At 60.8% G+C, this 113944-nt stretch carries 105 protein-coding genes (1 of these 105 only partly in view); 53 read left to right on the top strand and 52 right to left on the bottom strand.

The genetic code is table 11. The features are described from left to right. The 3 genes in view from M2497_RS01280 to M2497_RS01270 are tightly spaced (at most 10 nt apart) and all read right to left on the bottom strand, a layout consistent with a single transcriptional unit that may run on beyond the window. Positions 1-696, bottom strand: partial view of a COX15/CtaA family protein gene (locus M2497_RS01280; RefSeq protein ID WP_248485560.1) — the 5' portion only. 384 nt of this gene lie to the left of the window's left edge; the window shows 696 of its 1080 coding nt (coding positions 1-696); it begins with the start codon at positions 694-696; the stop codon falls past the left edge of the window. Positions 697-706: 10 nt separating this feature from the next. After that, on the bottom strand, positions 707-1291 hold the full coding sequence (locus tag M2497_RS01275; protein ID WP_248485559.1) for a hypothetical protein: 585 nt from the start codon (positions 1289-1291) through the stop codon (positions 707-709). Next, entirely contained in the window at positions 1257-2021 is a 765-nt protein-coding gene (locus M2497_RS01270; RefSeq protein WP_248485558.1) for an SURF1 family protein, read from the bottom strand. Before M2497_RS01270 ends, M2497_RS01275 begins: the two co-directional genes overlap by 35 nt. 28 nt (positions 2022-2049) lie before the next feature. On the opposite strand from M2497_RS01270, the gene M2497_RS01265 reads away from it, so the two are divergent. Further along, a complete protein-coding gene (locus M2497_RS01265) occupies positions 2050-2253 on the top strand; it encodes a twin transmembrane helix small protein (protein ID WP_058424417.1) in 204 nt (67 codons plus the stop codon). A 6-nt stretch (positions 2254-2259) separates the two neighbouring features. Here the strand turns inward: M2497_RS01265 and M2497_RS01260 are convergent, their stop codons facing one another. The 4 genes from M2497_RS01260 to coxB form a co-directional block, all read right to left on the bottom strand. Continuing rightward, positions 2260-3147, bottom strand: coding sequence for a cytochrome c oxidase subunit 3 (locus M2497_RS01260; protein ID WP_248485557.1), 888 nt, complete (start codon positions 3145-3147; stop codon positions 2260-2262). Between the two features lie 35 nt (positions 3148-3182). Continuing rightward, complete coding sequence (locus M2497_RS01255) at positions 3183-3734, bottom strand: cytochrome c oxidase assembly protein (protein ID WP_179030113.1); 552 nt, start codon at positions 3732-3734, stop codon at positions 3183-3185. Positions 3735-3881: 147 nt separating this feature from the next. Beyond that, the gene (gene ctaD, locus M2497_RS01250) at positions 3882-5468 is read right to left on the bottom strand and encodes a cytochrome c oxidase subunit I (protein WP_016978771.1); all 1587 of its coding nucleotides are present in this window, start codon (positions 5466-5468) and stop codon (positions 3882-3884) included. Between the two features lie 58 nt (positions 5469-5526). Next, on the bottom strand, positions 5527-6654 hold the full coding sequence (gene coxB / locus M2497_RS01245; RefSeq protein WP_058424414.1) for a cytochrome c oxidase subunit II: 1128 nt from the start codon (positions 6652-6654) through the stop codon (positions 5527-5529). 367 nt (positions 6655-7021) lie between these two features. Here coxB and M2497_RS01240 point away from each other — a divergent pair, with 367 nt between their 5' ends. Beyond that, on the top strand, positions 7022-7669 hold the full coding sequence (locus M2497_RS01240) for a hypothetical protein (RefSeq protein WP_248485556.1): 648 nt from the start codon (positions 7022-7024) through the stop codon (positions 7667-7669). A 50-nt stretch (positions 7670-7719) separates the two neighbouring features. On the opposite strand, the gene M2497_RS01235 is transcribed toward M2497_RS01240, so the two are convergent. From M2497_RS01235 to M2497_RS01210, 6 genes are all read right to left on the bottom strand, one after another. Next, positions 7720-9261, bottom strand: coding sequence for a SulP family inorganic anion transporter (locus tag M2497_RS01235; protein ID WP_248485555.1), 1542 nt, complete (start codon positions 9259-9261; stop codon positions 7720-7722). An 85-nt stretch (positions 9262-9346) separates the two neighbouring features. Next, positions 9347-10078, bottom strand: a complete 732-nt coding sequence (locus M2497_RS01230; RefSeq protein ID WP_248485554.1) for a carbonic anhydrase — start codon at positions 10076-10078, stop codon at positions 9347-9349. A gap of 227 nt (positions 10079-10305) precedes the next feature. Continuing rightward, a complete protein-coding gene (locus M2497_RS01225; RefSeq protein ID WP_248485553.1) occupies positions 10306-11364 on the bottom strand; it encodes a PA0069 family radical SAM protein in 1059 nt (352 codons plus the stop codon). A gap of 81 nt (positions 11365-11445) precedes the next feature. Further along, complete coding sequence (locus M2497_RS01220; RefSeq protein WP_248485552.1) at positions 11446-12744, bottom strand: cytochrome c; 1299 nt, start codon at positions 12742-12744, stop codon at positions 11446-11448. Between the two features lie 12 nt (positions 12745-12756). Next, entirely contained in the window at positions 12757-14541 is a 1785-nt protein-coding gene (locus M2497_RS01215) for a GMC family oxidoreductase (RefSeq protein WP_248488284.1), read from the bottom strand. A gap of 2 nt (positions 14542-14543) precedes the next feature. Beyond that, complete coding sequence (locus tag M2497_RS01210; protein WP_248485551.1) at positions 14544-15296, bottom strand: gluconate 2-dehydrogenase subunit 3 family protein; 753 nt, start codon at positions 15294-15296, stop codon at positions 14544-14546. A gap of 265 nt (positions 15297-15561) precedes the next feature. Here M2497_RS01210 and M2497_RS01205 point away from each other — a divergent pair, with 265 nt between their 5' ends. Then, positions 15562-16248, top strand: a complete 687-nt coding sequence (locus M2497_RS01205) for a dual specificity protein phosphatase family protein (protein ID WP_248485550.1) — start codon at positions 15562-15564, stop codon at positions 16246-16248. A gap of 7 nt (positions 16249-16255) precedes the next feature. On the opposite strand, the gene M2497_RS01200 is transcribed toward M2497_RS01205, so the two are convergent. Then, positions 16256-16531, bottom strand: a complete 276-nt coding sequence (locus M2497_RS01200; protein ID WP_020301415.1) for a YheV family putative zinc ribbon protein — start codon at positions 16529-16531, stop codon at positions 16256-16258. Continuing rightward, complete coding sequence (gene prlC, locus M2497_RS01195) at positions 16528-18627, bottom strand: oligopeptidase A (RefSeq protein WP_248485549.1); 2100 nt, start codon at positions 18625-18627, stop codon at positions 16528-16530. Before prlC ends, M2497_RS01200 begins: the two co-directional genes overlap by 4 nt. Before the next feature lie 54 nt (positions 18628-18681). Here prlC and M2497_RS01190 point away from each other — a divergent pair, with 54 nt between their 5' ends. After that, positions 18682-19224, top strand: coding sequence for a gamma carbonic anhydrase family protein (locus tag M2497_RS01190; protein WP_248485548.1), 543 nt, complete (start codon positions 18682-18684; stop codon positions 19222-19224). Next, the gene (locus tag M2497_RS01185; protein WP_248485547.1) at positions 19221-19880 is read left to right on the top strand and encodes an HAD family hydrolase; all 660 of its coding nucleotides are present in this window, start codon (positions 19221-19223) and stop codon (positions 19878-19880) included. Before M2497_RS01190 ends, M2497_RS01185 begins: the two co-directional genes overlap by 4 nt. 100 nt (positions 19881-19980) lie before the next feature. Here M2497_RS01185 and M2497_RS01180 read toward each other — a convergent pair whose 3' ends face one another. Next, positions 19981-21024: an aminopeptidase gene (locus M2497_RS01180; RefSeq protein ID WP_248485546.1), complete on the bottom strand. Its 1044-nt coding sequence runs from the start codon at positions 21022-21024 to the stop codon at positions 19981-19983. A 140-nt stretch (positions 21025-21164) separates the two neighbouring features. Between M2497_RS01180 and M2497_RS01175 the strand changes: the two genes are divergently transcribed. Beyond that, the gene (locus M2497_RS01175; protein ID WP_248485545.1) at positions 21165-21587 is read left to right on the top strand and encodes a hypothetical protein; all 423 of its coding nucleotides are present in this window, start codon (positions 21165-21167) and stop codon (positions 21585-21587) included. Here the strand turns inward: M2497_RS01175 and M2497_RS01170 are convergent, their stop codons facing one another. After that, positions 21588-21827 (bottom strand): DUF1161 domain-containing protein, encoded by a 240-nt coding sequence (locus M2497_RS01170; RefSeq protein WP_010207769.1) that lies wholly within the window; start codon positions 21825-21827, stop codon positions 21588-21590. It lies immediately after the preceding gene. A 236-nt stretch (positions 21828-22063) separates the two neighbouring features. After that, the gene (locus M2497_RS01165) at positions 22064-22495 is read right to left on the bottom strand and encodes an OsmC family protein (protein WP_027608131.1); all 432 of its coding nucleotides are present in this window, start codon (positions 22493-22495) and stop codon (positions 22064-22066) included. A gap of 218 nt (positions 22496-22713) precedes the next feature. On the opposite strand from M2497_RS01165, the gene M2497_RS01160 reads away from it, so the two are divergent. Further along, a complete protein-coding gene (locus tag M2497_RS01160; protein WP_248485544.1) occupies positions 22714-23715 on the top strand; it encodes an LLM class flavin-dependent oxidoreductase in 1002 nt (333 codons plus the stop codon). A 61-nt stretch (positions 23716-23776) separates the two neighbouring features. Here the strand turns inward: M2497_RS01160 and M2497_RS01155 are convergent, their stop codons facing one another. Then, positions 23777-24001 (bottom strand): DUF1161 domain-containing protein, encoded by a 225-nt coding sequence (locus M2497_RS01155; protein WP_248485543.1) that lies wholly within the window; start codon positions 23999-24001, stop codon positions 23777-23779. A gap of 115 nt (positions 24002-24116) precedes the next feature. Continuing rightward, positions 24117-24332, bottom strand: a complete 216-nt coding sequence (locus M2497_RS01150; protein ID WP_248485541.1) for a dodecin — start codon at positions 24330-24332, stop codon at positions 24117-24119. A gap of 156 nt (positions 24333-24488) precedes the next feature. On the opposite strand from M2497_RS01150, the gene M2497_RS01145 reads away from it, so the two are divergent. After that, on the top strand, positions 24489-24815 hold the full coding sequence (locus M2497_RS01145) for a DUF883 family protein (RefSeq protein WP_003170746.1): 327 nt from the start codon (positions 24489-24491) through the stop codon (positions 24813-24815). Here the strand turns inward: M2497_RS01145 and M2497_RS01140 are convergent. After that, positions 24812-25708 (bottom strand): LysR family transcriptional regulator, encoded by an 897-nt coding sequence (locus M2497_RS01140; RefSeq protein WP_248485539.1) that lies wholly within the window; start codon positions 25706-25708, stop codon positions 24812-24814. The two genes, M2497_RS01145 and M2497_RS01140, sit on opposite strands and share 4 nt — an antisense overlap. Positions 25709-25818: 110 nt before the next feature. On the opposite strand from M2497_RS01140, the gene trpB reads away from it, so the two are divergent. The 4 genes from trpB (at position 25819) to M2497_RS01120 (ending at position 30263) form a co-directional block, all read left to right on the top strand. Next, positions 25819-27045, top strand: coding sequence for a tryptophan synthase subunit beta (gene trpB, locus M2497_RS01135; protein ID WP_058424396.1), 1227 nt, complete (start codon positions 25819-25821; stop codon positions 27043-27045). Then, the gene (gene trpA / locus M2497_RS01130) at positions 27045-27854 is read left to right on the top strand and encodes a tryptophan synthase subunit alpha (protein ID WP_248485537.1); all 810 of its coding nucleotides are present in this window, start codon (positions 27045-27047) and stop codon (positions 27852-27854) included. The genes trpB and trpA overlap by 1 nt, the downstream gene beginning before the upstream one ends. A 136-nt stretch (positions 27855-27990) precedes the next feature. Then, positions 27991-28431 carry an anti-virulence regulator CigR family protein gene (locus tag M2497_RS01125; protein ID WP_248485530.1) on the top strand — a complete coding sequence of 147 codons (441 nt, stop codon included), beginning with the start codon at positions 27991-27993 and terminating at the stop codon, positions 28429-28431. A 173-nt stretch (positions 28432-28604) separates the two neighbouring features. Beyond that, entirely contained in the window at positions 28605-30263 is a 1659-nt protein-coding gene (locus tag M2497_RS01120) for a BBE domain-containing protein (protein WP_248485528.1), read from the top strand. Positions 30264-30301: 38 nt separating this feature from the next. Here the strand turns inward: M2497_RS01120 and M2497_RS01115 are convergent, their stop codons facing one another. The 6 genes from M2497_RS01115 to M2497_RS01090 form a co-directional block, all read right to left on the bottom strand. Next, entirely contained in the window at positions 30302-31606 is a 1305-nt protein-coding gene (locus M2497_RS01115; RefSeq protein WP_248485526.1) for an MFS transporter, read from the bottom strand. A 67-nt stretch (positions 31607-31673) separates the two neighbouring features. Continuing rightward, complete coding sequence (gene dgoD, locus M2497_RS01110) at positions 31674-32822, bottom strand: galactonate dehydratase (protein ID WP_003170741.1); 1149 nt, start codon at positions 32820-32822, stop codon at positions 31674-31676. 47 nt (positions 32823-32869) lie between these two features. Beyond that, a complete protein-coding gene (locus tag M2497_RS01105) occupies positions 32870-33490 on the bottom strand; it encodes a 2-dehydro-3-deoxy-6-phosphogalactonate aldolase (RefSeq protein ID WP_071494754.1) in 621 nt (206 codons plus the stop codon). A gap of 1 nt (position 33491) precedes the next feature. Beyond that, positions 33492-34451, bottom strand: a complete 960-nt coding sequence (locus M2497_RS01100) for a 2-dehydro-3-deoxygalactonokinase (protein WP_248485524.1) — start codon at positions 34449-34451, stop codon at positions 33492-33494. A 96-nt stretch (positions 34452-34547) separates the two neighbouring features. Continuing rightward, positions 34548-34877 carry a DOPA 4,5-dioxygenase family protein gene (locus M2497_RS01095; RefSeq protein WP_248485523.1) on the bottom strand — a complete coding sequence of 110 codons (330 nt, stop codon included), beginning with the start codon at positions 34875-34877 and terminating at the stop codon, positions 34548-34550. Positions 34878-34908: 31 nt separating this feature from the next. Continuing rightward, positions 34909-35859, bottom strand: a complete 951-nt coding sequence (locus M2497_RS01090) for a LysR family transcriptional regulator (protein ID WP_248485521.1) — start codon at positions 35857-35859, stop codon at positions 34909-34911. A gap of 103 nt (positions 35860-35962) precedes the next feature. Between M2497_RS01090 and betC the strand changes: the two genes are divergently transcribed. The 3 genes from betC to M2497_RS01075 all read left to right on the top strand — a co-directional run bounded on the left by betC (position 35963) and on the right by M2497_RS01075 (position 40074). Next, on the top strand, positions 35963-37477 hold the full coding sequence (gene betC, locus M2497_RS01085) for a choline-sulfatase (protein ID WP_248485520.1): 1515 nt from the start codon (positions 35963-35965) through the stop codon (positions 37475-37477). A gap of 16 nt (positions 37478-37493) precedes the next feature. After that, entirely contained in the window at positions 37494-38408 is a 915-nt protein-coding gene (gene choX, locus M2497_RS01080) for a choline ABC transporter substrate-binding protein (protein WP_248485518.1), read from the top strand. Between the two features lie 97 nt (positions 38409-38505). Continuing rightward, positions 38506-40074, top strand: coding sequence for a SulP family inorganic anion transporter (locus tag M2497_RS01075; RefSeq protein ID WP_248485516.1), 1569 nt, complete (start codon positions 38506-38508; stop codon positions 40072-40074). A gap of 53 nt (positions 40075-40127) precedes the next feature. Here M2497_RS01075 and aroE read toward each other — a convergent pair whose 3' ends face one another. Both aroE and hemF read right to left on the bottom strand, forming a co-directional pair. Further along, positions 40128-40946, bottom strand: coding sequence for a shikimate dehydrogenase (aroE, locus tag M2497_RS01070; RefSeq protein ID WP_248485514.1), 819 nt, complete (start codon positions 40944-40946; stop codon positions 40128-40130). Beyond that, entirely contained in the window at positions 40946-41878 is a 933-nt protein-coding gene (gene hemF / locus M2497_RS01065; RefSeq protein WP_248485513.1) for an oxygen-dependent coproporphyrinogen oxidase, read from the bottom strand. Before hemF ends, aroE begins: the two co-directional genes overlap by 1 nt. A 160-nt stretch (positions 41879-42038) precedes the next feature. Here hemF and M2497_RS01060 point away from each other — a divergent pair, with 160 nt between their 5' ends. After that, positions 42039-43016, top strand: a complete 978-nt coding sequence (locus M2497_RS01060; protein WP_058424384.1) for a quinone oxidoreductase — start codon at positions 42039-42041, stop codon at positions 43014-43016. Between the two features lie 19 nt (positions 43017-43035). On the opposite strand, the gene M2497_RS01055 is transcribed toward M2497_RS01060, so the two are convergent. From M2497_RS01055 to M2497_RS01045, 3 genes are all read right to left on the bottom strand, one after another. Beyond that, positions 43036-43593: an L-threonylcarbamoyladenylate synthase gene (locus M2497_RS01055; protein ID WP_248485512.1), complete on the bottom strand. Its 558-nt coding sequence runs from the start codon at positions 43591-43593 to the stop codon at positions 43036-43038. Positions 43594-43647: 54 nt separating this feature from the next. Next, a complete protein-coding gene (dprA, locus tag M2497_RS01050) occupies positions 43648-44742 on the bottom strand; it encodes a DNA-processing protein DprA (RefSeq protein ID WP_248485511.1) in 1095 nt (364 codons plus the stop codon). Positions 44743-44805: 63 nt separating this feature from the next. Then, the gene (locus M2497_RS01045; RefSeq protein WP_248485510.1) at positions 44806-45582 is read right to left on the bottom strand and encodes a peptidoglycan-binding protein; all 777 of its coding nucleotides are present in this window, start codon (positions 45580-45582) and stop codon (positions 44806-44808) included. 135 nt (positions 45583-45717) lie between these two features. On the opposite strand from M2497_RS01045, the gene def reads away from it, so the two are divergent. From def to M2497_RS01020, 5 genes are all read left to right on the top strand, one after another. Further along, positions 45718-46224 carry a peptide deformylase gene (gene def, locus M2497_RS01040; protein WP_248485509.1) on the top strand — a complete coding sequence of 169 codons (507 nt, stop codon included), beginning with the start codon at positions 45718-45720 and terminating at the stop codon, positions 46222-46224. Between the two features lie 69 nt (positions 46225-46293). Further along, positions 46294-47244 carry a methionyl-tRNA formyltransferase gene (gene fmt / locus M2497_RS01035; RefSeq protein ID WP_248485508.1) on the top strand — a complete coding sequence of 317 codons (951 nt, stop codon included), beginning with the start codon at positions 46294-46296 and terminating at the stop codon, positions 47242-47244. After that, positions 47241-48551 carry a 16S rRNA (cytosine(967)-C(5))-methyltransferase RsmB gene (rsmB, locus tag M2497_RS01030; protein ID WP_248485506.1) on the top strand — a complete coding sequence of 437 codons (1311 nt, stop codon included), beginning with the start codon at positions 47241-47243 and terminating at the stop codon, positions 48549-48551. The genes fmt and rsmB overlap by 4 nt, the downstream gene beginning before the upstream one ends. A 22-nt stretch (positions 48552-48573) precedes the next feature. Further along, positions 48574-49947, top strand: a complete 1374-nt coding sequence (gene trkA, locus M2497_RS01025) for a Trk system potassium transporter TrkA (protein ID WP_248485504.1) — start codon at positions 48574-48576, stop codon at positions 49945-49947. A 19-nt stretch (positions 49948-49966) separates the two neighbouring features. Next, positions 49967-50278 carry a hypothetical protein gene (locus tag M2497_RS01020; RefSeq protein ID WP_248485502.1) on the top strand — a complete coding sequence of 104 codons (312 nt, stop codon included), beginning with the start codon at positions 49967-49969 and terminating at the stop codon, positions 50276-50278. 123 nt (positions 50279-50401) lie between these two features. On the opposite strand, the gene M2497_RS01015 is transcribed toward M2497_RS01020, so the two are convergent. Next, positions 50402-51289 (bottom strand): lysophospholipid acyltransferase, encoded by an 888-nt coding sequence (locus M2497_RS01015; protein WP_071490897.1) that lies wholly within the window; start codon positions 51287-51289, stop codon positions 50402-50404. Between the two features lie 40 nt (positions 51290-51329). After that, on the bottom strand, positions 51330-51887 hold the full coding sequence (gene tag / locus M2497_RS01010; RefSeq protein ID WP_248485500.1) for a DNA-3-methyladenine glycosylase I: 558 nt from the start codon (positions 51885-51887) through the stop codon (positions 51330-51332). Between the two features lie 81 nt (positions 51888-51968). Between tag and glyQ the strand changes: the two genes are divergently transcribed. From glyQ to M2497_RS00990, 4 genes are all read left to right on the top strand, one after another. Then, entirely contained in the window at positions 51969-52922 is a 954-nt protein-coding gene (gene glyQ, locus M2497_RS01005; protein WP_003187265.1) for a glycine--tRNA ligase subunit alpha, read from the top strand. Next, entirely contained in the window at positions 52919-54973 is a 2055-nt protein-coding gene (gene glyS / locus M2497_RS01000) for a glycine--tRNA ligase subunit beta (protein ID WP_248485498.1), read from the top strand. Before glyQ ends, glyS begins: the two co-directional genes overlap by 4 nt. Before the next feature lie 2 nt (positions 54974-54975). After that, positions 54976-55512 (top strand): D-glycero-beta-D-manno-heptose 1,7-bisphosphate 7-phosphatase, encoded by a 537-nt coding sequence (gmhB, locus tag M2497_RS00995; protein WP_248485496.1) that lies wholly within the window; start codon positions 54976-54978, stop codon positions 55510-55512. Positions 55513-55594: 82 nt separating this feature from the next. Continuing rightward, a complete protein-coding gene (locus tag M2497_RS00990) occupies positions 55595-56365 on the top strand; it encodes a lysophospholipid acyltransferase family protein (protein WP_058424373.1) in 771 nt (256 codons plus the stop codon). Positions 56366-56547: 182 nt separating this feature from the next. Here the strand turns inward: M2497_RS00990 and M2497_RS00985 are convergent, their stop codons facing one another. Next, positions 56548-58827, bottom strand: a complete 2280-nt coding sequence (locus M2497_RS00985; RefSeq protein ID WP_248485494.1) for a CHASE2 and HATPase_c domain-containing protein — start codon at positions 58825-58827, stop codon at positions 56548-56550. A 3-nt stretch (positions 58828-58830) separates the two neighbouring features. Then, the gene (locus tag M2497_RS00980) at positions 58831-59703 is read right to left on the bottom strand and encodes a FecR domain-containing protein (RefSeq protein WP_248488283.1); all 873 of its coding nucleotides are present in this window, start codon (positions 59701-59703) and stop codon (positions 58831-58833) included. Between the two features lie 346 nt (positions 59704-60049). Between M2497_RS00980 and M2497_RS00975 the strand changes: the two genes are divergently transcribed. Continuing rightward, on the top strand, positions 60050-60775 hold the full coding sequence (locus M2497_RS00975) for a response regulator transcription factor (RefSeq protein WP_248485492.1): 726 nt from the start codon (positions 60050-60052) through the stop codon (positions 60773-60775). A gap of 105 nt (positions 60776-60880) precedes the next feature. Here M2497_RS00975 and gyrB read toward each other — a convergent pair whose 3' ends face one another. Genes gyrB through dnaA form a run of 4 tightly spaced genes read right to left on the bottom strand, consistent with a single transcriptional unit; the run spans position 60881 to position 67086 of the window. Then, positions 60881-63298, bottom strand: a complete 2418-nt coding sequence (gene gyrB, locus M2497_RS00970; RefSeq protein ID WP_025854386.1) for a DNA topoisomerase (ATP-hydrolyzing) subunit B — start codon at positions 63296-63298, stop codon at positions 60881-60883. A gap of 4 nt (positions 63299-63302) precedes the next feature. Further along, positions 63303-64406, bottom strand: a complete 1104-nt coding sequence (gene recF / locus M2497_RS00965) for a DNA replication/repair protein RecF (RefSeq protein ID WP_012721452.1) — start codon at positions 64404-64406, stop codon at positions 63303-63305. Positions 64407-64426: 20 nt separating this feature from the next. Then, positions 64427-65530, bottom strand: a complete 1104-nt coding sequence (gene dnaN, locus M2497_RS00960; protein WP_248485483.1) for a DNA polymerase III subunit beta — start codon at positions 65528-65530, stop codon at positions 64427-64429. Positions 65531-65568: 38 nt separating this feature from the next. After that, positions 65569-67086: a chromosomal replication initiator protein DnaA gene (gene dnaA / locus M2497_RS00955; protein ID WP_248485481.1), complete on the bottom strand. Its 1518-nt coding sequence runs from the start codon at positions 67084-67086 to the stop codon at positions 65569-65571. Between the two features lie 585 nt (positions 67087-67671). Here dnaA and rpmH point away from each other — a divergent pair. From rpmH to mnmE, 5 genes are all read left to right on the top strand, one after another. Continuing rightward, complete coding sequence (gene rpmH, locus M2497_RS00950) at positions 67672-67806, top strand: 50S ribosomal protein L34 (protein ID WP_003213577.1); 135 nt, start codon at positions 67672-67674, stop codon at positions 67804-67806. 16 nt (positions 67807-67822) lie between these two features. Further along, positions 67823-68227 carry a ribonuclease P protein component gene (rnpA, locus tag M2497_RS00945; protein ID WP_003177079.1) on the top strand — a complete coding sequence of 135 codons (405 nt, stop codon included), beginning with the start codon at positions 67823-67825 and terminating at the stop codon, positions 68225-68227. Next, positions 68220-68465: a membrane protein insertion efficiency factor YidD gene (yidD, locus tag M2497_RS00940; protein WP_248485480.1), complete on the top strand. Its 246-nt coding sequence runs from the start codon at positions 68220-68222 to the stop codon at positions 68463-68465. The genes rnpA and yidD overlap by 8 nt, the downstream gene beginning before the upstream one ends. A gap of 2 nt (positions 68466-68467) precedes the next feature. Then, positions 68468-70150, top strand: coding sequence for a membrane protein insertase YidC (gene yidC, locus M2497_RS00935; RefSeq protein ID WP_071490889.1), 1683 nt, complete (start codon positions 68468-68470; stop codon positions 70148-70150). Between the two features lie 79 nt (positions 70151-70229). Then, positions 70230-71600, top strand: coding sequence for a tRNA uridine-5-carboxymethylaminomethyl(34) synthesis GTPase MnmE (gene mnmE, locus M2497_RS00930; RefSeq protein ID WP_248485479.1), 1371 nt, complete (start codon positions 70230-70232; stop codon positions 71598-71600). A 19-nt stretch (positions 71601-71619) separates the two neighbouring features. On the opposite strand, the gene M2497_RS00925 is transcribed toward mnmE, so the two are convergent. The 3 genes from M2497_RS00925 to M2497_RS00915 form a co-directional block, all read right to left on the bottom strand. Then, complete coding sequence (locus M2497_RS00925) at positions 71620-74058, bottom strand: TonB-dependent siderophore receptor (protein ID WP_248485478.1); 2439 nt, start codon at positions 74056-74058, stop codon at positions 71620-71622. A 91-nt stretch (positions 74059-74149) separates the two neighbouring features. Further along, positions 74150-75094: a FecR domain-containing protein gene (locus tag M2497_RS00920; RefSeq protein ID WP_248485477.1), complete on the bottom strand. Its 945-nt coding sequence runs from the start codon at positions 75092-75094 to the stop codon at positions 74150-74152. Further along, positions 75094-75600, bottom strand: coding sequence for a sigma-70 family RNA polymerase sigma factor (locus M2497_RS00915; RefSeq protein ID WP_248485476.1), 507 nt, complete (start codon positions 75598-75600; stop codon positions 75094-75096). Before M2497_RS00915 ends, M2497_RS00920 begins: the two co-directional genes overlap by 1 nt. 564 nt (positions 75601-76164) lie before the next feature. On the opposite strand from M2497_RS00915, the gene mnmG reads away from it, so the two are divergent. The 16 genes from mnmG (at position 76165) to glmS (ending at position 91978) form a co-directional block, all read left to right on the top strand. After that, a complete protein-coding gene (mnmG, locus tag M2497_RS00910) occupies positions 76165-78057 on the top strand; it encodes a tRNA uridine-5-carboxymethylaminomethyl(34) synthesis enzyme MnmG (RefSeq protein WP_248485475.1) in 1893 nt (630 codons plus the stop codon). Next, positions 78054-78698, top strand: a complete 645-nt coding sequence (gene rsmG, locus M2497_RS00905; RefSeq protein WP_248485474.1) for a 16S rRNA (guanine(527)-N(7))-methyltransferase RsmG — start codon at positions 78054-78056, stop codon at positions 78696-78698. Before mnmG ends, rsmG begins: the two co-directional genes overlap by 4 nt. Before the next feature lie 18 nt (positions 78699-78716). Beyond that, positions 78717-79514, top strand: a complete 798-nt coding sequence (locus tag M2497_RS00900) for a ParA family protein (protein WP_010207696.1) — start codon at positions 78717-78719, stop codon at positions 79512-79514. Between the two features lie 9 nt (positions 79515-79523). After that, positions 79524-80396 (top strand): ParB/RepB/Spo0J family partition protein, encoded by an 873-nt coding sequence (locus M2497_RS00895; RefSeq protein ID WP_016970690.1) that lies wholly within the window; start codon positions 79524-79526, stop codon positions 80394-80396. 148 nt (positions 80397-80544) lie between these two features. Continuing rightward, positions 80545-80952 carry a F0F1 ATP synthase subunit I gene (locus M2497_RS00890; RefSeq protein ID WP_010565865.1) on the top strand — a complete coding sequence of 136 codons (408 nt, stop codon included), beginning with the start codon at positions 80545-80547 and terminating at the stop codon, positions 80950-80952. A gap of 16 nt (positions 80953-80968) precedes the next feature. Beyond that, a complete protein-coding gene (atpB, locus tag M2497_RS00885) occupies positions 80969-81838 on the top strand; it encodes a F0F1 ATP synthase subunit A (RefSeq protein WP_058424360.1) in 870 nt (289 codons plus the stop codon). A 134-nt stretch (positions 81839-81972) separates the two neighbouring features. Further along, entirely contained in the window at positions 81973-82230 is a 258-nt protein-coding gene (atpE, locus tag M2497_RS00880; RefSeq protein WP_002555987.1) for a F0F1 ATP synthase subunit C, read from the top strand. Positions 82231-82287: 57 nt separating this feature from the next. Then, on the top strand, positions 82288-82758 hold the full coding sequence (locus M2497_RS00875) for a F0F1 ATP synthase subunit B (RefSeq protein ID WP_058424359.1): 471 nt from the start codon (positions 82288-82290) through the stop codon (positions 82756-82758). 12 nt (positions 82759-82770) lie between these two features. Continuing rightward, positions 82771-83307, top strand: coding sequence for a F0F1 ATP synthase subunit delta (locus M2497_RS00870; protein WP_015886646.1), 537 nt, complete (start codon positions 82771-82773; stop codon positions 83305-83307). 21 nt (positions 83308-83328) lie between these two features. Further along, positions 83329-84873: a F0F1 ATP synthase subunit alpha gene (atpA, locus tag M2497_RS00865; protein WP_003177064.1), complete on the top strand. Its 1545-nt coding sequence runs from the start codon at positions 83329-83331 to the stop codon at positions 84871-84873. A gap of 50 nt (positions 84874-84923) precedes the next feature. Continuing rightward, on the top strand, positions 84924-85784 hold the full coding sequence (atpG, locus tag M2497_RS00860; protein ID WP_003233565.1) for a F0F1 ATP synthase subunit gamma: 861 nt from the start codon (positions 84924-84926) through the stop codon (positions 85782-85784). A gap of 27 nt (positions 85785-85811) precedes the next feature. Next, entirely contained in the window at positions 85812-87188 is a 1377-nt protein-coding gene (atpD, locus tag M2497_RS00855) for a F0F1 ATP synthase subunit beta (RefSeq protein ID WP_248485472.1), read from the top strand. 44 nt (positions 87189-87232) lie between these two features. Further along, positions 87233-87649 carry a F0F1 ATP synthase subunit epsilon gene (locus tag M2497_RS00850; RefSeq protein WP_058424358.1) on the top strand — a complete coding sequence of 139 codons (417 nt, stop codon included), beginning with the start codon at positions 87233-87235 and terminating at the stop codon, positions 87647-87649. Between the two features lie 123 nt (positions 87650-87772). After that, the gene (gene glmU / locus M2497_RS00845) at positions 87773-89140 is read left to right on the top strand and encodes a bifunctional UDP-N-acetylglucosamine diphosphorylase/glucosamine-1-phosphate N-acetyltransferase GlmU (protein WP_248485470.1); all 1368 of its coding nucleotides are present in this window, start codon (positions 87773-87775) and stop codon (positions 89138-89140) included. Between the two features lie 227 nt (positions 89141-89367). Next, positions 89368-90135 carry a DeoR family transcriptional regulator gene (locus M2497_RS00840; protein ID WP_058424356.1) on the top strand — a complete coding sequence of 256 codons (768 nt, stop codon included), beginning with the start codon at positions 89368-89370 and terminating at the stop codon, positions 90133-90135. 10 nt (positions 90136-90145) lie between these two features. Further along, the gene (glmS, locus tag M2497_RS00835) at positions 90146-91978 is read left to right on the top strand and encodes a glutamine--fructose-6-phosphate transaminase (isomerizing) (RefSeq protein ID WP_248485468.1); all 1833 of its coding nucleotides are present in this window, start codon (positions 90146-90148) and stop codon (positions 91976-91978) included. A gap of 86 nt (positions 91979-92064) precedes the next feature. On the opposite strand, the gene pbpC is transcribed toward glmS, so the two are convergent. The 3 genes from pbpC to M2497_RS00820 all read right to left on the bottom strand — a co-directional run bounded on the left by pbpC (position 92065) and on the right by M2497_RS00820 (position 100857). Then, positions 92065-94365 carry a penicillin-binding protein 1C gene (gene pbpC / locus M2497_RS00830; protein WP_248485466.1) on the bottom strand — a complete coding sequence of 767 codons (2301 nt, stop codon included), beginning with the start codon at positions 94363-94365 and terminating at the stop codon, positions 92065-92067. Next, entirely contained in the window at positions 94346-100150 is a 5805-nt protein-coding gene (locus M2497_RS00825; RefSeq protein WP_248485464.1) for an MG2 domain-containing protein, read from the bottom strand. The genes pbpC and M2497_RS00825 overlap by 20 nt, the downstream gene beginning before the upstream one ends. Positions 100151-100227: 77 nt before the next feature. Further along, complete coding sequence (locus M2497_RS00820) at positions 100228-100857, bottom strand: LysE family translocator (RefSeq protein ID WP_248485462.1); 630 nt, start codon at positions 100855-100857, stop codon at positions 100228-100230. A gap of 136 nt (positions 100858-100993) precedes the next feature. Here M2497_RS00820 and M2497_RS00815 point away from each other — a divergent pair, with 136 nt between their 5' ends. Further along, positions 100994-101467 (top strand): Lrp/AsnC family transcriptional regulator, encoded by a 474-nt coding sequence (locus tag M2497_RS00815; protein ID WP_025854407.1) that lies wholly within the window; start codon positions 100994-100996, stop codon positions 101465-101467. A 251-nt stretch (positions 101468-101718) separates the two neighbouring features. On the opposite strand, the gene M2497_RS00810 is transcribed toward M2497_RS00815, so the two are convergent. Genes M2497_RS00810 through M2497_RS00785 form a run of 6 tightly spaced genes read right to left on the bottom strand, consistent with a single transcriptional unit; the run spans position 101719 to position 107400 of the window. After that, complete coding sequence (locus tag M2497_RS00810) at positions 101719-102651, bottom strand: phosphatidate cytidylyltransferase (RefSeq protein ID WP_017528659.1); 933 nt, start codon at positions 102649-102651, stop codon at positions 101719-101721. 1 nt (position 102652) lies between these two features. Then, positions 102653-103273, bottom strand: coding sequence for a lysophospholipid acyltransferase family protein (locus M2497_RS00805; RefSeq protein ID WP_248485461.1), 621 nt, complete (start codon positions 103271-103273; stop codon positions 102653-102655). A gap of 9 nt (positions 103274-103282) precedes the next feature. After that, on the bottom strand, positions 103283-103726 hold the full coding sequence (locus M2497_RS00800) for a hypothetical protein (protein WP_248485459.1): 444 nt from the start codon (positions 103724-103726) through the stop codon (positions 103283-103285). After that, positions 103716-105014, bottom strand: a complete 1299-nt coding sequence (locus M2497_RS00795; RefSeq protein ID WP_248485457.1) for a phosphatase PAP2/dual specificity phosphatase family protein — start codon at positions 105012-105014, stop codon at positions 103716-103718. The genes M2497_RS00800 and M2497_RS00795 overlap by 11 nt, the downstream gene beginning before the upstream one ends. 2 nt (positions 105015-105016) lie before the next feature. Then, complete coding sequence (locus tag M2497_RS00790; protein WP_248485455.1) at positions 105017-106765, bottom strand: bifunctional alpha/beta hydrolase/class I SAM-dependent methyltransferase; 1749 nt, start codon at positions 106763-106765, stop codon at positions 105017-105019. 11 nt (positions 106766-106776) lie between these two features. After that, positions 106777-107400, bottom strand: a complete 624-nt coding sequence (locus tag M2497_RS00785) for a CDP-alcohol phosphatidyltransferase family protein (protein ID WP_248485453.1) — start codon at positions 107398-107400, stop codon at positions 106777-106779. A gap of 320 nt (positions 107401-107720) precedes the next feature. Here M2497_RS00785 and M2497_RS00780 point away from each other — a divergent pair, with 320 nt between their 5' ends. The 5 genes from M2497_RS00780 to M2497_RS00760 all read left to right on the top strand — a co-directional run bounded on the left by M2497_RS00780 (position 107721) and on the right by M2497_RS00760 (position 113906). Beyond that, positions 107721-109625, top strand: coding sequence for a protease modulator HflK (locus tag M2497_RS00780; RefSeq protein ID WP_248485451.1), 1905 nt, complete (start codon positions 107721-107723; stop codon positions 109623-109625). A gap of 12 nt (positions 109626-109637) precedes the next feature. Further along, a complete protein-coding gene (locus M2497_RS00775; RefSeq protein WP_248485450.1) occupies positions 109638-110624 on the top strand; it encodes a protease modulator HflC in 987 nt (328 codons plus the stop codon). Next, positions 110621-111655 carry a protease modulator HflK gene (locus M2497_RS00770; protein ID WP_248485448.1) on the top strand — a complete coding sequence of 345 codons (1035 nt, stop codon included), beginning with the start codon at positions 110621-110623 and terminating at the stop codon, positions 111653-111655. The genes M2497_RS00775 and M2497_RS00770 overlap by 4 nt, the downstream gene beginning before the upstream one ends. Next, positions 111652-113538 (top strand): cation-translocating P-type ATPase, encoded by a 1887-nt coding sequence (locus M2497_RS00765; RefSeq protein ID WP_248485447.1) that lies wholly within the window; start codon positions 111652-111654, stop codon positions 113536-113538. The genes M2497_RS00770 and M2497_RS00765 overlap by 4 nt, the downstream gene beginning before the upstream one ends. A gap of 116 nt (positions 113539-113654) precedes the next feature. Beyond that, complete coding sequence (locus tag M2497_RS00760) at positions 113655-113906, top strand: hypothetical protein (protein ID WP_058424339.1); 252 nt, start codon at positions 113655-113657, stop codon at positions 113904-113906. Positions 113907-113944: the final 38 nt, after the last annotated feature.

Raw genomic sequence — 113944 nt, 5'->3', positions numbered from 1 at the left:
ACCGAGGTAATTGGGGCCGATGTGTTGGGTGAGATGGAAGCCATTGGCAAAATCGGCTGCCGGCCACCACTCGCCATGACAGGTCGGCAAATCGATACAGGCCACCGCCGCATAGTTCGAACTGACCCAGCCGCCCAGGGCTATCTGGCTGATCACCAGCACCAGGCCTGCCGTCGCCCAATATTGCAGGCGCTTGGGCACGATCAAGGCCGGCAATACGCCAGACAAGCGCAAGGTCAGCAGGAACAGCAGGCTCAACGTCGCAAAGCCACCCAACAGATGCCCCGTCACCACCTGCGGCCACAGCTTCAACGTCACCGTCCACATGCCAAATGCGGCCTGGGCGAATACCACCGCCAGCACGAACAGCGGCAGTTTCACCGGCTGGCCCGGATTGCGCCGATGGCTCCACGAGCGCGCCGCCAGCAACACAATCAACAAGCCCAAGGTGCCGGCGAAGTAGCGATGCGTCATCTCGGCCCAGCCCTTGTCGGCCTCTACCGGTGTATCGGGGAAATGCAGCTCGGCATGGGCCAGTTGAGCCTCGGTGTTGGGCACGCTGATAAAGCCGTAGCAGCCGGGCCAATCCGGGCACCCCAGGCCGGCGTGGGTCAGGCGGGTATACGCCCCCAGCAGCACGACAATCAGCGCCAGCAAGGTCGCAAACAACGCGAGGCGAAATCCAGGTTTGGCCATGACGATGCCCCTATCCGATGTTCGACAGTTTCAGCAGATGGCGCAGGTCGTTGAGCAAGTCCTTGCCGTTGACCCTGGCGTCGTAGCGCAGCACCAGGTTGCCGTGGGGGTCGACGATCCACAGCTGCGCATCGCCCGGCGCAGCGGCATTTTTACTGAAGGTCGACAAGTCCAGCGGGTAGCGTTGCAGTTGCGGGTACTCGGCCTTGAGCTTGGCGTCATAGTCGCTGCCCAGCGGCTGCGCACTGGCCAAGGCATGGCTGGCACGGGAAGCGTCGCGCCCCAGGCCAATCTGCAATTGGCGTGCGAGGTAGACCAGTTGCTGGCAATCGGCGGCACACGCGGCGGGCGCGGTGACCAGCAGTTGCCAGCGCTGCTCATCGGCCGGCACGCCAATGTCGGCGCGGGTCTGGCCGTTGCCGATCATCTCGCCGTGGTAGCTGCGACTGTCCGGCACCCAGAACTGCAGCTTGTACATGAAGGTGGCCAGCGCCATCGGGCCGATCACCATCATCAGGATCAGGATCAACTGCCAACGGCCTTTGCGCCGATCAGGCACCTCAGACATGTTGGGTGGATTCATGGCCGCTCCCATGGGGCTTCTCCTTTTTGTTGTGCCATCCGAGGTAGAGGTAAAGCGCCAGCAACGCTAGCGACATGGCGAACCACTGCACGGCATACGCCAGGTGTTTTTCCGGGCCCATGGCCACGACGGGCCAGGTGGTTTCGTAAGTGCCGGGGCCGGGTTCGGCGCGCAGTTCGTAGGCGAAACCGCTGCGCCCCAACTCCGCCCACAACGTGGCGGGGTGCAGCGCCGTCAGCAGGCGTGGCCATTGCGCACTGGCGGGGTCGGCGTGCAGTTGGAAGGTTTCGCCAGGGGCGACGTAGACCCAGGCATCCAGATTCAAGGGCTGCTCCGGGGTGCTGAAGGCTGGTGGTGTGCGCCGGTCCGGCCAGGGCAGCCAGCCGCGATTCAGCAACAGCCACAGGCCGCTGGCCTGATCGTGGAAGGGTTGCAGCAGCTCTACGCCGGCCTTGCCGTCGCGCATGCGGTTATCGAGAAACACGCTGTGCTCGGCATCCAACTGCCCACGCAGGCGCACGCGGCGAAAGGCCGGGTCGGCCATATCATTGAGTTGCGCACTGCTGACCGGCTCCGCTGCGCGCCGCTCGGCATAACTATCCACCAGCCGCTGCTTTTCATGGCCGCGCGACAGTTGCCAGAACCCCAACCCCACCATCAGGGGCAGCAGCACCAGCACCACTAAGGTGGGTGCGATCCCTGGACGAAAGCGTTTTGCGGCGCTGGCTATACTTGTTTTCATTGCCCGCCCATCCCCGTGGAGCCCGACCATGCTCAAAGCCGCTATTGCCCTGATGCTGATCGCGACCGTCGTGAGCCTGTTCAGTGGCTTGTTCTTTCTGGTCAAGGACGAGGGCAACTCCAACCGCCTCGTCAACGCCCTGACCGTGCGTGTGGTGCTGGCCGTGATCACCCTGGCCTTGATCACCTGGGGCTTTTTCAGCGGCCAACTGGTTTCTCATGCGCCGTGGTAAGCCGTCTCACAACACGTAGACGAAGAAAAACAGCCCGATCCACACCACGTCCACAAAGTGCCAATACCAACTGGCCGCCTCGAAGCCGAACTGGTGCTCGGCATTGAAATGCCCCTTGAGGATGCGCATCAGCATCACGAACAGAATGAGGGTGCCAATAGTCACGTGGGCGCCGTGGAAGCCGGTGAGCATAAAGAAGGTCGCGCCATAGACGCCGGAGCCGAGCGTCAGCCCCAACTCTTTGTACGCGTGGATGTATTCCTCGGCCTGGAAGCCCAGGAACGCCATACCCAGCAGGACGGTGATCGCCAACCAGATTTTCAGCGCGCCGCGATGGCCTTTGCGCAGGGCATGGTGAGCGATAGTGATGGTCACGCTGGAACTCACCAGCAGGATGGTATTGACCAGCGGCAGACCCCAAGGGCTGATGGTGCCTTCAGGCGCGGGATACATTTTGGGGTCAGGGTTGTTGAGCAGCGGCCAGGTGAATTCGAAGTTCGGCCACAGCATATGCGCAATGCCCTTGTGACCCTCACCGCCCAACCACGGGCCGGACATGTGCCGCACATAAAACAGCGCACCGAAGAAGGCGATAAAGAACATCACTTCGGAAAAGATGAACCAGGTCATGCCCCAGCGGAACGAGCGGTCCATCTGCGAACTGTACAAACCGGCGCGGCTTTCCTTGATCACCGCACCAAACCAGCCGAACAGCATGTAGGCCAGCAGCAGCCCGCCGACGAAAAAGATCCACGGGCCGTGGGATTCCGGGCGTGCCGCCTTCAAGTCGTTGAACCACACAGCCAGTCCATACACGGTGACCAGCAGGCCAATCGTGGCAATTATCGGCCATTTGCTTTGCGCCGGTACGTAGTACGTATCATGAGTCGACATGTATTCGCTCTCCTGATTGAGGGGGCAAACAGTAGCTAGCCGCCGCTGTGCACAGCCACGGGCGGTTGGCGCGCAGTGATATCGAACAGCGTGTACGCCAGGGTCAGATGCTTCACATCCTTGGGCATGTCGCGGTCGACGATGAAGCGCACCGGCATCTCGATGCGCTGGCCCGGCTGCAGCACTTGCTGGGTGAAGCAAAAGCATTCGGTCTTGTGGAAATACATCGCCGCTTCGGCCGGGGAAATGCTCGGTACGGCCTGGGCCGTCATCGGCTTGTCGGTGGGGTTGTGGGCCACGAAGAGCATCTCGGTTACCGCACCCGGGTTGACCACCACTTCGTCCGCCTTGGCATAGAAATCCCAGACCATGTCGATGGCGTTGGTGGACAGGAACTGCACGCGCACCTGGCGCGTCGGGTCGACAACCTGCTCGCCCTCATACTGCCCGGCGGTCTTGCCGTTGATGCCGAACGCCTTGCACATCACGTCGTAGATCGGCACCAGCGCAAAGCCGAAGGCGAACATCGCCACCACCAGGATCAGCAGGCGCGTGACCAGGCGCTTGATCGGCAAGGATTCAGCCATGACGCCCACCCAATGTGAATGAGGCCATTGTGGGAGGGGGCTTGCCCCCGATAGCTGTTTTACAGCCAATCATGATGTCGGCTGACACACCGCCATCGGGGGCAAGCCCCCTCCCACATTGGCCGTGTACGCAGTGCCAAGGCGTGTTCATTTGACCTCCGGCGGCGTGGTGAAGGTGTGGTACGGCGCCGGCGAAGGGATACTCCACTCCAGGCCTTCAGCGCCATCCCAGGGCTTGGCCGGCGCCGGCGGGCCGCCACGGATGCACTTGATCACGATAAACAGGAAGAAGATCTGCGTGGCGCCGAACATGAAAGCCCCGATCGACGAGACCATGTTGAAGTCAGCGAACTGCAGGTTGTAGTCCGGCACCCGCCGCGGCATGCCCGCCAGCCCGACGAAGTGCATCGGGAAAAACGCCATGTTCATGCCCACGAAAGACAGCCAGAAGTGCAGCTTGCCCAGGGTTTCGTCGTACATGTGGCCGGTCCATTTCGGCAGCCAGTAGTAGGCCGAGGCGAAGATGCCGAAGATCGCACCGGGCACCAGTACGTAATGGAAGTGCGCCACCACGAAATAGGTGTCGTGGTACTGGAAGTCCGCCGGGGCAATCGCCAGCATCAGCCCGGAGAAACCGCCGATGGTGAACAGGATCACGAAGGCCACGGCAAACAGCATCGGCGTCTCGAAGGTCAGCGAGCCTTGCCACATGGTGCTGACCCAGTTGAACACCTTCACCCCGGTGGGCACGGCAATCAGCAGGGTGGCGTACATGAAGAACAGCTCGCCCACCAACGGGATGCCCACCACGAACATGTGGTGCGCCCACACGATGAACGACAGGAACGCAATGCTCGCCGTGGCGTAGACCATCGAGGTGTAGCCGAACAATGGCTTGCGCGAAAAGGTCGGGATGATCGAACTGACGGCGCCGAAGGCCGGCAGGATCATGATGTACACCTCGGGGTGGCCGAAGAACCAGAACACGTGCTGGAACAGCACCGGGTCACCACCGCCGGCCGCGCTGAAGAAGCTGGTGCCGAAGTGGATGTCCATCAGCATCATGGTCACGCAACCGGCCAGCACCGGCATGACCGCGATCAGCAGGAACGCGGTGATCAGCCAGGTCCACACGAACAGCGGCATTTTCATCAAGGTCATGCCTGGCGCACGCAGGTTGAGGATGGTGGCAACCACGTTGATCGCGCCCATGATCGAGCTGATGCCCATCAGGTGGATGGCGAAGATAAAGAACGTCACGCTTTCCGGCGCGTAGGTGGTGGAGAGCGGCGCATAGAAGGTCCAACCGAAGTTAGGACCGCCGCCTGGCGTGAACAGCGTCGAGACCAGCAGCAGGAAGGCCGCCGGCAACAGCCAGAAACTGAAGTTGTTCATGCGCGGCAGGGCCATGTCAGGCGCGCCGATCATCAACGGGATCATCCAGTTGGCCAGGCCGACAAACGCCGGCATCACTGCGCCGAACACCATGATCAGCCCGTGCATGGTGGTCATCTGGTTGAAGAACGCCGGCTGCACGATCTGCAGGCCGGGCTGGAACAACTCGGCACGGATCACCATGGCGAACGAGCCGCCGAGCAAGAACATGGCAAAGGCGAACCACAGGTACATGGTGCCGATGTCTTTGTGGTTGGTGGTCAGCACCCAGCGCATCAGCCCCTTGGCGGGGCCGTGGGCATGGTCGGCGTGACCATGGTCGTCGATCACAGCGCTCATGGCCGTTCTCCTGCAAGCGAGTGGGCGGGGCGGGTCGAGGTCAATGCCATGGGAGAGGTCATTTGCTTTCCGCCTGCTTGATGGCCAGCACGTCTTTAGGCGTGACCATGTCGCCTTTGTTGTTGCCCCAGGCGTTGCGCTCATAGGTCACCACGGCGGCGATGTCCACTTCCGAGAGCTGCTTGCCGAATGCCGCCATCGCGGTGCCGGGCTTGCCGTGGTACACGAGGCTCAGGTGATCGGCGGCAGGACCGGTGGCGATCTTCGAACCCTTGAGCGCCGGGAACATCGGCGGCAGGCCCTGGCCTTCGGCCTGGTGACAGGCCACGCAGGTGGTGTGGTAGACCTTGTCGCCACGGGCCACCAACTCTTCCAGGGTCCACTCTTTGGAGGTCAGTTCCTTGAGCTTGGCGGCCTCTGCCTTGCGCTCGCCGAGCCAGGTGTCGTAGTCGGCCTTGGACTTGACCTCGACCACGATAGGCATGAAGCCGTGGTCCTTGCCGCACAGTTCGGCGCACTGGCCACGGTAGATGCCAGGCTTCTCGACACGGGTCCAGGCCTCGTTGACGAAGCCAGGGATGGCGTCGCGCTTGACCGCAAACGCCGGCACCCACCAGGAGTGGATCACGTCGGCGGCCGTCACCAGGAAGCGCACCTTGGCGCCCACTGGCAGCACCAGCGGCTGGTCGACTTCCAGCAGGTAATGTTCGCCCTTGGTCGCCTGGTTGTGGATCTGTTCGGCGGGCGTGGCCAGGTTGCTGAAGAACTCCACATCCTGGCCCAGGTATTTGTAATGCCACTTCCACTGGTAGCCGGTGACCTGGATGTCGATATCCGACTCACTGCTGTCGTAGATATTGATCAGGGTCTTGGTCGCCGGAATGGCCATCGCGATCAGGATCAGCAAGGGTACGACGGTCCAGAGGATTTCCACCGTGGTGCTCTCGTGGAACTTGGCCGCCACCTGGCCCGTGGACCGGCGATGAACGATCATCGACCAGAACATTGCGCCAAACACGATGATGCCAATCACCACACAGATCCAGAAAATGGTCATGTGCAGGTCGAACACAGCGTGACTGACTTCTGTCGCCCCTGGCGCCATATTCGTTGTCCAGGCGGCATGTGCCTGGCCGAATACCGACCACAACAGGAGGCCCATCCAAACATGTGGATGTCGCATCATTGCGGGTTCCCCTTATCGTTCTTGTTATCCCGCCGGTTTGCACCTGCGTCGAAGGGAGCGGCTTCCATACTGCTTACAACCGCCTGGCCTTGCCTGCTTATGCAGTCTGGCGTCATCAGCTAATCGCGTACAAATCCGAGTATAGACAGGCTCTGCAACCCCGCAATGTGTAGGGGCAAATGAGTAGAAATGACTGGCTGGAGCCAATAAAACCGGGCACGGAATCGTTTATCCGACGAACGATGGCAATTCGATATAACGCAGGCGCATAACCATGAAATAATTATGACAAATGCGTCTGAGGCGCTCGTATAAACGAGCTACCTTATCTTCTCCCTTTTCCTACGCCTGCATCACTGGAGCTTTCATGAACACCGCCGCATTGCGCGAGCAGATTTCCCGTGCCCATCAACACGAAGCCAGCACTGGCCAGCTTGCCCTGCAACTGGAAAAACAATTGCCGCACCTGCATTCGGCCATATCTCTGGCTGACGGTGATCGCAACATTGTCATGACACGCTTTGTCACCGCCTACATCGACCTAGTCCCGGACTTGCTGGACGCCGCCAACGACGTGGCCCGCGAGGCCGGTATCGAAAGCCAGATCAAGCCGGTACTGAAGATCGCCGAGCATTTCTTCCTGCAACCGCCCGCCATCCTGGCCGGCCATGAAGGTCTCGATGGCCTGCTGGATGAGGCCTACCTGGCTCATCGCCTGGTCGAAGAGGTCAACGATCTGTATATCAAGCACTTTGGCCAGCCGTTGATTCCGGCCGATACCACAGTGGCCAATGTCATTGCCCATCAGCTGATCGGCGAAGCCTTCGCCAACCAGCTGGATGAAGCGGTGCACCACGCAGTGGATGAAATGCTCAACGAAGACAGCTTTGCGCTGGAGTCCGTGGAGGCTTATCGCGAGCAGTTGAAGAGCCCTGACACGGAAGCCGCGTGGAAGCGCTGGCCGTGCCTGTCGCGACAGCTGGGGGTTGAGTTGGCATTGGATCAGCCGGCCTGATCCCGCCTTTAGGAGCTGGCTTGCCGGCTCCTAAAGGGGTTGTCTGCCGTTCAGGCTGGCGCCGAGCCAATCCCTGTCGTCGTCCTCACCCGGCCTTCCAGCCGACGCTTCAACCCGCGCGCCTCGATCACCAGCTTCGAGCCCTTGGCCGCATTGGCCCGCCCCCATTCCTCCAGCAACTCCAGGCAGGAATGGTCGATGTAACTCAGGTTGCTCAGCGGAACATGCACGGTCGTCCCGGCAGGCACCGTCGACAACACTTGAGTCAACGCAGGCACTTTCAGAAAGGTCGCCGCACCCGTCAGGCGCAGCTCCATCTCACCGTCCTGAGGCAAGTCGATCAGGCTGACCTTGAGCCGTGAAGCCTTGAACGCCAGCTTGACCAACGTCAACCCGAAGCCCACCAATACGCCGGTCAGCAGGTCGGTAAAGATGATTGCCAGCGCTGTGGCCGCGTAGGTAAACATCGGCATCCGCCCATAACGTCCCAGTGCCTTGAACGCCTTGATGTCCACCAGCTTGATACCGGTGTACACCAGCACTCCCGCCAGGCTCGCCACCGGGATGCTTTGCAGCACGCTCGACAGCAACAGCACGAACGCCAGCAGCCACAGGCCATGGAACATCGCCGACAAGCGCGTGGTAGCGCCGGCCTGCACGTTGGCCGAGCTGCGTACAATCACGCCGGTCATCGGCAGGGCGCCGACCAGGCCGCAGAGCATGTTGCCGACACCTTGAGCAGACAATTCCTTGTCGAAATCCGAACGCTGACCGCTGTGCATGCGGTCGACCGCCGCGGCAGACAGCAGCGTTTCAGCGCTCGCGATAAACGCCACGGCAAATGCCGCGATCAACAGCTGGGGATCGGCGAGGTTCAACAGGTCGCTGGGGCGTAGCCAGTCGATAGCATCGGCGAGGTTTTCCGGGACTTCGACACGCTTGACCTGCAACGCCAGCACCAGGCTGACCACCGTGGTCAGGCCCACGCCCAGCAAAGCGCCAGGCACAAAGCGCAGCTTCTGCGGGCGCAATTTGTCCCAGGCGTACATCACCAGCATCGTCGACAAACCGAGTAACCCTGCCTGCCAGCCGAGGCCACCGCCCAGGGTCGGGATTGCGTCGGCCAGTGCCGCCGGGAAGCCTGCCAGGTTATCCAACCCGGAAGGCTTGGGCGCGCTGTCGAGCATCACATGAATCTGCGACAGCACAATCAGCACGCCAATCCCCGCCAGCATGCCGTACACCACCGCCGGTGCCGTGACGCGAAACCAGCAGCCCAGGCGCAAACGCCCGGCAACCAGCTGCAGGAATCCCGCCAGCAGCAGGATCGGTCCGAGCATCAGCATGCCATGCTGGCGCACCAACTCGAACACCAGCACCGCCAGCCCTGCCGCGGGGCCGCTGACCTGCAACGGCGAGCCCGCCAGCCAGCCCACCACCAGGCCACCGATAATCCCGGTAATCAGGCCTTTGGCCGGTGGCATGCCGGAGGCGATCGCAATCCCCATGCACAAGGGCAGGGCGACCAGAAACACAACCACGGAAGCGAGCAGCTCCCTTGGCAATACAGCTTTCAATTGAGCAGCACGCATGATGGCTCTCCCGAGGCATTCGCCGGGCGCGGTAAAGCCTGGCTGCGTCCATGGCAGCCACCGCTTTACCCGGCAGGGAAGTGTTTTAGAAGCGCGCTTTAGGCGTCGCGCAAGGGATCGGTCCGTCGCCGCTCAACGGTCGGAACGTCGACTGATCGGCATCGTAGGCGCTGATTTCGCTGGTCTCGATGTTGTAGATCCAACCGTGGATAAACAAATGACCATTGGCCATGCGCGAAGCCACGGAGGGGTGGGTACGCAAATGTTGCAGTTGGGCGATGACGTTTTCTTCGGTGAGCACCTTCATGCTCTCGCCTTCATTGGCGCAGTCGCAGTTGTCATGGACCATGGTCTTGGCGACCTCGGCGTGCCGCAGCCAGGCCTTGACCGTCGGCATCTTTTCCAGGCTGTCGGGGTTGAGCACCGCGCGCATGGCGCCGCAATCGGAGTGCCCGCAGACGATGATGTGCTGCACGCCCAGGGCGAGTACCGCGTACTCGATAGCCGTGGAAACACCGCCGTTCATCTGGCCGTAAGGCGGTACGACGTTGCCGACGTTACGGGTCACGAACAGATCGCCCGGAGAACTTTGGGTGATCAGCTCGGGCACGATGCGCGAGTCGGCGCAGGTAATGAACATCGCCCGTGGGCTCTGGGCCGTGGCGAGTTTCTTGAAGAGTTCTTCCTGCTGGGGGAAGACGTCGTGATGGAAATGCAAAAAGCCGTCAACAATGTGCTTTAGCGCTGCATCGGCGGTTTCAGCCACCTGAGGGGCAGAAGCCGACGCAGCCAACGGCTGTTTATCCTTGTCACTCATGATTCATCCTCTTGATTAATGCAGGGGAGTGTTCAGGTCAGTTGGACGCTTGGCCAGTGGATTAGTTGTAAAACGCCAGGGGCCAGAGTGCCGACTCATCAGTCACTCGCTGAACAAGGTAACCGTCGAAACTTAACTCAAACTGAATGAACCGCTCTAGATCGAGGGTTTCAGTGATGTCAAAACGCGACTATTCCTACAGGAACGATGCATTCCTCCTTGTCAGTCTACAACAATGCCATCTGTCTGCCCGGAGGACAGAACGCCGTGCAATCCAGGTTAAACCCTTCCCGGCGGTTGAGCCCCAGCCGCTTGATGGCCTTGCTGAAGCGCTGCGCCAGCAAATCGGCAAACGGCCCTTCGCCACGCATGCGCACGCCGAAGCGGCTGTCATACACCTCGCCGCCACGCACCTGGCGCACCAGGCTCATCACATGGGCCGCACGCTGCGGGTAATGCGCCGCCAGCCACTCCTCGAACAACGGCGCCACCTCCAGCGGCAGGCGCAGCATCATGTACGCCGCACTTTGCGCGCCCGCTGCGTGAGCTTCGGCCAACAGGCTTTCCAACTCACTGTCGTTGATCATCGGGATCATCGGCGAGCACAGCACACCCACCGGGATCCCCGCCTCACGCATCACCCGGATCGCTCGCAGGCGTGCCTTGGGCGCTGCCGTGCGTGGCTCCAGGATGCGCTTGAGTTCGTCGTCCAGGCTGGTGAGGCTGATCATCACGGCCACCAGTCGCTGGCGCGCCAACTCGGTGAGCAGGTCCAGATCGCGTAAAATCAGCGACCCCTTGGTGATGATGGTCACCGGGTGGCGATAGCGCAGCAGCACTTGCAGGGTTTGCCGGGTGATCTTGTATTCGCGCTCGATCGGTTGGTACGGGTCGGTGTTGGACCCAAGGTTGATCGGCGCGCACACGTAACCCGGTTTCGACAGCTGCTGTTCCAGCACATCGGCAGCGTTGGTCTTGGCGATCAGTTTGGTTTCGAAATCCAGCCCCGGCGACATGTCCCAATAGGCATGGCTCGGCCGCGCGTAGCAGTAGATACAGCCGTGCTCACAGCCACGGTAGGGGTTGATCGAACGATCGAACGGCAAGTCCGGCGAGTTGTTGCGGGTGATGATGGTCTTGGCCGTTTCGATGCGCACTTCAGTGCCCTGGGTCGGCGGCACTTCCTGGAACCAGCCGTCATCCTCCACCACGCTGACAGTCGGTGCGAAGCGGTTGTGCAGGTTGGTGGCCGTGCCCCGGCCTCGGGGCGGCAGCGGAGTAGACATGAAAACGCCTCGATACTGTTTTTATATACAGTATCGATGCGCAGGGCTTCTGACCAGTGCCGTTTGGCGGTCAGCCAGCGATCAGTGCCGTTGCGTGACCTGGCCCAGGTCATCGCCCGAGGTAGTGCGCATATCGTTCTTGCGCAGGTCCGCCACTTCGTTGGCTTTCACCGGCGCACCTTTATTGCCCCAACTGCCCCGAATGAAACTGACCACATCCGCCACTTCCTGATCCGACAGACGCCAGGCGAACGCCGGCATGGTGAAGGTCGAGGGCGCCGCGTGGGTAGCCGGCAAGGTGCCGCCGTTCAACACGATGTTGATCAACGACGTGGCATCCGCCGTCTGCACCACCGGATTACCCGCCAGCGCCGGGAACACCCGCGTATAGCCATGCCCGTCGGTACGGTGGCAGGCCGCGCAGTTGTCGATATAGACCGACGCGCCCGGCTTGCGGTCATCGCCTTTCCACAGCGCCTCGGCCACCTGCTTGTCGTACTGATGCGGCTGGTCCTTGGGGTCCACCGCCGGCAAGCTCTTGAGGTAACGGGCGATAGCCGTCAGATCATCCTCCGACATGTACTGCATGCTGTGGACGACAACGTCGCTCATGCCACCAAACACCGCACTGCGATCACTGCGGCCGGTCTTGAGGAATTGCACCAACTGTTCCTCACTCCAACTGCCGAGGCCATCCTTGTGGTCACCGCGCAGGCTTTTGGCGATCCAGCCCTCCAGTGGCGCGCTGCCGGACAGGAAAGCGTTGCCGTCGGTGGCACTCAAGGCTTTTTCCTGCATGGTCAGGGCCCGTGGCGTATGGCACGCGCCGCAATGACCGAGACCTTCCACCAGGTAGGCACCGCGGCTCACCACCGGGTCCGCGGCGGCTTGCGCCTGATGCGCTTCGACCGCCGGCGCAAACATCCAACGCCACGCCGCTAGCGGCCAACGCATGCTCAAGGGCCACGGAATATCGCTGTCCTTGTTCTGCTGAGCAACCGGCTCGACCCCCTTCATGAAATACGCATACAACGCCTGCATGTCGCTGTCGCTGACGCGCGCGTAAGACGGGTAGGGCATTGCCGGGTAAAGCGTACTACCGCTCTTGGCGACGCCATGGCGCACGGCCTTGTCGAAGTCCTCGAAGCTGTAGTCGCCCAGGCCGGTCTTGTCCGGGGTGATGTTGGTGGAATAGATCACGCCAATCGGCGTTTCCATTGGCAGGCCGCCGGCGAAGGGTTTGCCGCCTTTGGCGGTGTGGCAGGCCACGCAGTCACCGGCGCGGGCCAGGTATTCACCCTGCTTGATCAAATCGCTTTCAGCCGCACTGACAGAGCAGCTGCTGAAAAGCGCGAAGGTGGCGATAACAAGTGCTTTCATGGTCATCGCTCCTTATGCCTGAACCAGTGGGCCGGGTTTTTTCAGGTACTGCTCGCGAATGGCCCGCGCCGACCAATAGGTCAGCGCCGCCACCAGACCGGTAGGGTTGTAGCCCAAACCTTGTGGGAAAGCGGACGCGCCAGGGACAAACACGTTGTGCACATCCCAGCACTGCAAATAGCGGTTCAACGCACTGGTTTTCGGATCGGTGCCCATGATCGCGCCGCCGTTGAGGTGGGTGGTCTGGTAGGACGCCGTGTTGAAATGCTCACCGACCTTTTTGCCGAGCAGGGCAATCGCCTTGGGGTTCATCGCCTCGGCGACCTTGCTCATTTTCTCGACCATGAAGCGGTTCATCTTGATGTCGTTTTCCTGCCAGTCGAACGTCATCCGCAGCAGCGGCAGGCCGTAGGCATCGCGGTACACCGGGTCCAGATCCAGATAGTTGCCCCGGTAGGATTGATGGGCGCCGTGGGCATCCATCGACACCTGGTGGGTGTAGTAATCGGCCGTGGCGCGCTTCCACGCGCTACCCCAGGCCGGAGTGCCCGGAGGGTTAGACGTGCCGGCAATCGGCCGGCTGCCAGCCTGGTTGACCCACATCGGCGAACCGCCCACGAAGCCATGGGGGCCGTGGTCGAAGTTGTCGGCGTTGAAGTCATCGATGGCCACGCCATTGCCGCCTGCACCGATGAAGTTGTTGGTATGGGTATCTTTGTCGAAGAAGGCCTTGATGGTGGCCATGTTCTGGTAGGCGAAGTTCCTGCCCACCACGCCCTCATTGGTTATCGGGTCATAGGGCTTGCCGATACCCGACAACAGCATCAAACGCACGTTGTGGAACTGGAACGCGCCAAGGATCACCAGGTCCGCCGGCTGCTCACATTCCCGGCCCTGGGCGTCGATGTAAGTCACGCCAGTGGCCTTGCTCTTGGTGCTGTCGAGATTGACCTTGAGCACGTGGGAATTGGGCCGCAGCTCAAAGTTCGGTACCTGGCGCAGCGCCGGCAGGATGTTCACGTTCGGCGAGGCCTTGGAATACATGTAGCAGACATAGCCGCTACAGAAACCGCAGAAGTTGCACGGCCCCATCTGCGCACCGTAAGGATTGGTATACGGCCCCGAGGTATTGGCGGACGGCAGGTTGTAGGGTTTGTAACCCACCTCGGCAGCCGCTTTCTGAAACAGTTGTGCGGAGACGGTATTCTTCTGCGCTTCCAACGGAAACGGATTGGAACGGTCCGGTGCATACGGGTTGCCGCCACGGCCTTCGCCTACCAACCGACCATTCACGGTCCAGGCCTGACCGGAGGTGCCGAAGACTTTTTCCGCGTAGTCGAAAAACGGCTCCAGCTCTTCATAGCTTACGCCGAAGTCCTGGATGGTCATGTCCTTGGGGATGAAGTGTTTGCCGTAGCGCTCCTCATAGTGGCTGCGCATACGCAGCTCGATCGGGTCGACACGGAAATGCACGCCCGACCAATGCAGGCCCGCACCGCCCACGCCGTTGCCCGGCAAGAACGCGCCCAACTGACGGTTGGGCAAGGCGACGTCCTTCACGCTATGGCGAATGGTCACGGTCTCTTTGGAAATATCCTGGAAGAGTTTTTTACGCACGCTGTAGGTCAGTTCGTCGATGACCTGGGGATAGTTGCCGTCCGGGTAGGTGTCCTGCATCGGGCCACGCTCCAGCGCAACCACGTTGAGGCCTGCTTCGGTCAGTTCCTTGGCCATGATCGCGCCGGTCCAGCCGAAGCCGACGATCACCGCATCCACTTTCTTCATGATGGTCGCCACGTTCAAGCCCTCTCGCCACGGATGGAAACTGCCGGGAAGGGGTATTGCTCGTTGCGTTCAACCCAGTCCATGAAATCGGCGCGAGCGCCGGGGAAGCCGATCATGGTCCAGCCGACCATGCCTTTGTTACCACCGTGGATGGGGTCGCAAAAGAACCCTTCCTTGGTGTTTTGCAGCAACAGGTTGAAGAACATCTTCGGCGGCACCGCGTCAAAATGCGCCGTCACTTCACTTCCGCCAGCCTCCAGACGACGCAACATGTCGTCTCGGGTAGCGCTGTCTTGCGCAGCAAAAGTTTTACCGTTGAAGGCTTTCGACCAGGCATCCGTCGCGGCAATGCCCAGGCGATAGATGTCCTTGGGTACCAGTTTGGACTGCCAGCCCATCTCTGGAGCAGCATCCGCGTTGAACGGGCCTTGCATGAACCACAAGGCACCACTGGCGTACGGCGTGTTCATCTGACGGTCGATGTACTCCGGCGCACCGGCTTCGAGGGCACCCGGGCCTTGCTCATCGGCGGGGATCAAGCGCTCGACGGCGGCGTTTATAAACGCCCACTCCTCGGCCGTGAAGTAAGTAGGCTCGTAAGCCTTTTCACTCGGCGCAGGCTTGGCGGGAGCGGCCTGCGCCGGTTCAGGCGTTGCCATCAGCATCGAGCCGCCAAGGCCGGTGCTGGCAACCGTGACCATCGGGATCAAGGTCAAGGATTTGCGCAAAAAGTCACGCCGGGGGTTGTCTTGATCTTGATCAGACATGGTGGCACCTCATCATGTGGTCACGGGTTTATCCGCCACTTCTGGGAGCAGCGTGATGTGTGGCAAGCCAGTGGGATATCAGGCACCGGCAAACAATAGTTACAAATGATAGCAGCCTAAGCATCAGGACGAATCGCTTGAGCGGTAAAAACACCGGATCAGATGAGGCCATTCACGTTTCTTTGACGAGCACCTCACACGGTGTTGACCCCCCCTGGGCGAATCTGCGCTCCATCAGCCATTTCCCTATTGGGTCACAAAGCGCATGTCCAACACTCGATTGCTGCCTGCTCTCGGCCTGGCATTCATGGCACTGCTCGGCGCCGTTCACGCCCAGGCCGATGAGACTTCGTCCATTCGCTCACCCGAGTGGGCCCAGCCAGTGGGCAACCAATTCAACCTGCACCAAATGACGCCAACGCTCTATCGCAGCGCTTTGCCCGATAGCAGCGCCGTGCCTGAGTTGGAAAAACTCAAGATCGGTACAGTGATCAACTTTTTGCCGGAATCTGATGCCGCCTGGTTGAAGTCATCTGATATCAAACGGGTACAGCTGACTTATCGCACTAACCATGTCGACGATTCCGACGTACTGGCGGCACTCAGGGCCATCCAGGACGCCGAAGCCAACGGCCCGGTGCTGATGCATTGCAAGCATGGCTCTGATCGCACCGGCCTGATGGCCGCGATGTATCGAGTGGTGATTCAGGGGTGGAGCAAGGAAGACGCGCTGAACGAAATGACCCTGGGCGGGTTTGGCACCAGCAACGGCTTCAAGGACGGGGTTCGCTACATGATGAAGGCTGATATCGACAAGCTGCGCACCGCCTTGGCAAATGGCGACTGCAGCACCAGTGAATTCGCGCTGTGCTCAATGAAAAGCTGGCTCAACACGGCCGGCAGCAGCCGTGTCGAACCCAAGAAAGACGCTGAATTGGTGCTGACACCCTAAGTGGGTATCAGTCCTTTTTCAGCTTGGGATTGGGGAAAAACTGCACCGCCTGCACCTTCGGGTCCGCCGGCGCTTTCAACGCCGTGGTATTGACCCGCGTGCCCAATTCCTTGGGCACCGACAACCCTTGATCATTCAGCGTGTCGGTATAACCGCAGGCCACACACTCACGGTGCGGCACGCTGTCCTCGGTCCACATCTTCAGTTTGTCCGGCTCACTGCACGCCGGGCAGACCGCCCCGGCGATAAACTGCTTTTTGGTAATCACAGGCCCTTCACTCATGCTGCCGCGTCCTCACTCAGGCCGCTGTGGCGCAAGAGTGCGTCAATCGACGGCGCACGTCCGCGGAAGTCGACGAACAGCACCATCGGCTCCTGGGAGCCACCACGCGCCAGGATCGCCTCGCGGAAAGCACGACCGGTTTCGGCGTTGAGTACGCCGTCTTCTTCGAACTTGGAGAAAGCATCCGCCGAGAGCACTTCGGCCCACTTGTAGCTGTAGTAACCCGCCGCATAACCGCCGGCAAAGATGTGCGCAAAGCTGTTGGGGAAGCGGTTGTAGGCCGGCGGACGCATCACCGACACCTCATCACGCACGCCTTCGAGCACCTTGGCCACGCTGCGACCATCTCCATGGGTGGCGTGCAGCTCAAAGTCGAACAGCGAGAACTCCAGCTGGCGCACCATCATCAGGCCGGACTGGAAGTTTTTCGCTGCGAGCATTTTTTCCAGCAGGTCTTGGGGCAGCGGCTCGCCGGTTTCATAGTGACCGGAGATCAGCGCCAGGCCTTCCGGCTCCCAGCACCAGTTCTCCATGAACTGGCTCGGCAGCTCCACCGCATCCCAGGCCACGCCGTTGATGCCGGACACGCCAGCGTGTTCAACGCGTGTCAGCAGGTGATGCAGGCCGTGGCCGAATTCGTGGAACAGCGTGGTGACTTCATCGTGGGTCAGCAGGGCAGGCTTGCCGCTGTCGGCCGGGGTGAAGTTGCACACCAGGTTGGCCACCGGGCTTTGCAGCACGCCGTCGACTGTGCGGCGACGGTCGCGGGCGCCGTCCATCCAGGCACCGCCCCGCTTGTTGGCGCGGGCGTACAGGTCGAAGAAGAAGCGGCCGACGTGCTGGCCGTTTTCCTTGATTTCGAACAGGCGCACATCCGGGTGCCAGGTGTCGAAGCCTTTCTGCTCGGCGATCTCGATGCCGTACAGACGCTGCACGATGGCAAACAGGCCGCCGAGCACTTTGTCGATCGGGAAGTAGGCGCGCAGGGCTTCCTGGGACACGCTGTAGCGCTGCTCGCGGAGTTTTTCGCCGTAGAAACCGCTGTCCCAGCTTTGCAGGTCGGCGCAGCCTTGTTCGGCAGCATAGGCCTTGAGCTGTTGCAGGTCCTGGGCGGCGAACGGCTTGCTGCGCTTGGCCAGGTCACGCAGGAAGCTCAGCACTTGGTCGCTGGACTCGGCCATCTTGGTGGCCAGGCTCAGTTCGGAGAACGACGCGTAACCCAGCAACTGAGCCAGCTCTTGGCGCAAGTCGAGGATCTGTTCCATCACCGCGCCGTTATCGTTCTGACTGGCATTCGGGCCTTGGTCCGACGCACGGGTGCAGTAGGCTGCGTAGACTTCTTCACGCAGCGCGCGATCCTGGGCGTAGGTCATGACGGCGTAGTAGCTAGGGAATTCCAGGGTGATCAGCCAGCCGTCGAGGCCTTTGGCCTGGGCGGCGGCGGCCATCTGCGCCTTGGCCGAGTCGGTCAGGCCCGCGAGGGTGGCTTCATCGGTGACGTGTTTGGTCCAGGCCTGGGTCGCGTCCAGCAACTGGTTGGAGAACTTGCTGCCCAGCTCCGACAGCTTGCTCTGCACTTCGGCGTAGCGTTTTTGCTGCTCTGGCGGCAGATCGATGCCGGACAGGCGGAAGTCACGCAGGGAGTGTTCCAGGATGGTTTTTTGCGCCACGTCGAAACCGGCGGCTTCCGGGCTATTGGCCAAGGCTTCAAAGGCCTGGAACAGTGCGCGGTTCTGGCCCATCTCGGTAGAGTACGCGCTCAATGCCGGCAGGCAGCTTTCGTAGGCTTCACGCAGTTCAGCGCTGTTGCACACGGCGTTGAGGTGGCTGACCGGGCTCCAGGCGGCGCCCAGGCGGTCATTCAGTTCGTCCATCGCCAGGACCAGACCGGCCCATGTCGGATTTTTGCCCTGGCTTTGCAGGATGCCTTCGATGGCAACGCGGTTGTCGGCGAGGATCTGTTCGATGGCCGGCTGGACGTGCTCGGCACGGATCGCCGAGAACGGCGGCAGGTCGTAGGACTGCAGAAGAGGGTTGTTCGCGCTCACGGTGGGCACCTTGGCTGAAGAAACATGTAAGAACAAAGATGGGGCCATCTTAATTACAATCAACGCCCACCGCAGCTATCAGCAGAAGAGAGAGAGGCTATCGTGACCCTTCGCACCTATCAGAACCACACGCCAGCCCTGGGCGCCGGGGCTTTTGTCGATATTTCGGCGGTGGTGATCGGCGATGTCGAAATCGGCGCCGACAGCTCGGTCTGGCCACTGACCGTGATCCGTGGCGACATGCACCGCATCCGCATCGGTGCGCGTACCAGCGTGCAGGATGGCTGCGTGCTGCATATCACTCATGCCGGGCCGTTCAACCCGGACGGTTTCCCGCTGCTGATCGGCGACGACGTGACCGTCGCCCACAAGGTCATGCTGCATGGCTGCACAGTCGGCAGCCGCATCCTGATCGGCATGGGCAGCATCGTGATGGACGGCGCCGTGGTCGAGGACGACGTGATCATCGGCGCCGGCAGCCTGGTGCCGCCGGGCAAGAAACTCGAAAGCGGCTTCCTGTATGTCGGTAGCCCGGTCAAACAGATTCGCCCATTGACTGACAAGGAACGCGCCTTTTTCACCTACAGCGCCGCGAACTACGTGAAGCTCAAAGACCTGCACCTGGCTGAAGGATTCGACCGATGACCCTGCCTTACCAAACCGTCCTGTTCGACCTGGACGGCACGCTCACCGACCCACGCGAGGGCATCACCCGCTCGATCCAGTACGCCCTCGGCAAGCTGGGGATCGACGAGCCGGACCTGACCAAACTCGAACACTTCATCGGCCCGCCCTTGCTGCAAGCGTTCATGCAGTTCTACGGCTTCGACGAGGCCAAGGCCTGGGAAGCGGTGAATTTCTATCGCGAGCGTTTCAAGGTCACCGGGCTTTATGAGAACCGTGTGTTCGACGGCGTGATGCCGCTGCTGGAAGCGTTGAACGGTCAAGGCCGCCAGCTCTATGTCGCCACTTCCAAGCCCTGGGTCTTCGCCCGCGAAATCGCCCGGCACTTCGATTTCGCCAAGCACTTCAAGGTGATCTACGGCAGCGAGCTGGACGGGACGCGCACCAACAAAGTCGAACTGATTGCCCACCTGATGAGCGAGGAAGGCCTGGACCCGGCCACCACCTTGATGATCGGTGATCGCAAGCATGACCTGATCGGCGCGCACAAGAATGGGCTGGATTCGGCGGCGGTGGGGTATGGGTTTGGTAGTTTCGAGGAACTGAATGCCGAGGCGCCGACCTGGCATTTTGAAACGCTGGATCAGATGCATCAGGCGTTTTTGCAGCGACTTTGAGACCGCCATCGGGGGCAAGCCCCCTCCCACAATTGACCGGCGCACACGGTCAAAATGTGTGAGGGGCGGTGCGACGACTCGACTTGCCCCCGATGAGGCCCTAAAGAGCACCCCTTTCCAACTGCCTCAACGCCGCCTTGCGCTGCACCACCGGCAACCCACCCAGCTTCTCCACCGCCTTATAAAACCTCACCCAATCCCCACCTTCCCGCGCAAACAACGCCGCAAACGCCGGCACCCACTGGTCGTACAGCCCAAACGGTAGCAACCGCGCATTGTTCATGGGTTGGTTGATCCACGCGTCATACCGTTTGTCCCCGCCCCACTGGCTGTCGCGCAGCTGCCGGTAATCGCGACGCAGACGCTCGAACTCGGCCGACTTCGCCTGGCGCATCACATCAGTTGCCAAGGGTTGGGCATAGAGTTTTTCCAAGCGCTGGCGGGTATCGAGGATCAGCTGAATGAACTCATCACGCTGCTTCGACGCCGACAGGCTCTGCGGCGCCAAGCCCCGTGCAGCACGCCACTGGCGCGTGCCTTCCTGCTCGACGAAATTGGCAAACGACTCATTGAACTCGGTGTCGTCCTTCACATAGAAACGCTGGTGCGCCAGCTCATGGAAGATCAACGTGGCCAGCCGCTCATCACCCCAGTTCATCATCGAATTCATGATCGGGTCGTTGAACCAGCCCAAGGTTGAATAGGCCTCGACACCGCCGATCGACACGTCCATGCCTCGCTGCTTCAACAACGCCGCCTCACCACGCGCCGCGCCCTGGTTGTAGTAGCCGCGATAGGCCACACAGCCCGCGATAGGGAAGCAATGGGTTTCGGGAGACAGGGAAAACTCCTGCGTGGCGAAGACATTCCAGACCACATAAGGCCGGCCGATGTCGGCATACAACCTGTAGCTCTGGTTGTCAGGCAGATGCAGGTGTTCACTGGCGAACGTACGCGCCTTTTGCGATTGCGCCAGATGCTCGCGCAACAGCACTGGGCGGGAAGGGTCAGCGATCACCTGCGCCACCGGCTCCCGGGCGCGCAGCAATTGCCATTGACCACTGGCCAACTGACCGTAATAACTGACACTGGAACAGCCGCTGAGCAGCACAACCATCAACCCTGGAAGAAAACGCCTGACCATGCCCCGACCGCTCCTGGGTAATTTGCTCGCCAGACTATCGCGCCCAGGCGGAATTTTTCCATGGCACGACGTGTTTATACTTACAAGAAGTCTGTCGCCGCTGGCATCAGGCTGAACTCTTTCCTACGTGAGTGCCTGCCATGCGTCAGCTCTGGTTTCCCGTCGCCGCCCTGTTCCTCAGTGCCTGCACCACCACCCCGGTGCCACCGGCAGACCCGCAGCAGGCGTGGGTTGATTTCACCACGCCGACGCCGGGGTCCAAGCTGGTAATGGCGCAACGCTTGGACGGCAAGAACCTGGATGACGGACGTTTCTTCCAAATGCCGCCCGGCCATCATGAACTGATGGTGCGTTTCGACTTTGAAGTCCCCGCCGGCGGCGGTTTGGGTGGGCTCAGCCAGATGATGTACCGCACCTGCTTCATGACCCTGGAATACGACCACTTCCAGGCCGGCCAGCGCTATGTGCTGGAAGGGCGCTCGCTGGCCTTCACACCCAACATCCGGTTGTATGACTCGGCGCGTCAGTTGCTCGCAGAAGAACGCAGCGTCAACTGCATCTGATCAGTCGTTGTTCTTCTGGTAGACGATGGCCTTGGTGCCGTTCTCACAGCTGCCGACCACCATGGCGCTGTCGTGCTTGTCGGCTTCTTCCTTGCTGACGATCTCCAGGGTGTAGGACGGCACCGCGTTAGCCTGGATCTTGACCTCAATCTCCTTCCTGAGCTCTTCGCAGTCTTTTGGCGCGGCCACAGCCGACGTGGCCAATACACCGCAGATGATTGCCAAGGCAAAACGTTTCATGTGTGAAGCTCCCTGAATGCGCTGCGCACGAGTGTGCGCCTAGGCTGCATGGTAATAGGACCACACTGACAAAACACGAGTTCTGATCTAACGCAGAACTAAATGTGGGAGGGGCGGTGCGACGATTCGACTTGCCCCCGATAGCGGTGAGTCAGTCAACATCTCTGTTGCTGATAGACCGCCATCGGGGGCAAGTCGAATCGTCGCACCGCCCCTCCCACATTGGACCTGCTGCGTTAGCTGACCAGGGTGGCATCCAGGCTGATTTTCGCGTTCAGCACTTTGGACACCGGGCACCCTTCCTTGGCTTTTTTGCTCAGTTCATCGAACTGCGCCTGGCTCGCGCCCGGAATCTTGGCCTTGAGCACCAGGTGCACAGCGGTGATCGCAAAACCACCGTCAACCTGGTCTAGGGTCACTTCGGCCTGGGTGTCAATGCTGTCAGCCTTGAGCCCGGCATCGCCGAGAATCATGGAAAACGCCATGGAGAAACAGCCGGCGTGGGCCGCACCGATCAATTCTTCCGGGTTGGTGCCCTTACCGCCCTCGAAACGGGCCTTGAAGCCGTAAGGCGCTTCACGCAGCACGCCGGTTTCCGTGGAAATGGAGCCCAGGCCAGTCTTCAGGTCACCTTCCCAATGCGCGGATGCTTTTTTAACGATACTCATAGCGGTCTCCTCGAACGGTGGTTTTGCGTCAGTAAGGGTTCTGAGGATAGTCGGCCCGGCAAAGTTCATCTTGTAAGAGAAACCTAGCGATTCAGTAGGAAATTTCCTGGGCTGCTATTGAATCTCGGGTATATGCCCTCATTGCATAGAGCATGCACATGAAGCGGCAGGTTTTGGTTCGTCTAAAAAGCCTGCGGCCCTTTTGGAGAAGCAGGCTTATGAAATCGCTGTCCGACGTAAAGTTCTCGACCCTCGACCTGGTGCCCGTGCGCGCCAACGGCAGTCCGGCGCAGTCGCTGCGCAATTCCCTGGACCTGGCCCAACACGTGGAAAAGTTCGGCTACAACCGTTTCTGGGTGGCTGAACACCACAACATGGACGGTATCGCCAGTTCGGCCACCTCGGTGCTGCTGGGTTACCTGGCCGGCGGCACCTCGACGATTCGCGTCGGCTCCGGCGGCGTGATGCTGCCCAACCATGCGCCACTGGTGATCGCCGAACAGTTCGGCACCCTGGAAAGCCTCTACCCCGGCCGAATCGACCTGGGCCTGGGCCGCGCGCCCGGCTCCGACCAGATGACCGCCCGCGCCCTGCGCCGTGAGCGCTCCGGCAGTGCCGACGATTTCCCCGAAGACGTGGCGGAGCTGATGGCCTACCTCGGCCCACGCACGCCCGACCAACGGGTGATCGCCGTCCCCGGCACCGGCACCAACGTACCGGTCTGGCTGCTGGGTTCCAGCCTGTTCAGCGCGCAGCTGGCAGGTGAGCGCGGTTTGCCCTACGCCTTCGCCTCGCATTTCGCACCGCGCTTGATGCATGAGGCGATTCGCGTGTACCGCAATCACTTCAAGCCTTCGGAAGTGCTGGACAAGCCTTACGTGATGCTCGGCATTCCACTGGTCGCAGCAGATACAGATGAACAAGCCGACTACCTCGCCACCTCGGTCTACCAACGCATCCTCGCGCTGATGCGCGGGCAAAGTCTGGTGCAGCGCCCGCCGGTGAAAACCATGGACGGCCTGTGGCTACCCCATGAAAAAGACGCGGTCGCCAGCTTCCTCGGCCTGGCCATGGTCGGCAGCCCGGCGAAGATCCGCGCCAAGCTGGAGGTGCTGATCGAACAGACCGGCGCTGACGAGCTGATCTTTACCTGCGACCTGTACGAGCACGCCGACCGGATTCATTCCTACGAGTTGCTGGCGCAGTTGATGAAGGGCTGAAACCCTCAGGCGAAAAAAAACCGACGCACTCGCGTCGGTTTTTTATGTCTGGAACACGGGATTAACCGCGCTTGTAGACGATTTCCTTGGTGCCGCCTTCGCAGCTGCCGACCACTTTAGCGTCGGTAGAAGCGCCTTTATCCACCACTTCCAACGAATAGCCCGAAGCGCCCTTGGCGTCGATTTTCGCCGCAATCTCGCTTTTCAGCTCTTCACAAGGCTTGCCCGCCGCCAGGGCTGCGCCCGCAATGCTCAACAAACCTACCGCTAACAGGAACTTCTTCATCCGTTACTTTCCTTGCGCTGATCAAAAAGAGCGTGCCGACGCTTGCGGCATCGGCACCCATTGGTTGTAGCGCAGGTTATGGCAATCGGCCAGTCAGCAAGTTCAACCGTTGCGATCAACTACTGGCAATTCGGAACCCTACCTTGAGGGTGACCTGATAGTGCGCGACCTTGCCATCCTCGATATGGCCGCGTGTTTCAGTCACTTCAAACCACTCGAGATGCTTGATGCTCTTGTTGGCTTCAGCGATAGCATTGTTGATCGCATCTTCAATGCTGGTGGTCGACGAGCCGACCAATTCGACTTTCTTGTAGGTGTGATGATCACTCATGGCAGTTCTCCTAAGGGTCGTTAAGCAAGCGTAGCAGTCAATGTTCGTACTGCTTCTGGCGACCATTCCTACCTGAAAGTTCAGATTAACTGCACTTTCTGAAACGGCCGCAGTCGGTATCTACACACGCCACTCAATCACTTCAGGAGAGTCCACATGGCCAACACTTCTTTACGCAAAGCGTCGCTGGAAAGCATGGAAGCCGAGATTTCGAGCCTGCTCAAGTCTCTGGAAAGCCTCAAGGACGATGCGTCTGACGAATCGCGCAAAACCTTGAAGGCCCTGAAAAGCAATGCCGAGAATGCCCTCAAGCATTCCCGCCACCTGATCAGCGATGCCTACGAAGAAAGCAAAGTTAAAATCCGCGAAACCGGTGTTGCAACCCGGGACTACGCCCAAGAGCACCCATGGACTACAGCCGGTGTTGCCGTAGGCGCACTGGGCCTGCTGGCCGCCTACCTGCTGTGCAAGCGCGGTGACTAAACCGGCTGGCGCAACAGCTCAGCCTTGAGCCACTGCGCCAGTTGCCCGGCGCGTCCGTCCGCGGCGCGCTTGGGTAGCCACAACGCCAGGTGCGCCGGGGTTTCGCTGAAACCCCATGGCGCCACCAGGCGACCCGCACGCACGTCTTCGACCACCAGCGGTTCCGGCGCGATAGCAATACCCAGCCCGGCCACTGCCGCCTCCAGCAAATAATACAAATGCTCAAACCCCTGGCCGTGTTTCAACGCGCCGGGTTCGATGCCGTGTTGCCGCGCCCAACTGGGCCAGGCTTGCGGACGTGAGGTGGTGTGCAACAGCGCTTCGCCACACAACGCCGACGCGGGCGCCTGGCGCAGCCGCTCGTAGCCGGCGAAACGCGGGCTCATCACCGGGCCGATGCGTTCGCTGGCCAGTTCATACACCTGCATATCCGCAGGCCAGGGTGGCTCGGCGAACAACAACAGGGCATCCAGGCCGGGGCGCCGGGGATCAAGGTCACCGTCACCCGCCGACAGGTGCAGGCGCAGGTCCGGCAGGTCCGCGTTCAAGCGGCCCAGGCGCGGGATCAGCCAGCGCGCCAGCAAGCTGCCCGAGCAACCCAGCACGAACGGCGCATCGGCACTGCTCTGGGTGAGTTCGGCGCACACATCCCGCAACCGTTCGAACGCCTCGACGCTGGCGTCGCGCAAACGGGCACCGGCATCTGTGAGTTTAAGGCCGCGCCCCTCCTTGACGAACAAACTCACGCCCAAGTGCTCTTCCAGTACCTTCAACTGCCGGCTGACCGCGCCATGGGTCACATGCAATTGCTCGGCGGCCTGGCTGACGCTGTTGAGGCGGGCGGTGGCTTCAAAGGCACGCAGGGCATTGAGGGGTGGGAGGTCTCGGCTCATCTGTGAGTTTTCCTGACAGGTTGCGGCGATCTTATCGGTTTTCAGCGCAGGACGTCAGGGGTAGAGTGGCCGTCATTGCTTCCCACACCCATTCTCTCCTGGAGTGTCCCATGACTCAGTCCCAGACCGATCTACGCAACGGCCCAGACGCCAACGGCCTGTTCGGCGCGTTCGGCGGCCGTTACGTCGCTGAAACCCTGATGCCGTTGATCCTCGACCTGGCCCGCGAATATGAAGCGGCCAAGATCGATCCGGCGTTCAACGAGGAATTGGCCTACTTCCAGCGCGATTACGTCGGTCGTCCGAGCCCGCTGTATTTCGCCGAGCGCCTGACCGAGTTCTGTGGCGGCGCCAAGATCTACCTCAAGCGCGAAGAGCTGAACCACACCGGCGCACACAAGATCAACAACTGCATCGGCCAGATCCTGTTGGCGCGGCGCATGGGCAAAAAACGCATCATCGCCGAAACCGGCGCCGGCATGCACGGCGTGGCGACCGCCACCGTGGCCGCGCGCTTCGGCCTGCAATGCGTGATCTACATGGGCACCACCGACATCGAGCGCCAACAGGCCAATGTGTTCCGCATGAAGCTGCTGGGCGCCGAAGTGATCCCAGTGGTCGCCGGCACCGGCACCCTCAAGGACGCGATGAACGAAGCCCTGCGTGACTGGGTGACCAACGTCGACAGCACCTTCTACCTGATCGGCACCGTGGCCGGCCCGCACCCGTACCCAGCCATGGTGCGCGACTTCCAGGCCGTGATCGGCAAGGAAACCCGCGACCAACTGCAAGCCCAGGAAGGCCGCCTGCCGGACAGCCTGGTGGCATGCATCGGCGGTGGCTCCAACGCCATGGGCCTGTTCCACCCGTTCCTGGATGACACCAGCGTGGAGATCATCGGCGTTGAAGCGGCCGGCCACGGCATCGAGACCGGCAAGCACGCTGCCAGCCTCAACGGTGGCGTACCGGGCGTACTGCACGGCAACCGCACTTTCCTGCTGCAGGACGACGATGGCCAGATCATCGACGCCCACTCGATTTCTGCCGGCCTGGATTACCCCGGCATCGGCCCGGAACACGCCTGGTTGCATGACATCGGCCGCGTCCAGTACACCTCGGTGACCGATGACGAAGCCCTCGACGCCTTCCACAAATGCTGCCGCCTGGAAGGGATCATTCCAGCCCTGGAAAGCGCCCACGCCCTGGCCGAAGTGTTCAAGCGCGCCCCGACCCTGCCGAAGGATCATCTGATGGTGGTGAATCTGTCGGGCCGTGGCGACAAAGACATGCAGACCGTCATGCACCATATGGAACAGTCCCAGCAGGAGAAACACTGATGAGCCGCCTGCACACCCGCTTCGCTCAGTTGAAAGAACAAAACCGCGCCGCCCTGGTGACCTTCGTCACCGCTGGCGACCCTGGCTATGACACCTCCCTGGAGATCCTCAAGGGCCTGCCAGCCGCCGGTGCCGATGTGATCGAGTTGGGCATGCCCTTCACCGATCCGATGGCGGACGGCCCGGCCATTCAGCTGGCCAACATCCGTGCGTTGAATGCCAAGCAGAACCTGGTGAAAACCCTGCAGATGGTCCGCGAGTTCCGTAAGGACAACAACGACACGCCGCTGGTGTTGATGGGCTACTTCAACCCGATCCACAAATACGGCGTGCCGCAGTTCATCGCCGACGCCAAGGAAGCCGGGGTGGACGGCCTGATCGTGGTCGACATGCCGCCCGAGCATAACGGCGAGCTGTGCGACCCGGCCCAGGCCGCAGGCATCGACTTTATCCGCCTGACCACCCCGACCACCGACGATGTGCGCCTGCCCACTGTGCTCAACGGCAGCTCCGGCTTCGTGTACTACGTGTCGGTCGCCGGCGTGACCGGTGCCGGCGCGGCGACCCTGGAACACGTCGAAGAAGCCGTGACCCGCCTGCGTCGCCACACCGACCTGCCGATCAGCATCGGTTTTGGTATCCGTACACCGGAACAAGCGGCGGCCATCGCCCGCCTGGCCGACGGTGTGGTGGTGGGTTCGGCGCTGATCGATCACATTGCCAATGCCAAGAATGACCAGCAAGCCATCGACGGCGTGTTGAGCCTGTGTGCGGCATTGTCGGAAGGCGTGCGTAACGCCCGTAAGTAAGGGCCCCGTAAGCAGTAGGTAAAGTTCCTGATACAGAGGAATCAACCCGCGCGGGCACGGCCTAAACAGCAAGACCAAGGGATTTCGAACCTCGTTCGAAGTCCCTTTTTTGTTTGCGTGCCCTGAGGAATACCCGATGAAAATGCCCAAATCCGTGATTGCAGGCCTTGGCGTACTGGTGCTTGGCGCCAGCGCGCTGGTGCAAGCCGCGCCTTATGACCAAGGCGGCCCCGACCGTGGCGGCCCGCAAGGCCAGCACGAGCAACATGGCGACGACCATCGCGGCCCGCAGGACAACCGTCGCGGCGGCCCGCCCCAGGACTTCGGCCCGGTACGCCAGATCATCCATGACAACCACGGCCAGTTCTCCCGTGGCGCACCGCCGCCGCCCAATGTACGCCTGGTACGTGGCCAGCCGTTGCCCCGTGGTTACTACGGCGAACGCCTAGACAACCGCGCCCTCGCGCGCCTGCCGGTGTACCCGGGTTATGAGTGGCGCCGTTCGGGGCCGGATGTGGTGCTGATCGCGGTGGGCACGGGCATCGTCTACGAGATCCTCGACGGCGTACTCAACTAACCCCCCGGCGCCTTCACCTTTTTCCGCTAGGCTTGAGGGTGGACATTGCGTCCTCCCTCAACGCACTTCATGCCTATTGCCGTCTAACCGCCTGCGCAAGCCCCGCATTCCTTGCCCTCCCGGTCGTTAAGTTAGCCGCATCAGAAGTCATTCTTGGCTCTTTGGAGTACATCATGGCATTTGATCTCATTACCGCTGCGGACCGTCGTCATTCAACACTGCAAAAAGGTTTCAACCTGCGCTGGCCATTGGGCAATGTGCAGGGTGAATCTTCGTCAAGTGGCGCCAACTTGATTTACCTCTGCTATAGCCCCCAGGACATCATCGACGCCGCCGCCCAGGCGCTGGCGATCCCCAATGGCCGGATCACGGTGCGTAGCGGCGGTCACTGCTATGAAGGCTTTGTCGCGAACAAGATGCCCGACAGTCCCGACGAAGTGCTCTCGATCCTGGATATCAGCCAACTCAACCAAGTGGTCTACGACGCCACGGGGCAGATTGCCTCGGAGTTGGTGCCCACCTCGCCTCATCGCTACAGCTATCGCCTGGAGGCGGGCGGCCAGAACTGGGATGCCTATGTGGCGCTGTACAAGCTGGCCAACACGAGCTTGCCCGGCGGCTCGTGCTATTCGGTCGGGCTGGGTGGGCATATTTGCGGCGGTGGCTACGGGCTGCTGTCGCGCAAGGATGGCCTGGTGTGCGATTGGTTGAGTGGCGTCGACATGCTGGTGCCGAACGCCCAAGGCAACGGCCTGGTCCCTGTACATGTCGCCCGCAACAGCGCCCAACAGGACGAACTGGATCTGTTCGCCGCCTGCTGCGGCGCAGGCGGCGGGCAGTTCGGGATTATTACCAGCTACTACTTCGAACGTTTGCCCCAAGCCCCCAAGGAAGTGCTGTGGCTGGTGCTGGAGTGGGACTGGTCGCTGCTGACCAAGCCAGCCCTCGACAGATTGCTGGTGGCCTATCAGGACTGGTTTGCCCGCAACCAGGCAAACCCGGACACCTGGGGCCTGGCAACCAAACTGGAGATGCGCCATCAGAACACTGGCAACGTCACGATGGATGTTCATTACGTGGACAAGCAGGGCGAGTTGAATGATCAAGCCCCCTTTGAGGACTTTGTCAGCTCGATGCTCAATGCCATCGGCATTTCCGCTACCGAATGCCTGAGTCCTTCCCCAACGACCCACCTGCCACGCAGCAACCCGCCAGGGCCGACGATCAATTCACTGGCGTCTGCCCTGGCCGCGACGCGTCGAATGGATTGGCTGCATTGCCAGCAGACGCTCAATGGCTCAGGGCCAAACCAGCGTGGTCGGTACAAGTCGGCCTACCAGAAGGGTATTTTCACCCCCACTGTGCTGCAGGCGATCTGGGACACGCTGACGTGGGACGACCCCGATAAGCGGCTGACTCAAAGCCTGATCCAGATCCAGTCATTCGGTGGGCAAATCAATCAGGCCAGCGCCGCCGTGCGACGGGAATCATCGGTTGCACAGCGTTCGTCCTACTTGAAGTGGCAACCACAATGCTACTGGCGTGACGAAAGCAGCGCTTCGGATCAAGCCCACGCGCAATGGATCCAGGGACTGTTTTTCGCGGCATTTGCCAACGACAACGGCGTTCCGGTCAATGCCCAGTTCGAAGGGTGCTACATCAATTACCCCGACCGCGACATGCTGTTTATCGACGGCGACCCCAACAAGGGGCCCAACCCGCAGTGGTACAAGGTGTTCTTCCCTGACCTCATGATTGAAAGCCGCCTGCGCCGCACCAAGCAGCGCTGGGACCCGCTGAATGTGTTCCGTAACGAGATGTCGGTGCCCTGAGCCGAAAGGAAAAAGGGCGACCGCAAGGTCGCCCTTTTTTACAACTCGATCCGCTCGACCTTACCCACCAGCAACACGTAAGAGAGCGCTCCGAGCAAGGCCAGCACCGCGATGTAGGTAATCGCTGGCGCAAACGAATCGCCACTGGCCAAAAAGCCGATCACAATCGGCGTGGCAATCGCCGACAGGTTGCCGATGAAGTTGAACACCCCACCGGTCAGCCCCAACAGGCGGGCCGGTGCCAGGGTCGACACCAGCGACCAGGTAATCGACGCCAGGCCATTGCCAAAGAACGCCACCGCCAGGAACGCAATCACCCAGGCCGTCGAGTCCACATAGTTGGCACCGATGATCGCCGTGGAGATCAGCAACCCGCCAATGATCGGCAACTTGCGCGCAAACCCCACCGATGCGCCGCGACGAATCAGCCAATCGGAAAAGATCCCGGAACACAGCACGCCGACAAACGCCGCGAGGAACGGCAACGATGCCAGCAGGCCGGATTTGATGAAGTCCATGCCGCGATATTTCACCAGGTAGGTGGGAAACCACGTCAGGAAGAACCACAGCGTGGAGTTCAGGCAGAACTGCCCCAGGTAGATGCCCCAGAGTTTGCGCTTGCTCAGCACGATCCCCAGGTCGACCCAACTGAACGGCGCCTTGGCGGCTTTTTCCTGCATGTCCACCAGGCCACCGCCTTCGCGGATCAGCTCGATTTCAGCAGCGTTGGCGCCTTTGAAGTCCTTGGGCTCGCGGTACACCGCGTACCAGATGATCCCCCACAGGATGCCAACGCCACCGGTAACGACAAACACCATGTGCCAGCCGAAAGCATGTTGCAGCCAGGCCAGTACCGGCGTGAGGAACGCCAGCCCGACAAACTGCCCGGAGGTATAGAAGCCAATCGCCGTGGCGCGTTCGCGCTCGGGAAACCAGGTGGTCACCACGCGGCTGTTGATCGGATACGCCGGGGCTTCCAGGGCACCCACCGCCATGCGTAGCACGAACAACGCGATAAAGCTGGCAGCGAAACCTAGCATCACGGTGGCGATGGACCACAGGATCAGCGCAGCCGTATAGAGAATGCGCGGCGGCACGCGGTCCACCAGCCAGCCGCCAGGGATCTGCATGGCTGCGTAGGTCCAGCCGAACGCGGAGAAGATCAGCCCGACCTGAACCGGGTCGATGCCCAGTTCGCTGGTCAGCGCCGGGGCGGCAATCGACAGGTTGCTGCGGTCGAGGTAATTGATCACCACGGTGATGAACAACAGCACCATGATGAAAAAACGCTTTTTGGTAGGCGTGACTAAAGAAGCCTGCCCGGTGAAGGATTCAGGGTGCATGGGGGTTGCCTCTTCTTATGTTTATTGAGGGCTTGCAGGAGCCGGCATCCCGGCTCCTACAGGGTGCTTACCACTCGGCGAAGCTGCCGTCGGCATGCCGCCAGATCGGGTTGCGCCAGCGGTGGCCGATGGCCGCGCGCTCGATCACGTATTCTTCGTTGATCTCGATGCCCAGGCCCGGCCCGTTGGGGATCTTCACGAAGCCCTGGTCATAGTCGAACACGCCGGGGTCGCGCACATAGTCGAGCAGGTCGTTGCTCTCGTTGTAGTGAATGCCCAGGCTCTGCTCCTGGATAAACGCGTTGTAGCAGACCGCATCCAGTTGCAGGCATGCCGCCAGGGCAATCGGGCCCAGCGGGCAGTGCAGGGCCAGGGCCACGTCGTAGGCCTCGGCCATGTTGGCGATCTTGCGGGTTTCGGTGATGCCGCCCGCGTGGGAAGCATCGGGCTGGATGATGTCCACGTAGCCTTCGCTGAGCACACGCTTGAAGTCCCAGCGCGAGAACAGGCGCTCGCCCAGGGCAATCGGCGTGCTGGTCAGCGGCGCGAGCTCTTTGAGCGCCTCGTAGTTTTCGCTGAGCACCGGCTCTTCGATGAACATCAGTTTGTACGGGTCCAGCTCTTTCATCAGCACCTTGGCCATCGGCTTGTGCACCCGACCATGGAAGTCGACGCCGATGCCGACGTTCGGGCCGACCGCATCGCGCACGGCGGCGACGTTGGCCAGGGCCAGGTCAACTTTCTCGAAGCTGTCGACGAACTGCAGTTCTTCGGTGCCATTCATCTTCACTGCGGTAAAGCCTCGGGCCACGGCCTCTTTGGCGGCGCGGGCGGTGTCGGCCGGGCGATCGCCACCGATCCACGAGTACACGCGGATCTTGTCGCGCACTTGGCCACCCAGCAGATCACTGACAGACACACCGAGGGCCTTGCCCTTGATGTCCCACAGCGCCTGGTCGATACCGGCGAGGGCGCTCATGTGCACCGCACCGCCGCGATAGAAGCCGCCGCGATAGAGCACGGTCCAGATGTCTTCGATATTGCGCGGGTCTTTGCCGATCAGGTAATCGGACAGCTCTTCGACGGCAGCCGCCACGGTATGGGCGCGGCCTTCGACCACGGGCTCACCCCAGCCGGTCACGCCCTGGTCGGTCTCGACCTTGAGGAAGCACCAGCGCGGCGGGACGATAAAGGTCGTCAGTTTGGTAATTTTCATCTCTTGTCTCTCTTATAGATGCGGCGCCAAGGGCGCGGAACTTGATGTCAGCTCAGGGCTTTCCAGGCGGCGACATAAGCCTGGGCACGGCTCGCTACCTGATCCACTGTCATACCCGGTTTGAACAACCCGGAACCCAGCCCGAACCCTTTGGCGCCGGCATCGATAAACACCTGCATGTTGTCCGGGGTAATGCCACCGACCGGCAGCAGCAAGGTGCCAGCCGGCAAGACTGCCAGCCACGCTTTGATCACCGCCGGGCCCATTTGCTCGGCGGGGAACAGTTTCAACACATCAGCCCCCTCGGCCAGTGCGGCGAAGGCTTCGGTCGGTGTCGCCACACCTGGCGACAGGAACAGGCCTGCGGCTTTCGCCGCTCGCAGCACCTTGGCATCGCTGTGGGGCATCACGATCACCTGGCCACCGGCCGCCTTCACCTGCTCGACCTGCTCAGGCAGCAACACCGTGCCGGCGCCGATCAGGCAATCGGCGGGCAGGCTGTCGCGCAGGGTGCGGATGCTGGTGTAAGGGTCGGGCGAGTTCAGCGGGACTTCGATCACCCGAAACCCTGCCTCGTACAGCACTTGGCCGACGGCCTCGGCTTCGTCCGGGCGAATGCCACGCAGGATGGCGATCAAACCGTTTTGCGCGAGTGCGTGCTTGAGCATGTCAGGCCTCCAATACAGGTTGAGTGAGCCCGGACGCCATCGCCAATTGCCACAGCCCGCGCTCGGTGGCTTCTTGCGCCAGGCTGACGTGGGCGAAACCGCAGAGGGCGAGGGCGCGTTGATAGCGGGCGCAGAGGGGCGCGGCGCCGACCAGGATGATCGGCTTGTGTCGGGCACTGCCGGGCAGGCCGGCGAGTTCGTGGCCGATGAGCAAGCCGGAGAGGTAATCGGGCTGCTGTTCGGGGCTGAGTTCGGCGGTGAGGCCCAGGGTGCGCGCACTGAACAGCGTCGACAGCACGCCGCGCTGGCCGTCTTTGGACAGCGCCACCTGCACGCCTCGGTCAAAGGCGTCGGCCTGGAATTGTGCGGATTGTTGCTGGGTACGTCCGAGGATGCTGTGCTTGCTCAACACCGCAAACAGCTCGCCGGTCATGAAGGTGTCGAAGTGGGTGATGCAGCCATCGACCACCTCCACCCACTTGGAATGGCTGCCGGGCAGGCCGATCAATGCGTCGGTGCCCAGCCCCTGCAACACGCCCAGCACCTGGGTTTCTTCGCCGCGCATCACGTTGGGCAAGCCGACCTGCTCGATCACGCCCGGCACGATATGCACGTCCACGCCACGCAGGCTGCGCACCTTATGCAGCGCCTGGCCGAGGCTGGCGACATCGACAGGGGTATTGCGATAAGCGGCTTCGCTCCAGCCCTGCGCGCTGCCAACCATGCCGCAGGCAATCACCGGCAAACCGGGCTCGGCGTCGAGCCAGTCACCACACGCCGCATCGAACGCCAACTCGAAGCCATCGCTGCAACGCACGCCAGCAATGTCCCGGGGTTCATTGGGCAAATGCATGATGCCCCACGCCAGCGAGCGCTGTTCCAGCACTGCGCCAGCGGGGCCGAGTTTATAAGCACGAAGGGAGCTGGTTCCCCAATCGAGCGCGATCAATTGCGCCTGCATCGCTTCACCTGAGTTCTGAGCGGATGCAGCGAATATAAACCTACGAAGCAGAAAGTCTCAATATATAAATGACTATCCCATATTTAGGGATTAATTTTAAGAAAAGGCTGACAAGTTCAGCTCCCGCATCGCCCCCATCCAGACGGCATAGTCCGTGTGGTCCTTCAGGTCATCGCCGGTATCGGGGTGCAGGAACACCACCAGGCCATTGCGATGGATCACCAGCCACGGCAGCACCACACCGATGTATTCCGGGTCGAACGCCAACTGGCAGCTCCAGTTCGGGTGCGGCCCTACCGGCCGTTGGTGCACACGGCCCATGCGCAGCGGGAACAGTTTGGCGGCGTCTTCGCACAAGGTGCGCGCCTGTTCGATAGTGTTCGCGTCGAAGTAGATATGGGCGTGATAGCCCTTGATACGTTGCATGACGAGCTCCGGATCCAATATGCGCCAGATGCTAGACCGCAATCGACGGCAGGGCCAGCCCGGTCAGCGACTGTGCGCTGCTGGCCTGCTCGGCCACCAGCCAGTCGACGAAACGCTCCACCAACTGCCCTCGGCGTTTGCGCTGGGGTTGCACCACGTAATAGCCGAAACGTGAGATCACCGTGTCGCTCACCGGCCGGCACAGCCAGTTCTGTTCCAGCAGGTTGTCCACCAGATGGCGCCAGCCGATGGCCACGCCCTGGCCGGCAATCGCAGCCTGGATCAACAGGGTGTAGTTATCGAAGCGCAACTGGCCGGGGGTGGGCGCGGTGGTGATGCCCAGTTCGCGAAACACGCCGCTCCAGTCGAACCACTGGCTGTTGTTTTCCTGGCGCAGGTGCAGCAGCGGGAAATCGTGCAGATTTTGTACAGTCAGCGGCGTGGCCTGCGCCTTCAGCCATTGCGGGCTGCACACCGGGAACACTTCCTCGTTGAACAGCCACAGGCTGTCGCCCTGCTTGAAACGGCCGTCGCCAAACAGCACCGCCACGTCGATATCGCTGCGTAAGGTCGCGTGGTTGCGCTCGCTGGTCACCAGGCTGACGTCCACCTGGGGGTTGGCCTGGTGGAAGCGGTGCAAACGCGGCATCAGCCAATAGGCGGCGAAGGCGAAGTCGGTGGCTACTTGCAGCACTTCATGCTGATCCTGCTGGCTGATCAGGCTCAGTCCCTGGTTGATGCCCTGCAAACCGCCCTGCACATGCTCGAACAACAGGGCGCCGGCATCGGTCAACTCAATGCCACGGTAGATGCGATCAAACAGGCGGATCGCCAGTTGCTCTTCCAGGCGCTTGATCTGCTGGCTGATCGCGGGCTGGGTGGTGCCCAGTTCCATTGCAGCGGCGGTAAAACTGCGGTGGCGTGCCGCCGCTTCGAACGCGCGCAGCAGATCGAGGGACAGGTCGCCAAGGGCTTCATACATAAGCGGTGCTTATCCTAGACATTGCTTTTCATGGGCTTTACCCCACTTTTCATGGGCTGCATGCTCATTCGCATAAACACCGCCTATGGAATGCCGATAGATCATGAAGCGCAAGAACATTCTTTTCATCATGGCCGATCAAATGGCCGCGCCGATGCTGCCGTTCTACGGACCTTCCCCGATCAAATTGCCCAACCTGAGCCGCCTCGCCGAACAGGGTGTGGTGTTCGATGCCGCGTACTGCAACAGCCCGCTGTGCGCACCGTCGCGCTTCACCCTGGTCAGCGGCCAGTTGCCGAGCAAGATCGGCGCCTACGACAACGCCGCCGATTTCCCCGCCGATGTACCGACCTACGCCCACTACCTGCGCCGCCTCGGCTACCGCACCGCGCTGTCGGGCAAGATGCACTTCTGCGGCCCCGACCAACTGCACGGTTACGAAGAACGCCTGACCAGCGATATCTACCCCGCCGACTATGGCTGGGCGGTGAACTGGGACGAGCCGGACGTACGCCCCAGCTGGTACCACAATATGTCGTCGGTGCTGCAAGCCGGCCCGTGCGTGCGCACAAACCAGCTGGATTTCGACGAAGAGGTGGTCTTCAAGGCCCAGCAATACCTGTTCGACCATATCCGCGAAGACGGCGAACAACCGTTCTGCCTGACGGTGTCGATGACCCACCCGCACGACCCGTACACCATTCCCAAGCCGTTCTGGGACCTGTACGACGACGCTGATATCCCGTTGCCTACAACACCCGCGCAAAGCGATCTCGACCCCCACTCCCAGCGCCTGCTCAAGGTCTACGACCTGTGGGACAAGCCGCTGCCGGTGGATAAGATCCGCGATGCGCGCCGTGCCTACTTTGGCGCGTGCAGCTACATCGACAGCAATGTCGGCAAGCTCCTGCAGACCCTGGAAGACACCGGCTTGGCCGATGACACCATCATCATTTTCTCTGGCGACCACGGTGACATGCTCGGCGAGCGCGGGCTCTGGTACAAAATGCACTGGTTCGAAATGGCCGCCCGCGTACCGCTATTGATCAGCGCGCCGGGGCAATTCGCGGCGGGCCGCGTGACCCACGCCGTGTCCACCGCCGACCTGCTACCGACCCTGGTGGAACTGGCCGGCGGCGAGCTCGACCCACGCCTGCCGCTGGACGGCCGCTCGCTGGTACCGCACTTGCAAGGGCAGGGCGGGCACGACGAAGTGTTCGGCGAATACATGGCCGAAGGCACTATCAGCCCGCTGATGATGATTCGCCGAGGCGCCTACAAATTCATCTACAGCGAAGACGACCCTTGTCTACTGTTCGATGTGCACAACGACCCGCACGAGCGGGAGAACCTCAGCCAGTCACCGGAACACCGGCCACTGTTCGAGGCGTTTTTAACTGAGGCGCGGGCCAAATGGGACATCCCGGCGATCCACCAACAGGTGCTCGCCAGCCAACGCCGTCGTCGCCTGGTATTCGAGGCACTCACCCAGGGCAAGCTGAAGAGCTGGGATCACCAGCCACTGGTGGACGCCAGTCAGCAATACATGCGCAACCATATCGACCTCGACGACCTGGAGCGCAAGGCACGTTTTCCACAACCCTGCCAAAACCAATAAATACAGAGGGAAGGCCATGCAAAAGTTGACTGTGATGTTGAGCCTGTTGGTACTGACCAGCGCCAACGTGTACGCGGACGCCAGTTGTGAAACGGTAAAAATGGCCGACCCGGGCTGGAGCGATATCGCAGCCACCAACGCCATCACCGGTTTCCTGCTGACCGGCATGGGCTACAAACCGAAGGTGGACACCCTGGCGGTGCCGATCACCTTTGGCGGGCTCAAGGACGGCCAGGTGGATGTGTTCCTCGGCAACTGGATGCCGGCGCAGCAGGGCTTCTACGACAAGTTCGTGGCCAATGGCGATGTGGTGCAGTTGGCGAAAAACCTCGACGGCACCGAGTTCACCCTCGCCGTGCCGGACTATGTGTGGGACGCCGGGGTGCATGATTTTGCCGACCTGAACAAGTTTGCCGACAAGTTCGACAAGAAGATCTACGGCATCGGCTCCGGCGCGCCGGCGAATATCTCGTTGCAGGAAATCATCAAGAAGAACGACTTCGACCTGAGCCAGTGGAAGCTGGTCGAGTCCAGCGAACAGGCGATGCTGGCCGAAGTGTCGCGAGCGGTGAAGAAACAGAAATTCGTCACCTTCCTCGGCTGGACCCCACACCCGATGAACGTGCAGTTGAAAATGCGCTACCTCAAGGGTGGCGAGAAATACTTTGGTGACACTGGCAGCGTGTATACCTTGACCCGCAAGGGTTACGCACAGGCCTGCCCGAACGTAGGAAAACTGCTGACCAACCTGAGTTTTACCCAGGAGATGGAGAACGGCATCATGGCCGAGGTGGCCAACAACAAAGTCAGCAATGCCGATGCGGCGAAGGCGTGGATCAAGGCCAATCCGGCGGTATTGGATAAGTGGCTGGAGGGTGTAAAAACACTGGACGGCAAAGACGCACTCCCTGCAGTTAAAGCCAGACTCTGAGGCCTGATGCAATTCAAATGTGGGAGGGGGCTTGCCCCCTCCCACAGGAACCGATGTGTACTGATATTCTGTGCCAAACCTCTAAACCGAGTCTGCGATGCCCCGGCCCAACCGCCAATCACTGTTCCCCTTCCTCGCCTGGCTCCCGCGCCAGACCCGCGCCAGCGTCGGTCGGGATGCAATCGTCGGCCTCAGCGGCGCAGTCCTCGCCCTGCCACAGTCAATTGCCTACGCGCTGATCGCTGGTCTCCCACCCGAATACGGCCTGTACGCCGCGATCATCCCGGTACTGATCGCTTGCCTCTGGGGCTCGTCCTGGCACTTGATCTGCGGGCCCACGGCGGCGATTTCCATTGTGCTGTACGCCAGCGTCAGTCCATTGGCCGTGCCGGGGTCACAGGACTACATCACCCTGATCCTGCTGCTGACCTTCCTCGCCGGCGTTTTCCAGTGGCTGTTGGGCATGTTGCGCTTCGGCGCGTTGGTGAACTTTGTCTCCCACTCGGTGGTGCTCGGCTTCACCCTGGGCGCCGCCGTGGTGATCGCCCTCGGCCAGTTGCCCAACCTGTTGGGGCTGGATCTGCCAAGCCAGGCCACCGCCATCAATAGCCTGTTGGCGCTGATCCATCACAGCGGCGAATGGGACCATGCGTCCCTCCTGCTAGGGCTTGGCACGTTGCTGGTCGGCGCGCTGCTCAAATACCTGGTGCCTCGCTGGCCAACGCTGTTGATTGCGCTGGCACTGGGCAGCCTGGTGGCGTGGCTGTGGCCGGCGATGTTCGGGCACGTAGCGCTGGTCAGTTCGTTTGTCGGCAAACTGCCGCCGTTCAGCCCGCTGCCGATGGACCTGGACCTGCTCCTGCGCCTGCTGCCGAGTGCCGTGGCGGTGGGCATGCTCGGGTTGGTAACCAGCCTGTCGATTGCCCGCTCGTTGTCGGCGCGCTCACAGCAATTGCTCGACGCCAACCAGGAAGTCCGTGCGCAGGGTCTATCCAATATCGCGGGCGGATTTTTCTCCGGCTACTTGTCCGCCGGTTCGTTCACCCGCTCCGGCCTCAGCTACGAGGCGGGCGCGTGCTCGCCGTTGGCCGGGGTGTTTTCCGCGTTGTGGGTGGCATTGTTCGCGTTATTTGGCGCAGCGCTGATCGCCCACATTCCGATCCCGAGCATGGCCGCGAGCATCCTGCTGATCAGTTGGGGGCTGGTGGACCGTCGCGGTATTCGGGCGTTGTTTCGCGTCAGTCGCGCCGAGTTTGTGGTGATGAGCCTGACCTGTGTGGCCACCTTGCTGCTGGAACTGCAAACGGCGATTTATGCCGGGGTGCTGGCGTCGCTGTTTTTCTACCTCAAGCGCACCTCCCAGCCACGGGTACAACAGTGGCGAGACGGCGATGAGGATGTACTGCGGGTGGGCGGCTCGATCTTTTTCGGGGCCAGCCATTACCTGCAAGTGCGCCTGCAAAGTCTGCAGGGCGAGCGCGTGGTGATCGAGGCGCAGCAGATCAACTTTATCGACTATTCAGGGGTGGAGATGCTGCACCAGGAGGCTCGGCGCTTGCGTGGGTTAGGGCGCAGTTTGACGCTGCGCCGGGCCAGACCGCAGGTGGTGGAAGAGTTGAGAAAGCTGGAAGGGGCCGACAATTGCCCCATCCAGTTCCAAGACTGAAAACGATCAACAATGTGGGAGGGGGCAAGCCCCCTCCCACATTTGGATCCGTGTCAGATCAACTGGCGGCGAAGTTCAGCCAATACAGGCGCCGAATCCGGGCGCACGCCGCGCCACAGGAAGAAGGCTTCCGCCGCCTGTTCCACCAGCATGCCCAGGCCATCCATCGCCACGGATGCACCTTGCTCAGTCGCCCAACGGCAGAACGCGGTCGGCTCCTTGGCGTACATCATGTCGTAGCAAAAGGTCTTGCCTGGCTCGATCAGGCTGCCCGCAATCGGCGGTACATCGCCTGACAGGCTGGCGGACGTGGCGTTGATGATCACGTCCACCGGCTCACGCAGCCAGTCGAAACCGCTGGCGGATACCGGGCCGAGGTCGTCGAACAGCTCGGCGAGCAGTTCGGCCTTTTCCACGGTGCGGTTGGCGATGATCAGCGAGGCGGGTTGCTCAGCCAGCAACGGTTCCAACGCGCCACGCACCGCGCCACCCGCGCCCAGCAGCAGGATACGTTTGCCTTGCAGGCTCAACCCGGCGTTGACGATAAGGTCGCGAACCAGGCCGGCGCCATCGGTGTTGTCGCCCAACAGGCTGCCGTCTGCCAGCTTGCTCAAGGTGTTCACCGCGCCGGCGCGTTGGGCACGTTCGGTGAGGGTGTCGGCCAGTCGGTAGGCGTCCTCTTTGAACGGTACCGTGACGTTGGCGCCACGGCCCTGCCGAAAGAACTCACGGGCACAGCCGGTAAAATCCTCCAACGGCGCCAGCAAGGTGCTGTAGTCCAGTTGCTCGCCGGTCTGCTCGGCGAACATGCGGTGGATCAGCGGCGACTTGCTGTGGCCGATGGGGTTGCCGAACACGACATAGCGGTCCATCACACAACCGCCTTGGGCGCGGCAAGGCCCAGCCAGTCACGGTCTTGCAGGAAGTAGTCAGTGAGGCGTGCTTCTTCGCTGCCGGCCTCGGCCTTCCAGTCGTAGCTCCAGCGCACTTGCGGCGGCAGCGACATCAGGATCGACTCGGTACGCCCGCCCGATTGCAGGCCGAACAAGGTGCCACGGTCGTAGACCAGGTTGAATTCAACGTAGCGGCCCCGGCGGAATTCCTGGAATTCGCGCTGTTGCTCGGTGTAGGCAATGGCCTTGCGGCGCTGCACGATCGGCAGGTAGGCGTCGATGTAGGCATCACCGATGGCACGGATGAAGGCGAAGCAGGTGTCGAAGTCCCACTCGTTCAGGTCATCGAAAAACAGGCCGCCGATACCACGCGGTTCATTGCGGTGCTTGATGTGGAAGTAAGTGTCGCACCACGCTTTGTAGCGCGAATACACCTCAGGACCGAACGGCGCGCAGGCCTGCTCGGCCACGCGGTGCCAGTGGATGCAGTCTTCTTCGTTGCCGTAGTAAGGCGTGAGGTCGAAGCCACCGCCGAACCACCACACCGGCTCTTCGCCTTCTTTCTCTGCGATGAAAAAGCGCACGTTGGCGTGGGAAGTCGGCACATGAGGGTTATGCGGGTGGATCACCAGCGACACACCCAGGGCCTCGAAACCGCGACCGGCCAGCTCAGGCCGATGCGCGCTGGCAGACGGTGGCAGGCCGCTGCCAAAGACGTGGGAAAAGTTAACGCCGCCTTTTTCGATGACAGAACCGTTTGCAATCACACGGGTGCGACCGCCGCCGCCGGCAGGCCGGGTCCAGGCGTCTTCGATAAAGCGAGTGTCCGTCTCGAAGGTTTCCAGGGCGCTGCAAATACGGTCTTGCAGGTCAAGCAGGTAGGCCTTTACAGCCTCGGTGCGGGTAGTCATGGCATCACCTTGAATCGGGCAAAGCTACGCGAGGCCATTGGGCGTCGGCGGCAAATGGGCGCACAGGATACCACCGCACCCACGTACGTCGCAGTTGACGAAGATCAAGCTTAGGAGTCCGATAGGGGGCTACGCGATTCGACCTTAAGGAGAAGTGCAGATGGCCAAACGTATCCAGTTCAGCGCCCATGGCGGCCCCGAAGTGCTTGAGTATGTGGACTACACGCCGGCCGAGCCTGGCCCACAACAGGTTCGCGTGCGCAACGAGGCGATCGGCCTGAACTTCATCGACACCTATTTCCGCAGCGGCCTGTACGCGCCGCCGGCCTTGCCATCGGGGCTGGGCGCGGAAGGCGCCGGTGTGGTCGATGCCATCGGCAGTGAAGTCACCCAATTCAAGGTCGGCGACCGCGTGGCCTACGGCAGTGGCCCGCTGGGCGCCTACAGCCAACTGCATGTGTTGCCCGCCGCCAACCTGGTGCACCTGCCGGACGACATCAGCTTCGAACAGGCCGCCGGCGCCATGCTCAAGGGCCTGACCGTGCAGTATCTGCTGCGCCAGACCTATGAACTCAAAGGCGGTGAAACCATCCTGTTCCACGCCGCAGCCGGTGGTGTGGGCTCCCTGGCGTGCCAGTGGGCCAAGGCTTTGGGCGTGAAGCTGATCGGTACGGTGAGCTCGCCGGAAAAGGCCGCCCTGGCCAAATCCCTCGGCGCCTGGGAAACCATCGACTACAGCAAGGAAAACGTCGCACAGCGTGTGCTGGAATTGACCGACGGCAAAAAGGTACCGGTGGTGTATGACGGTGTTGGCAAGGACACCTGGCTGACCTCGCTGGACAGCGTGGCGCCCCGTGGGTTGGTGGTGAGCTTCGGCAATGCGTCGGGCGCGGTGGATGGGGTGAACCTGGGGATCCTGTCAGCCAAGGGCTCGCTGTATGTCACCCGGCCGACCCTGGCGACCTATGCCAACAACCCGCAGAACCTGCAGGCGATGGCCGATGACCTGTTCTCGATGATCAAGAGCGGCAAGGTGCGCATTGATATCAACCAGCGGTACTCGCTGGCAGAAGCGGCCAAGGCGCAGACCGAGTTATCGGCACGCCGCACGACGGGGTCGACCATTCTGCTGCCTTAAGCAGCCCTGTGGCCTTCCTTCAGGAAGGCCGCACAACCTCGCCGGTCACCAGGTCACGAATCAGGCTGGGGTTTTTGCGCCCACCCAGGGCGCCGCCCAACACCAGGTCCACCTGGCCACGGAAGTATTGCTCCACGCGTATCCGCGTACGTGCAGCCGGGCGACCCTGAGGGTTGGCCGAGGTGGAAATCAACGGCCCCACCAGCGAGCACAAGTCCCGCACCAGTGGATGGTCAGTCACCCGCAGCGCCACCGTGTCATGCACACCCGTCACCCATCCCGGCAGCAAGTCCTGATGGGGCACCAGCCAGGTATTCGGCCCGGGCCAGGTGGCGGCCATGCGGTCGATCCAATCCTGTGGGAAGTCTTCGAAGAGAAAGTCGAACTGACGGATGCTGTCCGCCACCAGGATCAGGCCCTTGTCCACCGAGCGATTCTTGATGGCGAGCAAGCGGTCTACTGCTTCTTCGTTCCACGGGTCGCAGCCCAGGCCCCAAACCGCTTCGGTTGGGTAGGCAATCACCGCGCCTGCGCGAATTTCTCGTGCGGTTTCCAGCACACGCCACCGGTTGACCATTATTCACTCTCCAGACTAAAGCTCTGCGCAGTTTACCGATCTTCGTTACAAAACCTAGCAGCGCGCAAGCCAGCGCCCGCTTTCGCAGATAACCTGGCCCTCAAGCTCCAGCTCCGTAAGCGTCGCCAACACCTGGGACAACGGCCGCCCGCTGGCAATCGCCAGCGCTTCACTGGTGTGCGGCGCCGCATGCAGCAGTGCCACCAGCGGATGGGTCACCGGCATCGGCGCCGGACGGGACAGCGCCTGCCAGCCGCGCAAGCCTTCAAGAATGTGCTCGATGGTTTCCACCAACACCGCACCATCGCGGATCAACTGATGGCAACCCTTGGCGCCGGGATGATGGATGGAGCCCGGAATCGCGTACACCTCGCGTCCCTGCTCGGCCGCCAGTTTTGCGGTGATCAGCGAGCCGCTGGCCATGCTGGCTTCCACCACCAATACGCCAAGGGACAGACCACTGATGATGCGGTTACGCCTGGGGAAGTTGCCGGCCTGGGGTGGAGCGTCCAGCGGAAACTCGGAAACCACCGCGCTGCCTTGGTCAATCATCGCCGCCGCCAGCCGTCGGTGGCGCTGTGGATAAAAATTTTCGAGCCCGGTGCCGAGGACGCCGATTGTCTGGCCGCCCACGTCCAATGCGGCTTGATGGGCGGCGCCGTCAATACCCAAGGCCAGGCCACTGGTGATGACAAAACCCGCGCTCGCCAAGCTACGGGAAAACGCAGCTGCGGTGTCCATGCCAGGACGGGATGCACGTCGGCTGCCCACCATCGCCAGTTGCGGTTTTTCCAGGATCAGAGGGTCACCAGCGACGAATAACAGCGGCGGTGCGTCGTCAATCTGGGCGAGCAGTGCGGGGTACTCCGGCTGGTCCCACATCAGCAAATGCTGGGCCGGGCAAGCCAGCCAGGCCAATGCCGCACTGGCGCCCTCGCGGATTTCATGGCTGCGCCGGGCATCGGCGCTGATGGCCGGCAACCCCAGCGAACGCCAGGCACTGGCGGGGGCACTGATGGCCTTTGACGCAGAGCCGAACGCTTCGATCAATAAGCGAAAACGCTTGGGGCCCAGTTCCGGCAGCCTGTGCAAGCGTAGTCGGGCTTCCAGTTCTGACGGGGATACTTCATGACTGTTTATCGGATTCATTTGATCATCCTTGACCGGAACAAGCTGTGGATAACTCTGTTGGTAACTTATTTAGCAACCTATTCATTGTGTTTGATGCGCAGTCTCGAAACGGTCCATCACTGCCAGGGGTCGCGAGGCATTGAGGATCAGGCCGTAACTGAGCTTTTCGTAGGTGCGAAATACCAGCAGGGTGCCGGCGCGTTCATCGGGGAGTCGGGTCGGCGTGCCGGTGAGGCTGTCGCGCACGGTCGCGCCAGCCTTGATCACGCTGAGCAGTTGACCTTCGACCAGGCCGTCACGGCGGCCTTTGTTCAGGATGACAGCATCGAGTACGCCGATTTGGGTGACACCCTTGGGGACATCGATGATGTGCCCGTCGATGAAGGGTGCCGCTGAAATGACCTCAAGGGTGGCCGGATCGACAGGAGATTGCGCGCGTAGCAGGCGGTCACCCGGGCGCACCTCCTGGGTCACTCGCTGCACGGCCAGGGTGGTGAGGTCGCCAGCCGTGACGAAACGGGCCGTGCCGATATCGTCGGCGTTGATGCCCAGTAGTTCTTGGGTCTGCGGATCGGTGTAGGCCTTGCCGCGTCGGAATATTCCGTAATGGGGTTGGGAAGGGTCCAGGTTGCCCCTGGCATGCACCCGCTCACCGTTGGCCCCCAGCACTCGACCTGCATCAGCGGCAACAATGTACGGCGCGCTGTCCAGGTCCTGTGGCGAATCAAGAATGCGGTTGTGCAGTAAAAAGCGCTGGATGGCCTGTTGTGTCGATTGATCCAGGCGCTGGACGGGCTGGGGCAGCAGGGCCATGGCGAACGGGGCCCACAGCAGCAAGACGAGTAGCGATTTCCTCATGGGGTGAATCTCCTTTATTATGTGCGTTCGCGTGAAATGCCAGGGCCTTCGCGGCTTCGGGGCGTTTCACACCGGCTGTCTGGGTCCATCCCAACGCCGATTTGCCTTTACCTCACATGTGCAGCAATTACGCTTATGGCTATTTTAAACATCCTCGAATTTCCCGACTCGCGCCTGCGCACGATCGCCAAGCCGGTGGCCGTAGTGGACGACAAGGTTCGTCAGTTGGTCGATGACATGTTTGAAACAATGTATGAAGCCCCGGGCATCGGCCTCGCCGCGACCCAGATCAACGTGCATCAGCGCGTCGTGGTCATGGACCTGTCGGAGGATCGCAGCGAACCGAGGGTGTACATCAACCCAGAGTTCGAACCACTGACCGACGAGATGGGTGAGTACCAGGAAGGCTGCCTGTCGGTACCCGAGTTCTACGAGAACGTCGAGCGCCCGCTGCGCGTGAAGATCAAGGCCCTGGACCGTGACGGCAAGCCGTTCGAGCTGATCGCCGAAGGCCTGCTGGCGGTGTGCATCCAGCACGAATGCGACCACCTCAACGGCAAGCTGTTTGTCGATTACCTGTCCACGCTCAAGCGCGACCGGATCAAGAAGAAGCTGGAAAAAAAGCATCGCCAGCAAGCTTGATGCCCTTCTTCCAAAGGCTTGCTGCGGCAAGCCTTTTTCTTTTGTGACTGCTTTTAACCGAGACCTCCCATGACCGAGCCACTGCGCATTGTTTTTGCCGGCACTCCAGAATTTGCCGCCGAACACCTCAAGGCCCTGCTTGCCAGCCCTTATGACATCGTCGCGGTGTACACCCAGCCGGATCGCCCGGCCGGTCGCGGGCAAAAACTGATGCCAAGCCCGGTCAAGCAACTGGCGCTGGAGCACAACATCCCCGTGCTGCAACCGCCAACCCTGCGCAACGCCGACGCCCAGGCGGAACTGGCGGCGCTGAAGCCGGACCTGTTGGTGGTCGTGGCCTACGGCTTGATCCTGCCGCAAGGGGTACTGGATATCTCGCGCCTGGGCTGCATCAACAGCCATGCCTCGCTGCTGCCACGCTGGCGCGGTGCGGCGCCGATCCAGCGCGCGGTGGAAGCCGGCGACAGCGAAAGCGGCGTGACCGTGATGCTCATGGAGGCGGGCTTGGACACCGGCCCGATGCTGCTCAAGGTCACCACCCCGATCACCGGCGAAGACACCGGCGGCAGCCTGCACGACCGCCTCGCCGAGCTGGGCCCGCCCGCCGTGATCGAGGCCATCGCCGGCCTGGCCGCCGGCACCCTGGCAGGCGAAGTCCAAGACGACAGCCTGGCCACCTACGCCCACAAGCTGAACAAAGACGAAGCCCGCGTCGACTGGAGCCGCCCAGCCGTGGAGCTGGAACGTCTGGTACGCGCCTTCAACCCTTGGCCGGTCTGCCACAGCACCCTCAATGGCGAAGCCGTGAAAGTGTTGGCCGCTAAACTCGTCGAGGGCAAAGGCGCTCCCGGCGAGATCATCGGCGCCAGCAAGGACGGCCTGCTGGTCGCCTGCGGCGAGCAGGCGCTGTGCCTGACCCGTCTGCAATTGCCCGGTGGCAAAGCGCTTAATTTCAGCGATTTGTTCAACAGCCGTCGTGAGAAATTTGCTGTAGGCACCCTCCTCGGGACAGCCCAATGAACCCACGTCTAGCCGCCGCCAAGGCTCTCGCCGCCGTCCTCAACGGCAAGGCGTCGCTGAACAGTTCGTTGCCGACCCAGTTGGACAAGGTCGAAGACCGCGATCGCGGGTTCACCCAGGACCTGGCCTTTGGCACCGCCCGCTGGCAGCCACGCTTGTCCGCACTGGCAGCCAAGTTGCTGCAAAAGCCGTTCAAGGCCGCCGATGCAGATGTGGAAGCGCTGCTGCTGGTGGGCCTCTATCAGTTGCTCTACACCCGTGTACCCGCCCACGCCGCGATAGGCGAGACAGTCGGTTGCGCCGACAAACTGAAAAAGCCGTGGGCCAAGGCCCTGCTCAACGCTGTGCTGCGCCGCGCCCAGCGCGAAAGCGAAGCGCTGCTGGCCGAGCTGGAACATGACCCGGTGGTGCGCACCGCCCACCCGCGCTGGCTGCAAAAATCCCTGAAGGCGTTCTGGCCCGAACAGTGGGAAGCCATCTGCGCGGCGAACAATGCGCACCCGCCGATGATCCTGCGGGTCAACCGCCGCCACCACAGCCGTGATGCCTACCTGAAATTGCTCACCGACGCCGGCTTCAACGCCACACCGTGCGTATACAGCATCGACGGCATCGTACTGGAAGCGGCCACCGATGTGCGCAGCCTGCCAGGCTTTGCCGAAGGCTGGATCAGCGTGCAGGATGAGGCGGCGCAACTGGCGGCCGACCTGCTCGACCTGGCGCCGGGCCAACGCGTACTCGACGCCTGCTGCGCGCCGGGCGGCAAGACCTGTCACATACTGGAAGTCGAAAAAGACCTGGCCGGTGTCGTCGCTGTCGACCTCGAAGCCAAACGCCTGGTGCGCGTACGGGAAAACCTTGCCCGCCTGGGCCTCAACGCCGAGCTGATCGCCGCCGATGGCCGTGACACCGCCACCTGGTGGGATGGCAAACCGTTCCAGCGCATCCTGCTCGACGCACCGTGCTCCGCCACCGGCGTGATCCGTCGCCATCCGGACATCAAGCTCACCCGCCAAACCGATGACATCGCCGCCCTGGCCGTGCTGCAGGGCGAGCTGCTCGACGCGATGTGGCCGACCCTCGAAGTCGGCGGCATCCTGCTCTATGCCACCTGCTCCACCTTGCCGACGGAAAACACCGAGGTGATCGAAGCCTTCCTCGCCCGCACCAGCGGTGCACGGGAGCTGGACCTCGCCACCACGGCCGGCATCAAGCAGCCCCACGGCCGCCAGTTGCTCGCGCAAGAAGGCGGACACGATGGCTTCTACTACGCCAAACTGATCAAGATCGCCGCCGCGCGCGGCTGAATGGTTTTAAGGGAGTGACCGGATGAAAATCATCATCCTTGGGGCAGGGCAGGTTGGCGGTACGTTGGCCGAACATTTGGCCAGCGAAGCCAACGACATCACCGTGGTCGACACCGATGCCGAACGCCTGCGCAACCTTGGCGACCGCCTCGACATTCGTACCGTGCAAGGCCGCGCGTCGTTCCCGACCGTACTGCGCCAGGCCGGCGCCGACGACGCCGACATGCTGGTGGCCGTGACCAACAGCGACGAAACCAACATGGTCGCCTGCCAGGTCGCCCACACCCTGTTCCACACCCCGACCAAGATCGCCCGCGTACGCGAAGCGGCCTACCTGACCCGTGCCGGGCTGTTCGACAACGACGCGATTCCCGTCGACGTACTGATCAGCCCGGAACAGGTAGTGACCCACTACATCAAGCGCCTGATCGAAATTCCAGGCGCCCTGCAAGTGATCGACTTCGCCAGCGGCAAGGCGCAACTGGTCGCGGTAAAGGCCTATTACGGCGGCCCGCTGGTGGGCCAGCAACTGCGCCAGCTGCGCGAGCACATGCCGAATGTGGAAACCCGCGTCGCAGCGATTTTTCGGCGTGACCGGCCGATCCTGCCCCAGGGCGATACGGTGATCGAGGCCGACGACGAAGTGTTTTTCATCGCCGCCAAGGCGAATATTCGCGCGGTCATGAGCGAAATGCGCCGTCTCGATGAGACCTACAAGCGCATCGTCATCGCCGGCGGTGGGCAGATCGGCGAGCGTCTGGCCGAAGCCATCGAAAGTCGCTACCAGGTGAAGATCATCGAGATGAGCCCGGCACGTTGCCGGCATTTGTCCGACACCCTGGACAGCACCGTCGTACTTCAAGGCAGCGCCTCGGACCGCGACCTGCTGATGGAAGAAAACATCGCCGACGCCGACATCTTCCTGGCGCTGACCAACGATGACGAAGCCAACATCATGTCGTCGCTGCTGGCCAAGCGGCTGGGGGCTAAGAAGGTGATGACCATCATCAACAACCCGGCCTACGTGGACCTGATCCAGGGCGGCGATATTGACATCGCCATCAGCCCGCAACTGGCGACCATCGGCACCTTGCTCGCCCACGTGCGCCGTGGCGATATCGTCAGCGTGCACTCCCTGCGCCGGGGCGCGGCGGAAGCCATCGAGGCGATTGCCCACGGTGACTCGAAGTCGAGCAAGGTGATCGGCAAGGCCATCCGCGATATCGGCTTGCCGCCGGGCACCACCATTGGCGCGATCATCCGTGACGAAGAGGTGATCATCGCCCATGACGATACGGTGATCGCCACGGGTGACCATGTGATTCTGTTCCTGGTGGACAAGAAACATATTCGCGATGTGGAGAAGTTGTTCCACGTGGGGTTGAGTTTTTTCTGATCGAACGGAGTGGCCCGACATGCTCGAATCCCTGGAAAAAATGCTCGCCAAGGGCGTGGATAACTCACTGCTGCGCTTTGGTTTGGGCAAGGGCTATCTGGATCTGAAGGACAACGCCAAGGCGGCGGAGCATTTGAGCAAGTGCGTCGAGTTCGACCCGAAGTATTCGGCGGCGTGGAAGTTGTTGGGCAAGGCGCAGTTGGGGCTGGAAGATCGTGCAGCGGCGCGGCTGGCGTGGGAGAAGGGCATCGAAGCGGCGCTTGCTCACGGCGATAAGCAGGCCGAGAAAGAGATGACCGTGTTCCTGAAAAAACTCGACCGCCAAGCCTGAGCGCAATTCAAATGTGGGAGGGGGCTTGCCCCCGATGGCAGTGTGTCAGTCGATACCTATTTGACTGAGCAACCGCTCTCGGGGGCAAGCCCCCTCCCACATTGGTTTTGCGTTGATCTTGAATCAGTACCAGCGCTCTTCACCCGGTGGGCGTTTCTTGAAGCGCTTCATGCTCCACATATACTGGCTCGGGTAGGCACCGACGTAACGTTCCACCACCTTGCTCATCGCCGCGCAGGACGTGGCGGTATCGGTGCTATACATGTCTTCCGGCGCCGCTTCCAAAATCACCTTGTAGCCTGAACCGTCCGGCAGCCGCAGCGCATGCAGGAACACGCCCACCGCCTTGTGGCCGGCGAGCATGTTCGGCACGAACTTGCTGGTGAGCGCCTGGGTGGCGAAGAACGGCACGAAGATCCCGGCGGATTCGGCCGGCTCCGGGTCGGCAGGGATTCCGACCTGGCCACCTTTGCGCACTTCCTTGATCACGCTGAGGATGCCTTCCTTGGTCGAAGCCGCCACGCGGTTGCCCAGTTGCACGCGCTGCTTGCGCAGCAGTTCATCCACCGCCTTGAGTTTGGGTGGGCGGTAGAAAATGATCGGCTTGCACTGGCTGCAATAGAAATGGTTGAGCACTTCCCAGTTACCCAGGTGGCTGGTGATACCGACCACGCCTTTGCCCGAGGCCAGGGCTTCGTGCAGCACTTCCAGGCCTTCGACTTCGCGCACCAGGTCGATGGAGCGCTGGGCCGGCCAGATCCAGGCGCAGGCGCTTTCGGTCAGGGACTTGCCGATGTCCATCAGGCTCTGGCCGACCAGCCGTTCACGGGCGGCCGGATCCATGTCCGGGAAGCACTTGGAGAGGTTGATCCGCACCGTGTCGCGGGAGCGGTTGGGGGTTTTCCACATGATCCAGCCGATGGCCGTGCCAACCGCCTGGACAGCGCGCCAGGGCAGCAGCGCAAACAACCGCAGAGCGCCTACCAGCAAGGCGCCTTTAAACTTTTCCACAGGTCACTCCTGATCGTGTGTGGTGCGCAAAGCGCGCATTCTAACCGGCGTTGACCAAGTCCGCGTAACGGTCGCAGTCCTGAGTGTGGTCCATGACCATGCCCGAGGCCTGCATGAAGGCGTAGCAAATGGTCGGCCCGACGAAGGTGAAACCGGCTTTTTTCAAGGCTTTGCTCATGGCTTCGGCCTCGGCCGTGATCGCCGGGACTTCGCTGCGGTCCTTGAAGTGATTGACCTTGGGTTTGCCGCCGACGAATGACCAGAGCAAACCCACCGGGTCCTCCAGCGCCAGCCAGGCTGCGGCATTGCGTCGGGTGGCATTGAGTTTCAGGCGATTACGCACGATGCCCGGATCGAGCATCAGCGCATCGATCTCGGCGTCGCTCAGTTGGGCCAACCGCTGCGCATCAAACCCGAACAAGACCTTCCGATAATGCTCGCGTTTGCGTAAAACGGTGATCCAGGACAGGCCCGCCTGGAACCCTTCGAGCAAAAGCAACTCGAACAAACCCTGCGCATCGCGCAGCGGCGTTCCCCACTCCTGATCGTGATAAGCCATGTACAGCGGATCTTCAGAACACCAAAAGCAGCGTGGCATAAGGCTCCAGGGAGTGGTGGCGGGGCCGAATCGGGTATACTCCCGCTCTTTAAATCGCAGCCCAAGTAACAGGTGAATTTCGTGAGCCAGCCTACGCCAGCCGTGCGTACCTTCCAAGACTTGATCCTCGCCCTCCAGCAATACTGGGCCGAGCAAGGTTGTGTGGTACTTCAGCCCTACGATATGGAAGTAGGCGCCGGCACTTTCCACACCGCTACATTCCTGCGGGCCATCGGCCCGGAAACCTGGAACGCCGCTTATGTGCAGCCCAGTCGTCGCCCGACTGACGGCCGCTACGGCGAAAACCCGAACCGTCTGCAGCACTACTACCAGTTCCAGGTGGTATTGAAGCCGAACCCGGACAACTTCCAGGAACTCTACCTGGGCTCGCTCAAGCATGTGGGCCTGGACCCATTGGTCCACGACATCCGTTTCGTCGAAGACAACTGGGAATCGCCGACCCTGGGTGCCTGGGGCCTGGGCTGGGAAGTCTGGCTCAACGGCATGGAAGTGACGCAGTTCACTTACTTCCAGCAGGCCGGTGGTATCGAGTGCTACCCGGTGACCGGCGAAATCACCTACGGTCTAGAGCGCCTGGCCATGTACCTGCAGGGCGTGGACTCGGTCTACGACCTTGTGTGGGCTGACGGCCCGTTCGGCAAGGTCACCTACGGCGATGTGTTCCACCAGAACGAAGTGGAGCAGTCCACCTACAACTTCGAACACGCCAACGTCGACAAGCTGTTCGAACTGTTCGACTTCTATGAAAGCGAAGCCAAGCGCCTGATCGAACTCGACCAGCCGCTGCCGTTGCCGAGCTATGAAATGGTGTTGAAGGCGTCCCATACCTTCAACCTGCTGGACGCGCGCCGTGCCATCTCGGTAACCGCGCGCCAGCAATACATCCTGCGTGTACGCACCCTGGCGCGTTCCGTCGCCCAAGCCTACCTGCTGGCTCGCGCCAAGCTGGGCTTCCCGATGGCAACCCCGGACCTGCGTGATGAAGTGTTGGCTAAGCTGGAGGCTGCACAATGAGTGCTCAAGATTTCCTGGTTGAACTGGGCACCGAAGAGCTGCCACCCAAGGCACTGAACACCCTGGCCGATGCGTTCATGGCCGGTATCGAAAAGGGCCTGCAAACCGCCGGCCTGAAGTTCGCCGCGAAAAAAGTCTACGCTGCGCCACGCCGCCTGGCCGTGTTGCTGACCGCACTGGAAACCCAGCAGCCGGACCGCAGCATCAACCTTGACGGCCCACCGCGCCAGGCCGCGTTCGACGCCGAAGGCAACCCGACCCAGGCTGCCCTGGGTTTCGCCAAGAAGTGTGGCGTGGAACTGAGTGAGATCGACCAGAGCGGGCCGAAACTGCGGTTCAGCCAGGTCATCACCGGCAAGCCGACCGCCAGCCTGCTGCCGACCATCGTTGAAGATTCGCTGAACGACCTGCCGATCCCCAAGCGCATGCGCTGGGGTGCACGCAAGGAAGAATTCGTACGTCCGACCCAATGGCTGGTGATGCTGCTCGGTGACCAGGTCATCGACTGCACCATCCTCGCCCAGAAGGCCGGCCGTGATTCCCGTGGCCACCGCTTCCACCATCCAGAAGCCGTGCGCATCACTTCGCCGGCCAACTACCTCAACGACCTGCGCGCGGCCTATGTGCTGGCGGATGCCAACGAACGTCGCGAGCTGATCAGCAAGCGCACTGAGGAATTGGCCCGCTTGCAGGAAGGCACTGCCATCGTGCCGCCAAGCCTGCTCGACGAAGTGACCGCGCTGGTTGAATGGCCGGTGCCGCTGGTGTGCTCGTTCGAAGAGCGTTTCCTCGACGTGCCGCAGGAAGCCCTGATCACCACCATGCAGGACAACCAGAAGTACTTCTGCCTGCTGGACGTGGACGGCAAGTTGCTGCCGCGCTTCATCACCGTGGCCAACATCGAGAGCAAGGACCCCCAGCAGATCATCGCTGGTAACGAGAAAGTCGTACGCCCGCGCCTGACCGACGCCGAGTTCTTCTTCAAGCAAGACAAGAAGCAGAAGCTGGAAGACTTCAACCTGCGCCTGCAGAACGTGGTGTTCCAGGAAAAACTCGGCAGCGTGTACGACAAGGCCGTGCGGGTTTCCAAGCTGGCCGCCTACATTGCACCACGCATTGGTGGTGATTCCGCCTGGGCTGCACGTGCAGGCCTGCTGTCCAAGTGCGACCTGGCCACCGAAATGGTCGGCGAGTTCCCGGAGATGCAAGGCGTTGCCGGTTACTACTACGCCCTCAACGACGGCGAGCCAGACGACGTGGCCCTGGCCCTGAACGAGCAGTACATGCCACGCGGTGCCGGCGCTGAACTGCCGACCACCCTGACCGGTGCAGCCGTGGCGATCGCCGACAAGCTGGACACCCTGGTGGGTATCTTCGGTATCGGCATGTTGCCAACCGGCAGCAAAGACCCGTATGCCCTGCGCCGTGCGGCCTTGGGCGTGCTGCGTATCCTGATCGACAAAAAGCTGGACCTCGACCTGACCCAGGCCGTGGTGTTTGCCGTCGGCCAGTTCGGTGCCAAGGTCAAGCAGGCCGGCCTGGCCGAGCAAGTGCTGGAGTTTGTGTTCGACCGCCTGCGCGCGCGTTACGAAGACGAAGGCGTGGACGTGTCGGTGTACCTGTCGGTACGTGCCCTGCAGCCGGGTTCGGCGCTGGACTTCGATCAGCGCGTACAAGCCGTGCAGGCCTTCCGCAAGCTGCCGGAAGCCGATGCCCTGGCCGCTGTGAACAAGCGTGTGTCGAACCTGCTGAGCAAGGCCGAAGGCCTGGGCAACGCTGATGTCGACCCTGGCCTGTTTGCCGATGCCAAGGAGTTCTCGCTGAACTCGGCCATCGCCAAGGCCGAAAACGCGGTGAAGCCGCTGATCGCCGAGCGCAACTACGCCGAAGCATTGGCGCGCCTGGCCACCTTGCGTGAGCCGGTGGATGCGTTTTTCGAAGCCGTGATGATCAATGCCGACGATGCCGGCGTGCGGAAAAACCGCTACGCCATGCTGGCGCGCCTGCGCGGCTTGTTCGTCAATATCGCTGACATTTCGATGCTGAGCTGACCATGGTGAAACTGCTGATTCTCGATCGGGACGGGGTGATCAACTACGACTCCGACGCTTACATCAAGTCGGTGGCGGAATGGATTCCACTGCCCGGCTCCATCGAGGCCATCGCGCAGTTGAGCAAAGCCGGCTGGGCGGTGGCCATCGCCACCAACCAGTCCGGCATCGCTCGCGGGTACTACGACATCGCCACCTTGGACGCCATGCACGCACGCCTGCGCGCATTGGTGGCCGAGCAGGGCGGTGAGGTGGGGCTGGTGGTGTACTGCCCCCACGGGCCAGATGAGGGCTGCGATTGCCGCAAACCCAAGCCTGGCATGTTGAAAACCATTGCAGAACATTACAAGGTGCCCTTGGCTGGGCTATGGTTCGTCGGGGACAGTCTCGGTGACCTGGAGGCGGCCAAAGCCGTCGACTCTCAGCCAGTTTTGGTTAAGACCGGGAAAGGCGAAAAGACCCAGGCGAAAAACCTGCCGGTAGGCACCTTGATTTTTGACGATCTGGCGGCCGTTGCCGCAGAACTTATCAACAACTAGCCGCCCTCGACTTCCTGACCAAGGACTGTTCGGGAGTGCGCTTTTAACAGGCGGGCATTGTCCCGCAACGGTAAATGCCGCCATGTCGATTTTGCAGGCCATCAGAACCTTCTTCTTTTACCTGCTGTTGGGCACCAGTTCGTTTCTCTGGTGCACCCTGAGCTTTTTTATTGCGCCCTTTTTGCCATTCAAGGCGCGCTATCGCTTTATCAACGTCTACTGGTGCCGCTGCGCGTTGTGGCTGACCAAGGTGTTTCTGAATATTCGTTTCGAGATCAAGGGTGCAGAAAACGTCCCGGACCAGCCTTGCGTGATTCTGTCGAACCACCAGAGCACCTGGGAGACGTTCTTCCTCTCGGCGTACTTCTCGCCGTTGAGCCAGGTGCTCAAGCGTGAGTTGCTGTACGTGCCGTTCTTTGGCTGGGCCATGGCCATGTTGCGTCCGATCGCCATCGACCGCGACAACCCCAAGGCAGCGCTCAAGCACGTGGCAAAGAAGGGCGATGAACTGCTCAAGGATAACGTTTGGGTACTGATTTTCCCGGAAGGGACTCGCGTGCCCTACGGCACCGTAGGCAAGTTCTCACGCGGGGGTACGGCTTTGGCGGTCAACGCCAACCTGCCCGTGCTGCCGATTGCCCATAACGCCGGCAAGTTCTGGCCAAAGACCGGCTGGGCCAAGCGCGAAGGCACCATCACCGTGGTGATTGGCGAACCGATGTACGCAGAAGGTGAAGGCCCACGTGCCATTGCCGCGCTGAATGACCGCGCCCAGGCGTGGAATGAAGCGCAGCAACGGGCCATGGGTTCGCTGCCGCCAGAGCCTGTTGTGGTCGACACTCCGGTGATCTGAGCATCTGTGGATAACCTGTGTACGGTTTGTTGGCGAATTGCGCTTTTTGAATCATAACAAGCTGATTTTATTGCATATTTCTCAAGCCCATAAAATCAAGAAAAAGGTGCATAAGTTTTTTCTGCATAAAAAAACCGGTCCTTGCGACCGGTTTTTTATTCACAACACTAAAGTACGTTTTTTCAGTCTTCCAGCAGGGGTAATTGCACGCTGAATGTGGTGCCTTTGCCTACCACGCTTTCGCAGCTGATGCGCCCACCATGGCGCTCTACCACAGCCTTGACCATCGTCAGGCCCAACCCCAATCCTTCACTGCCCTGTGCCGATTCAAAGCGCCGGTATTGGCTGAACAGCTCCGGCAAGTCCTCTGCTGCAATCCCCGGCCCCTGGTCACTGATACGGCATTCCAACCAACCTTGTGCACTGCTGTGTCTCAACCTGACAGTGGTGCCCGAGGGCGAATACTTGATGGCATTCTCCAGCACGTTGAACAACGCCCGAGTGAGCAGCGACTGGTCAGCGGAGACCATGCCCTCGTCAGCTTCATCCAGGTCGTGAACCAGGTGGATCCCCTTGAGCTGGGCAATCAACGCCACCTGATCGAATGCATCCATCACCAACATGGCAAACAGCGTCGGCTGGAACTGGTAACCGTCAGCTTCGGCTTTCGCCAGTTGCACGAAAGATTCAGTGAGGCCCAAGGCACGGCGAACCTGCTGTTCGATCTGGGCGAATACCGGGGACTCGTCGTTATGCACATCCAGCAGCGCAAGGATCGCCGAGTGCGGCGCACGCAGGTCGTGGGAAAGGAAGCGCAACATGGTTTCGCGGTGTTGTTGCGCTTCGCGCTCCTTGCTCAAATCAGTGAGGCTCAACAGCCAGCCCAGTGCAACATCACCCTCGGCCGGCAGCAAGGGCGCCAATTCCATGCGCAGGCTGCGTTGGTGGATGTCGCGGAACTCGACCAGTTCCAGCGCCGAAAGGGCAGGGCGCACGCCATTGTGCAGCGGCGGGTAGCCCAGGTCGGCCAATTGCTCCAGCAGGTTTTCGGTGACCAGGTCATTGCCGAACACTTCGCGGGCAATGCGGTTGGCCAGCAGGATGTTGCCCTTGGGGTCGGTGATCAGCGTCGCCACCGGCAGGCACTCCAACCCATCTGCCATGAAGCGCCGTGTATCGCGCGTGCGGCTTACGGCCTGCTCCAGGGCAAAGATCCGCGCCTGCAGCACGTCGCCTTTGCTGGCGGGCGCACGGCGGCGTTCGGGCAGGACCTTGGGTTCGTTATCCAGGCGCGCCAGTTCCCAGCCGAAGTAGGCGAGGATCACGCTCAGGCGACGCCAGTTCCAGATCAGGTAGCTAAGCAGCAAACCAATCAGGCATGCGGCGGGCGACCACCAGTGGCCAAGGCGCAACAAGGCCCAGGCGCCAAGTAACGCAGCAGCCATACAGCCCAGGGTCATCCACAGCGCATAGCGCGGGCGGTAGAGCAGCAGGCCCAGCAACAACGCCACCAGAGAAGTCGCCATCAGCGCCGCGAGCCAGCCCGGCAGGTCGACGATGCTGCGGCCTTGGAGGAAGCCGTTGAGCACGTTGGCCTGGATTTCCACCCCTGCCGTTGTACCGACCGTGGAGGAGAGGGGGGTGACGAACCGATCCCCCATCCCGGAAGCCGTCGAACCCACCAGGATCAAGCGGCCTCTTAGCTGCTCGGGAGGAACCTCACCACGCAATACGCTGACGTAGGACACGCTGGGGAAATGGGTATGGGGGGCGATAAACGGGATACGGATGGCGTGCTCGCGGTGCCAGTGTTGTGAAGTCGCCTGCTGCGGCTCGCCCGGCATGTCCGATAGCTCCCCGCTCATCTCATAGGCCAGCCAGGCCAGTTGCGGTGCCGTCGTGTCGGGAGGTCCTTCGCGCAGATACAGGCTGCGAACCACGCCGTCGCTGTCCGCTTCGACATTGATGTGGCCCACGCCCTTGGCGCATCTATGCAGCGCCAGCATCTGCCCACCGGGCTGGCTATAACTAGCAGTGCCCTCACGTACCAGCGGCAGTAAAACGTTGCCGGCATTGCATACCGCTTCGGCCAGGCGTTTGTCATTGGCGGGGTCGCCGGGCTCACTGAAGATCACATCGAAGAGGATACCCGCCGGTTGCCCAGCGCTGAGGCGGTCGATCAGGTCGGCGTGCAAGCTGCGTGGCCAGGGCCATTGGCCGAGCTTTTTCAGGCTGGCGTCATCAATGGTCACCAGCAGGATGCGCGGGTCTACAGGCAGCGGGGTAAGGCGCCGAAGGCTGTCGTACAGCGGATTATTCAACGCCAGGCCGGGGCTCAACGACAGATAGACGGTAACAGGCAGCAATAGCAACCCGATCCACAACCACTCGCGCACCAGGCCATGAAACAGGCGCTGGGCATGGGTGGGCTGGCGTTTCTCGGTCTTGCCCCAGAGCTTCATAGGTCAATGTGCCTGGGTGGTGGGTGGGTAGTAAAAGATGTCATAGACCCCGGTCTCTCCCTCCAGCCCGTTTTCATCGTAGGCCGAAAGGCGCACGTGGTAGAACGAGGCTTTGAGCCCAGTGAAGCTCATTTTCGGCGAACTGGAAAAGTTTTCATGCTTGATGTCCATGAAGGCTTTGTCGGTAGCGACCTGTGCCCGGTATCGCTGGGCTCCGGGCAAAGGCCGAAGGTACAGGCTCCAGACCGGCGCATCGCCTTTCTGGCCGTCCTGACCCACGAGCTTCGGTGCAGCAAGTAGCTCAACCGGTTTCAGGTCTCCCTGCTTCCTGAACAGCAGACCTTGCCGGGCACCGATTTTTACCTCCTGTTCCATCGGCTGGTTTTTTGCCTCGCGGCTGACGGCAACCTGCCCGTCCAACACTTCGAGCACCGATTGCTCAGCGTCGTTACGCACCCGGAAATGCGTGCCGCGTACGCCCAACACCCCCACGGGGGTCACGATCTGAAAACGATCATGGTCGCTGGCACGCTTGATCACATACGCTTCCGCCTGACCTTGTTCGAGTACAACCTGGGGAATCGACAGCTTGCGCTCCAGATGCAATCGAACCTGTGAACTTGCGGGCAACACCACGCGGGATCCGTCACCGAGCAACAGGCTGACGAACGCCGACGCCGAGGTCTTCACACCCTCCTGTTCGTCAATGGTCATGCCTTCCAGCAAAAGGCTCGCCTCGCCCTTGGTATCGATTTTCCAGGCTTCCCCGGTGAGATGCTGAACCACCGCCGGCAGGGGCTGGGGGTGACACAGTATGTGATCATCAATGTAAGGCGCGCGCGTCTTGCCAACCGCCCCTGCAGAACCGACAGCCATGATCAACAATGAGGGTAGGGCGCGGCACAGGCGGTTCGAAGAAAGGATCATGGTGCTCATCAAGATTGGGTTCCAGAAGGTATCTGACACCAGCAAGCAGGAGTGTACGGCAGCGCATGCGTCGGCTGATCCTTTTCCTTATGGGCGGGAGCCGGTATCTTTCCCACATCGGTATCAAGGACTTTCAATGGGTTAATCGCACATTGATGCCAGCGTACCGAGAGATCCAAGGGGTCGACGGATCTGAACACAATTCTTCAGATTCAGAGACCGGCATCTGCGCAGTGCGTGCCATCACTAACCCGGCTGACGGCTGCCGTACTCTTCAAGAAGAAAGGACCCACCCATGCGTGTCGCAATACTGGATGACGAACCCGCGGAACTGCGACGGGTGGAACAGACACTGCGACAAATCCCCAGCACCGCCGAACAACCCTGGACCCTGCACTGTTTCGAACGCGGTGAAGACCTGCTACGCCAACTGCGCCGGGAAACCTTCGACCTGTTGATACTCGATTGGCAATTGCCGGATATCAGCGGTATTGCTCTGTTGCGCTGGACCCGTGAACACATGGAGTCGCCGCCTGCGGTCATCATGCTGACCAGCCGCGATGCAGAGAGCGATATCGTCACTGCGCTGAACAGTGGTGCCGATGATTACGTCAGCAAGCCCTTCCGTCCCAATGAACTGAAGGCTAGGGTGACTGCGGTTCTACGTCGCCACGGCCTGCAGAAATCAGCCAACCATGAAGTGCAGAGCTTCAACGACCTGACCTTTGATGATGCGGAGTTGACCGTGACCCGGGCGGGCAAACCGATCAACCTCACCGAACGCGAGTACCGTCTGGCCAGTTGCTTGTTTGCCAACCTGGCCCGACCGCTTTCCCGAGAGTATCTCTATGAGCGGTTTTGGACCCACGAAGAAATGGTGTCGTCGCGGCCGCTCGATACGCACATCTATCGACTGCGTAATAAGTTGGGACTGACCGCGGATAGGGGGTGGCAGCTGTTGACGATCTATGGGTACGGTTACCGATTGGAAAGTGTAGCGGTGCCCTCACCACAGGGCTAAAAACCAGAATGTTCCACGTGGAGCATTCAGCAGACAGCCGATATTCACCCAATAAAAAAGGCCAACGCATAGCGTTGGCCTTTTGGGTTCAGCAGACTACCAGAATCAGAAGTCCAGGTTGGAGACCGCCAGGGCATTGCTCTCAATAAAGTCACGACGAGGCTCGACCGCATCACCCATCAGGGTGTTGAAGATCTGGTCCGCGCCAATGGCGTCTTCGATGGTCACGCGCAGCATGCGACGCTGGGCCGGGTCCATGGTGGTTTCCCACAGCTGATCCGGGTTCATTTCGCCCAGACCTTTGTAGCGCTGGATGGTGTGGCGCTTGGTGCTTTCAGCCATCAGCCAGTCGAGGGCTTCCTTGAATTCCTTGACCTGCTTCTTGCGTTCGCCACGTTGAATATAAGCGCCGTCGTCCAACAGGGTGCTCAATTGTGCGCCCAAGGTGACCACAGTCTTGTAGTCATTGCTGCCGAAGAAGTCGCGGTTGAAGGTGACGTAGTTCGACAGGCCGTGGGAGATCAGCTCGACCTCTGGCAGCCATACGTTGCGTTCACGGTCTTCACGCAGGCTGGCTTTGTACACCAGGCCGGACTTCTCGACAGTGCGCAGACGCACTTCGTACTGGGCCAGCCAGTCCTGCATGTGCGCGTGGTCGCCCAGTTGCTCCAGGCTTACGGCTGGCAGGTAGATAAAGTGCTCGGTCAACTCCTGAGGGTAAAGGCGCGACAGACGCTTGAGGGTCTTCATCACCATGCGGAAGTCGTTAACCAGACGCTCCAACGCTTCACCGGAGATACCCGGAGCCTCGTCGTTCAAGTGCAGGCTGGCATCTTCCAGGGCCGACTGCGTCATGTACTCTTCCATGGCGTCGTCGTCTTTGATGTATTGCTCTTGCTTGCCTTTTTTGACTTTGTACAACGGCGGCTGGGCGATGTAGATGTAGCCACGCTCGATCAGCTCCGGCAACTGACGGAAGAAGAAGGTCAGCAGCAGGGTACGGATGTGCGAACCGTCGACGTCAGCATCGGTCATGATGATGATGTTGTGGTAGCGCAGCTTGTCGATGTTGTACTCGTCGCGACCGATACCGCAGCCCAACGCCGTGATCAAGGTGCCGACTTCCTGGGAAGAAATCATCTTGTCGAAGCGTGCCTTCTCGACGTTGAGGATCTTACCCTTCAACGGCAGGATAGCCTGGGTGCGACGGTTACGACCCTGCTTGGCGGAACCGCCAGCAGAGTCACCTTCCACCAGGTACAGTTCGGAGAGGGCAGGGTCCTTCTCCTGGCAGTCAGCCAGTTTGCCCGGCAGGCCAGCGATATCCAGTGCGCCTTTACGGCGAGTCATCTCACGGGCTTTACGCGCCGCTTCACGGGCACGTGCCGCGTCGATCATCTTGCCGACGACCAGCTTGGCTTCGTTCGGGTTTTCCAGCAGGAAGTCGGAGAAGTACTTGCCCATTTCCTGTTCAACGGCAGTCTTCACTTCGGAAGACACCAGCTTGTCTTTGGTCTGGGAGCTGAACTTGGGATCCGGCACTTTCACCGAGATAATCGCGGTGAGGCCTTCACGCGCATCGTCACCGGTGGTGGCGACTTTGTGCTTCTTGGCCAGGCCTTCGGCTTCGATATAGGTATTCAGGTTACGCGTCAGTGCGGAACGGAAACCCACCAGGTGCGTACCGCCGTCACGCTGAGGAATGTTGTTGGTGAAGCACAACAGGTTCTCGTTGAAACTGTCGTTCCACTGCAGGGCGATTTCCACGCCGATGCCGTCTTCACGCTGGATATTGAAGTGGAACACCTGGTTGACCGCAGTCTTGTTGGTGTTCAGGTATTCAACGAACGCACGCAAGCCGCCTTCGTACTTGAACAGCTCTTCCTTGCCGCTGCGCTCGTCCTTGAGGACGATACCCACGCCGGAGTTAAGGAACGACAGTTCACGAATACGCTTGGCCAGGATGTCCCAGCTGAAGTGGATATTCTTGAAGGTTTCAGCCGATGGCTTGAAGTGGATCTGGGTGCCGGTGGTTTCACTGTCACCGACGATTTTCATCGGTTCCTGTGGAACACCGTGGACGTAGGTCTGTTCCCAGATCTTGCCGCTACGGCGCACAGTCAGGATCAGCTCTTCGGACAGTGCGTTCACTACCGACACGCCCACACCGTGCAAACCACCGGAGACTTTGTAGGAGTTGTCGTCGAACTTACCGCCGGCGTGGAGCACGGTCATGATGACCTCTGCCGCCGAAACGCCTTCTTCTTTATGCACGTCTACCGGAATACCGCGACCGTTGTCGCGCACGGTAATCGACTCATCCGGGTGGATGATGATGCTGATGTCGTCGCAGTGACCGGCCAGAGCTTCGTCGATGGAGTTGTCGACCACCTCGAACACCATGTGGTGCAGACCGCTACCGTCATCAGTGTCGCCAATGTACATACCGGGACGTTTGCGTACGGCATCCAAACCTTTCAGCACTTTAATGCTGGTCGAGTCGTACGTGTTTTCTTCGCTCATGCCTTCACTCCCGATGGTCGTGGGTCTGGGTGATACGGCCTTGTTCCACGTGGAACAAAGCGACTGGCGTTTCCGTCTGCCAGCCTTCCCTCAATAATTCGTGGTCTACACAAGTGATAAACACCTGGCAGCGTAATTCTTCCAACAAGCGGCATAACGCGCGGCGGTGCTGCTCGTCGAGTTCCGACGGCAAGTCATCCACCAGATAAATACACTGACCGCGTCGAGCCTGGCTAACCAAATGGCCCTGGGCGATACGCAACGCGCACACCACCAACTTCTGCTGACCACGGGACAAGATGTCCGCGGCATTGTGAGCGCCTAATCTAAGGCGCAAATCAGCCCGTTGTGGTCCGGCCTGGGTATGGCCAATTTGCTGATCCCGCTGCAGGGACGTCGCGAGCACAGCACTCAGCTCACGTTCTTTATCCCAACCACGGTAGTAACTCAGCGTCAGCCCTTCGAGGTCCAACAACTCACTCAAAGTCTGCTCAAAGACTGGTTTCAAGGCTTTGATGTAGGCGCGGCGGTATTCATCTATTTCGTCGCTGGCCAGGCACAGTTCCCGGTCCCAGGCCGCTTGCGAAGCGGCGTCAAGTGTACCATGCCGCAGCCATGAGTTCCGCTGCCGCAGGGCCTTCTGCAAGCGCTGCCACGTGGCCATGAAACGTGGTTCCACGTGGAACACTCCCCAATCGAGGAACTGCCTGCGGATTTTCGGTGCACCTTCCAACAAACGAAAGCTGTCGGGGTTGATCAATTGCAGCGGCAGAATTTCCGCAAGCTGCGCGGCACTGCGAGCATTTTGCCCGTCAATACGAATCTGGAACTCTCCACCGCGATCTCGGGATATGCCCAGGCTGCTGTGCCCACCTTCAGCCAGTTCGACCTGGCCAAACACCGTGCAGGCCAATTGCTCGTACTGGATGACGGGTAACAGGCGAGCGCTGCGAAAGGAACGGGCAAGCCCCAACAGATGTATGGCTTCCAGCACGCTGGTTTTGCCACTGCCGTTGGCGCCGTGGAGGATATTAATGCGGGGAGAGGGGGAGAAGGTCACCGGGTGCAGATTGCGCACCGCGGTGACCGAGACGCGACTGAGGGACATCTAGCTTCTGCTGAGCATGGTTACAGGCGCATCGGCATGACAACGTAAGCCGAGTCGTCGTTGTCGGATTCCTGCACCAGGGCGCTGCTGTTGGAGTCCGACAGAATCAGGCGAACCTGTTCGGTGGTCATCACACCCAGCACGTCCAGCAGATAGCTCACGTTGAAGCCGATTTCCAGCGAACCACCGTTGTAGTCAACGCCCACTTCTTCTTCCGCTTCTTCCTGCTCCGGGTTGTTCGCCTGGATCTTCAACTGACCGTTGGCCAGTTGCAGCCGGATACCACGGTACTTCTCGTTGGACAGGATCGCGGTACGGCTGAACGCTTCACGCAGCGCTTGGCGATCGCCCAGCACCAGCTTGTCGCCACCTTTAGGCAACACGCGCTCGTAATCCGGGAACTTGCCGTCGACCAGCTTGGAAGTGAATGTGAACTCACCGGTGGTGGCGCGGATATGGTGCTGGCCCAGCACGATGCTGACGTTGCCTTCGGGCTCGGTGAGCAGACGCGCCAGCTCAAGGATACCTTTGCGCGGCACGATCACCTGGTGACGATCCGGTTGGCCGATATCGGCACGCATCGAACACATTGCCAAACGGTGACCGTCGGTAGCGACGGCGCGGATGATACCTTCCGACACTTCCAGCAGCATGCCGTTGAGGTAGTAGCGTACGTCCTGCTGGGCCATGGCAAAGCTGGTGCGCTCGATCAAGCGACGCAGCTTGCTCTGATCCAGGCTGCAGGTCAGCGAACCCGGGCCTTCTTCAACCGTCGGGAAATCATTGGCTGGCAACGTGGACAGGGTGAAGCGGCTGCGGCCGGCCTTGACGACCAACTTCGCCTCATCAACCTTGATGTCGATCAGCGCATCGTTCGGCAGGCTTTTGCAGATGTCCATCAGCTTGCGCGCCGGCACGGTGATCTCGCCGGGTTCGGCGGGTTCTTCCAGCTGTACACGGCCGACCAGCTCGACTTCCAGGTCGGTACCGGTCAGGGACAATTGCTGGCCTTGGACGACCAGCAATACGTTAGAGAGCACCGGCAAGGTCTGTCGGCGCTCGACGACGCCTGCGACCAGTTGCAGGGGTTTCAACAGGGCTTCGCGTTGAATGGTGAAATGCATGGTCTAGTCCCTTGCCTTAATAAGCTGCGCTGGTGTCATCAAGTGGTCAGTGTACGCAGCAGGTTCTTGTAGTCCTCGCGAATATCCGCGTCGGATTCCTTAAGTTCATTGATCTTGCGGCACGCGTGCAAGACCGTGGTGTGGTCGCGTCCGCCAAACACATCACCGATTTCCGGCAGGCTGTGGTTGGTCAACTCCTTGGAGAGGGCCATGGCCACCTGGCGAGGACGTGCCACCGAGCGCGAACGGCGCTTGGACAACAGGTCGGAAATCTTGATCTTGTAGTACTCGGCCACGGTGCGCTGGATGTTATCCACACTCACCAGTTTGTCCTGCAGCGCCAACAAGTCTTTGAGGGATTCGCGAATCAGCTCGATGGTGATGTCGCGGCCCATGAAGTGTGAGTGCGCGATGACCCGCTTGAGTGCACCTTCGAGTTCACGCACGTTGGAGCGGATGCGTTGGGCGATAAAGAAGGCGGCATCGTGTGGCAGGTCGACCTTGGCCTGATCGGCCTTTTTCATCAGGATCGCGACGCGGGTTTCCAGCTCCGGCGGCTCTACCGCAACGGTCAGGCCCCAGCCGAAGCGCGACTTCAGACGTTCTTCCAGGCCTTCGATTTCCTTCGGATAACGGTCGCTAGTCAAGATGACCTGCTGGCCACCTTCGAGCAGGGCGTTGAAGGTGTGGAAAAACTCTTCCTGGGAACGCTCTTTGCGGGCAAAGAATTGAATGTCATCGATCAGCAACGCATCAACCGAGCGATAGAACCGCTTGAACTCGTTGATCGCGTTGAGCTGCAAGGCCTTGACCATGTCAGCCACGAAGCGCTCCGAGTGCAGGTACACGACCTTGGCATTCGGGTTCTTCTTTAATAGGTGGTTACCCACAGCGTGCATCAAGTGGGTCTTACCCAAACCAACACCACCATAAAGGAACAGCGGGTTGTAACCATGCTTGGGGTTATCGGCGACCTGCCAGGCGGCTGCGCGAGCCAACTGGTTGGATTTACCCTCGACAAAGTTTTCGAAGGTAAACGTACGGTTCAGGTAGCTGGTGTGCTTGAGCGCGCCTTCGACCTGGACGGTGCGCTGTTCGGCGCGGACCGGGGCTTGCTGGGACGCGGCGCCTGCCATCGGGTCAAAGCTATCGCGGGATGGCTCTTCGTTTTCTGGCGCACTTTTTCGCGCAGACGATTTGGACGCCGCCGGTGCAGGAGCAGGCGCACTGGCAGCCGGTGTGGCGGCTGCCTGGGCTTGCGACGCCGCAGCGGCCAATGGCGCATTCGGAGCAGCACGAGGTGCAGAGCTGCGTTTGCTGCCTATTAATAAGGAGAGCACGGGCGCGAGGCCGTTGCCATGTTCATCGAGCAATTCGAGAACGCGGCTCAGGTACTTCTCGTTGACCCAATCGAGAACAAAACGATTGGGTGCGTAGACACGCAACTCGTCGCCTTCGGCTTCGACCTGTAGCGGACGGATCCAGGTGTTGAATTGCTGGGCAGGCAGCTCATCGCGCAAAAGCTCCACGCACTGCTGCCAAAGTTCCACTGACACGGATATCCCCTAAGTTGAAAGCCGGTGAGGCAAAAACAGCCGCCATTGTAGCGGCGAGCCGTCCACTTATCCACATGTAGCTTGATCACAGGCCGGCCAAAATCAACGTCTTAACGGTAATAAAGGCGACCAATGGTCTGTGCATAAGCTCTGTGGATAAGCCTACCTGAGGTCGTTGCACAAGTGGGGGAGAAAGTCTGTGGGTAACTGGCCTGTGGATAACATCCCGTTCCACGCACAGCTTATCCGACAGCGCAGCACAGGCAGAGCACCGTTTCTCCCCCGGGTTGTCATTCTCTGTACACCAGGTGGAATATGGCCTCAAGTGAGTTATCCACAGATGAACGCCTACCTAGTTTTTATAAGCTTTACAGAAAAGCTTTAAATAACTTCCTTCTTTATTTTTATATCTATCCCATGACCACTGGAAACCAAACGGACAGAAAAGAGCCAATGGCCTGTGGAGATCTAATTAAAGGAAAAGCTGGTTGGAAATTGACCTAGAGGCTTGCTTTCACTAGAATCGCCGGTCTCTTAAAACGGGGGCCATTCCGGCCCGTTGTGGACGAACCAGGTAACAACGCCATGAAACGTACTTTCCAACCAAGCACCATCAAACGCGCCCGCACCCACGGCTTCCGTGCTCGCATGGCTACCAAGAACGGCCGTGCTGTCCTGTCGCGTCGTCGCGCCAAAGGTCGTGCGCGTCTGGCAGTTTGATAATCCGGTACTGGTGGTGAGTCAGGACTTCAGTCGGGAAAAGCGTCTGCTAACCCCCCGGCATTTCAAGGCAGTCTTTGACTCCCCCACCGGCAAGGTTCCGGGGAAAAATCTCCTGCTCCTTGCGCGTAACAACGATCTGGATCATCCCCGACTCGGGTTGGTGATCGGCAAGAAGAGCGTAAAGCTCTCCGTTGAGCGCAATCGCCTCAAGCGTCTGATGCGCGAATCGTTTCGCCTCCACCAGGACACTCTGGTTGGTTGGGATATTGTTATCGTCGCGCGCAAAGGCTTGGGGGACGTAGAAAACCCCGAATTGATTCAGCATTTCGGCAAGCTCTGGAAACGTTTGGCGCGTACCCACAAGCCAGCACCAGCAGTCAGCACCGAAACTGTAGGGGTAGACAGCCTTGATGCGTAAACTGGCCCTCGTTCAGATCCAGTTTTATCGCTATGCCATTAGTCCTCTGATGGCCAACCACTGTCGTTTCTACCCCAGTTGTTCCTGCTACGCGTTAGAGGCCATAGAAAACCATGGTCTTCTGCGCGGTGGCTGGCTGACCTTTCGTCGTTTAGGTCGCTGTCATCCGTGGAATCCCGGTGGTTATGACCCGGTTCCACCTATCCCTACCTCCCGTTCTTCTTCGATGGCCGAGTAATCATGGATATTAAACGCACGATCCTGATCGTCGCCCTGGCAATCGTGTCCTACGTCATGGTTCTTCAGTGGAACCAGGACTACGGCCAGGCTGCCCTGCCGACTCAGAATGTTGCTACCAACCAGGCTGCGCCGGCTATTCCGGACACCCCGCTGGGTAACAATGCGTCCGCGAGTGCCGATGTTCCCAGCGCGAATGGCGAGACAAGCGCCCCTTTAGAAACGCCAGTGGTCACCAACAAAGACCTCATCCACGTCAAAACGGATGTGCTCGACCTGGCTATCGACCCACAAGGTGGTGATATTGCGCAGTTGAAACTGCCGCTGTATCCACGTCGCCAAGACCATCCGGATGTCCCGTTCCAACTGTTCGATAACGGTGGTGAGCGTACTTATCTGGCGCAAAGCGGCCTGACCGGCACCAATGGTCCGGATGCACGTGCTACCGGTCGTCCGATTTACTCGACCGAACAGAAGACTTATCAACTGGCTGATGGCCAGAACCAGTTGAACGTCGACCTGAAATTCAGCCTCGACGGCGTCAACTACATCAAGCGCTTCAGCTTCACCCGTGGTTTGTACGACTTGAAGGTCACTTACCTGATCGACAACGAAAGCGACAAACCATGGAGCGGCAACCTGTTTGCCCAGCTCAAGCGTGATGCCAGCTCCGATCCTTCTTCCAGCACTGCTACCGGCACCGCGACTTACCTGGGCGCCGCCCTGTGGACAAGTAGCGAGCCGTACAAAAAAGTGTCGATGAAAGATATCGACAAGGGCTCGCTGAAAGAAACCGTTCAAGGCGGATGGGTTGCCTGGCTGCAGCACTACTTCGTGACCGCATGGATCCCGAACAAGGGTGAAGCCAACCTGGTTCAAACCCGCAAGGACAGCCAAGGTAACTACATCATTGGCTTTACCGGCCCGGCGTTGACCGTCGCACCCGGCGCCAAGGCTGAAACCAGCGCTATCCTGTACGCCGGCCCGAAAAGCCAGGCTGTGCTGAAAGAGTTGTCCCCAGGTCTTGAGCTGACTGTGGATTACGGCTTCCTGTGGTTCATCGCCCAGCCGATTTTCTGGTTGCTGCAACATATCCACAGCATTGTGGGTAACTGGGGCTTCTCGATCATCTTCCTGACCATGCTGATCAAGGGGATCTTCTTCCCGCTGTCGGCAGCCAGCTACAAGTCGATGGCGCGCATGCGTGCCGTGGCTCCGAAACTGGCGGCGCTGAAAGAACAACATGGCGATGACCGGCAGAAAATGTCGCAGGCCATGATGGAGCTGTACAAGAAAGAGAAGATCAACCCGCTGGGTGGATGCTTGCCGATTCTGGTGCAGATGCCGGTGTTCCTGTCGCTGTACTGGGTACTCCTGGAAAGCGTGGAAATGCGCCAGGCGCCGTTCATCCTGTGGATAACTGACCTGTCGATCAAAGACCCGTTCTTCATCCTGCCGATCATCATGGGCGCGACCATGTTTATCCAGCAGCGCTTGAACCCGACTCCGCCGGATCCGATGCAGGCCAAAGTGATGAAAATGATGCCAATCATCTTCACCTTCTTCTTCCTGTGGTTCCCAGCTGGTCTGGTGCTGTACTGGGTGGTCAACAACGTGTTGTCGATCTCTCAACAGTGGTACATCACACGTAAGATCGAAGCGGCTACCGCAAAAGCCTCTGCGTAACTTACTCTGTGGATAACCACTCAAGACGCCCCCTAGTGGGGCGTTTTGCTTTCTGTCACTTTTGGTCTGGAAACTGTTGATGAGCGCTCCTCGTGAAACCATCGCTGCTGTCGCTACCGCTCAAGGTCGCGGCGGTGTCGGCATCGTTAGAATTTCAGGGCCGCTCGCGGGCGTGGCAGCCAAGGCCATCAGTGGCCGTGAGTTGAAGCCGCGTTATGCACATTACGGCCAGTTCCTGGATGCTGACGGCGGCGTGCTGGACGAAGGATTAGCGCTCTATTTCCCTGGGCCGAACTCATTCACCGGGGAAGATGTGCTGGAGTTGCAGGGACACGGCGGTCCGGTTGTGCTGGATATGTTGCTGCAGCGCTGCCTGCAATTGGGCTGCCGCTTGGCGCGCCCAGGTGAATTCAGCGAGCGGGCGTTCTTGAACGACAAGCTCGATCTGGCCCAGGCCGAAGCAATTGCCGACCTGATTGAAGCCAGTTCTGCACAGGCCGCACGTAATGCATTGCGCTCCCTGCAGGGTGCGTTCTCCCTGCGTGTGCATAACTTGACGGAGCAACTGATCAGCCTGCGTATCTACGTCGAGGCGGCGATTGATTTTCCGGAAGAAGAAATCGACTTTCTCGCCGATGGCCACGTATTGGCGATGCTGGATAAAGTTCGCGATGAGTTATCCACAGTGCTGCGTGAAGCCGGGCAGGGTGCTTTGCTGAGAGATGGCATGACCGTCGTGATCGCGGGGCGGCCCAATGCGGGGAAATCAAGCTTGCTCAATGCCCTGGCGGGCCGTGAAGCCGCCATCGTCACTGAGATTGCCGGCACCACACGGGATATCCTGCGCGAACATATCCACATCGACGGCATGCCGCTGCACGTTGTAGACACCGCCGGTTTGCGCGACACCGACGACCAGGTGGAAAAGATCGGTGTGGAACGCGCGCTCAAAGCCATCGGCGAGGCGGATCGGGTATTGCTGGTAGTGGACGCTACGGCGCCCGAGGCTGTGGATCCTTTCGCCCTGTGGCCGGAATTCCTTGAGCACCGGCCGGACCCTGCCAAGGTCACCCTGATTCGCAACAAGGCTGACTTGACCGGTGAAGCCATTGCGCTGGAAACCAGCGCGGATGGCCACGTCACGATCAGCCTGAGTGCGAAGTCGGCCGGTGAAGGCTTGGAACTGCTGCGAGAGCACCTCAAGGCCTGCATGGGCTACGAGCAGACCTCGGAAAGCAGCTTCAGTGCGCGCCGCAGGCACCTGGAGGCGTTGCGCCATGCGAGCGCAGCGTTGGAGCACGGTCGGGCGCAATTAACCTTGGCGGGGGCTGGGGAGCTGCTGGCGGAAGATTTGCGTCAGGCACAGCAGCTGTTAGGCGAAATCACCGGCGCGTTCAGCTCCGATGATTTGTTGGGGCGGATCTTTTCCAGCTTCTGCATCGGTAAATAACCGAGTTATCCACAGCGTCCTACCAATTGTAAGACACCGTACCGAGCAGGGTACGGCTGTCACCCCAATAGCAGCGGCCCGCATCGTTGCAACCAGATACATATTCCTTATCGAACAGGTTCTTGGCATTTACATCCACAGACCAGTGTTTGTCTATCTGATAGCCAACGGCTGCGTCCACCAAGGTGACGCTTCCTGCATCCAATTTTCCGTAAAGCGTGGGTGCGGTGTAGGAAAAGGTACTGTCGAAATAACGCACACCACCGCCCAGGGACAAGCCCTTGAGTTGGCCATCGAGGAAGCGGTACTTGCCCCACACTGAGGCCTGGTTACGCGGAACCCCGGTCATCTGGTGGCCCTCGACCAACGATGTCGCCGAATCCTTGGTAATCCTCGCGTCAGTGTAGGTATAGGCTGCGGTGACATTGAGGTTAGGCGTGAGGTTACTGTTGACCTCTACCTCAGCGCCCTTGGCCCGGCTTTCGCCCACTTGGCGATAGCTATTGGTGGTGGCATCGAGGTAAGTGTCGTCTTCCTTGCGCAAGTCATACACCGACACCGTCATCGCCGTATCCCAGCCGATCGGCTCGTACTTCACGCCCACTTCGTACTGGCTGCTGGTGATCGGTTTCAAGGGCGAGCCGGCGTTGGAGATCTGCTGCACGGGGACAAAGGCAGTGGAGTAGCTGACATACGGCGTCAGGCCGTTGTCGAACTGGTACATCACCCCGCCCTGGTAGGTGAACTTGCGGTCATCGGATCCGGTGTTGCTGGCCTTGTTGACCTTGTCGCGGAAATCGCTGTCGACCCAGTCCTGACGGCCGCCCAGCAGGAACAGCCAGTGGTCGTACTTGCTCTGGATCTGTGCATAAACGCCTTTCATCTGCTGTTCGAGCAGGGTGTTTTGCACCGCCACCGGCGTCAGCGGGTCACGCAGGTACACCGGGTTATACACATTGATGGTGCCGGCAAACCCCGCGTCCCAATCCTGACTGAACGAAGTGCGGTCATAGCTGGCACCGAACAGCACCGTGTTTTCCAGGCCGCCGATCTGGAATTTGCCTTCCAGTTGGTTATCCAGCGAATAGACCATCGACTTGTTGTAGCGGTCATAGGCGGTCATGTTCAACTGAGTCCCGAAGCCGCGATTGTTCAGCGCGCTGGGCCAGGTTTCATGGCGGTTGATGCGTGACTGCATGTAGCGCGAGTTCTGACGGAACTGCCAGTCATCGTTGAAGCTGTGGCTGAATTCGTAACCGGTACTCCAGGCTTCGCGTTCAAACGTATTCCAATCCGGGTCGCCGAGCATGGTGTGCTTGGACAGCTTGCCATTGGGGTTTGTAAGTAAGGTGCCGGCAGCCGGTAGGCCGAGTTCCAAATTAGTGTGGTCTTTCTGGTAATTGGCCAACAGGGTGAGGGTGTTGTAGTCGTCGAAATTCAGGGTCAGTGATGGCGCGATGTACAGGCGATCGTCTGGCACATGGTCGGTCTGCGTGTCGGATTTGCGACCCAGCATCACAACCCGGCCAAGGATATTGCCGCTGTCATTGAGCGGCCCGGAGATATCCACACCCAACTGACGCCGATTATTCGAGCCATAACCCAACTGCACTTCACCTTGCGGCGTAGCAGTAGGGTGTTTGCTCACCAGGTTCACCAGACCGCCAGGCGCATTTTCGCCGTAGAGCAGGGAAGAGGGGCCCCGGAAGATTTCGACCCGCTCCAGGCCATAGGGCTCACTGGTAGTGTCGTACCGATTACCTTGTACGCGCAGGCCATCTCGCAGCAGGCCGTAGCCGTAATCCGTGGCATTGAAACCGCGAATGAAGAACAGATCGCCCGCCAGCCCATCACCGGCGGCAAAGGGCGGTGCAAAGATACCGGGCACGTAGCCCAACACTTCGGTCAGGGTTTGCGACTTCTGGTCCTTGATGCGCTGGCCGGTGACGACCGATACCGAACGTGGTGTTTCCGACAGCGGCGTACTGGTCTTGGTACCAACTCTACTGTTCTGCGCCTTGTAGCCCACATCTCCAGCAATCTCCTGATTGAAACCGCCCTGTTGATAAGTGCTGACCGTGGTGGGCGCGAGGGTGAGTTCGCCGGTGGAAGCGGCCTGCAGGACATAACTGCCAGGCGCCTGGACTACCGCCTGTAAACCGGAGTTTTGCAGCAGCAGCGCAAAACCTTGGTCCACGGAGTAGTCACCTTCCAGCCCAGCAGTGTTTAAACGCGTGGTTTGCTGAGGTGAAAAAGACAGGATCACATTCGCCTTGGCGGCAAATTGGCTCAAGGCGTTATCCAGGGGGCCGGCCGCAATAACGTAGTGCTGCACCGCGCTGGCGGCCAGGGCGCTTGTGGATAACAACACACCGACAGTGGCGGCCGTGCCGAGCAGCAGGCTGCATGTCATACCGTGGTAGGAAAGTCGCTGGCGGAGCTTGGTGGGAACGCGCATAGGTGGGTAAGCCCTGAAGGTGGCATCGTGATTACCTGTAGGGCCGTGTCAGGTAAAAAAAAGATAACCCTGCGTGCGTATATTTTTTCGATCAGCCGATTCGCTTCACCGAAACCCAATAGCGAGTGAAGTATTTCACCTGAATCGGCAGGGTGGCCTGCAGATTGGCCAGCACCGCATCGGTGGAATCCAGGCGAAAAGTCCCGGAAACACGCAGATGTGCCGAGGCCCGTTCGCATTGCAGGACACCTGGGCGATAGCGGGCGAGCTCTTCGACAACATCACCGAGGCGTGCATCCAGTACGATCAGTTGGCCATCGACCCAGGCTGCCTGGGATGTGCGGTAAACGGCGTTTGGCTGCACTATTTGGCGATCGAAGTCTGCGCTTTCACCCGCACTGAGCAGCCGAGCCTGGTTGGGCTGGTCACCAGGCGACACATTCACCCGATCCTCCAGAACGCCAACGCGGGTTGAGTCATGCATCTGGCGCACGGTAAACCGAGTGCCCAATGCCTGGATGCGGCCTTGGCGGGTTTCGACATAAAAGGGCGTCTGCACGCCCCGCTTGCCGGTGTGGATAAGGACCTCACCTTCGCGCAGGCGGATCAAACGCTGGCGCCCATCAAACAGCACATCAATCGCCGTGCCGGTATTCAGATCAATCCGCGTGCCGTCGGCCAATTCAATGCGCCGGCGTTCACCTACGACCGTCCGATAATCGGCCCACACACTACCCAGGGACGTGTGTTGCTGAACATTCCAACCCAGGTACCCGGTGCCGCCCAGCACCAACATCCACTTGAGCACCTGGCGGCGTTGCTGTGTGGTCGACAATGCGCGGCGGGTGAAATCCGCAGGCAGCGCGCCGAGACTGCGCTGCAGCTGTTCCATCTGGTTCCACGCAGCCTGATGGGACGGATCGCCGTTGAGCCATCGTTGCCAGGCTTGGCGCTCATCGGCGGTGGGTGTCTGGGATTGAAACTGGACGTACCAACTGGCAGCGGCCTCGAAGGTCTTGCGATCGGGCACCGCCATCACAGGCTGGCCATGATCAGCGCACATTCAGTCAACGCTCGGATCATGTGCTTCTTCACCGTGGTCAGTGAAACCTGAAGCTGATCGGCGATCTGTTGATAAGTCAGCCCTTCGACCTGGGACAGCATGAATATCCGCCGCGCTCGCTCGCCGAGTGCAGACAAGGCTTTATCCACAGCCACCAACGTCTCGATGATGATGGCTTTGTCTTCTTCACTGATGGTTATGGCTTCAGGCCGTTCGGCCAGGGTTTGTTTGTAGGCCTGTTCGATCGCGTGTCGACGGTAACGATCAATCACCAGGCCCCTGGCGATAGTCGCCAGGTAGTCACGCGGCTCAACGATCTGTGCCGCATGGCGCCCGCCCAGGATGCGTACGAACGTATCGTGCGTCACATCGGCCGCATCACAGGCGTTATGCAACTTCCCTTTGAGCCATCCGTGCAGCCAGGAGTGGTGCTGCTCATAGATGTGCTGGACCGCAGCCGTGTGTGAAGAAGAGGACATAGGGCATGACAAGGTAGGTTAATGATAATCGCTATTATTAACTGCCCCGCCGTTTTCTCACAACAGATCTCTTTTTGCTGTGCTCACCACCGAGTGGAAGGTTTCGGTTGGCGTTGTCGTGGGCTGAATACAGACAAATTCACTGATTTCTGTGGATTAAGCTCTGTGAATAACCGCCCCTGTGCCCAGTTGATAACAGGCCCTGAAACCTGAGCAAAAACGCATCTGTGGATAACAACCTGTTTAATCCACAGGCTTAAAGCACTTATCCAAGGGCCTCATTGGCACATGACCACAGACTTTTGAATCGCTGTACACACCGTAAATAAAGGCCTGTGTAAATCTATCCACAGAAAGTCAGCTCAGTAGAAATAAACATAAAAACAAAGATTTAATAAATTTCTCTCTTTTAATTTCTATTGTCTGTGATTCATCCACAGCTGGTTAAATTTTGTGCAAAGGGTTCTTTAGGAAGGGCTAAGTCCCTATACTTGCCGCCAAAGCTCTAAAACTCTTTCAACAATCAATTCCTGATTACCTAAATAAGCAGGCACGAGGTGCGTGGTGGATTTCCCTTCCCGTTTTGAAGTGATCGTCATCGGCGGCGGTCATGCCGGTACCGAGGCAGCACTGGCGTCAGCACGCATGGGCGTAAAAACCCTGTTGTTGACGCATAACGTGGAAACCCTCGGTGCCATGAGTTGCAACCCTGCCATTGGTGGGATCGGCAAAAGCCATCTGGTCAAGGAAATCGATGCCCTTGGCGGCGTGATGGCCATGGCTACTGATAAAGGCGGTATCCAATTTCGCGTGCTCAACAGCCGCAAAGGCCCGGCCGTACGTGCTACCCGGGCTCAAGCTGACCGCATCCTGTACAAGGCCGCGGTCCGCGAAACCCTGGAAAACCAGCCGAACCTGTGGATATTTCAACAAGCAGCAGATGACCTGATCGTCGAACAGGACCAAGTGCGCGGTGTTGTCACCCAAATGGGCCTGCGTTTCTTCGCAGAATCCGTGGTGTTGACCACCGGTACGTTCCTCGGCGGACTTATCCACATCGGCATGCAGAACTATTCCGGTGGCCGTGCCGGTGATCCGCCGTCGATTGCCCTGGCAAAACGTCTGCGTGAACTGCCGCTGCGTGTCGGCCGCTTGAAAACCGGGACCCCGCCGCGTATTGACGGGCGTTCCGTGGATTTCTCGGTGATGACCGAACAAGCCGGCGATACACCGATCCCGGTCATGTCGTTCATGGGCTCCAAGGACCAGCACCCGAAACAGGTGAGCTGCTGGATCACCCACACCAATGCGCGCACCCACGAAATCATTGCCGCGAACCTCGACCGTTCGCCGATGTACTCCGGAGTGATCGAAGGCATCGGTCCACGGTATTGCCCGTCGATCGAAGACAAGATCCACCGCTTCGCCGACAAGGAAAGCCACCAGGTCTTTATCGAGCCCGAAGGTTTGACCACTCACGAGCTGTACCCGAACGGGATTTCAACTTCCCTGCCGTTCGACGTGCAAATCCAGATCGTGCAATCGATTCGCGGCATGGAAAACGCGCACATCGTGCGCCCGGGCTACGCCATCGAGTACGACTACTTCGACCCGCGTGACCTGAAGTACAGCCTGGAAACCAAAGTGATCGGCGGTTTGTTCTTTGCCGGGCAAATCAACGGCACCACCGGTTACGAAGAAGCCGGTGCCCAAGGTTTGCTGGCCGGAACCAACGCGGCATTGCGTGCACAAGGTAAAGACAGCTGGTGTCCGCGTCGCGATGAGGCGTACATCGGTGTATTGGTCGATGACCTGATTACCCTGGGTACCCAGGAGCCGTACCGGATGTTCACGTCCCGGGCGGAATATCGCCTGATCCTGCGCGAAGACAACGCCGACCTGCGCCTGACCGAAAAAGGTCGCGAACTGGGCTTGGTTGATGACGCACGCTGGGAAGCCTTCTGCAAAAAACGCGAAAGCATCGCGCTGGAAGAGCAGCGTCTGAAAAGCACCTGGGTCCGCCCGGGCACCGAGCAGGGCGATGCGATTGCCGAAAAATTCGGCACGCCACTGACCCACGAATACAACTTGCTGAACCTGCTGTCCCGTCCGGAAATCGACTACGCTGGTCTGGTCGAAGTGACCGGACAGGGCGCAGAAGACCCGCAGGTCGCCGAGCAGGTCGAAATCAAGACCAAATACGCCGGTTACATTGACCGCCAGCAGGACGAGATCGCCCGCTTGCGCGCCAGTGAAGACACCAAACTGCCTGTGGATATCGACTACACCGGGATTTCCGGGCTGTCGAAAGAAATCCAAAGCAAGCTGGGGATAACTCGGCCAGAGACCCTGGGCCAGGCTTCACGTATCCCCGGCGTCACCCCGGCAGCGATTTCGCTGTTGATGATTCATTTGAAAAAACGCGGCGCGGGCCGTCAGTTGGAGCAAAGCGCTTGAGTTCGTTGGTCACCTCGCAACATGCCGAAGAGTTATCCACAGGTGCACGCCAGTTGGGCATCGACCTGACCCCGGCCCAGCACGAATTGCTGTTGGGCTACCTGGCCCTGTTGATCAAATGGAACAAGGCTTACAACCTGACCGCGGTGCGTGATCCCGACGAAATGGTGTCCCGTCACTTGCTCGACAGCTTGAGCGTGATGCCATTCATCGAAAACGGCCGCTGGTTGGACGTTGGCAGTGGCGGCGGTATGCCGGGCATCCCGTTGGCCATCCTGTTTCCCGAGTCCCAAGTGACCTGCCTGGACAGCAACGGCAAGAAAACCCGCTTCCTGACCCAGGTCAAACTCGAGCTCAAGCTGAACAACCTGCAAGTTATCCACAGTCGCGTCGAAGCCTTCACACCTGAACAGCCTTTCAACGGAATTGTTTCCCGGGCATTCAGCAGCATGGAGAACTTCAGCAACTGGACCCGCCACCTGGGCGACCGCGACACCCGCTGGCTGGCAATGAAGGGCGTCCATCCAAGCGATGAGCTGTTAGCATTGCCGGCAGACTTCCACCTCGATAGCGAACACGCCTTGGCCGTACCCGGTTGCCAAGGCCAACGCCATCTGCTGATACTGCGCCGCACGGCATGATTGGGAACACAAGCAAGAATGGCTAAGGTATTCGCGATAGCGAACCAGAAAGGTGGCGTGGGCAAAACCACCACCTGCATCAACCTCGCAGCATCCCTGGTCGCGACCAAGCGCCGGGTGCTGTTGATCGATCTCGATCCACAGGGCAACGCCACCATGGGTAGCGGTGTGGATAAACACGGCCTGGAAAACTCGGTCTACGACTTGCTGATTGGCGAGTGCGACCTGGCCCAGGCCATGCACTATTCCGAGCACGGTGGTTATCAACTGCTGCCGGCCAACCGCGATCTGACTGCGGCGGAAGTGGTGCTGCTGGAAATGCAGATGAAAGAAAGCCGTCTGCGCAGCGCCCTGGCGCCGATCCGCGAGAATTACGACTACATTCTGATCGACTGCCCGCCGTCGCTGTCGATGCTCACGCTGAACGCGTTGGTAGCGGCAGATGGGGTGATTATCCCCATGCAGTGCGAGTACTACGCACTGGAAGGGCTGAGCGACCTTGTGGATAACATCAAGCGCATCGCCGAATTGCTCAACCCGAACCTGCAGATCGAAGGCTTGCTGCGGACCATGTTCGATCCGCGCCTGAGCCTGATGAACGATGTGTCGGCGCAGCTCAAGGAGCACTTCGGTGACCAGCTGTACGACACGGTGATCCCGCGCAACATCCGTTTGGCCGAAGCCCCGAGCTACGGCATGCCGGCCCTGGCCTACGACAAACAATCCCGTGGTGCCATTGCCTACCTGGCGCTGGCCGGCGAGATGGTTCGTCGCCAACGCCGCAATTCACGCACCGCTGCAGCCCAGCCAACTTAAGGAATCCCCATGGCCGTCAAGAAACGAGGTCTCGGACGTGGACTGGATGCACTGTTGAGTGGTCCGACCGTCACATCGCTTGAAGAACAAGCGGTGCAGGCCGACGAGCGCGAGCTGCAACACCTGCCGCTGGACCTGATCCAGCGCGGCAAATACCAGCCACGCCGGGACATGGACCCCCAGGCGCTGGAAGAGCTGGCCAATTCGATCAAGGCCCAGGGCGTGATGCAGCCGATCGTGGTACGCCCGATCGGTGGCGGCCGCTTTGAAATCATCGCCGGTGAACGCCGTTGGCGCGCTAGCCAGCAGGCTGGCAAAGAAACCATTCCGGCGATGGTGCGCGATGTGCCGGATGAAACCGCCATCGCCATGGCGTTGATCGAGAATATCCAGCGCGAAGACCTCAACCCGATTGAAGAAGCCATCGCCCTGCAGCGTTTGCAGCAGGAATTCCAGCTGACCCAGCAACAAGTGGCCGAAGCGGTGGGTAAATCCCGCGTGACCGTGTCCAACTTGCTGCGCCTGATCGCATTGCCGGAAGTTATCAAGACCATGTTGTCCCACGGCGACCTGGAAATGGGTCACGCCCGTGCACTGCTCGGTTTGCCGGAAAATCAACAGGTTGAAGGGGCGCGACACGTTGTCGCACGGGGGCTCACCGTTCGTCAGACAGAGGCCCTGGTTCGCCAATGGCTCAGCGGCAAACCTGCACCGGTCGAAACGGCCAAACCTGATCCGGATATCGCCCGTCTCGAGCAGCGCCTGGCCGAGCGCCTGGGCTCTGCGGTGCAAATTCGCCACGGGAAGAAAGGCAAAGGCCAATTGGTCATCGGATATAACTCCCTTGATGAGCTTCAGGGCGTCCTTGCCCACATCCGCTGAAACATTTGCTTATGTAGCGCGTGATCGGAAATCACTACCCGGCAGTTGAATAGGGGCAGAACCGCCCCTATACTCTGCGCGCATTTTGTCGGCACAAATTATGCCAAGTTATTGATTTCCGGCAGCCGACCATTGAGGAGCAAGAGTGATGGAAACCCGCACGCCAAACACGTTGCCGTTCCATCGCTTGGCCGTTTTTCCGGTTTTATTGGCTCAATTTGTCATCTTGCTGATCGCCGCATTGGCGCTTTGGTATTGGCATGGAGTCGTTGCCGGATATTCAGGACTCTGCGGAGGCCTGATAGCCTTGCTGCCCAATATGTATTTTGCTCACAGGGCCTTTCGGTTTTCCGGCGCCCGAGCAGCCCAGGCTATCGTCCGGTCGTTTTATGCCGGCGAGGCGGGGAAACTGATTTTGACGGCAGTGCTGTTTGCACTGACCTTTGCAGGTGTGAAGCCATTGGCGCCGCTGGCTGTATTCGGCGTCTTCGTGTTGACCCAACTGGTCAGCTGGTTCGCTCCCCTGCTAATGAAAACAAGACTTTCGAAACCTTAGGGCGTTTGAGGCAACCATGGCAGAAACAACCGCTTCGGGCTATATCCAGCACCACTTGCAGAACCTGACCTTCGGTCAGCTTCCTAATGGCGGCTGGGGCTTTGCCCACTCCGCAGCAGAGGCCAAAGAAATGGGCTTCTGGGCTTTCCACCTGGATACTCTGGGCTGGTCGGTCGCATTGGGTCTGATCTTCGTCCTGATTTTCCGCATGGCGGCAAAGAAGGCGACTTCCGGTCAGCCAGGTGCTTTGCAGAACTTCGTTGAAGTACTGGTCGAATTCGTCGATGGCAGCGTGAAAGACAGCTTCCACGGCCGCAGCCCGGTGATTGCACCGCTGGCACTGACCATCTTCGTCTGGGTGTTCCTGATGAACGCCGTCGACCTGGTTCCGGTCGACTGGATTCCTCAACTGGCCATCCTGATCTCCGGCGATCATCACATTCCATTCCGTGCGGTTTCCACCACGGACCCTAACGCCACCCTGGGCATGGCCCTGTCGGTGTTCGCGTTGATCATTTTCTACAGCATCAAGGTCAAGGGTATCGGCGGCTTCATCGGCGAACTGACCCTGCACCCGTTCGGCAGCAAGAACATCTTCGTTCAAGCCCTGCTGATCCCGGTGAACTTCCTGCTGGAATTCGTGACCTTGGTCGCCAAGCCGATCTCCCTGGCCCTGCGACTGTTCGGCAACATGTATGCCGGCGAGCTGGTGTTCATTCTGATCGCTGTGATGTTCGGCAGTGGTCTGCTCTGGCTTAGCGGCCTGGGCGTGGTTCTGCAGTGGGCGTGGGCTGTGTTCCACATCCTGATCATCACCCTGCAGGCCTTCATCTTCATGATGCTGACCATCGTCTACCTGTCGATGGCGCACGAAGAGAACCATTAAGACCAGTCTCGACTAGTCTGATGTCCTTCCCGGTGAAACGGGAAGGTAGGCCCTACCGGGCTATGAAACGATTTGTTTTACCGCTTTAAAATCTAAAAAACCTAAACCATACGACGTAAAAGTCGGGAGGAAAGATGGAAACTGTAGTTGGTCTAACCGCTATCGCTGTTGCACTGTTGATCGGCCTGGGCGCCCTGGGTACTGCCATTGGTTTCGGCCTGCTGGGCGGCAAATTCCTGGAAGGCGCAGCGCGTCAGCCAGAAATGGTCCCAATGCTGCAAGTTAAAATGTTCATCGTCGCCGGCCTGCTCGACGCCGTGACCATGATCGGCGTTGGTATCGCTCTGTTCTTCACCTTCGCGAACCCCTTCGTTGGTCAACTCGCTGGCTAATCACTCGAATTTTCGAGTTGATTGGAGTGATGGACAACGAATGAGCGAGGTGTTGGCGTGAACATTAATGCAACCCTGATTGGCCAATCCGTTGCGTTCTTCATTTTTGTAGTGTTTTGCATGAAGTTCGTGTGGCCTCCGGTCATCGCGGCTTTGCACGAACGTCAGAAGAAGATCGCTGATGGCTTGGACGCTGCCACCCGTGCAGCTCGCGACCTGGAGTTGGCCCAAGAGAAAGCGGGTCACCAACTGCGCGATGCTAAGGCACAGGCAGCTGAAATCATTGAGCAAGCCAAGAAACGCGGTAACCAGATCGTCGAAGAGGCTGTTGAAAAAGCCCGCGTCGAAGCTGACCGTGTGAAGGCTTCGGCTCATGCCGAGATCGAACAGGAACTGAACGGCGTCAAAGACGCGCTGCGTGCCCAACTGGGTGCTCTGGCGGTCGGCGGTGCTGAGAAGATCCTCGGTGCCACAATCGATCAAAACGCGCACGCGGAGCTGGTTAACAAACTGGCTGCTGAAATTTAAGCGAGGGCGATCATGGCAGAACTGACCACGTTGGCCCGACCTTACGCTAAGGCAGCCTTCGAGCACGCCCAGGCCCACCAGCAGCTGGCCTCTTGGTCAGCCATGCTCGGCCTGGCTGCAGCAGTGTCGCAAGACGACACCATGCAGCGCGTGCTCAAGGCCCCGCGCCTGACGAGCGCAGACAAGGCCGCCACTTTTATTGAAGTGTGCGGCGACAAGTTTGATGTGAAAGTGCAGAACTTCATTCACGTCGTTGCCGAAAACGACCGTCTCCCGCTGTTGCCGGAGATTGCCGCTCTGTTCGACCTGTACAAGGCCGAAGCAGAGAAATCGGTAGACGTTGAAGTGACCAGTGCTTTCGCATTGAACCAAGAACAGCAAGACAAACTCGCCAAGGTTCTCAGTGCACGACTCAATCGGGAAGTGCGCCTGCAAGCTTCGGAGGACGCATCCCTGATTGGTGGTGTTGTTATCCGTGCCGGCGACCTGGTTATCGATGGCTCGATTCGCGGAAAAATCGCGAAACTTGCCGAAGCATTGAAATCTTGAGTTTGAAGGGGCAGCAGAGCAATGCAGCAACTCAATCCTTCCGAAATAAGTGAAATTATCAAGGGCCGCATCGACAAGCTCGATGTGACCTCCCAAGCCCGTAACGAAGGCACTGTCGTCAGCGTATCTGACGGCATCGTGCGGATTCACGGTCTGGCCGACGTCATGTACGGCGAGATGATCGAGTTTCCGGGCGGCGTCTACGGTATGGCCCTCAACCTGGAGCAAGACTCCGTAGGTGCCGTTGTATTGGGCGCGTACACCAGTCTGGCTGAAGGCATGAGCGCCAAGTGCACAGGCCGCATCCTGGAAGTTCCGGTTGGTAAGGAACTGCTGGGTCGCGTAGTCGACGCACTGGGTAACCCTGTTGACGGTAAAGGTCCACTGGGCAACACCGAGACCGACGCGGTCGAGAAAGTTGCTCCAGGCGTGATCTGGCGTAAGTCGGTAGACCAGCCTGTACAGACTGGCTACAAGGCTGTCGATGCCATGATCCCAGTCGGCCGTGGCCAGCGTGAGCTGATCATCGGTGACCGTCAGATCGGTAAAACCGCTCTGGCGATCGACGCGATCATCAACCAGAAGAACAGCGGCATTTTCTGCGTCTACGTCGCTATCGGTCAGAAGCAATCGACCATCGCCAACGTGGTTCGCAAGCTGGAAGAAAACGGCGCCCTGGCCAACACGATCATCGTGGCTGCCAGTGCTTCGGAGTCTCCTGCGCTGCAATTCCTGGCACCGTACTCCGGTTGCACCATGGGTGAATTCTTCCGCGACCGCGGTGAAGACGCGCTGATCGTTTATGACGATCTGTCCAAGCAAGCAGTGGCTTACCGCCAGATTTCCCTGCTGCTGCGCCGTCCACCAGGCCGTGAAGCTTACCCAGGCGACGTGTTCTATCTCCACTCCCGTCTGCTGGAGCGCGCATCCCGCGTTTCGGAAGAGTACGTAGAGAAGTTCACCAACGGCGCAGTGACCGGCAAAACCGGTTCCCTGACCGCACTGCCGATCATCGAAACCCAGGCTGGCGACGTTTCCGCGTTCGTTCCGACCAACGTGATTTCCATCACCGACGGTCAGATCTTCCTGGAATCGGCCATGTTCAACTCGGGCATCCGCCCCGCAGTGAACGCCGGTGTTTCGGTATCCCGTGTGGGTGGTGCCGCTCAGACCAAGATCATCAAGAAGCTGTCCGGTGGTATCCGTACCGCTCTGGCTCAGTACCGTGAACTGGCGGCATTCGCCCAGTTTGCTTCTGACCTGGACGAAGCGACCCGTAAGCAACTTGAGCATGGTCAGCGCGTTACCGAGCTGATGAAGCAGAAGCAATACGCCCCAATGTCGATCGCTGACATGGCGTTGTCGCTGTATGCCGCTGAGCGTGGGTTCCTGACCGACGTTGAAATCGCCAAGGTCGGCAGCTTTGAACAAGCGCTGATTGCTTACTTCAACCGCGATCACGCCGAATTGATGGCGAAGATCAACGTGAAGGGTGACTTCAATGACGATATCGACGCTGGCATGAAAGCCGGTATCGAGAAGTTCAAGGCCACCCAAACCTGGTAAGCCGCAGCGGGAGCCGCAAGGCTCCCGCTTGCTAACCTGATAGGTGTTACATGGCAGGCGCAAAAGAGATTCGCAGTAAGATTGCGAGCATCAAAAGCACGCAAAAAATTACCAGCGCCATGGAAAAAGTGGCGGTCAGCAAAATGCGCAAGGCACAAATGCGCATGGCTGCTAGCCGTCCTTATGCGGAGCGTATCCGCCAGGTAATTGGGCATCTGGCCAACGCCAACCCGGAATACCGCCACCCGTTCATGATCGACCGCGCAGTCAAGCGTGTGGGTTATGTGGTTGTGAGCAGTGACCGTGGTTTGTGCGGTGGTCTGAATACCAACCTGTTCAAGGCCCTGGTCAAGGACATGGCGGTAAACCGCGAAAACGGCGTCGAGATCGATCTGTGTGTCGTTGGTAGCAAGGGTGCGGCCTTTTTCCGCAACTTCGGCGGTAACGTCGTTGCAGCTATCAGCCACCTGGGTGAAGAGCCGTCGATCAATGATTTGATCGGCAGTGTGAAGGTGATGCTGGATGCGTACCTGGAAGGCCGGATTGACCGCCTGTCCGTGGTATCCAACAAGTTCATCAACACCATGACCCAGCAGCCAACCGTGGAGCAGTTGATTCCACTGGTGGCGACCCCGGATCAGGAACTCAAGCACCACTGGGACTACCTCTACGAACCAGACGCCAAAGAGCTGCTTGACGGCTTGATGGTGCGCTACGTGGAGTCGCAGGTGTACCAGGCGGTGGTCGAGAACAACGCAGCTGAACAAGCGGCGCGGATGATCGCGATGAAAAACGCTACCGATAACGCCGGTGATCTGATCAGCGATTTGCAGCTGATCTACAACAAGGCGCGTCAGGCTGCGATCACCCAAGAGATCTCGGAAATCGTCGGCGGCGCTGCCGCGGTTTAACGGTTCAAATATTCAGAGGATCCAGCTATGAGTAGCGGACGTATCGTTCAAATCATCGGCGCCGTTATCGACGTGGAATTTCCACGCGACAGCGTACCGAGCATCTACAACGCGCTGAAAGTACAAGGCGCGGAAACTACTCTGGAAGTTCAGCAGCAGCTGGGCGACGGCGTAGTTCGTACCATTGCGATGGGTTCCACCGAAGGCTTGAAGCGCGGTCTGGACGTTGTCGACACTGGCGCTGCCATCTCCGTACCGGTCGGTAAAGCGACCCTGGGCCGGATCATGGACGTACTGGGCAACCCGATTGACGAAGCTGGCCCGATCGACACCGAAGAGCGCTGGGGCATTCACCGTCCAGCACCTTCGTTCGCCGAACAAGCTGGCGGCAACGACCTGCTGGAAACCGGCATCAAGGTTATCGACCTGGTTTGCCCGTTCGCCAAGGGCGGTAAAGTCGGTCTGTTCGGTGGTGCCGGTGTAGGCAAGACCGTAAACATGATGGAACTGATCCGTAACATCGCCATCGAGCACAGCGGTTATTCCGTGTTCGCCGGTGTGGGTGAGCGTACTCGTGAGGGTAACGACTTCTACCACGAGATGAAGGACTCCAACGTTCTGGACAAAGTGGCACTGGTTTACGGTCAGATGAACGAGCCGCCGGGAAACCGTCTGCGCGTAGCACTGACTGGCCTGACCATGGCCGAGAAGTTCCGTGACGAAGGTAACGACGTTCTGCTGTTCGTCGACAACATCTACCGTTACACCCTGGCCGGTACCGAAGTATCCGCACTGCTGGGCCGTATGCCTTCGGCAGTAGGTTACCAGCCGACCCTGGCTGAAGAGATGGGCGTTCTGCAAGAACGTATCACTTCGACCAAGGAAGGTTCGATCACTTCGATCCAAGCGGTATACGTACCTGCGGATGACTTGACCGACCCGTCGCCAGCGACCACCTTCGCCCACTTGGACGCCACCGTCGTACTGTCCCGTGACATCGCTTCCCTGGGTATCTACCCAGCGGTCGATCCACTCGACTCGACTTCGCGCCAGCTGGACCCGAACGTGATCGGCCAGGAGCACTACGACACCGCTCGCGGCGTTCAGTACGTGCTGCAGCGTTACAAAGAACTGAAGGACATCATTGCGATCCTGGGTATGGACGAGCTGTCGGAAACCGACAAGCAGTTGGTATCCCGCGCTCGTAAGATCCAGCGCTTCTTGTCGCAGCCGTTCTTCGTGGCTGAAGTCTTCACCGGTGCATCGGGTAAATACGTTTCCCTGAAAGACACCATTGCTGGCTTCAAAGGCATCCTCAACGGTGACTACGACCACCTGCCAGAACAAGCGTTCTACATGGTCGGCGGCATCGAAGAAGTGATCGAGAAAGCCAAGAAACTGTAATCCAGGCGCCCGGAAACGGGCGCTCATCAGGTTGAGGCAATCAGATGGCTATGACAGTCCATTGCGATATCGTCAGCGCGGAAGGGGAAATCTTCTCCGGTCTGGTAGAGATGGTGATTGCACACGGCGAACTCGGTGACCTTGGTATTGCCATGGGTCACGCGCCGTTGATCACCAGCTTGAAGCCAGGTCCGATCACGCTGACCAAGCAGGGCGGGGAAAAGGAGGTGTTTTACATCTCTGGTGGTTTCCTCGAGGTTCAGCCGAACATGGTCAAGGTACTTGCCGACACCGTGCAACGTGCTGGCGACCTGGATGAAGCCTCCGCTCAGGAAGCCGTCAAGGCTGCCGAGAAGGCCCTGAACGAAAAGGGTGCGGACTTCGACTACAGCGCTGCTGCTGTACGTTTGGCCGAGGCTGCAGCCCAGCTGCGCACGCTCCAGCAGTTGCGCAAGAAGTAAGCGGCCACGCCTTCTTGTTTCATGCGCGATTGATTAAAAAGGGTAGCCTCGGCTACCCTTTTTCTTTTTTTGCAAAACACTTCTCTGGTCTGAAGCCGGACCGCCCAGGATTGGTAGCCACTCATGTCTCTTGAAATCGTCATTCTCGCCGCAGGCCAGGGCACCCGCATGCGTTCGGCCCTGCCCAAGGTGCTGCACCCGGTTGCCGGCAATTCCATGCTGGGTCATGTTATCCACAGCGCCCGACAGCTCGACCCCCAGCGCATTCACGTGGTGATCGGTCACGGTGCCGATGCGGTGCGTGAACGTCTCGCCGCAGACGACTTGAATTTCGTTCTTCAAGACAAACAACTCGGTACCGGCCACGCCACCGCGCAGGCCGTGCCGTTTATCACCGCGGATACTGTGCTGATCCTCTACGGCGACGTGCCGCTGATCGAAGTCGAAACGCTGCAACGCCTGCTCAAGCATGTAGTCCCAGGCCAGATGGGCCTGCTGACCGTTGAGCTGGACGACCCCACCGGCTACGGGCGCATTGTGCGCAACGCCGATGGCAAGGTCGCGGCCATTGTTGAGCACAAGGATGCCAGCGAAGCCCAGCGCGCCATTACCGAAGGCAATACCGGCATTCTCGCGGTCCCTGCCAATAAGCTCGCCGACTGGATGAGTCGTCTGTCCAACAACAACGCCCAGGGCGAGTACTACCTCACTGACGTCATCGAGATGGCTGTGAGTGATGGCCTGCTGGTCGCCACCGAGCAACCCCACGACCCGATGGAAGTGCAGGGTGCAAACGACCGCAAGCAGCTTGCAGAGCTTGAACGTCATTACCAACTGCGCGAAGGCCGCCGCCTGATGGCCCAGGGCGTGACCCTGCGCGACCCGGCACGCTTCGATGTACGCGGTGAGGTCATCGTGGGCCGCGACGTGCTGATCGACATCAACGTGATCCTCGAAGGCCGTGTGGTCATCGAAGATGACGTGGTGATCGGCCCGAACTGCGTGATCAAGGACAGCACCCTGCGCAAGGGCGTGGTGATCAAGGCCAACAGTCATATCGATGGTGCCGTGATGGGCGAGGGCAGTGATGCGGGCCCGTTTGCGCGGTTGCGTCCGGGTAGCGTGCTGGGAGCCAAGGCTCATGTGGGTAACTTTGTTGAACTGAAAAATGCCAAGTTGGACGCCGAAGCCAAAGTCGGCCACCTGACCTACTTGGGTGACGCCACCGTAGGTGCGCGCACCAACATCGGCGCCGGCACCATCACGTGTAACTACGATGGCGCCAACAAGCACCAAACCACCATTGGGGCGGACGTGTTTATCGGTTCCAATAATTCGTTGGTCGCCCCGGTTACCCTCGACGATGGCGCCAGCACTGCAGCCGGCTCAACCATCAACCAGGATGTGGATAAGTCTCAACTGGCTGTCGCCCGTGCCCGCCAGCGCAACATCGACGGTTGGAAACGTCCGGTCAAAATCAAAAAGACCTGAGTTATCCACAGCCTCCTCAGCGGAAGGTATTCAATGTGGGAGGGGGCTTGCCCCCGATTGCAGACTATTAGCCAACATCTTTGTAGCTGATAGACCTCAATCGGGGGGAAGCCCCCTCCCACACTTGCTCTGTGTCGCATAAAAATTTGCTGCGTCCCGCTTGACGATCTTTCGCCAATAGGTTTTGATTGCCTTCGTTATCTTTCGAAACGAAACTTATCATCACCATGTCGAAACGAAATACACCCCAACGGCGCCACAACATCCTGACCTTGCTCAATGAACAGGGCGAAGTCAGCGTGGACGAGTTGGCCAAGCGTTTCGAAACGTCGGAAGTTACGATCCGTAAAGACCTGGCTGCCCTGGAGAGCAACGGCCTGCTGCTGCGTCGCTACGGTGGCGCCATCACCATGCCTCAGGAACTGGTAGGCGATGCCACCCAACCCATCTCGGTGTACAAACGCGCCATCGCCCGTGCCGCCGTGATGCGCCTGCGCGAGCACGCCCGCATCATCATCGACAGCGGCAGCACCACTGCCGCGATGATTCCCGAACTGGGCCACCAGCCCGGGCTGGTGGTGATGACCAATTCCCTGCATGTGGCCAGCGCCTTGAGCGAACTGGAACACGAGCCGGTGCTGCTGATGACCGGCGGCACCTGGGACCCGCATTCGGACTCGTTCCAGGGCCAGGTCGCCGAGCAAGTGCTGCGCTCCTACGATTTCGACCAGCTCTTCATTGGTGCCGATGGCATCGACCTGGAGCGCGGCACCACCACTTTCAACGAACTGCTGGGGCTGAGCCGCGTCATGGCCGAGGTCGCCCGGGAAGTGGTGGTGATGGTCGAATCCGACAAGATCGGCCGCAAGATTCCCAACCTGGAACTGCCCTGGAGCAGCGTCCATACCCTTATCACCGATGATCGCCTGCCGCTCGAGGCCCGCGACCAGATCCAAGCCCGCGGCATTACGCTGATATGCGCGGCAATCATCTAGGAGAAACACCATGTGTGGCATCGTAGGCGCAGTCGCTGAACGCAACATCACCCCCATCCTGCTCGAAGGCCTCAAGCGCCTGGAATACCGGGGCTACGACAGCGCCGGTGTGGCCGTTTTCACTAACGCCGGCAAGCTTGAGCGCATGCGCCGCCCGGGTAAGGTCAGCGAGTTGGAGCAGGCCCTGGCTGGCGAGCCGCTGGTAGGGCGCTTAGGGATTGCCCACACCCGTTGGGCCACCCACGGTGCGCCGTGCGAGCGCAACGCCCACCCACACTTCTCCGGCGATCTCGCGGTGGTGCACAACGGCATCATCGAAAACCACGAAGTATTGCGCGAACAACTCAAGGGCCTGGGCTACGTATTTACCTCGGACACCGACACCGAAGTCATCGCCCACCTGCTCAACCACAAGCTCAAAGACCTGGGCGACCTGACTGTTGCGCTCAAAGCCACGGTCAAGGAACTGCACGGCGCCTATGGCCTGGCCGTGGTCAGCGCCAGCCAGCCCGACCGCGTGGTTGCCGCCCGCAGTGGCAGCCCGTTGGTGATCGGCCTGGGCCTGGGCGAGAACTTCCTCGCCTCCGACCAACTGGCCCTGCGCCAGGTCACCGACCGTTTCATGTACCTGGAAGAAGGCGATATTGCTGACATCCGCCGTGAAAGCGTGCAGATCTGGGACGTCAACGGTCAATCCGTCGAGCGCGAAGCCGTGCAATACCGCGACGGTGCCGAAGCCGCCGACAAGGGTGAATACCGCCACTTCATGCTCAAGGAAATCCACGAACAGCCTTCCGTGGTGCAGCGTACCCTCGAAGGTCGCCTGAGCCAGAACCAGGTGCTGGTCAACGCCTTCGGCCCACAAGCTGCCGAATTGTTCGCCAAAGTGCGCAACGTGCAGATCGTCGCCTGCGGCACCAGCTACCACGCCGGCATGGTTGCACGTTACTGGCTCGAAGAACTGGCTGGCATCCCCTGTCAGGTGGAAGTCGCCAGCGAGTTCCGCTATCGCAAAGTGGTGGTGCAGCCCGACACACTGTTCGTGACTATCTCCCAGTCCGGTGAAACCGCCGACACCCTGGCCGCGCTGCGCAACGCCAAAGAACTGGGCTTCCTCGCCAGCCTGGCCATCTGCAACGTCAGCATCAGTTCGCTGGTGCGTGAGTCCGACCTGACCCTGCTGACCCAGGCCGGTCGCGAAATCGGCGTGGCGTCCACCAAAGCCTTCACCACCCAGCTGGTTGGCCTGCTGTTGCTGACCCTGTCCCTTGGCCAGGTTCGCGGCACCCTCGCCGAAGGCGTCGAAGCCACCCTGGTCGAAGAACTGCGCCGTCTGCCGACCCGCCTGGGCGAAGCCCTGGCCATGGACAGCACCGTGGAAAAAGTCGCCGAACTGTTCGCCGACAAGAACCACACCCTGTTCCTCGGCCGTGGTGCGCAATACCCGGTGGCGATGGAGGGCTCGCTCAAGCTCAAGGAAATCTCGTACATCCACGCCGAAGCCTACCCGGCCGGCGAACTCAAACACGGCCCATTGGCCCTGGTGGATGACGACATGCCCGTGGTCACCGTGGCGCCGAACAACGAACTGCTGGAGAAGCTCAAGTCCAACCTGCAGGAAGTCCGCGCCCGTGGCGGCCAACTGGTGGTGTTCGCCGACGAAAAAGCCGGCATGACCAACGGTGAAGGCACCCATGTCATCAACATGCCGCATATCCACGACACCCTGTCGCCGATTCTCTACACCATCCCGCTTCAATTGCTGTCGTACTACGTGGCCGTGCTTAAAGGCACCGATGTGGACCAGCCGCGTAACCTGGCGAAGTCGGTGACGGTGGAGTAACCCGCCACATCCTGGAGGCCCGACAGGGTCTCCAGCATCAACTCGGGGAGGTGAGGAATCAAACTACGTTAAGTGCGGCAGCCCGCCTAAGGTACAAACTCCACCTTCAACCCCCGACTCGCACTGCGCCCCTGATCATCACTGACCCGCAGCCGATACTCCCCCGACTTGCCCGGCCGCCAGTTCAGCGTGGCTTGCGGCGAACCCTGGCCGATCAAGGTTTGATCAGCAAACCAATACAGCGTCGCCGCATCGCTGGCCGCATTGGCATTCAGCGGGATGCTTTCCTGGGGTTGAGACAAGCGCAATTGGTAGCTCACCTGAGTCAGCGGCGAGCGGATCTGCGGCGCTTCGCTTTGATCACTCAGGCGGTTGGGCTGGCAGTTTTTCAGCACGTTGGGCGGCGTGCGCCTAGGCAGGCCGGCGGCGCGGTACAGGCGTTGCACGTCGCTGGGCCAGAATTCGAAGACTTCTTCGCGGGTGTACTGCGGCTCGAACGGCGGGCAGGCGGCCTTGCCGGTGCGGGTGTCGATCAGCACCGGGCGGTGCAGGTTGGACACGCGAATCGGCGAGACGCCGGGGATGTACCAGGTCTTGCGGGTTTGCGGGCACCAACGGTTGGGCAGTTCCCCGGACGCGGCGCAGACGTCGATGCGCACCAGCCCGGCGGGCGGTTTGTCGGGCTTGATGACGGTGTTGGGCAAGGCCAGGGGCAGGGCGTCGGCGATGCGGAAGAACAGCGGCGCAGCGGTCTTGGCACCGATAAACGCCGGGTTCGGACGGCCATCGAAGTTACCCACCCACACCACCAGCACGTAAGGGCCGACCAGCCCGGCACTCCAGGCATCGTGAAAGCCCCAGGAGGTGCCGGTTTTCCAGGCGGTGCGCCAATGTCGGCCGGGCAGGCCATCCGGGCGTGGATTACGGCGCAGCATGTCGCGCACCATGAACGCGGCCTGGGGCGTGAGCAACGGCGCGCCGGTGGACTGCGGTTGTTCCTGCAAGTAGCGCAGCGGCCGCAGGTGCCCGTCACCGGCCAGCATCACATACAGCCGCGCCAGTTCTTCCGGGGTCATCTCGCCGCCACCGAGGGCCAGGGCCAGGCCGTAGTGGCTCTCGTCGCGCAGGCCCTTGATGCCGGCGCGTTGCAGCAGTCCATACAAGGAGGGCGATTTGACCTGGCTGGCGAGCCACACCGCAGGAATGTTGCGACTACGAATCAACGCATCTCGCGCTGTCAGTGGGCCGACAAAACTGCCGTCGAAATTTTCCGGCTGGAAGTAGCCGAAGTTACTGGGCAAGTCTTTAAGGATGCTCATGGGGTGGATGACCCCCTGATCCAGCGCCAACCCGTAAAGAAACGGTTTGAGCGTCGACCCCGGTGAGCGTCGCGACAGCACGCCATTGACCTGACCGTGCAGGCTTGTGGATAAGTAATCCGCCGAACCTACCAGTGCCTTGACGCTCTGGTCGCGGCTGTCGATCAGGATGGCCGTGGCGTTTTCCACCCCTGTGCTGCGCCGCTCGGCGATAAACCCGGTGATCAGGCGTTCGAGCAATTGCTGCAACGGCAGGTTGAGGGTGCTGTTCAGTTCATTGCCGGTTTGGGAGGCCAGCAGGTGTTCACTCAAGTGCGGGGCGAGGAACGGGATCTGCTGGCGGTTGCGCGCTTCCAGGGGCAAATCGAGCAAACTGTCGTTACGCGGGTCCTGTGGATAAGTTTCGCGCCAGTCCGCCATCAAGCGCAGCCGCGCATGTTGCAGTGACGGCCCGAAGCGCGCCCGCCGCCCCGGCTGCTGCGGAATCACCGCCAGCGCCAGCGCTTCGGACAACGACAACTGCGCCGCCGACTTGCCGAAGTAGATGCGGCTCGCCGCCTCGGCCCCTTCGATATTGCCGCCCATGGGCGCCAGGTTCAGGTAGGCCTCAAGGATGTCGTGCTTGCTGTAGCGCGCCTCCAGCCACAGCGCCAGCACCATCTGCTGCAACTTGCCTGGCACCTGGCGCGTGTTCAGGTCCCACAGGCGCCGGGCCAGTTGCATGCTCAAGGTCGAGCCGCCCTGGCGCTGGCCACCGCTGTAGGTGGCCATGGCCGCCCGCAGCAACGCCGGGGGATTGATCCCCGGGTGCCAGTAGAAATTGCGATCTTCCTTGAGCAGCAAGGCTTCGACCAGTGACGGCGATATCCGCTCCAGGGGTAGCCACAGGCGGTATTGACCGTCATCCGCCAGCGTCATGCGCAACAGCGAACCGTCGTCGGCCAACACCACCCGCGATGAGGTGACAGCCTGTTCCAGCGGGGCATGGGGCCAAAGCCGCAGGCCCACCAGCACCACCGCCGCTACGAGCAGCGGCGGTGCCAGGCGTTTAAGGCTTGGTAATTTCAAGCTGGCCTACTTTGCCGCGCCCTTGCAGGGTGGTTTCGTACATGCCTTCGGCGTAGGCCGGTGGCGTGTTGAAGGTACCGGCGTTGGTGGCGCGCACGCGGTAGACGAAGGTGCCTACATCACGTAGCGCGGTGCCGTACAACACCACGCGATCATCACGCACATCCACATACTCCGGCTGCCAGTTGCTCAGCTCGGTTTCACCGATGGGGGCTTGCCAGCTTTGTTCTTCCTGGCTGTCTGCCTCCACATACTCGGATTCTTCACCCTCACTTTCCTCCGTGCTGGCGGCTTCCGGCTCTGGCGGCAGGCTATACACCGGCTCGACACCGCCGGGCAGCAGGTCGACCACGGCCACTTGTTGCACCTGATCGCGGTCGGTAGCGCGCAGGCGCAGGCGTATCAGGAACTCATCACCCACCGCGACCTTGCTCACCGGCTCGCCCTTGAGGTCGAGGTATTCGTGGATGATTTCCAGGCCATTGTTGATCGGCTTGAGCTTGGCGCCCTTGTCGAAACCGGCTTCGCTGAGCATGTAGAACGCGGCTGGGCCGTCGGATTTTTCCATCACTAGCTTTTGCGTGGCGCCCGGCACGGCGGCGCGCGGTGGCTGACCGGCCATCTCCAGCAATTGCTGTTGCTTGTCACCCAGCCAGGCAGTGGCCTTGAGGGTCATGTCGCTTTGCGCACGCTGGCCGTAGTTGTCCAGGGCACGCAGCAGCAGGGCCGCAGACAGTGAGTTGTAACGCTGCTCGTTGAGGCGCTTGCCGAGTTTATCCAGCAGCGCTGCAGGCACATCGTCCATCAGCTCCGGGAAATGTCGCGCCAACAGGTGCAGGTGTTCGGCGTCATGAACCAGCGGGTCGTAGTACAAACCGTCGCTGTCCCACTTATCCACAAGGGAACGCCATGGAATCTTGCGGAACAGGGTATCGGCCTGGCGATCCTGCTTGAGCAGCTTGTAGCTGGCAGCCAGGTAAGCGGCGCCGAGGTCGTTCTGCCAGCTGTCCTTGAAGTAGCTTTCGTAGCGTTCGCGGATATCGCTCAATGCACCACTCACCAGAATCCCCTGACGGCTCAGCAGGTAACTGGCGTAGGCGCGGTTGCGCAATTCCGACAGGCCTTCGCTAGGACCGTTGGCCAGGTCTGTCAGGTACGCGTTCGAGCGCACCAGCAGGTCTTCCGGCACTGGCAGCCCGCGCTCCTTGGCTTCGATCAGGAAGTCGGTGGCGTAGAGGCTAGCGTAGGGCGCCACATCGGGGTTGGCGGCCCACAAGCCAAAGCCACCGGCCTGGTTCTGACGCTGGCGCAGCATGCGTACCGCACTGCCGAAAGCGTGCTCGGCTTCAGGCGCATTGCCGCCCCAGATCAACGCCGGCATGGCCTTGGACACTAGTTGCTCGGTGCAGGCATAGCCGTAGTCGTCCAGGTAGTGCTTGAGGCCGTTAGCCCATACCAGCGGCGAGGCAGCCACACCCAGTTGCACATCGCGCAGTTGGCTGAACAGTTCGCGGGTCGGTTTCAGCTCTTTGCTGGCGCTGTCGAAGCGGCCCAGGCTCAGGGCGACGCGATGTTCGCTCAGTGGCCGGATCGAGGTGGTTTCCGCGACCTGAATGCGCTTGCCATCCGGCAATACCGCGACAAAGCGCAAATCCGCCGAGCCGAGGGTGTCACCGACCTTGATCTTGAACTCGGCCGTGCCTTCCTTGCGCGGTTGCAGAGACAGCGTGCTGCCCTTGTCACCCTGCACCACCAGACCGTTGCTGGTCTGCACTTCAAACTTCACGTCCGCCGCTGCGTCGAGGTTGCTGAACACCCCGGCGCTGACGTTGAACACATCCCCCGGCGCCACAAAGGCCGGCACGTTCGGCGTGATCACGATGGGCCCGCGTACGTCGGTACTGGCTTCGCTCACACCCACGCTGTCACTGTCCACGGCCACCGCAAACAGGTGCAGCTTGCCGTTGAAGCTGTCCGGCACCTGGTAATGCAGCACGGTTTCGCCGGCCGGCAAGTCCACCAGCCCGGACCACCAGGCCACTGGCGGCTGATGTTTACGCTTGAACGGGTTGAGGTGATTGGCCTGCGCACCTTCCGTATCACCACCCGGCGCCGCCCCACTGAGCAAACGGCTGAATTCCGGCAGGATCAGGTCAAGGATCTGACTGGTGCCGACTTCCAGCGCACGCTTCTGGAAGAAGAAGCCCAGCGGATCCGGCGTCTGATAGCGCGCCACTTGCAGGATACCTTCATCGACGGCGTACACCACGGCCCGACCCGGGCGGTCGGCGTTGACCTTGATATCCAGCGTCTGCCCCGGTTCGATCTTCGCCGGGCCTTCCACCTTCAAGGCCATGCGCCGCGCATCCAGGTTGATGCTGAACGGCACCACGCCATAGGACAGCGGGCTCATGTACACCTCGGCCGAGCCCATGTCGCGCACAAACTGCACGTTGACGTAGGCATTGCCCTCAAGCCCTGCGGGAACACGGATATGTTGCACGCTGTTGGTGCTGTCGGCCTTGAACCACTGCTGGGTGTAGACCTTGTCGCGCTCGATGGTGATCAAGCCGGCGCCGGTGTACGGGGCACGGATACTGATGGCGATCTCATCACCGGTGGCGTAGCTGCGTTTGTCCAGGCGCAGTTGCAGTTCGGCGTTGCGTTCCAGGGAGCGCGAGGTGTTGCCACGCCCGGCCACGCTGTAGTCGATCTGGTTCAGCAGGTTGCCGTTGGCGTCCTTGAGTTGCAGGGTAAAGTCGCCCGGCGCTGAGGTGTTCAGGGTCTGCTTGGCGCCTTCTTTCGTCATCACCAACGGTAACGCGGGCTGGCTGATGTTCTTGATGCGTGACTCGTACTTGTAGGTGCCGTTGGACTGTTTCACCAGCACCGACACATAACGGTGCTCGACCACTTCACTGGTCAGGCCGTCCACCGCCAGCGGTGTCAGGTCTGGCGCGACAGCCAGCCATTGCACTTGGCGCGGTGCATCCTTGGCGACGTACGACAACGAATCCTGACTTTTCACACCCACCAGGTAGGGCGCGGACGACACCAGCAAGGCACTTTGCGCCGCCACATTGCGACCGCCTTCAGCCTCGAACACCTGGGTCATCACCTGTAAACGATAGGTGCTGTTGGCGAAGCGCTGCAGGTTGAGGTCGAGCACGGCCTGGCCGTTGTCGTCGACGGTGGTTTCGGCCAAGTCTTCGGTCGTGGCGTCTTCCAGTGAGTCGTTGAGGCGGAAACGGTAATCCGGGTAGCGATCAAAGGCCGCAAGCGTTGGGCTCAGGGACATTTTTGCCGTCACGCGTCGGCCGGACGCCGGGGCGCCGAACAGGTGCATGGCGGTGACCTTGGCCACCACTTGGTCCGGTGGAATCCAGCCCTGCACCGGCGTGTCATGCAGGCTCAGGCTGACCTTCATGCGGTCCGGCTCGAAGTCGCGGACCTTGAAGCTCACGCTGCCCAGGTCGGTGCGGGTCTGTTTCTGGCCAATCAACTGCAAGGTCGCGGTGTACTCCCCGGCGGGGGCGACTTCGCTGCTGGGGAAATCAAAGGTTTCAAAGCCACTGGCGGACAGCTTCAGCGGCTGGCGAATCACCTCCAGCCCACGCGGGTCGGTGATTTGCAGCTCCACCGGCAGGCCTTGCAGCAGGCCCTTCCAGTTGCCGCTGCGCACGATCATGCCCAGGTGCGCGGTTTCGCCGGGCCGGTACAGGCCGCGATCGGTAAACAGGTAGGCGCTGAGGCGATCAATCGCACCGTCTTCTTCCAGTCCGCCGACGTCGAAACGCGACAAATCCAATTGTTGGGACTGACGGGCGATCGGTAGGAACGACTGGTCATTGCCGCGCGTGACCACGTACATCAGCGGCGTTTTCTCACGACGCAATTCATCCAGCTTGGCGAAGTGCGCATGGCCTTCGGCGTCGGTGCGGCCACTGCTTACCGGCAAACCGTTGCGACCGATGATGTCCACTTGTGCATCGGACACCGGCGAGCCATTGCCGATGGACTGCACGTACACGTCATGGCTGCCATCGCTGGAGCGCTTGGCGATGATGCCCAGGTCCGTCACCACGATGAAGCGCAGGTCGCTGGTGCTGCTGCGGTCGTACTCGAACGTGCGCGTGGCCGGGTCGTCCTGCGGGCTGAGCTTGAGCACGAAAATGCCGCGCCGACCGCCGTTGGCCGTGAGGTAGTGGCTGAGGTCGACATTGTCGTAGACGGTTTTCGCCGGGTCATTGGATGACAGCGGGATATCCAACGCCTGACGCTCGACCATGCGATCAAAATATTCGTTGCCGAAGTTCGGCCGGGCAAAGCTGCCGCTGCTCTGATCCACCAGGTGTTGCAATTGGTTGGGCAACAGGCGGGCGATTTCCACATGGGCGCCGGGCACGCCACGGGCCATGAAGCCCAGGCGTTTTTCGCCGTTGAGGCTGAGCAAGGCGCCATCGGACAAGAACTGCAAGGTACGCGGATACGCCGGCATGCTGATCAGCGACGCCGTAGGATTTTTTGCCAGGTAGCCGCCGATGGCTTCCAGGTTGGCGGGTACGCGCACATACACCGCGCGACCGGCCGGGGCCTTGAACTTGAAGGCGTGCAGGGTGTTCAGCGGCTCGACGCTGGGCACGTGGGTCAGGTTGATTTTGGTGCTGCGGGCGAGCAGGGCGTCATCAATGTCGTTGCTGCTGTAGGGGCGCGTGTCGTCCTGGGCTTTTTCCGGCAGGAGCCAGGCCTGCACCTTACCGGCGATGGTCTCATCGGCCACGGCGCTGGAACTGCTGAACATCAGCACCGGCTCCGGCTCGCCACGTTGGTTGTCGACAAAGCTCACTTCGGCGCCGGTAAAGGTCAGGCGATAGCGACCGGGCACGGTGACTTCCGCCACCAGCGGTGCGGTGCTGGCGTTGCCGCCGTCGCGGGCCTTGATGCCTTCGTCGAGCTTGGCGTTGACCGGCGTGCTTTCCAGCGGCGTGGCCAGGGCAGCGGAGCGTACGTAGGCGTTGAGTTTCTTCTCGTCGAAGGTGATTTCCGGCCGGTTGGGCAACTGGGCGTCGCGGTAGGCCAAGCCTTTGCCGAGGGTTACTGTGACGCGCTTGCGTAGGCTGTCTTCATCTACCGGGTGGGAAAAACGGAAGGTCGCCACCAGCTGTTTCAGCGTCGGGTTGGACGGGTCCTGGTACAGCTCGTTTTGCGCCAGGGTGGCGCGGAACGGTTGGGTGGAGAACTGCGCGCTGTACTGGTCCAGCAATACGCCGTCGGCGAGCAAGGTTTTCTTCGCCATTTCGAGGGTGTAATGGGCATCGATGGGCCAGTCTTTTTCCGGTACGAACAACAGGCTGCGGTCGTCCGCCCAGCGCCAGGTGCCCGCGACCGCAGGTTTGAGGGTGATGCCCTCGGTGACCGGCTTGCCGATGGCCGCCAGCGGGGCCACGGATTCGCCGAAACGCACCTGCAAGTTATCCACAACCGGCGTGGGTTGGGTGTAGTCGGTGAGGTTCGGTTTGTGCAGCGAGTAGCTCGCGGTATGTGGCTGCGGCAGGTTGGAATACCAATGCCAGCCGTAGAAACCAGCGGCCGCCAGCAACACCAGGCCTACTACGCCAGCACCGGTTTGACGTGGATAAGCGCGGGCCTTGCTGCCCAGGTTAGCCAGCCCACGGCCGATGGCACGCAGCCAGCGGGGCGGATGCCACTGGCCAAAGACGGCCCCCACCACAGTCAATAATGCACCGACAATACGGCGGCTGATCGCTTTGAACGAATCGAACATGGTGAGCATCCCTGGCTAAGTGCGGCGTATCTTACACGCGTCTTTGATACAAAAGATGACGCAGATACGCCGACCCGCTAGGCGTGTTGCACAAAGGTGAGGCGCACCGCAAAACCGATCAAAAGACTGCCGAATAACCACTGCTGCACACGCTGCGCCGAGCGATTGCGTGCCAGCCACTGACCGATGCGCGCCCCGGCCAGGGCGTAGCAACAGTCGAAGGCGAAACCGACGGCCACCAGGATCACACCCAGCAACGCAAACTGCGCCGCCACCGGGCCGGCCTGGGGGTTGATGAACTGGGGCAGCAGCACCGAACAGAACAGCAGGGCCTTTGGGTTGAGCAGGTTGGTGAGCAGGCCGCGCTGAAAGGCTGCACGCCAGGCGCGGGCCGGTGTGGCGCCATGGGCCGTGTCGAGTGCCGGCAGCATGTTCGCACGCAAGCACTGCACGCCAAGCCACAGCAGATACGCCGCGCCGCCCAGGCGCACCACATCGAAGGTCCAGGGCGCCACTTTGAACAACGTCGCCAAGCCCATGCCCGCCAGCGCCACATGACAGGCGCGGGCCAATCCCAGGCCAATCGCAGTGGTCAGCGCCAAGGCCTTGCCCTGGCGTGCGCCGGTTTGCAGCAGCAGGATCATGTCCGGCCCCGGCAGTAGATACGCCACCGAAAGAGCCACCAGGAATAACCAGAGTTCCGCCATGTTTCACCCCCCTTGTGTGTCGGCCAATTCTAGGGCGCAAGTGCGGGGCAGGTGCTTGCGTAGTCAGCCAGAAAAGCGTCTAGTCTTGGCACTCTCTGCCACTGAATATCTGATCGGCCATTCATTTATGCCAAATCTGAAACTCGATGCGTTTGACCGCAAGATTCTCGAAGCCCTGCAACGTGACGGCCGCTTGAGCAATGTGCAACTGGCTGACGAAATCGGCCTGTCTGCCTCGCCTTGCTTGCGACGGGTACGCCTGCTGGAGGAAGCCGGCGTGATTCGCGGCTACCAGGCCACGCTGGACCGTGACGAAGTGGGACTGGGGATGATGGTGTTCGTGGGCGTGAAGGTGGAGCGGCATAACGACACCGAGGCCAATGCCTTCCGCGAGGCGGTAACGGCGTTGCCGGAAGTGATCTCGGCGTTCCTGGTGTCGGGGGAGTCGGACTTTCTGTTGCAGGTGGTGGTGCCGGATTTGCGCGGGTATGAGCGGTTTGTCACTGGCAGCCTGTTGAAACTGCCGGGGGTAAGGGACATCCGCAGCAACTTCGCGATCCAGACCGTGAAAACCCCAGGGGCGTTGCCGCTGGGGCATTTGCCGGGCTAGTGGCGGTGAATCACTGTAGGAGCGAGCTTGCTCGCGAAAAACGTCAACGCTAACGCGGGCATTTCCATCAGGGAGGCCGGCGGCCTTGAGGGAATGATTCAACCTTTCGGCACAGTGCCACAGAACGAATGTGGGAGGGGGCTTGCCCCCGATTGCTGTGTGTCAGCTACCCATGTGTTGTCTGGCACACCGTCATCGGGGGCAAGCCCCCTCCCACAGGTTGATCGTTATTTGGCCTTAGAGCGGTGACCTCAGGTCCACCAGTAGCGCACCAGGTGGAAGAAGATCGGCGCCGCAAAGCACACCGAATCCAGCCGATCCAGCATCCCGCCGTGCCCTTCGATCATATGGCCCCAGTCCTTTACGCCGCGATCACGCTTGATCGCCGACATCACGATGCCGCCGGCAAAGCCGAGCAGGTTGATCAGCAGCGCAATCAGGAACGACTGCCACGGGTTGAACGGTGTGGTCCACCACAGCGCAGCGCCGATCAAGGATGACAGCAGTATCCCGCCGACGAAGCCTTCGACTGTTTTGGAGGGCGACAGGTTGGGTGCGATCTTGTGTTTGCCGAACAACTTCCCACACACGTACTGCAAAACGTCCGACAGCTGCACCACGATCACCAGGTAGGCGATCAGCAGCAGGTTGCGACCTTCGTAGCCGGGGATGTCTAGGGTGAGCAGGGCGGGCACAAACGACACGCAGAACACGGCGATCATCAGGCCCCATTGCACTTTCGAGGCGCGTTCGAGGAAGTGCGTGCTGTCGCCGCCCAGGGAGGCGAGGATCGGCAGCAGCAGGAACACGTACACCGGGATGAAGATCGAGAACAGCCCGTACCAGTCCGAATAGATCAGCAGGTATTGCAGCGGCAGCGCCAGGTAGAACGCGGCGACCAGCGCCGGGTAATCGCTGCGGCGGGTGGGGGTGAGGGTGAGGAATTCGCGCAGGGCGTAGAACGACACCGCGTAGAACAGCAGGATCACCGCGCCGGTGCCGAGCCAGAAGGCGATGCCGATCACCACCACCATCACCCACCAGGCGTTGATGCGGGCGTTGAGGTTGTCGATCACCGCGTTGGGCGTACCACGGGTGCGCAGTTTGAGGATCAGGCCGATCAGCGAGGCCAGCACCAGAATCGCGCCGATACCGCCGAACAACATCAGGGTTTGGCTATCCATGTCAGACGTGCTCCGGAGCAAGGGCGAGCAGAGCATCGCGGGTACGGGCCAGGAAGGCGGCTTTGTCTTCGCCGTCTGCCAATTGCAGCGGGGCGCCGAAGCTGGTGGTGCACAACAAAGGCAGCGGCAGCACGCGGCCCTTGGGCATGACGCGGTTGAGGTTAGCGATCCACACGGGGATCAACTCGGCCTGTGGGTAACTTTTCGCCAGGTGATAAAGGCCGCTTTTGAACGGCAGCAGGCCGTCTTCGAGGTTGCGCGTGCCTTCCGGGAAGATGATCAGCGAGTCGCCGCCTTCCAGGGCGTCGAGCATCGGCTGTAGAGGGTTATCCACAGGGTCCTTGCGTTCGCGGTCGATCAACACGCCGTTGAACACCCGGTTGATGATGTAGCGGCGCAGGGCGCTTTTGTTCCAGTAATCACTGCCGGCCACCGGGCGCGTGAATTTGCGCAGGTTTTGCGGCAATGACGCCCAGAGCAACACAAAGTCGCCGTGGCTGCTGTGGTTGGCGAAGTAGATGCGTTGCACCGGCACCGGCGCGCACCCAAGCCACAGGCTGCGGGCGCCGGTGACGGTGCGGGCCATGGAGGTAATCAGCGTGGCGACCACGGGTTCGAACATGGGGATTCCTTATCCGGCGAAAGGCAGCCAAGGGCTGGCGAGGATCACGCCCAGGGTCAGCAGCGCTTGCGCGCCGAGCAGCCAGGCTTGTTTGCGCAACAGTTTGAGCGCGCCGCGACGTCGTTCAGCCCAGGGCCGGCCAATGCGCTTGGTCGATTGCAGGCCGAGCGTCACCAGGGCCTGGTCGAGGTCCGGCGTGCGCTCGATGTCGCGAGCCAGCAGGGCGAACAGGTCGGCGTCGAACGCCACGCGCAGCGCCCAGTACTTTTGCAGCAGCCCGAGGATAATCATCCACAGGCTGAGCAGCAGGCAGATGATCGAAATACTCGCCATCAACAACTGCGCCAGGCCGAACAGCACGCCGGCCAGGGTCAGGCCTGTGGATAACTGATCCAGCGAACGACCACGACGCAGCAGGCTGGCGACCACCTGCAGTTCCATATCAGCGGGCATGAGGCAAACCCTCCAACGCTTCTCGGTGTGCGGGGTGCAGGACCACATTGGTCCGTGCTGTACGAATGATAGTCAGCGCCTGCTCTACCGTCGCGGCGCGCCCGGTGTGCAGCAACCAGGCGGCGACGGCGGTAGCGCTGCGCGAGTAGCCGAGGGCGCAGCACACCAGCACGGGGCCGCTGACGCGCAGGCGCTCGATGGCTTGGGCGGCTAGCAGGCATTCGGCAGGCGTGGGTGCGATCAGGTCCAGCACCGGGATGGATTGATAGGCGCGCCCCTGTGGATTAATCGGCAATTCGGCACACAGATCGACGATGGCCGTGAAGGGCGCTTGCTCGCTTGTGGTAGGAATACGCCCGAGCCAGACGTTATCCACAATCAGGTCGGGCTGTGGATGTTTGCGTGTCCACAGGCGCGAGTTGATCCAGGCGGCGGCTAGGTACGGTGCGTACAGCCAGCGTGCGGCGGGGGTCAGTTGGCCGTCGGTGCGTTTCTGGAAACCCGCAGCGCCCAGCACGAAGTAATTGGCCTTGATCAAGGCGAGGGCAACCGCTGGCCATAGTAGCCACAGCCAGGCGCCGCCCAATACAAATGCTGGAATCGCCAACAGCATCGCGCCAAGTCCATAGCGCATGCCCAACCGCCAACGCGTGGGATCTCGCGTCAGCCGTGCACTCAACAACGGGCTCGGATGTTCCACCGGCCACAACCACACGCAGATCCACCCGGCGAGGGCGCCTGTGGGTAAGTCGATAAAGTGATGTTGATAAGTGGTCAGCACCGAAATGCCGATCAACGCGAACCAGCCGTGCACCAGCCAACGCCAGAAACCCTGGGTGTGACGCTGGTACATGACCCACAGGATCACCAGCAGCGCGATATGCAGAGACGGCGCCTGGTTGAACGGTTTGTCGAACCCGGCCAGCACCGCGAACAGCCAGCCGAACACGCCGTCCAGCTCCGGCCGCTCGAAGGTGAAGCGCAACGGCCAGATCAGGAAGCAACTCACCGCAATCACCTGGGCACTCAGCAGGCGCAGCGCATGCTGCTTCAACTCATGGCGGGTGTTGGGCAACAACAGCGAAAACCCGTAGAGCAGGTCGATGGACCAGTAGGGCACGATGGTCCATGCCCAGAACGGCATATGGGTTTCCCAGCCGAACACCAGCGTGCCGACGTCGCTACGCTGGCTGGTGACCCAGGTGGCAAAGCCGTAGGTGCTGAAGAACAGCGGCGCCAACAGCAGCAGCCACAGCACCGCGGGTTTCAATAAACCGGGTTCGCGCATGTTCAGATCTTCTGTGCCAGGGACACGGTGAAAATGCCCCACTCATCCACACGCTGGGTGATCTTGCGGAAACCGGCGGCTTCCACCAGTTGATCCATTTCTGCCTGGCTGCGCCGGCGCATTACCCAGGCCTGGCCCTGGCGGTGGCTGGTCAGGGCGCGGGCGATCAATTCCAACTGCGGGTGCCACGGTTGGCCGGTGTAGACCAGGTAACCGCCCGGCTCCACCGCTTCGGCCAGCCCGGCCAGCGAACCGCCGACCATGCCGTTATCGGCAAACAACTCATACAGCCCGGACACCACAGCCAGGGTCGGCTTGGGGTCGAGTGCCGCGAGGTCCAGGCGGTCGAACGCATCCCCTTTGACGAACTGCGCGATATCCCCCAAACCCTTCTCGCGAATCAACGCGCCACCGTCGCGCACGTTGATGTCGCTGTAGTCGCGCAGCAGGATCGATTCCGGCAGTGGCGACACGCCCTGCAAGGCTTCCAGGATGTAGCGACCGTGGCCGGCGGCGATATCGACGATGCGCACTTCACGATCTTCACCACGCAACCTGGCCATGGCCAGGCGCAGCAGTTCCTCCACATTCAGCTTGCGCTGGCGAATACCGCGCCAGCCGATGGAGTTGAGGTAGTTGGTGTCGATCATCCGCCCCAGCCCGCCCTTGCCGGTGGGCGTGTTGCGGTACACGTAGTCCAGGGTGCTGCCGGAGTCGAAACCGGTGTCGAAGCCCAGTTTCACCCCGTCCGACAGGTTCTTGCCCAGGCCCATGCTGGCGCGGGTCATGCGCCAGTACAGGTCGCGCAGGGAGTTGCGCGGCAGCGGTGCGGCAAGGGCTTCGGATTCGGCGCAGGTGGCGCCGAGTTTGTCGGCGTCCAGCAACGAGGCGCGGTCCAGCGGGTGTTCGAAGTTCTGCAGAATGAAGCGCCGGGCGCTGCTCACGGCGCTGGCGCGATCACGTTCGCCGAGGGTGTCGTGGAAGAAACCGGGGAGGATGTGCAGCTCTTTTTTCAGGCTGCCCAGGCGGTCGAAGAACTGCTGCTGGGGTTTGCGGTGCACCACGAAGTCGGAGCCGGAGACCAGCAACTGGGTCGGCACCTGGATCGCCTGGGCATCGGCGACCACACGGTCGGCAGCTTCGTACAGGCCCAGCAGCACATTTACTGAAATGGCCTTGGTGATCAGCGGGTCGCTGTCGTAGGACGCCACGCGTTCCGGGTCATGGCTGAGGAACTTGGCCTTGACGTAGCTGTTGACGAAAAAGTTGCCGCGAAACTTGCGCATCAACGCCAGGCCCGGCCGGGCGAAGGGCACGTAGAGCTTGACCTTGAACGCCGGCGAGGCGAGCACCAGGGCACGGATTTTCGGCGCGTAATCGTGCACCCAGGTCGCGGCAATCACTGCGCCGACGCTTTGCGCGATGACGGCAAAGTTTTCTTCCGCGATGCCGTAAGTGGCGCCGATATAGTCGCAAAAGGTCTGCACATCGCGCGCGCTGGTGGCGAAGCTGGGGCTGTCACCGCGCTCGCCGGGGGATTGGCCGTGGCCGCGGGCGTCCCAGGCGAAGAAGTCGAATTGCGGCAGGTTCAGCTCATCCACCAGGTGGGCGATACGCCCTGAGTGCTCATGGCCGCGATGGAACAGCACGATGGCCTGGCGCTGGCCGGTGTTTTCGGTGGCCGGCCAGTGCCGATAAAAAAGCTCGACGCCATCATGGGTACTGAAGGTGTGCTGCTGCTGTTCGCGCATCGCAAAAATCCTTATGCAATCGGTGAGGTTTCTTGTTGTTCTTTAAGGCCCTGGCGCACCCGGTTGACCAGGGTGTAGGCGAGCAGGGCAGCCACCAGCCACATCACCGCGTCGACCCAGCCGGCGCCCAGCCAGCCCAGTGCCACACCGGTGGCCAATACGCCGAGTACAAAGGCACGATCACTCTTGCCCATCGGACCGTCATAGCGGCGCGATGCACCGACCATCGGCCCGAGCACACCGGCGTACTCGCTGAACACCGCCAGCAGCGCCACCAGCAGCACCGGCGCCAGGCTCACACCGGGGATCAGCGCAAACGGCAGGATCAGCGCGCTGTCGGCGATCACGTCGCACAGTTCATTGAGGTAGGCGCCCAGGCGCGACTGCTGGCCGAATTCCCGAGCGAGCATGCCGTCGATGGCGTTGAGAGCCATGCGCAGGATCATCCACAGCGGAATCAGCGCGAACAGCCACAGTTGGGTGGCGAAGCTGGCGATGAGCAGGCCGACCAGCAGCGAAACCACGCCGGCCAAGACGGTGATCTGGTTGGCGGTGGTGCCATTGTCGTAGAGGCGCTGCACCAGTGGACGCAGCAGGTTTTGAAAACGCGGTTTGAGCTGATAGATCGAAATCATGGGGGATGACGCTTCCTTGTCCGTGGACCCGCGAAAAACTGTTTTGGAGTGTGCCGATTAATCCTCGCCTGCACCAGTGATGGCGTGTGTTTCTGGGGGTTTAGTCACGATCTTGACGGTGCGGTAGATCAAATGTGGGAGGGGGCTTGCCCCCGATGGCGATGGGCCAGTTGAAACCGGTGTTGACTGACACACCGCTATCGGGGGCAAGCCCCCTCCCACAGGGGAACGGTGTACCGCTTAACGCGATGTTTATCGAACAAAAATTTCACGCTCCGTGTTATATCGTAACGAATTATGTACACGTGGGCGTTGAGTGGATGCAAGTGGATCTGGAAACTGACGGTGCTTCGGTAGAAGGCCTTCCGCGTTTTCAACAAGGGCAGTTCCATGCCCGTCGATTGCGTCAGGCCGGTATCAGCCTGACGGTGCTGGCCGTTGCCGGTTGGGTGCTGGCGCTGTTTGTCGCGCTGTTCGCGCCACTGTCGATATGGCCGGTGGTATTAATCAACTGCGTGTCGGCGTTGCTGTTGCTGGTGGCCGGGTTGCAATCGGCGTGGTGGGTCGCGGATTGGCGCGCCCAGGCGTTGGAAGAACCTGCGGTTGAAGTGCCGCTTGAAGACCCAGGCCGCTATGCACGGTTCATGCAGCGATTTGGCAAGCAGATCGGCGCGCCCGTGTTGTGGCTTGGTGGCTGGTCATTGCTGGCGTTGATCAGCGTTGTCGAGTTCTGGAACCTGGGGTTGCCCGCTGCACCGGTCGGCCAGTCGGCCAGCATCGGCGCCGCGCTGGCGTTGGCTTTGGCGTTTGGCTTGCTGGTGTTCGAACGCCGCCTGGCCCAGGAAACCGCCGCGCAATGGCCGGAAGCCGCGCAGCTCGCGCAGTTGAGCCGGGTGGCGATTGTGTGCCTGGTGCTCAGTGCGATTTGCCTGCTGTTTGCTGGTGCCGAGTCCGTTTGGCCATTGCGCCTGGCGGTGTTGATCGGCCTGCTGCCCGCGCTGGTCTCGCTGGAGTTTGTGCTCAGGGCCGTGTTGTCGCTGTTCAGCCCACGCCAGCCGCGCCTCGAACCGCGCCTGATGGCCCAGAGCTTTATCGCCGGGCTGCTGCGCTGGCCGCCGCAACCCTTGCTCGCCTTGCAGCACGAATTGCACAACCGCTTCGGCATCGACCTGCGCCAGATCTGGGCGTTTACCTACATGCGCCGGGCGTTCCTGCCGGTGCTGCTGGTGGTGCTGGCGGTAGGTTGGGTGCTCACCGGCGTGCACGAAGTGCCCCTGCAAGGCCGTGGGATTTATGAGCGCTTCGGCAAGCCCGTCGAGGTGTTCGGCCCCGGTTTGCATGCTGGCTTGCCCTGGCCGTTGGGTCGTGTGATCAGCGTCGAGAACGGCGTGGTGCATGAGCTGGCCACCAGCGTCAGCGACGCCGCTACGCCGGAGTTGGCGCCTGCCGAAGGCCCGGCGCCGCTGATCGCCAACCGCTTGTGGGACGCCAGTCATGTGAACGACAAGTCCCAGGTGATCGCCAGCAGCAGCGGCGACAAGCAGAGCTTCCAGATCGTCAACATGGACGTGCGTTTCGTCTACCGCATCGGCCTCACCGACCAGGCCGCGCTCGCTGCCACCTATAACAGCGCCAATGTGCCGAGCCTGATCCGCAGCACCGCCAGCCGCATCCTGGTGCATGACTTTGCCTCGCGCACCCTTGACGAATTGCTCGGCGAGCAACGTACGAACCTGGCCGACGAAATCGGCCGCGCCGTGCAGGCTGACCTGCAAACGCTCGGCAGCGGTGTGGAAATCCTCGCCACGGTGGTCGAGGCGATCCACCCACCGGCCGGCGCTGCCAACGCCTACCACGGCGTGCAAGCCGCGCAGATCGGAGCCCAGGCGCTGATCTCCCGCGAGCGCGGCGCGGCCAGCGAGCAAACCAACCAGGCCTTGCTGCAAGCCAGCACCGCCCGCGACCAGGCCACGGCCACCGCCCGCGAAGTGAACGCCGGCGCCCAGGCCGCCGACCTGCGTTTTGCCGCCGAACAAAAGGCCTACGCCACCGCCGGCCAGGCGTTCGTGCTGGAACAGTACTTGGGTCAACTCAGCCAGGGCCTGGCCCACGCCAAGCTGCTTATCCTGGATCATCGCCTGGGCGCCGATGGCGCGCCAACGATCGATCTGCGTTCTTTTACCTTGCCGGCCGATCCTTCGCAGCCGCGTAAAGCCGTTCAATAAGGAGTCGGTCCGTTGAGCGCTCATTCTCACGATCACGGTCATCATCATGGCCATCACCACCACCATCATCACGCTGATGAGCACGCCGGCCCATTCCCCTGGCGGCGCATGGCCTGGGCGGTGTTGCTGGTGCTGTTTGCGGTCGCGGCCGCCAGCCTGGTGCAGGTGCGGTCCGGCGAGGCCACGGTGATTACCCGGTTCGGCAACCCGGCGCGGGTGTTGCTGGAGCCCGGCCTGGGCTGGCGTTGGCCGGCGCCGTTCGAAGCGGCGATCCCGGTGGACTTGCGCCTGCGCACCACCTCCAGCGGTTTGCAGGATGTGGGCACTCGCGATGGCCTGCGCATCATCGTACAGGCGTACGTGGCGTGGCAGGTACAGGGTGATGCGGACAATGTGCAGCGCTTCATGCGTGCGGTGCAGAACCAGCCGGATGAAGCGGCGCGGCAGATCCGCACCTTTGTCGGCTCGGCGCTGGAAACCACGGCGGCCAGCTTCGACCTGTCTAGCCTGATCAACACCGATGCCAGCCAGGTGCGCATCGCTGATTTTGAAGCACAACTGCGCCAGCAGATTGATCAACAATTGCTCAATACCTACGGCGTGCGCGTGGTCCAGGTCGGGATCGAACGGCTGACGCTGCCGTCGGTGACCCTGACGGCCACCGTCGACCGCATGCGCGCCGAGCGTGAAACCATCGCCACCGAACGTACCGCCGTGGGCAAACGCGAGGCGGCGCAGATCCGCTCTGCCGCCGAGCGCGATGCGCGCATCGTGCAGGCCGACGCCACGGTGAAAGCCGCCGATATCGAGGCCCAGTCCCGGGTCGAAGCCGCGCAGATCTATGGCCGCGCCTACGCCGGCAATCCGCAGTTGTATAACCTGCTGCGCTCGCTGGATACCTTGGGCACCGTGGTCACGCCGGGCACCAAGATCATCCTGCGCACCGACGCTGCACCGTTCCGCGCGTTGGTGGATGGGCCGAAGGACATCCAGCCATGACCGAGCGTGACAGCCCGGACAGCCCGTGGATCCAGGCCGGGCGCCTGGCCTTCCTGGCGCTCTATGCGGTGACTGTATTGGCGGCACTGGCCTGGGCGTTTTCCAATGTGCGCCAGATCGACCCGCAGAACCGCGCTGTGGTGCTGCACTTCGGCGCCCTCGACCGCATCCAGAATGCCGGGCTGTTGCTGGCCTGGCCGCGGCCGTTCGAGCAGGTGGTGCTGTTGCCGGCGGCCGACCGGGTGATCGAGCGTCGGGTGGAGAACCTGTTGCGTTCCGATGCGGCGACCCAGGCCGACCGCGTCGCCAGTTTTGCCACGCCGTTGAGTGATGCACTGGCCGGTTCCGGTTACCTGCTGACTGGCGATGCCGGCGTGGTGCAGCTGGATGTGCGGGTGTTCTACAAAGTCACCGAGCCTTACGCCTTTGTGTTGCAGGGCGAGCATGTGCTGCCGGCCCTGGATCGGTTGGTGACCCGCAGCGCCGTGGCCCTGACCGCCGCGCGTGACTTGGACACGATCCTGGTGGCCCGCCCCGAGCTGATCGGCACCGACAACGGCGCCGCTGAACGTCGCGAACGGCTGCGCGGCGACCTGGTGCAAGGCATCAACAAGCGTCTCGTGGAGTTGGCTTCCACAGGCTTGGGGCTGGGTATCGAAGTGACCCGCGTCGACGTGCAGTCGAGCCTGCCAGGCCCGGCGGTGAATGCCTTCAATGCGGTGCTCACCGCCAGCCAGCAGGCGGATAAAGCCGTGGCCAACGCGCGCACCGACGCCGAGAAACTCACCCAGACCGCGACCCAGCAGGCCGACCGCCTGGTGCAAGTCGCCCATGCCCAGGCCAGTGAACGCCTGGCCAATGCCCAGGCGCAAACCGCCACGGTCGCCAGTCTGGCCCAGGTGAAAGACCCGGGCTTGCTGCTGCGTCTGTACCGCGAGCGCCTGCCGAAGATTCTCGGCCAGGCCGGTTCGGTGACCACGGTCGATCCCAAAGACGACTCCCGCTTGATCATCCAGGGAGCCGAACAATGAGCGCGCCTATGCTGACCTCCGCCGAGCAACGCAGTGCTGCCCGGCAATTGACCCTGGCCATGCTGGCCCTGGGGTTGCTGGTGCTGGGCCTGGTGTGGCGCTGGCTGGCGCCGGACCAGAGCGGCGTGAGCCAGTTGCTGCTGGGTGTCGCGTCGCTGTTGGTGGCGGTGCCGGTGATGCGTTCGGCCTGGTACAGTCTGCGGTTCCCGAGCCTGCACGGTATCACCGACCAGTTGATCGCTCTTGCCATGCTGGGCGCCTGGGCTACGGGTGACCTGCTGACCGCCGCGTTGTTGCCGATCATCATGATTTTTGGCCATGTGCTGGAAGAACGCAGCGTGATCGGTTCCCAGGAGGCGATCCATGCCCTGGGCAAGCTGACCCGCAGCCATGCGCGTTTGGTGCAGGCCGATGGCAGCATCCAGGAAGTGGACAACGGCACGCTGAATACCGGCGACATCGTCGAGGTGCGTGCCGGCGACCGGGTGCCGGCGGATGGCGTGGTGCTGTCGGGCCAGGCGAGCCTGGACACGGCGCCGATTACCGGTGAGTCGGTACCGCTGGAAGCCAGCGTGGGTGTGCAGGTGTTTGGTGGGGCGATCAACCTCGATGGGTTGCTGCGCCTGCAAGTGACCCGCACCGGGAACGAGTCCACCCTGGGCAAAGTCATCGCGCTGATGCAGAACGCCGAGCGTTCCAAGCCGCCGATTACGCGGCTGTTGGAGCGGTATGCCGGCAGCTATATGGTGCTGGTGCTGCTGTTGGCGGCGGTGACTTGGTTTGTGACCAATGACGCCCAGGCGATGCTCGCCGTGCTGGTGGCGGCGTGCCCGTGTGCGTTGGTGCTGTCGGCACCGGCCACGGCGATTGCCGGGATCGCCGTGGCGGCGCGGCATGGGATTCTGATTCGCAGCTCGGCGTTCCTCGAAGAGCTGGCGGACCTGACCTCGCTGGTGGTCGACAAGACCGGTACCCTGACCTTTGGCACCTTGCGCCTGCAATCCATCGACACCACGGCGCCGGACCGGCAGGTACTGTTGAACCTGGCGGCGAGCCTGGGCTCGGCCAGCAGCCACCCGGTCAGCCGGGCATTGGCGGGGTTGGCGACGCAGGAACAAATGCTGGCGTTGACGGACATCCGCGAACGCCAGGGCCTCGGCGTGGTGGCGCAGACCGATCAGGGCGAAGCGGCCTTGGGCCGCCCGGAGTTATTCGAGCAGTTGGGCATCTTGACCACCGCGGTGCCGAACCACGATGGCCCCATCGCCGGGCTGGCGTTGAACGGTCAGTTCCTGGCCTGGCTGCTGCTGGCCGATAGCGTCAAGCCGGAAGCCCGCCAGGCCCTGCAAGAGCTGCGTGACCTCGGCCTTGGTCGCCAACTGTTGCTCACCGGCGACCGCCAGAGCGTCGCGGACAGCCTGGCGCTGGACGTGGGCATCAGCGACGTCGAAGCCCAGGCCCTGCCGGAAGACAAGCTCAACCGCGTGCTGGGTGAAATCGGCAGCGGTTTCCGGCCGATGGTGGTGGGCGATGGCATCAACGATTCGCTGGCGCTCAAGGCCGGTGTGGTCGGGGTGGCCATGGGCGCGGGCGGGGCGGATATCGCCCTGGCGTCGGCGGATGTGGTGTTGATCGGCAGTGACTTGCGGCGCCTGGGGACGTGCGTGCGCTTGAGCCGCCAGTGCCGGCAGACGCTGCAGGTCAACGTGATCATCGGTCTGGGCTGGACCTTGGCTATCGTGATATTCGCCGCGTTTGGCTGGTTGGGCGCTGCCGGGGCCATGATTGCGGCGGTGTTGCATAACCTCAGTACCTTGCTGGTACTGGGCAATGCCGGGCGTTTGCTGCGCTTTCAGGAACCCCTTTTGAAGCTTGAAGAATAATTTTCAGAAATTTTTGCACACAGCTGTAACGCGGATGAGGGGCCTCACTCTAGTGGTATGTCGAGACTGAACAATCCGTTCAGACCGACACCCCTACGATCATGAGGAACACAACAATGAACATCAAATCCGCTGCTGCTGGTGCCGCTCTCGCTATGGCTGCCGCCACTATGTTTGCCGGTGTTGCCACCCAGGTGCAGGCTGCAGACGCCACCGTTCACTGCTATGGCGTCAACGCCTGCAAAGGCCAGAACGACTGCAAGACCAAGGACCATGCGTGCAAAGGTCAGGGTTCTTGCAAAGGCCAGGGCTTCCTGTCGATGACCAAGTCGATGTGCGACGCCAAGGGCGGCACCGTCGGCGAATAACCGGCAACCCAGTGCTCCCGCAGCGGCTGCCCCTCACC

The organism is Pseudomonas sp. CYM-20-01 (assembly GCF_023169845.1).
Lineage (GTDB): Bacteria > Pseudomonadota > Gammaproteobacteria > Pseudomonadales > Pseudomonadaceae > Aquipseudomonas > Aquipseudomonas azotoformans.
Note: the sequence above shows the minus strand (reverse complement) of the source record. Positions and strands in the feature narration are given on the sequence as shown.

Bases quoted from the DNA above. Each gene is read 5' to 3' on its own strand.
- M2497_RS00785 (WP_248485453.1), bottom strand. From the start codon at position 107,400: ATGATTTCGATCTATCAGCTCAAACCGCGTTTTCAAAACCTGCTGCGT.
- M2497_RS00980 (WP_248488283.1), bottom strand. From the start codon at position 59,703: ATGGCTGTCGGTTCTGCAGGGGCGGTTGGCAAGACGCGCGCGCCTTAC.
- M2497_RS01060 (WP_058424384.1), top strand. From the start codon at position 42,039: ATGGCCAAACGTATCCAGTTCAGCGCCCATGGCGGCCCCGAAGTGCTT.
- M2497_RS01140 (WP_248485539.1), bottom strand. From the start codon at position 25,708: ATGAGCCGAGACCTCCCACCCCTCAATGCCCTGCGTGCCTTTGAAGCC.
- trkA (WP_248485504.1), top strand. From the start codon at position 48,574: ATGAAAATCATCATCCTTGGGGCAGGGCAGGTTGGCGGTACGTTGGCC.
- M2497_RS01260 (WP_248485557.1), bottom strand. From the start codon at position 3,147: ATGTCGACTCATGATACGTACTACGTACCGGCGCAAAGCAAATGGCCG.
- M2497_RS01090 (WP_248485521.1), bottom strand. From the start codon at position 35,859: ATGTATGAAGCCCTTGGCGACCTGTCCCTCGATCTGCTGCGCGCGTTC.
- gmhB (WP_248485496.1), top strand. From the start codon at position 54,976: ATGGTGAAACTGCTGATTCTCGATCGGGACGGGGTGATCAACTACGAC.
- M2497_RS01020 (WP_248485502.1), top strand. From the start codon at position 49,967: ATGCTCGAATCCCTGGAAAAAATGCTCGCCAAGGGCGTGGATAACTCA.
- rpmH (WP_003213577.1), top strand. From the start codon at position 67,672: ATGAAACGTACTTTCCAACCAAGCACCATCAAACGCGCCCGCACCCAC.
- prlC (WP_248485549.1), bottom strand. From the start codon at position 18,627: ATGGCCCCATCTTTGTTCTTACATGTTTCTTCAGCCAAGGTGCCCACC.
- M2497_RS01180 (WP_248485546.1), bottom strand. From the start codon at position 21,024: ATGGTCAGGCGTTTTCTTCCAGGGTTGATGGTTGTGCTGCTCAGCGGC.
- M2497_RS01165 (WP_027608131.1), bottom strand. From the start codon at position 22,495: ATGAGTATCGTTAAAAAAGCATCCGCGCATTGGGAAGGTGACCTGAAG.
- glyS (WP_248485498.1), top strand. From the start codon at position 52,919: ATGAGTGCTCAAGATTTCCTGGTTGAACTGGGCACCGAAGAGCTGCCA.
- aroE (WP_248485514.1), bottom strand. From the start codon at position 40,946: ATGGACCGCTATGTCGTGTTCGGCAACCCCATCGGCCACAGCAAGTCG.
- glmU (WP_248485470.1), top strand. From the start codon at position 87,773: ATGTCTCTTGAAATCGTCATTCTCGCCGCAGGCCAGGGCACCCGCATG.
- M2497_RS01115 (WP_248485526.1), bottom strand. From the start codon at position 31,606: ATGCACCCTGAATCCTTCACCGGGCAGGCTTCTTTAGTCACGCCTACC.
- M2497_RS01270 (WP_248485558.1), bottom strand. From the start codon at position 2,021: ATGAAAACAAGTATAGCCAGCGCCGCAAAACGCTTTCGTCCAGGGATC.
- M2497_RS01100 (WP_248485524.1), bottom strand. From the start codon at position 34,451: ATGCAGGCGCAATTGATCGCGCTCGATTGGGGAACCAGCTCCCTTCGT.
- rsmB (WP_248485506.1), top strand. From the start codon at position 47,241: ATGAACCCACGTCTAGCCGCCGCCAAGGCTCTCGCCGCCGTCCTCAAC.
- M2497_RS00820 (WP_248485462.1), bottom strand. From the start codon at position 100,857: ATGGCGGAACTCTGGTTATTCCTGGTGGCTCTTTCGGTGGCGTATCTA.
- M2497_RS00770 (WP_248485448.1), top strand. From the start codon at position 110,621: ATGACCGAGCGTGACAGCCCGGACAGCCCGTGGATCCAGGCCGGGCGC.
- M2497_RS00805 (WP_248485461.1), bottom strand. From the start codon at position 103,273: ATGTTCGAACCCGTGGTCGCCACGCTGATTACCTCCATGGCCCGCACC.
- M2497_RS01170 (WP_010207769.1), bottom strand. From the start codon at position 21,827: ATGAAACGTTTTGCCTTGGCAATCATCTGCGGTGTATTGGCCACGTCG.
- M2497_RS00850 (WP_058424358.1), top strand. From the start codon at position 87,233: ATGGCTATGACAGTCCATTGCGATATCGTCAGCGCGGAAGGGGAAATC.
- dprA (WP_248485511.1), bottom strand. From the start codon at position 44,742: ATGAATCCGATAAACAGTCATGAAGTATCCCCGTCAGAACTGGAAGCC.
- fmt (WP_248485508.1), top strand. From the start codon at position 46,294: ATGACCGAGCCACTGCGCATTGTTTTTGCCGGCACTCCAGAATTTGCC.
- gyrB (WP_025854386.1), bottom strand. From the start codon at position 63,298: ATGAGCGAAGAAAACACGTACGACTCGACCAGCATTAAAGTGCTGAAA.
- M2497_RS00870 (WP_015886646.1), top strand. From the start codon at position 82,771: ATGGCAGAACTGACCACGTTGGCCCGACCTTACGCTAAGGCAGCCTTC.
- M2497_RS01125 (WP_248485530.1), top strand. From the start codon at position 27,991: ATGAAAATGCCCAAATCCGTGATTGCAGGCCTTGGCGTACTGGTGCTT.
- atpA (WP_003177064.1), top strand. From the start codon at position 83,329: ATGCAGCAACTCAATCCTTCCGAAATAAGTGAAATTATCAAGGGCCGC.
- M2497_RS01075 (WP_248485516.1), top strand. From the start codon at position 38,506: ATGCCCCGGCCCAACCGCCAATCACTGTTCCCCTTCCTCGCCTGGCTC.
- tag (WP_248485500.1), bottom strand. From the start codon at position 51,887: ATGCCACGCTGCTTTTGGTGTTCTGAAGATCCGCTGTACATGGCTTAT.
- hemF (WP_248485513.1), bottom strand. From the start codon at position 41,878: ATGACTACCCGCACCGAGGCTGTAAAGGCCTACCTGCTTGACCTGCAA.
- M2497_RS01105 (WP_071494754.1), bottom strand. From the start codon at position 33,490: ATGCTCAAGCACGCACTCGCGCAAAACGGTTTGATCGCCATCCTGCGT.
- M2497_RS01225 (WP_248485553.1), bottom strand. From the start codon at position 11,364: ATGTCTACTCCGCTGCCGCCCCGAGGCCGGGGCACGGCCACCAACCTG.
- M2497_RS00915 (WP_248485476.1), bottom strand. From the start codon at position 75,600: ATGTCCTCTTCTTCACACACGGCTGCGGTCCAGCACATCTATGAGCAG.
- M2497_RS01055 (WP_248485512.1), bottom strand. From the start codon at position 43,593: ATGGTCAACCGGTGGCGTGTGCTGGAAACCGCACGAGAAATTCGCGCA.
- yidD (WP_248485480.1), top strand. From the start codon at position 68,220: ATGCGTAAACTGGCCCTCGTTCAGATCCAGTTTTATCGCTATGCCATT.
- mnmE (WP_248485479.1), top strand. From the start codon at position 70,230: ATGAGCGCTCCTCGTGAAACCATCGCTGCTGTCGCTACCGCTCAAGGT.
- M2497_RS00985 (WP_248485494.1), bottom strand. From the start codon at position 58,827: ATGAAGCTCTGGGGCAAGACCGAGAAACGCCAGCCCACCCATGCCCAG.
- M2497_RS00900 (WP_010207696.1), top strand. From the start codon at position 78,717: ATGGCTAAGGTATTCGCGATAGCGAACCAGAAAGGTGGCGTGGGCAAA.
- M2497_RS01185 (WP_248485547.1), top strand. From the start codon at position 19,221: ATGACCCTGCCTTACCAAACCGTCCTGTTCGACCTGGACGGCACGCTC.
- atpE (WP_002555987.1), top strand. From the start codon at position 81,973: ATGGAAACTGTAGTTGGTCTAACCGCTATCGCTGTTGCACTGTTGATC.
- ctaD (WP_016978771.1), bottom strand. From the start codon at position 5,468: ATGAGCGCTGTGATCGACGACCATGGTCACGCCGACCATGCCCACGGC.
- M2497_RS01155 (WP_248485543.1), bottom strand. From the start codon at position 24,001: ATGAAGAAGTTCCTGTTAGCGGTAGGTTTGTTGAGCATTGCGGGCGCA.
- M2497_RS01160 (WP_248485544.1), top strand. From the start codon at position 22,714: ATGAAATCGCTGTCCGACGTAAAGTTCTCGACCCTCGACCTGGTGCCC.
- dnaN (WP_248485483.1), bottom strand. From the start codon at position 65,530: ATGCATTTCACCATTCAACGCGAAGCCCTGTTGAAACCCCTGCAACTG.
- M2497_RS01045 (WP_248485510.1), bottom strand. From the start codon at position 45,582: ATGAGGAAATCGCTACTCGTCTTGCTGCTGTGGGCCCCGTTCGCCATG.
- M2497_RS01275 (WP_248485559.1), bottom strand. From the start codon at position 1,291: ATGGGAGCGGCCATGAATCCACCCAACATGTCTGAGGTGCCTGATCGG.
- M2497_RS01175 (WP_248485545.1), top strand. From the start codon at position 21,165: ATGCGTCAGCTCTGGTTTCCCGTCGCCGCCCTGTTCCTCAGTGCCTGC.
- coxB (WP_058424414.1), bottom strand. From the start codon at position 6,654: ATGATGCGACATCCACATGTTTGGATGGGCCTCCTGTTGTGGTCGGTA.
- M2497_RS01145 (WP_003170746.1), top strand. From the start codon at position 24,489: ATGGCCAACACTTCTTTACGCAAAGCGTCGCTGGAAAGCATGGAAGCC.
- M2497_RS01095 (WP_248485523.1), bottom strand. From the start codon at position 34,877: ATGCAACGTATCAAGGGCTATCACGCCCATATCTACTTCGACGCGAAC.
- M2497_RS01150 (WP_248485541.1), bottom strand. From the start codon at position 24,332: ATGAGTGATCATCACACCTACAAGAAAGTCGAATTGGTCGGCTCGTCG.
- yidC (WP_071490889.1), top strand. From the start codon at position 68,468: ATGGATATTAAACGCACGATCCTGATCGTCGCCCTGGCAATCGTGTCC.
- M2497_RS00825 (WP_248485464.1), bottom strand. From the start codon at position 100,150: ATGTTCGATTCGTTCAAAGCGATCAGCCGCCGTATTGTCGGTGCATTA.
- M2497_RS01235 (WP_248485555.1), bottom strand. From the start codon at position 9,261: ATGCGTGCTGCTCAATTGAAAGCTGTATTGCCAAGGGAGCTGCTCGCT.
- M2497_RS00795 (WP_248485457.1), bottom strand. From the start codon at position 105,014: ATGCGCGAACCCGGTTTATTGAAACCCGCGGTGCTGTGGCTGCTGCTG.
- choX (WP_248485518.1), top strand. From the start codon at position 37,494: ATGCAAAAGTTGACTGTGATGTTGAGCCTGTTGGTACTGACCAGCGCC.
- M2497_RS00895 (WP_016970690.1), top strand. From the start codon at position 79,524: ATGGCCGTCAAGAAACGAGGTCTCGGACGTGGACTGGATGCACTGTTG.
- M2497_RS00925 (WP_248485478.1), bottom strand. From the start codon at position 74,058: ATGCGCGTTCCCACCAAGCTCCGCCAGCGACTTTCCTACCACGGTATG.
- M2497_RS00780 (WP_248485451.1), top strand. From the start codon at position 107,721: ATGCAAGTGGATCTGGAAACTGACGGTGCTTCGGTAGAAGGCCTTCCG.
- M2497_RS01265 (WP_058424417.1), top strand. From the start codon at position 2,050: ATGCTCAAAGCCGCTATTGCCCTGATGCTGATCGCGACCGTCGTGAGC.
- recF (WP_012721452.1), bottom strand. From the start codon at position 64,406: ATGTCCCTCAGTCGCGTCTCGGTCACCGCGGTGCGCAATCTGCACCCG.
- M2497_RS00890 (WP_010565865.1), top strand. From the start codon at position 80,545: ATGGAAACCCGCACGCCAAACACGTTGCCGTTCCATCGCTTGGCCGTT.
- M2497_RS01220 (WP_248485552.1), bottom strand. From the start codon at position 12,744: ATGAAAGCACTTGTTATCGCCACCTTCGCGCTTTTCAGCAGCTGCTCT.
- M2497_RS00975 (WP_248485492.1), top strand. From the start codon at position 60,050: ATGCGTGTCGCAATACTGGATGACGAACCCGCGGAACTGCGACGGGTG.
- M2497_RS00760 (WP_058424339.1), top strand. From the start codon at position 113,655: ATGAACATCAAATCCGCTGCTGCTGGTGCCGCTCTCGCTATGGCTGCC.
- M2497_RS01255 (WP_179030113.1), bottom strand. From the start codon at position 3,734: ATGGCTGAATCCTTGCCGATCAAGCGCCTGGTCACGCGCCTGCTGATC.
- M2497_RS01240 (WP_248485556.1), top strand. From the start codon at position 7,022: ATGAACACCGCCGCATTGCGCGAGCAGATTTCCCGTGCCCATCAACAC.
- atpD (WP_248485472.1), top strand. From the start codon at position 85,812: ATGAGTAGCGGACGTATCGTTCAAATCATCGGCGCCGTTATCGACGTG.
- M2497_RS00800 (WP_248485459.1), bottom strand. From the start codon at position 103,726: ATGCCCGCTGATATGGAACTGCAGGTGGTCGCCAGCCTGCTGCGTCGT.
- M2497_RS01120 (WP_248485528.1), top strand. From the start codon at position 28,605: ATGGCATTTGATCTCATTACCGCTGCGGACCGTCGTCATTCAACACTG.
- M2497_RS01205 (WP_248485550.1), top strand. From the start codon at position 15,562: ATGTCCAACACTCGATTGCTGCCTGCTCTCGGCCTGGCATTCATGGCA.
- glmS (WP_248485468.1), top strand. From the start codon at position 90,146: ATGTGTGGCATCGTAGGCGCAGTCGCTGAACGCAACATCACCCCCATC.
- dgoD (WP_003170741.1), bottom strand. From the start codon at position 32,822: ATGAAAATTACCAAACTGACGACCTTTATCGTCCCGCCGCGCTGGTGC.
- M2497_RS00920 (WP_248485477.1), bottom strand. From the start codon at position 75,094: ATGGCGGTGCCCGATCGCAAGACCTTCGAGGCCGCTGCCAGTTGGTAC.
- atpB (WP_058424360.1), top strand. From the start codon at position 80,969: ATGGCAGAAACAACCGCTTCGGGCTATATCCAGCACCACTTGCAGAAC.
- M2497_RS00790 (WP_248485455.1), bottom strand. From the start codon at position 106,765: ATGCGCGAACAGCAGCAGCACACCTTCAGTACCCATGATGGCGTCGAG.
- atpG (WP_003233565.1), top strand. From the start codon at position 84,924: ATGGCAGGCGCAAAAGAGATTCGCAGTAAGATTGCGAGCATCAAAAGC.
- betC (WP_248485520.1), top strand. From the start codon at position 35,963: ATGAAGCGCAAGAACATTCTTTTCATCATGGCCGATCAAATGGCCGCG.
- trpA (WP_248485537.1), top strand. From the start codon at position 27,045: ATGAGCCGCCTGCACACCCGCTTCGCTCAGTTGAAAGAACAAAACCGC.
- M2497_RS00990 (WP_058424373.1), top strand. From the start codon at position 55,595: ATGTCGATTTTGCAGGCCATCAGAACCTTCTTCTTTTACCTGCTGTTG.
- M2497_RS00840 (WP_058424356.1), top strand. From the start codon at position 89,368: ATGTCGAAACGAAATACACCCCAACGGCGCCACAACATCCTGACCTTG.
- M2497_RS01200 (WP_020301415.1), bottom strand. From the start codon at position 16,531: ATGAGTGAAGGGCCTGTGATTACCAAAAAGCAGTTTATCGCCGGGGCG.
- def (WP_248485509.1), top strand. From the start codon at position 45,718: ATGGCTATTTTAAACATCCTCGAATTTCCCGACTCGCGCCTGCGCACG.
- M2497_RS00765 (WP_248485447.1), top strand. From the start codon at position 111,652: ATGAGCGCGCCTATGCTGACCTCCGCCGAGCAACGCAGTGCTGCCCGG.
- trpB (WP_058424396.1), top strand. From the start codon at position 25,819: ATGACTCAGTCCCAGACCGATCTACGCAACGGCCCAGACGCCAACGGC.
- M2497_RS01230 (WP_248485554.1), bottom strand. From the start codon at position 10,078: ATGAGTGACAAGGATAAACAGCCGTTGGCTGCGTCGGCTTCTGCCCCT.
- M2497_RS01210 (WP_248485551.1), bottom strand. From the start codon at position 15,296: ATGTCTGATCAAGATCAAGACAACCCCCGGCGTGACTTTTTGCGCAAA.
- M2497_RS00810 (WP_017528659.1), bottom strand. From the start codon at position 102,651: ATGGATAGCCAAACCCTGATGTTGTTCGGCGGTATCGGCGCGATTCTG.